The sequence below is a fragment of the Pseudomonas sp. KH_050 genome (genome assembly GCF_057838875.1).
Genome location: NZ_CM174478.1, coordinates 2,392,820 through 2,505,483 on the forward strand (window position 1 = coordinate 2,392,820; position 112,664 = coordinate 2,505,483).

The following is a 112,664-nucleotide window of genomic DNA, read 5'->3' on the forward strand; positions in this document are numbered from 1 at the left end:
ACCGTGTACGACTACTGCCATCTGGGCCACGGCCGCAGCATGGTCGCCTTTGACCTGGTGACCCGCTGGCTGCGATTCAGCGGTTATGACCTGACTTACGTGCGCAACATCACCGACATCGACGACAAGATCATCAATCGCGCCCGTGAAAACGGCGAGGCGTTCGAAGCGCTGACCGAGCGCATGATCGCCGCGATGCACGAGGACGAAGCGCGGCTGAACATCCTCAAGCCGGACATGGAACCGCGGGCCACCGAGCATATCGCCGGCATGCACGCGATGATCCAGACCCTGATCGACAAGGGCTACGCCTACGCGCCAGGGAATGGCGACGTGTACTACCGCGTCGGCAAGTTCATGGGCTACGGCAAGCTGTCGCGCAAGAAGATCGAAGACCTGCGCATTGGCGCGCGGATCGAAGTCGACGAGTCGAAACAGGACCCGCTGGACTTCGTGCTGTGGAAAGCCGCCAAGCCGGGCGAGCCGAGCTGGGAGTCACCGTGGGGCACCGGTCGTCCGGGCTGGCACATTGAATGCTCGGTGATGTCGACCTGCTGCCTGGGCGAGACCTTCGACATTCATGGCGGCGGCAGCGACCTCGAGTTCCCGCACCACGAAAACGAAATCGCCCAGAGTGAAGCGGCGACCGGCAAGCCGTACGCCAATGCGTGGATGCACTGCGGGATGATTCGCATCAATGGCGAGAAGATGTCCAAGTCCTTGAACAACTTCTTCACCATTCGCGACGTGCTCGACAAGTACCACCCGGAAGTCGTGCGCTACCTGCTGGTGTCGAGCCACTACCGCAGCGCGATCAACTACTCGGAAGACAACCTCAAGGACGCCAAGGGCGCTCTGGAGCGTTTCTACCATGCGTTGAAAGGCCTGCCGAGTGTTCCGGCCGCCGGTGGCGAAGCCTTCGTCGAGCGTTTCACCCAGGTGATGAACGACGACTTCGGCACTCCGGAAGCCTGCGCCGTGCTGTTCGAGATGGTCCGCGAGATCAACCGCCTGCGCGACAGCGATGTGCAAGCGGCGGCCGGTCTGGCGGCACGCTTGAAAGAACTGGCCAGTGTGCTGGGTGTGCTGCAACTGGAAGCCGATGACTTCCTGCAGGCCGGCGCTGAAGGCCGGGTCGATGCGGCTGAGGTCGATGCGCTGATCCAGGCGCGCCTGACCGCTCGTGCCAACAAGGACTGGGCCGAATCCGACCGCATCCGCGACCAGCTCACCGCCATGGGCGTGGTGCTGGAAGACGGCAAGGGCGGGACGACCTGGCGTTTGGCTGACTGATTGCTGCGTGTGCTACAAACAAAACCCGCCTTGTGCGGGTTTTTGTTTATCAAAAGATCAAAAGATCAAAAGATCGCAGCCTGCGGCAGCTCCTACACAGGCTGCGATCTTGGGTTGTCTCAGGTGTCGATTTGCCGCAATCGCTTGTACAAGGTGTTCCTGCTCACCCCCAATCTTCGGGCAAGGTGAGAAATATTGCCCCCCACCGCCTGCAACTGCCGATTCAAATCCTCTGCTTCATCTATGGAGACCGACGCGGCAACTGCGGTTGACTCCATCTCCAGATCCACAAAAAAATCATCCGGCAAATGCTCCACCCGGATCGGCTGCTCCTCGGCCATGGCCAGCGCCACCTGCATCACACTGCTGACCTGCCGCAGGTTCCCCGGCCACGGATGGCGGGTGAACAGTTCCATGACTTCACGGCTGAGCCCGGCCCATTGCGTCGGCTCCCGGTGCTGCTCCCACAAACGCTTGAACAGCGCCTGCTTGTCACTGCGTTCACGCAAGGGGGGCAGCTCCAGCGTCAGCCCTCCGATGCGGTAGTACAGATCTTCTCGAAAGCGTCCCGTTTGGACCTGTTCGCGCAAGGTATGGTTGGTGGCCGAGATGATGCGAATGTCGACAGGAAACAGTTCGCTGCTGCCCACCGGCTGCACGCAACGCTCCTGCAATACCCGCAGCAACCGGGCCTGTGTCGATAGCGGCATGTCGCCGATTTCGTCGAGAAACAGCGTGCCTTTGTCGGCCTTGCGGATCAGCCCGATGCTGCCTTTCTGGTTGGCGCCGGTAAACGCGCCTTTTTCATAACCGAACAGCTCCGACTCCACCAGTTCGGCGGGGATCGCCGCACAATTTACGGCAATGAACGGTTGTTTGCTCCTGGAGCTGGCCTGATGCAGGGCTTTGACGAACACTTCCTTACCCACCCCGGTTTCGCCATGGATCAGCAGCGGGATGTCTTTCTCCAGCAGTCGTTCGGCCTGGCGCACGGCTTTTTCAACGCGGCTGTCACCAAAGTGCAGGGTGCCGAGGCTGATCGCGGCCGGGGCGGGGCAGACCGGCTCGGCAAATACCCGGGCCTGAATCGGCGCCTGCGTGGGGCGCTTCAACAAACAGTGAAAACGGTTGCGCCCCGAAGCCTGCAGCGCGAAGGGTAAACCTTCCGGCTGGTTCAGCAGGTCCCGCAAAGAGACCTTGAACAGGCTTTCGACGCTGACCCGCGACAGGCTGATGCCCAGCAGATTGTCGGCACGCCGGTTGGCCGACAGCACCTGGCCGCTTTCATCGAAGATCAGCAGCCCGGCCCATTGGCTGTCGAGGTTGTTCAGGCCGGTGTTGAAGGTCAGCTGGAAATGCCGGCCCTGGAACAGGTTGAGGATCAGCCGGTTCTCCACCGTCTGACTCATCATTTTTACCATGCCCAAGGTATGCGACGGCGGCAGGTAGCTGTCGCTGGAGACGTCGAGCACCGCGATCACCTGCCGCTCGGCGTCGAATATCGGTGCCGCGGAGCCGGTCATGAAGCGGTTGGCCTTGAGGAAGTGTTCGTCGTGCTCGATATGCACGGCTTGCTCACACGCCAAGGCGGTGCCGATGGCGTTGGTCCCGGTGCAGCGTTCCACCCAGCTGGCGCCGGCCTTGAAACCCCGGGCCAGATTCGGCTCGATAAAACGCTGGGTACCCCAGGAGGTCAGCACCTGGCCCTGGTTGTCGGCAAGCATGATCAGGCAGTTGGAATTGCTGAGGATGTTTTCGTAATACGGCAAGACTTCCTGGTGGGTGGTTTGCACCAGTGAATGTTGGCTTTCAAGCAACTGGCTGATGCGATCTGCCGGCAATTGATCGAAGGCCGGGGCGCTCTGATGACTGAGCCCGAAGGCCCGACAGCGGCGCCAGGAGTCCTGGATGATGGCGTCATGGGACAACAGCGGGGCAGGTGCGGCCATGGCAGTCGATCTCTGAGCAAACTTTATTGTTTTTATGGGGTTTCAGCGCTGCCCACGACATGTAGGGAGCTGCCGAAGGCTGCGATCTTTTGATCTTCGGCGCATGTCCAGACGCTAAAAATCAAAAGATCGCAGCCTGCGGCAGCTCCTACAGAGGATTGCAGACACCTTCTACATTGCAGGTGCACACGGTCGGTGTAGGAGCTGCCGGTAGGCTGCGATCTTTTCTGCTGACACCACCATCACCAAGATCAAAAGATCGCAGCCTGCGGCAGCTCCTACAGAAACGTGGCCAGCCCATGAGGTGCCGCGGATTCAAAGCATCCGTTGAGTGTTGTTCACTATTGTTCATTGTCAAACCCGGGACTGTTCAGTTGTTCAGTCGCAGTTGTTCATTTCTGTTCAGCAACGAATGCCGATCTCCCTTCCTATTAAAGAAAACCAAACTGGATCAACCACTTGGAATTTCTGGCACGAATGTCGCTCTGTTGCTCAGGTCGCTTGACTCCAATAATAAAAAGGCCGAGCCATGTCATTAACGCTGGAGCACGTCAGTCGCACCGTCGAGGGCCAGATCTGGATCGACGACGCGAATCTTCGCTTCGAACCCGGATCTTTCAACGTATTGCTCGGCCGTACGCTGTCCGGCAAGACCAGCTTGATGCGGCTGATGGCCGGCCTCGACAAACCCGACAGCGGCCGCATCCTGATGAACGGCGTCGACGTCACCCAGCGCCCGGTGCGGTTGCGCAATGTGTCGATGGTCTATCAGCAATTCATCAATTACCCGACCATGACCGTCTTCGAAAACATCGCCTCGCCGCTGCGCCAGGCCGGTGTTTCGGCCGAGTTGATCCAGAGCAAGGTGCTGGAAACCGCGCAGATGCTGCGCATCGAAAAGTTTCTCCAGCGCTATCCCCTTGAACTCTCCGGTGGCCAACAGCAGCGCACCGCCATGGCCCGGGCGCTGGTCAAGGATGCCGAGCTGATCCTGTTCGATGAGCCGCTGGTCAACCTCGACTACAAGCTGCGCGAAGAGCTGCGCCAGGAAATGCGCGAGCTGTTCAAGGCCCACCGCACCATCGCCCTTTACGCCACCACCGAGCCCAACGAAGCGCTGGCCCTGGGCGGTACCACGACCATTCTGCACGAAGGCCGGGTGGTGCAGAGTGGCAAGACCGCCGAGGTCTATCACCAGCCGCAGACCGTGCTGGCCGCCGAGCTGTTCTCCGAGCCACCGATCAACCTGATGCCGGGGCGGATCGCTGGCAATGAAGTGAGCTTCGCCAATTTCGTGCATTTTCCGCTGAACGTGGATTTGCGCCCGGTCGGCGAGGGCGAGTTTCGCTTCGGCGTGCGGCCGAGCCATATCTCCCTGGTACCGAGCAACGACGACGACCTGGAGCTGGCGGTGACCGTCGAGGTGGCGGAGATCAGCGGTTCGGAAACTTTCCTGCATGTACGCAATGAGTATTTCCTGCTGGTACTGCACCTGCCCGGGGTGCATGAGTACGACGTCGACGCGCCGATCCGCATTTACATCCCGACTCACAAACTCTTTGTCTTCGATGCGCAGGGGCGTCTGGTCCAGGCGCCCGGTCGGCGTGTCGCGAGGATTGCCTGATGGCCGAAATCCGTTTGCAGAACCTCGCCCACAGCTACAACCGCACGCCTGCCGGGCCTGAGGACTATGCGATTCGCGAGATGAACCATATCTGGGAGCAGGGCGGTGCTTATGCCTTGCTCGGCCCGTCCGGGTGCGGCAAGTCGACCTTGCTCAACATCATTTCCGGGCTGCTCATCCCGTCCGAAGGCCAGGTGCTGTTCGACAGCCGAGTGGTCAATGAGCTGACGCCCGAGCGGCGCAACATCGCCCAGGTTTTCCAGTTCCCGGTGGTCTACGACACTATGACGGTGTTCGATAACCTGGCCTTCCCGCTGCGTAATCAGGGCATGGCCGAGGCGAAGATTCACAGCAAGGTGCTGGAAATCGCCGAGGTCCTCGATTTGCAGCCGCTGCTGTACAAGAAGGCCCGCAACCTGACGGCCGATGAAAAGCAAAAGGTCTCCATGGGCCGTGGCCTGGTGCGCGATGACGTTTCAGCGATTCTGTTCGATGAGCCGCTGACGGTGATCGACCCGCACCTGAAATGGAAACTGCGGCGCAAGCTCAAGCAGATCCATGAGCAGTTCAACATCACCATGGTCTACGTGACCCACGACCAACTCGAGGCCTCGACCTTCGCCGACAAGATCGCGGTGATGTACGGCGGGCAGATCGTGCAGTTCGGCACGCCGCGGGAGTTGTTCGAGCGGCCGAGCCACACCTTTGTCGGCTATTTCATCGGCAGCCCGGGGATGAATCTGATCGAGGTCAAACCCATGGCCGGTGGCGTCGGTTTTGCCGGAACCCATCTGGCGTTGTCCGAGGCGTTGCAGCAGCGGATCGCCGAACGCCAATGGAAGACCCTGAAAGTCGGTATTCGTCCGGAGTTCATCCACGTCCGGGACGAGCCCTACGACGACGCGCTGCAAGCCGCGGTAGTGCATGTCGAGGACCTCGGCACCTACAAGATCATGACCCTCGATCTGGATGGCGCACCGTTGAAAGTGCGCCTGGCCGAGGACAAACCAGTGCCCGAGGGCAAGGCCTGGATCAGCTTCCCGGCGCAGTGGTTGATGGTCTATGCCGATGACTACCTGCTAGAGGCGCAGCCATGAACAAGGTGCAGAACAACAAGGCCTGGTGGCTGGTGCTGCCGGTGTTCCTGCTGGTGGCCTTCAGCGCCGTGATCCCGATGATGACGGTGGTCAATTACTCGGTGCAGGACATTTTCGATCAGTCGAGCCGTTATTTCGTCGGGGCCGACTGGTATCGCCAGGTGCTGCTCGATCCACGCCTGCACGACTCGCTGCTGCGTCAGTTCATCTATTCCGCCTGCGTGCTGTTGATCGAGATCCCGCTGGGCATCGCCATCGCCCTGACCATGCCGACCAAGGGCCGTTGGTCATCGCTGGTGTTGATCTTGATGGCGATTCCGCTGCTGATTCCGTGGAACGTGGTCGGCACCATCTGGCAGATCTTCGGCCGCGCCGACATCGGTTTGCTCGGCTGGACCTTGAATGCCATGGGCATCAGCTACAACTATGCGGCCAACACCATGGATGCCTGGGTCACGGTGTTGGTAATGGACGTCTGGCACTGGACCTCGCTGGTGGCGCTGCTGTGTTTCTCCGGCCTGCGGGCTATCCCGGATGCGTACTACCAGGCAGCGCGGATCGATCGGGCCTCGAGCTGGGCGGTATTTCGCTACATCCAGTTGCCGAAGCTGAAAAGCGTACTGTTAATCGCGGTGATGCTGCGCTTCATGGACAGCTTCATGATCTACACCGAACCGTTCGTCCTGACCGGTGGCGGGCCGGGTAACGCCACTACCTTCCTCAGCCAGACCCTGACCCAAATGGCGGTCGGGCAATTCGACCTGGGCCCGGCGGCGGCATTCTCGCTGGTGTACTTCCTGATCATCCTGTTGGTGTCCTGGCTGTTCTACACCGCCATGACCCACTCCGACGCCAACCGGTGAGGCCCGCCATGACCAAGCGTAAGCTAATCCCGTTGCTGATCTACATCCTGTTCCTGCTGGTGCCGATCTACTGGCTGCTGAACATGTCGTTCAAGAGCAACACCGAAATCCTCGGCAGCCTGACGCTGTTTCCCCAGGACTTCACATTCGCCAACTACAAGGTGATCTTCACCGATCCGAGCTGGTACACCGGTTACCTCAACTCGCTGTACTACGTGAGTTTTAACACGCTGATCTCGCTGAGCGTGGCGCTGCCGGCGGCCTATGCGTTCTCGCGCTACCGGTTCCTCGGCGACAAACACCTGTTCTTCTGGCTGCTGACCAACCGCATGGCACCACCGGCAGTGTTCCTGTTGCCGTTCTTCCAGTTGTATTCGTCCATCGGCCTGTTCGACACCCACATCGCGGTGGCCCTGGCGCATTGCCTGTTCAACGTGCCGCTGGCGGTGTGGATTCTCGAAGGCTTCATGTCCGGCGTGCCCAAGGAAATCGACGAAACCGCCTACATTGATGGCTATAGTTTTCCCAGATTTTTCGTGAAGATTTTCATCCCGCTGATTGGTTCGGGCATCGGCGTGACGGCGTTCTTCTGCTTCATGTTCTCCTGGGTCGAACTGTTGCTGGCGCGCACCCTGACCTCGGTCAACGCCAAGCCGATCGCGGCGGTGATGACCCGCACCGTGTCGGCTTCGGGGATCGACTGGGGCGTGCTGGCGGCGGCAGGGGTACTGACCATCCTGCCGGGCATGCTGGTGATCTGGTTCGTTCGTAATCACGTAGCCAAGGGCTTTGCCCTCGGCCGGGTTTGAGGAACTGCCGATGGAATGGATGAACTGGACCCCGCCGACCGCGGCATTCTTCGGCGCCATCGCTCTGTTGCTGGCGGGCATGACCACTTGGGAGCTGCGTTCGCCGAGCATCCCTCGGCGCGGCTTTCTACCGATCAGCACCACCCGTGGCGATCGGCTGTTTATCGGTCTTCTCGCAAGCGCCTACCTGCATTTGCTGGTGATTGGTGTGACTGAATGGAGCATCTGGGTGGCGACCGCGCTGTCCCTGGTGTGGCTGTTGGCTGTGATGCGCTGGGGCTAGCCGAAATCCGGCAGTCATGCTCCGAAACCCAAACAGGAGGTCTCATGTTCGACAAAAACAATAAGCTGCGACATAGCGTTTCATTGGCAGCCATGCTGGCACTCAGCGGGTTGAGCGCTGCGGCCTGGGCCGACGCCTATGAAGATGCGGCCAAAAAATGGATTGGCAGTGAATTCAAACCGTCCACCCTCACCGAAGCCCAGCAGCTCGAAGAGCTGAAGTGGTTCATCAAGGCGTCCGAGCCGTTTCGCGGGATGAAGATCAACGTGGTCTCGGAAACCATTGCCACCCACGAATACGAGTCCAAGGTGCTGGCCAAGGCCTTTACTGAAATCACCGGAATCAAGTTGACCCACGATCTGTTGCAGGAAGGCGACGTGGTGGAAAAACTGCAGACCCAAATGCAGTCGGACAAGAATATCTATGACGGCTGGGTCAACGACTCGGACCTGATCGGTACGCACTTTCGCTACGGCAAGACCGAATCGATCACCGATCTGATGGCCAACGAAGGCAAGGCCTACACCTCGCCAACCCTGGACATCAAAGACTTTATCGGCATCTCCTTCACCACTGCGCCGGACGGCAAGATCTACCAGTTGCCTGACCAACAGTTCGCCAACCTCTACTGGTTCCGCGCCGACTGGTTCGAGCGTGCGGACCTCAAAGCAAAGTTCAAGGAAAAGTACGGCTACGAGCTGGGCGTGCCGGTGAACTGGTCGGCGTATGAAGACATCGCCAGATTCTTCAGCGAAGACGTCAAGGAAATCGACGGTAAACGGGTCTATGGGCACATGGACTATGGCAAGAAAGATCCATCCCTGGGTTGGCGCTTCACCGATGCCTGGTTCTCCATGGCCGGCGCCGGCGACAAAGGCATACCCAACGGCTTGCCGGTGGACGAGTGGGGCATCCGCGTCGAGGATTGCCATCCGGTCGGCTCCAGCGTGACCCGCGGCGGCGACACCAATGGCCCGGCGGCGGTGTATGCGACCACCAAGTACGTTGACTGGATGAAAAAATACGCGCCACCGGAAGCGGCGGGCATGACCTTCTCCGAATCCGGCCCGGTACCCTCCCAAGGCAACATCGCCCAGCAGATTTTCTGGTACACCGCGTTCACTGCCGACATGACCAAGCCTGGTTTGCCGGTAATGAACGCCGACGGCACGCCGAAATGGCGCATGGCACCGTCGCCGAAAGGTCCGTACTGGGAGGAGGGCATGAAACTCGGTTATCAGGACGCCGGTTCCTGGACCTTCCTCAAATCCACACCGGAGAAACAACGACTGGCGGCCTGGCTCTACGCGCAGTTCGTGACCTCGAAAACCGTATCGCTGAAGAAAACCATCGTCGGCCTGACGCCGATCCGTGAATCAGACATCAACTCGCAAGCCATGACTGACCTGGCGCCGAAACTCGGTGGCCTTGTGGAGTTCTATCGCAGCCCGGCCCGCGTGCAATGGACCCCGACCGGGACCAACGTGCCGGACTACCCACGCCTGGCGCAGCTGTGGTGGAGCCATATCGCGGAAGCTGCCAGCGGCGAGAAAACCCCGCAGCAAGCACTGGATGGCCTGGCCAAGGATCAGGACGCCATCCTGACCCGTCTTGAGCGCTCGAAAGCACAAGCCACTTGCGCCCCGAAAATGAACCCCGAGCGCGACGCGCAATACTGGCTCGACCAGCCAGGCGCCCCGAAACCGAAACTGGCCAACGAGAAGCCTAAGGGTGAGACCGTGAGCTACGCCGAACTGCTGAAGTCGTGGGAGGCAGCGCGTAAGTAAATCACTTCAGGCGTTCAGTAAACGGCGCCGTAAGGTGCCGTTTTTTTGCATGGGACACCTCTCTAAAGGCAAGAACTCCCGTAGCAGCTGTCGAGTAGAACGAGGCAGCGTCCGAGGACGGAGTCCTCGTAAAACCTGCGCTCACGGTTTATCTGAAACACCGAGGTACAGGGTTTTACGGCTGCTTCGCAGCCGAACGCTGCCTCGTTCTACTCGACAGCTGCTACGCCGGGAAATAAATCCGTCGCCCTTTTCCCACTTTTTCCCAAGGCAACTTGTAGCTTCGGCGGGTTGACCGGGTTGCTGTGTAGTAAACGGATTTTTTCTTTGCGTCATTTCCTGTTCGCTCTTGATGCCCTGCCATTGGGGCGGCGACGCTGCTAGCGTCCCACCGTCTTACTCATCATCGCCCCGATATTCTCCCGGCTCAGTGCTCTTGCCGAGGGGAAAGGGGAAAGCAGCCCGAAGCCTCCAAGAAAAATGATCCTGGAAATGAATGCATCCTTGCACCCCATGTATACCAATGAAGTCTCCCCTGAGTTTCTCCGTTGCCTGGACGACTCGCCCTTCACCGAGGAGCAACTTGCGGGATTTGACGACGAAGTCATGGCGATCATTCGTCAGCAGCGGGTTGACGCTGAAGAACATCCCCCCTCGCGCGATTTACCGAGTCGCAACCGAGGGCAGTCAAGCCCGTGACGGAGGGGCCCTCAATCGAGGGAGTAGAAACCAATGAGTAAGGGATATTTCATTGGCCTGGATGACAAGACCACTTGCGGCGGCAAAGTCCTGGATGGTGATACCCGAGTCATGATGTATGGCATCGCCCATGCTCGCGATGGTGATCGAGTCACCTGTGGCAAGGACGGCAAGACTTACAAGATCGTCGGTGGCATTTCGCACATGATCAGTCATGGCAAAGCCGTGGCTGGCACGCTGGATAGCCATAGTAATTGTCCCTGTAAAGCTCAACTGATCCCCTCGGTGTTTACGGCCAGCTATCAGAATGAAGCAAGCCCTGCACCGCAAGCCACCAGGAGAGCCGCTCAACCATAGAATCTCCCACAGGAGGCCGAGTCAGACACTCCTAATGTGCTCGGCGCAAATCCAATGTGGGCTTGCCCGCGAAGGCGTTGTTACAGGCGTTGAATATTCAGGAGGGAGCAGCCTTCGATCGTTCAGGTCAACTCTGCGAGCCGCGCTACTGTTTCCGGGAAGCGTGCAACCAGACGGATAAGTGTCACGGCTTGAGCGTTTGGTTTCGCACGCCCTTGCTCCCAGTTTTCCAGAGTGCGGGTGTTGGTGCGCAGGTACATGGCAAATACGGAACGCGAGAGATTCAGTTGCTGGCGTATACCCACCACTTCCTCTGCTGTGATTGGCTCAAGCTTGTTCAGTTGCACCTTGTGCGAGCGCAGTGTGACTTTACCCTGGCGCTCATCAGTCAAGGCTTCAAAGCCTTCCACCAACTCGGAAAAGATGTCACGTTTCATGGTTCGTTCTCGCTTTGGTTTCGCTGCTTAGCATCTGTTTAAGTATCTTTTTCTGTTGCTGGGTCAGATCGTCCTGCTCGTTCTTGCCATACAGAGTGAATAGCCAGAACTCAGATCCTCCGGACCACCAGTAATAAATCACCCTCAAACCGCCACGCTTGCCCTTGTTCCGTCGCTCATCGACAAAGCGTACTTTGCGCAATCCTCCGGTTCCCTCAATGACGTCCCCTGCTTCGGGGTTTTTCATCAGCTCGATCTGAAAGCTACGAAAAAGCTCATCATCCAGATAGTCCTTACGGTGCCTCTGAAACGGTGGTAGTTCGATAAAGAGAGCATTCATAGTCTGTACGTTATCTGCGTATAGTTTGGTGTGGAAAGAGGGTTAGGTCAAGGTGCTTGAAGGCGCGGCTACCGACCAGGGACACCTTAGGATCAGATTGTGAGAACAGGATGTAAGGCGTACGCAAACTTGGGTGGGGGCATTCCTTGATTTGTGCGAGGAGGAGGGGAGCGCGCACGGATTCCTATCCCTCAAACGCAAAAACGGCACCCGAAGGTGCCGTTTCTGTTTTCTACCGCCTGTAACTAAACGATCAACCCGCCAATCCCGACTGTTGAACCAGTGCCAGCAGCGGCTGTGGATACACACCAAGGAAGAACGCCAGGGCAGCGATGGCCAGCAGCATCACGCCGCCAGTACGTTGTTCCCAGTGCAGTTGAGCATCGTGACGACGCAGGTTCGGTTCGATCAGGTACAGGGTGACCATCACTCGCAGGTAGTAGAACACGCCAATGGCGCTACCCAATACCAGGGAGCCGACCAGCCACCATTCGTGGGATTCGACACCGGTGGCGATGATGTAGAACTTGCCGATGAAGCCTGCAGTCAGCGGGATACCGGCCAGCGACAGCATCATCACGGTCAGTACCGCGGTCAGGTACGGACGACGCCAGAACAGGCCGCGGTACTCGTACAGCGCATCGGCGTCACGGCCGTTGTACGGCGAGGACATCAGGGTGATCACGCCGAATGCGCCGAGGCTGGTGATCACGTAGGTGACCAGGTACACGCCGATGGCTTCCATTGCCAGACCCTTGCTCGCCACCAGGGCGATCAGCAGGTAACCGAAGTGGGCGATGGACGAGTAACCCAGCAGACGCTTGAGGTTGCTCTGGGTCAGCGCCAGCAGGTTACCGAACAGGATCGACGCGATGGCGATAATGGTCAGCACGTTGCTCAGTACACCGCTGTTGGCCACTGGCGAAATCTGGAACAGCCGCACCATTACCGCGAACACCGCGACTTTCGACGCCGTCGCCAGGAACGCCGCCACGGGTGCCGGAGCACCTTCGTAGACGTCCGGAGTCCAGAGGTGGAAGGGCACCAGCGACAGCTTGAACGCCAGGCCGATCAGCATCATTGCCAGGCCCAGTTGCGCGATCGGGCTTGGCAGACCGGTAGCGGCCAGTGCCTGGCCGATGCCGCTGAAGCTCATGCTGCCGGCTTCTGCGTAAAGCAGCGCCATGCCGAACAACAGGAACGCCGAGCCGGCTGCCGACAACACCATGTACTTGATGCCAGCTTCCAGGGAACGCTTGTTGAAGAATGCATAGGCCACCAGGCCGTAGACCGGTACCGAAAGCAGTTCCAGACCGACGAACAAGCCGGCCAGGTGCTGCGCGCTGACCAGTACCAGGCCACCGGCCGCAGCCATCAGGATCAGCAGGTACAGCTCTTCGCGGTTGCCCGGATAACCCGAACCGCCATCGCCGAGGTAGGCGTGGGCCAGGGTTACGCACGCCAGCGTGGCGACCAGGATCAGCGCCATGTAGAGGCAGGCGAAGCTATCGACCTGCATCAGTGGAGTCACGGCCAGAGGCGCGACTTTCAAGGCCGGGAGGATCGACAGCAGGGCCAGGTTGAGACCGGCTACCGACAGCAGGAAGGTCTGTGAGTGGTTGCGTCGCCATGCGATGGCCAGCATCACCACGATGATCGTGGCGCTGGTGATCAACAACGGCGCAAGCGCGATAAAGTGTTGAATCGTAAAGTCCATAGCGCTCTTACCGGGCCGAAGCGAGTTGAGTGAAGGCGGTACCGAACCATTGCTGCACACCACTCATCGTAGCGGCAGAGGTATCGAGGAACGGTTGCGGGAACACGCCGAGGTAAACCAGCAGCACCGCAAGTCCAACCACCATGATCAGTTCGCGAGCATCCATGCCGTGCAACACGGTGTCCGACTTGGACGGACCGAAGTAGGCACGGTGGATCATGATCAACGAATAGACCGAACCGAATACCAGACCCGAGGTAGCAATCGCAGTGATCCACGGGGCGCTGGCGAAGTTGCCCAGCAGGATCAGGAATTCGCCGACGAAGTTACCGGTACCCGGCAAGCCCAGCGAAGCGGCTGCAAAGAACAGGCTGATCGCCGGCAGGTAGGCGATGCGTGACCACAGGCCGCCCATCTCGCGCATGTCGCGAGTGTGCAGGCGCTCGTACAACTGGCCGCTGAGGATAAAGAGTGCGGCTGCCGAAACACCGTGCGCCAGCATCTGCATCACGGCGCCTTGCAGCGCCAGCTGGCTACCGGAGTAGATCCCGATCAGCACGAAGCCCATGTGCGAAACGCTGGAGAAGGCGATCAGGCGCTTGATGTCGGTTTGGGCGAACGCCAGGAACGCGCCGTAGAAGATCCCGACCAGACCCAGGGTCATGGCGATCGGCGCGAACTCGGCCGAGGCATTCGGGAACAGTGGCAGGGCGAAACGCAACAGACCGTAAGCCGCGGTCTTCAACAAGATACCGGCCAGGTCGACGGAACCTGCGGTCGGTGCCTGGGCGTGCGCATCCGGCAGCCAGGAGTGGAACGGCACCACCGGCAGCTTCACCGCGAAGGCGATGAAGAAGCCGAGCATCAGGATGTACTCGGTGGTCATCGACATCTTGGTTTTCAGCAACAGGGCGTAATCGAAGGTGATCACCCCGGTGTCGTTGAAGTTGACCAGTACCAGACCGAGGATCGCCACCAACATGATCAGGCCGCTGGCCTGGGTGAAGATGAAGAACTTGGTCGCCGCGTAGATCCGGGTCTTCTTTCCGTCCGATGAACTATGACCCCAGAGCGCGATGAGGAAGTACATCGGCACCAGCATCATTTCCCAGAAGAAGAAGAACATGAACAGGTCGAGGGCGAGGAACACGCCGACCACACCGCCGAGGATCCACATCAGGTTCAGGTGGAAGAAGCCAACATGACGCTGGATCTCTTTCCACGAGCAGAGTACCGAGAGGACACCCAGCAGGCCGGTCAGCAGGATCATCAACAGCGACAGGCCGTCGAGGGCCAGGTGCACGTTGATGCCGAAGCGCTCGATCCAGGCGTGTTTGAACTCAATCACCCAGGCCGGGTCGGCGCCAGGCGCCGGAGCAAATGAATAATCGCCATGGGCCCACAGCCAGAGGCCGAGAGCGAGTTCCAGGGACATGGTCAGCAACGCAATCCAGCGTGGCAGGGTGGCGCCGAAGCGCTCCCCCATCCAGCACAGCAGGCCGCCGATAAAGGGGATCAGGATTAGCCAAGGCAGAATCATGACGGGCTCAATTCCTTTCGCAATTTCGCAAGGTTCATATCAGACCGCTACCAACACGATGGCGCCCATTACCAGCACGGCACCAGCAGCCATGGAAGCCGCATACCAACGCAACTGACCGGTCTCGGTCCGGCTCAGGGAGTTGTGACCCCCTTTGGCCAGACGCGGAATCAGGCCAATGGTCTGGTCGAGCGGGTCTTTGCGCAGTACATGGATGATCATCAGGTACGGCTTGACGAACAGTTTGTCGTAGATCCAGTCGAAGCCCCAGGCAGCAAACCACCAGGCCGAGAGGAGACGTCCGATGCTGCTGTTGGCGACGGCGCTGGCGAAGCGACGCTTGCCGAGGAACAGCAGGGCCGCCAGCAGGATCCCGGCCAGGGCGATGGCGCCCGAAGCGATTTCCAGACTGTGCTTGGCTTCGCCGCCGGCATGACCGACGCTTTGCGGCAGTACGCCGTGCAGCGGTGGAGCGATCATCGCGCCGATGAAGGTCGAGAGCACGATCAGCACCGACAATGGCAGCCAGTGGGCAATGCCGTGACCCGCATGGGCTTCGGTCTTGGCTTCACCATGGAACGCGATGAAGATCAGGCGGAAGGTGTACAGCGAAGTCATGAAGGCACCGACCAGGCCGGCGTACAGCAGACCGTGGTTGCCGCTGGCGAAAGCTTCCCAGAGGATTTCGTCTTTCGAGTAGAAGCCCGCGGTCACCAGAGGCAGGGCCGCCAGCGCGGCGCCACCGACGATGAAGCTGGCGTAAGCCAATGGCAGTTTCTTCCACAGGCCGCCCATCTTGAAGATGTTCTGCTCGTGGTGGCAGGCAACGATCACCGAACCGGATGCAAGGAACAGCAGCGCCTTGAAGAAGGCGTGGGTCATCAGGTGGAAGATCGCACCTTCCCAGGCACCCACACCCAGCGCCAGGAACATGTAGCCGATCTGGCTCATGGTCGAGTAGGCGAGGACGCGTTTGATGTCGGTTTGCACCAGGGCGGCGAAACCGGCCAGGACCAGCGTTACGCCACCGACGATACCGACCAGTTGCAGGATATCCGGCGCCAGGGCGAACAGGCCGTGAGTACGGGCAATCAGGTAGACACCGGCGGTCACCATGGTTGCGGCGTGGATCAGTGCCGAAACCGGGGTAGGGCCGGCCATCGCATCCGCCAGCCAGGTTTGCAGCGGCAGTTGCGCGGATTTACCGACAGCGCCGCCCAACAGCATCAGGGTTGCCAATACGATCCAGAAGTCGCCGACCTTGAAGTGCTCGGGCGCCTTGACCAGCAGTTCCTGGATGTTCAGCGTGCCCAACTGTTGGAACAGGATGAACAGGCCGATGGCCATGAACACGTCGCCGACCCGGGTGACGATAAAGGCTTTGAGGGCGGCGTTACCGTTGTTGCGGTTGCTGTAGTAGAAACCGATCAACAGGTAGCTGCACAGACCCACGCCTTCCCAGCCGAAGTACAGGAACAACAGGTTATCGCCGAGCACCAGGAACAGCATGCTGGCGATAAACAGGTTGGTGTAGGCGAAGAAGCGCGAGTAACCAGCTTCACCGCGCATGTACCAGGAGGCGAACAGGTGGATCAGGAAGCCGACGCCAACCACCACACCGAGCATGGTCAGGGACAGACCATCCAGGTACAGGGCGAAGTTCGGCTTGAAGCCTTCCACCGACATCCATTGCCACAGTACCTGGGTGTAGTGACCACCCTCGGGTGGGGCAACGTTGAACTGCCAGATAATATAAGCCGCGACGATTGCCGAGAGGCCGACGGAGCCGACGCCGATCAGCGCCGAGAGGTTTTCCGAGAGGCGTCCCCGGGAGAACGCCAGCAGCACAAAACCGATCAGGGGGAACAGGAAAGTCAGATAGAGAAGGTTCATCCGCGCATCTCGCTGGCAGCGTCGATATCGAGAGTGTGGAAGCGGCGATACAGCTGCAACAGAATCGCCAGGCCAATACTGGCCTCGGCGGCTGCCAGGCTGATCACCAGGATGAACATGATCTGTCCATCCGGCTGACCCCAGCGGCTACCGGCGACGATGAACGCCAAAGCGGAGGCATTCATCATGATCTCCAGGCTCATCAGCACGAAGAGGATGTTGCGGCGGACCATCAGGCCGACCAGACCGAGGCAGAACAGCACGCCGGCGACAGCCAGGCCATGCTCGAAAGGGATAGCAGGCATAGTGTTACTCCTTCGCCTCGTTGCGGCCCAGGTGGAACGCCGTGACAGCTGCGGCAAGCAACAGCATCGAGGCGAGTTCGACCACCAGCAGATAAGGACCGAACAGGCTGATGCCCACGGCCTTGGCGTCTACGGTGGTGTGGCCGATACCGCCGGCGCTCGGGTTGGCGAACAACACATACAGCAGTTCCGCCAGCAGCAGCGCCGCGAGTACCACGGGACCGCCCCAGATGCCGGGCTTGAGCCAGACGCGCTCCTGCTGAACCGAGGCGGGGCCCAGGTTCAGCATCATCACCACGAACACGAACAGCACCATGATGGCGCCGGCGTAGGCGATCACTTCCAGTACGCCGGCGAATGGAGCGCCGAGGCTGAAAAAGGTCATCGCCACGGCGAGCAGCGAAATAATCAGGTAGAGCAGGGCGTGCACAGGGTTGGTGTTAGTGATCACGCGAAGCGTGGACACAACGGCAACTCCTGATGCGAAATAGAAAGCGAATTCCATCTTTCTTCCTTAAGGCAGCAAGCTCTTCACGTTGATCGGCTCGGCTTCATTTTGCGCGGAGCCTTTTGGCTTACCGGCAATGGCCATACCTGCAACACGATAGAAGTTGTAATCAGGGTTTTTACCGGGACCGGAGATCAGCAGATCTTCTTTCTCGTAAACCAGGTCCTGACGTTTGAACTCGGCCATTTCGAAATCCGGTGTCAGCTGGATCGCGGTGGTCGGGCAGGCTTCCTCGCAGAGGCCGCAGAAAATGCAGCGCGAGAAGTTGATGCGGAAGAAGTCCGGGTACCAGCGACCGTCTTCGGTTTCAGCTTTCTGCAGCGAGATGCAACCCACCGGGCACGCCACGGCGCACAGGTTGCAGGCTACACAACGCTCTTCGCCATCGGGGTCGCGGGTCAGCACGATACGACCACGGAAGCGTGGAGGCAGGTACACCTCCTCTTCCGGATACTGCAGCGTGTCACGCTTGCGGAATGCATGACCGAAAATCATCACCAGGCTGCGAAGCTGGGTGTAGGTGCCATGCAAGATGTCAAACAAGTACTTCATGGTTCTCTATCCTCACTGAGCCGCGCCGGCGGGCGTGTTCATCAACACGATCGCAGCGGTCACCAGCAGATTGATCAGGGTCAGCGGCAGGCAGAATTTCCAGCTGAAATCCATCACCTGGTCATACCGTGGGCGCGGAATCGATGCGCGCAGCAGGATGAACAGCATGATGAAAAACGCGGTCTTCATAGCGAACCAGATGAACGGGATCTGCGGCAGAATGCCGAAAGGTCCGTGCCAACCACCGAAAAACAGAGTCACCAGCAGCGCCGAGATCAACACGATGCCGATGTACTCACCGACGAAGAACATGCCCCATTTCATGCCGGCGTATTCAATGTGGTAACCGTCGGCCAGTTCCTGTTCCGCTTCCGGCTGGTCGAAGGGGTGACGGTGAGTCACGGCCACGCCAGCGATGAAGAAGGTACAGAAACCGAGGAACTGCGGAATGATGAACCACAGATTCTGCGCCTGATATTCGACGATGTCGCGCATGTTGAACGAGCCAACCTGCGCCACCACGCCCATCAGCGCCAGGCCCATGAACACTTCATAGGACACGGTCTGGGCCGAGGCACGCAAGCTGCCGAGTAGGGCGAACTTGTTGTTGCTCGACCAGCCGGCGAACAGCACCGCATAGACCGACAGACCGGCCATGGCGAAGAAGAACAGCAAGCCGATGTTCAGGTCCGCGACACCCCAGGTCGGGGTGATCGGGATGATCGCGAACGCAATCAGCAAGGCGCTCATGGCCACCACCGGTGCCAGGGTGAAGATCACCTTGTCGGCAAACGGCGGAGTCCAGTCTTCCTTGAAGAACATCTTGATCATGTCGGCGGCGATCTGGAAGGCGCCGAACGGGCCAACCCGGTTCGGACCGTAACGATCCTGCCAGAGGGCCAGCAAACGCCGTTCGACCCAGCTCAGCAGCGCGCCGCAAACCACCACGGCGAGCATAATCACGATGGCCTTGACCACCGCGATGATCACGTCGATCACTTCAGGGGTGAACCAGGTCATTGCGCTGCCTCCTGCAGACCGTCAACGGATTTGCCAAAGATCGCCGGAGGAATACCGGCAATACCAGCCGGCAATGCGACCAGACCAGCACCCAGCTCTTCATTGATGCGCAGCGGCAGACGCAGGGTCTGGCCAGCCACGTTCAAGCTCAGCATAGCGCCGTCGTTGACACCCAGGCGATCGGCTTCGGACTTGGCCAAAGCGACGTAAGCAGCCGGGATGCGTTCCTGAACAGGTGCGGCTTTGGAAGAGGTCTCTTCGCTGCCGAACAGGTGATAGAACGGTACGACCTGCCAGGTGCCTTGAGCCGGGTTGAACGCGCGCGGAACAGCGGCGAACCAGTTCAGGCGATCACCCTGGCTTTCGATCAGGCGGGTGCCTGGGTCGCCAGCACGGAGATGACCACCGACTTCGTCCTGGAACTTGTTCCAGGCTTGCGGCGAGTTCCAGCCCGGAGACCAGGCGAACGGCACTTGCTGACGCGGTTCGACGGAGCCCGAGTAGCCTTCCATGGAGAACGAGAACGCGGTGTCGTTGTCCTGGGAAGTACGCGGCTCGTGCACGCTGATGTCGGCACGCATGGCGGTCCGGCCACTGTAACGCAGCGGTTCGCGGGCCAGTTTCAGGCCTTTGATGCGGAACGCGGCGGACGGTGCGGCGCTGACGATGCCGGCCAGTTGCGAGTTGCTGGCGGCGCAGGCGGCGGTGACGTGGTCCAGTTGGGTCCAGTCCAGCGGCTGGTTCAGCAAGGTCGAGCGCAGGGCATGCAGCCAGCGCCAGCCTTCATGAACCAGGATGCTCGCGTCCAGGTAAGTCGGGTCGAAGACCTGGAAGAAGCGCTGGGCGCGGCCTTCCTGGCTGACCAGGGTGCCGTCGCCTTCAGCGAAGCTGGCGGCTGGCAGAACCAGGTGCGCGCGATCGCTGGTGGCAGTCTTCTGATGATCCGCGACGATCAGCACTTTCGCGGCGCTCAGGGCAGCATCGACCTTGGTCTTGTCGGTACGGGTGTACAGATCGTTTTCCAGGACCACAATGGCGTCGGCCTGGCCGTCGATCACCGCTTGCAGCGCAGCGTCGACCGATTCACCACCGAGCATGGCCAGGCCGAGGCTGTTGGCCTCTGGCACGATCAGGCTGATGGAACCGTTCTTCTCGCGCAGCTTCAGGGCCTTGGCGATGTTCGCCGCGGCTTCGATCAGCGCTTTGGAACCCAGGGAAGTACCGGCGATGATCAGCGGACGTTTGGCGGCGAGCAGGGCGTTGGCGATGCGCCGGGCCAGTTCGAGTGCTTCGCTGTCCAGGCCTTCAACGGCTGGAGCGCTGGCATCGAGGGCGTGGGCCACGGCGAAACCGATGCGAGCCAGGTCGTCGGGAGCGGCGTGAACGCACTCTTCGGCGATATCGTCGAGTTTGGTTTCAGCCAGGCTGGCAATGAACAACGGGTTCAGCGCGTCCTGGCCGATGTTCTTCACCGCGGCATCCAGCCAAGGCTGAACACGCATGGCGTCGGCCATCTCTTCGGCCTTGCCCTTGACCGACTGACGCAGGGCCAGGGCCATGCGGGCAGCGGTCTGGGTCAGGTCTTCACCGAGGACGAAGATCGCGTCGTGGTCTTCGATGTCGCGCATGTTCGGGATCGGCAGCGGGCTGCTTTTCAGCACTTGCACGACCAGGCGGATGCGTTCCAGCTCACCGGCTTCGATACCCGAGTAGAAGTGCTCGGCGCCGACCAGTTCGCGCAGGGCGTAGTTGCTTTCCAGGCTGGCACGCGGCGAACCGATACCAACGATGTTTCGACCACGCAGCAGGTCAGCGGCTTTATCCAGGGCTTCGTCGAGGCTCAGCTTGGCGCCGTTGGCCAGCAGCGGCTGACGTGGGCGATCCTTGCGGTTGACGTAGCCATAACCGAAACGGCCACGGTCGCAGAGGAAATACTGGTTCACCGAACCGTTGAAACGGTTTTCGATGCGGCGCAGTTCGCCGTAACGCTCACCCGGGCTGATGTTGCAACCGCTGGAGCAGCCATGGCAGATGCTCGGCGAGAACTGCATGTCCCACTTGCGGTTATAGCGCTCGGAGTGAGTCTTGTCGGTGAACACACCGGTCGGGCAGACCTCGGTGAGGTTACCGGAGAATTCGCTTTCCAGGGTCCCGTCTTCAACGCGACCGAAGTACACGTTGTCGTGGGCGCCGAATACACCGAGGTCAGTACCGCCGGCGTAGTCCTTGTAGAAGCGCACGCAGCGATAGCAGGCGATGCAGCGGTTCATTTCGTGAGAGATGAACGGGCCCAGTTGCTGGTTCTGGTGGGTACGCTTGGTGAAGCGGTAACGGCGCTCGTTGTGGCCGGTCATTACCGTCATGTCTTGCAGGTGGCAGTGACCGCCTTCCTCGCAGACCGGGCAGTCGTGCGGGTGGTTGGTCATCAGCCATTCGACGACGCTGGCGCGAAACACTTTGGCTTCTTCGTCGTCGATGGAAATCCAGCTGCCGTCGGTGGCAGGGGTCATGCAGGACATGACGATACGACCACGCTTGTCGTTCTCGTCGGTGTACTGCTTGACCGCGCACTGGCGACAGGCGCCAACGCTGCCGAGGGCGGGGTGCCAGCAGAAATAGGGAATGTCGAGGCCTAGCGACAGACATGCCTGTAACAGGTTGTCTGCCCCATCGACTTCGAGCGCTTTGCCGTCTACGTGGATAGTGGCCATGGTTCAAAGATCTTCGTTGGCCCGGTGTCAGCGGGCGTGGCTAATGGAATCCTGGTGCTCATCCGGCGCAAACAACGCGACTTCGGATGATAAGAGGGCGGCACGGACCACCCTCGTTCGATACGTTTACGCGCCGACCGGGATCGGGATCGGGCGAGCCAGAGGCGGGACGACAGCACTGGTGGGTGCAATGCCGGCTTCGAACTCTGGACGGAAATATTTGATTGCGCTGCCCAATGGCTCCACGGCGCCCGGTGCGTGAGCACAGAAGGTCTTGCCCGGGCCGAGGAAACCGACCAGACCCAGCAGGGTCTCGATATCGCCGGCTTGCCCTTCACCGTTCTCCAGTGCGCGCAGGAGCTTGACGCTCCACGGCAGACCGTCACGGCACGGGGTGCAGAAGCCGCAGGATTCGCGGGAGAAGAACTCTTCCATGTTGCGCAGCAGCGAGACCATGTTGACGCTGTCGTCCACGGCCATCGCCAGACCGGTACCCATACGGGTGCCGACCTTGGCGATGCCGCCGGCGTACATTTGCGCGTCCAGGTGCTCGGGCAGCAGGAAACCGGTACCGGCGCCGCCTGGCTGCCAGCACTTGAGCTTGAAGCCGTCGCGCATGCCGCCGGCGTAGTCTTCGAACAGCTCGCGTCCGGTCACGCCGAACGGCAGTTCCCAGAGGCCAGGGTTCTTCACTTTGCCGGAGAAGCCCATCAGCTTGGTGCCGTGGTCTTCACTGCCTTCGCGAGCGAGGGATTTGTACCAGTCAACGCCGTCGGCAATGATCGCCGGCACGTTGCACAGGGTCTCGACGTTGTTCACGCAGGTCGGCTTGCCCCACACGCCAACGGCGGCCGGGAAGGGCGGCTTGGAGCGCGGGTTGGCGCGGCGGCCTTCGAGGGAGTTGATCAATGCGGTTTCTTCACCGCAGATGTAACGCCCGGCGCCGGTGTGGACGAACAGCTCGAAGTCGAAACCGCTGCCCAGGATGTTCTTGCCCAGCAGGCCCGCGGCCTTGGCTTCTTCCACGGCACGGGTGAGGTGCTTGGCGGCGGTGGTGTATTCGCCACGCAGGAAGATATAGCCACGGTAGGTTTTCAACGCGCGAGCACTGATCAGCATGCCTTCGATCAGCAGATGGGGCAGTTGCTCCATCAGCATGCGGTCTTTCCAGGTGTTGGGCTCCATTTCATCCGCGTTGCACAGCAAGTAGCGGATGTTGATGGATTCGTCTTTTGGCATCAGGCCCCACTTGACACCCGTGGGGAAGCCCGCGCCGCCACGACCCTTGAGGCCGGAGTCCTTGACGGTCTGGACGATATCGTCCTGAGACATGTCAGCGAAAGCCTTGCGCGCAGCAGCGTAGCCATTCTTGGACTGGTACTCGTCGAGCCAGACGGCTTCGCCGTCGTCACGCAGGCGCCAGGTCAGCGGATGGGTTTCTGCATTGCGCGCGATGCGGTTGGCAGGGCCGAATGAAGTCAGGGTCATACGTAGCCCTCCAACAGTTTGGCAACGCCGGCAGGCTGTACGTCACCGAAAGTGTCGTCGTCGATCATCAACGCCGGCGCCTTGTCGCAGTTGCCGAGGCAGCAGACCGGCAGCAGCGTGAAACGGCCGTCGGCAGTGGTTTGACCCAGGCCGATGCCCAGTTTGCTCTGGAGCTCGCTGACCACCGACTCGTGGCCGCCGATGTAGCAGACCATGCTGTCGCAGACGCGAATGATGTGACGGCCGACCGGCTGACGGAAGATCTGGCTGTAGAACGTCGCCACGCCTTCAACGTCGCTGGCCGGAATGCCGAGGATCTCGCCGATGGCGTAGAGCGCGCCATCCGGCACCCAGCCACGTTCCTTCTGGACGATCTTCAGGGCTTCGATCGACGCCGCGCGCGGGTCTTCGTAGTGATGCAGCTCGTGCTCGATGGCCGAGCGCTCGGTTTCGCTCAAGGCGAAACGGTCTGTCTGGATAAGCGTGCTATTCATGCTTAGCGGTCCACGTCGGCCATAACGAAATCGATACTACCCAGGTACGCGATCAAGTCCGCGACCATGCTGCCTTTGATCACCGAAGGGATCTGCTGCAGGTGCGGGAAGCTTGGTGTACGAATCCGGGTGCGGTAGCTCATGGTGCCGCCATCGCTCGTCAGGTAATAACTGTTGATACCCTTGGTCGCTTCGATCATCTGGAAGGATTCGTTGGCCGGCATCACCGGGCCCCACGAAACCTGCAGGAAGTGCGTGATCAGGGTTTCGATGTGCTGCAGCGTGCGCTCTTTCGGTGGCGGCGTAGTCAGCGGGTGATCCGCCTTGTACGGGCCTTCCGGCATGTTGCGCAGGCACTGGTCGATGATCTTGACGCTCTGGCGCATTTCTTCGACGCGAACCATGCAGCGGTCGTAGGCATCGCCATTGGCCGCCAGCGGTATTTCGAACTCGAAGTTCTCGTAACCGGAGTAGGGGCGAGCTTTGCGCAGGTCGAAGTCGCAACCGGTGGAACGCAGGCCGGCACCGGTGATGCCCCATTCCAGGGCCTCTTTGGTGTTGTAGGCGGCGACGCCGACGGTACGACCCTTGAGGATACTGTTCTGCAGGGCCGCCTTGGTGTATTCGTCGAGGCGCTTGGGCAGCCATTCAACGAAGTCCTTGACCAGTTTGTCCCAGCCACGCGGCAGGTCGTGAGCGACCCCACCGATGCGGTACCAGGCCGGGTGCAGACGGAAGCCGGTGATGGCTTCGATCACCGTGTAGGCCTTCTGGCGATCGGTGAAGGTGAAGAACACCGGGGTCATGGCGCCGACGTCCTGGATATAGGTACCCAGGAACAGCAGGTGGCTGGTGATCCGGAAGAACTCGGCCATCATGATGCGGATGGTGTCGACCTTGTCCGGAACCTTGATGCCCGCCAGCTTCTCGACCGCAAGCACGTACGGCAGGTTGTTCATCACCCCGCCGAGGTAGTCGATCCGGTCGGTGTACGGGATGAAGCTGTGCCAGGACTGGCGCTCGGCCATTTTCTCGGCACCACGGTGGTGGTAGCCGACGTCTGGCACGCAGTCGACGATCTCTTCGCCGTCCAGTTGCAAAATGATGCGGAATGCGCCGTGAGCCGAAGGGTGGTTCGGACCGAGGTTGAGGAACATGTAGTCCTCGTTGGCACCGGAGCGTTTCATGCCCCAGTCTTCCGGCTTGAAGCGCGCGGCTTCTTCTTCCAGTTGATGCTTGGCCAGGGTCAGGCTGAAGGGGTCGAACTCGGTGGCGCGGGCCGGGTAGTCCTTGCGCAGCGGGTGACCTTCCCAGGTCGGCGGCATCATGATCCGGGTCAGGTGTGGGTGGCCGGCAAAGTTGATGCCGTACATGTCCCACACTTCACGCTCGTACCAGTTGGCGTTTGGCCAGATCGAGGTGACGGTCGGCACGCTGAGGTCGCTCTCGGACAAGGCGACCTTGATCATTACGTCACTATTACGTTCGATCGACATCAAGTGATAGAACACAGTGAAGTCGGCACCGCTCGGCAGCCCGTTGCGCTTGGCGCGCAGACGCTCATCCACGCCATGCAGGTCATAGAGCATGACGTACGGCTTGGGCAGATTGCGCAGGAAGGTCAGGACTTCGATCAGTTTGGCACGGGTAACCCAAAGCACCGGCATGCCGGTGCGGGTGGCCTGGGCGGTAAACGCCTCAGGGCCAAAACGGTTGTTCAGTTCGACGACCACATCTTGGTCGTCTGCCTTATAAGGCGGGATGTACAGAGCACTGCCTGTAGTCATGGTTTTTTATCGCTTTCGGTCAACGTAAAGAATGAAGCCAGGTTCTCGTTTCTTTGTAAGAACAGAGCTGGATCAGACTTCGTCGGGGCTGCGCAGGTTGGTTACCTGAATACGCTGTTCACGGCGCTGTTCCTTTTGCGACGGCATCTCGGCGCGGTAAACGCCCTGATCACCAACGACCCAGGAAAGTGGGCGACGCTCCTGGCCAATCGACTCCTGCAACAGCATCAAGCCTTGCAGGAATGCTTCAGGGCGGGGCGGGCAGCCAGGCACGTAGACGTCCACGGGCAGGAACTTGTCCACCCCTTGAACGACGGAGTAGATGTCGTACATGCCACCGGAGTTGGCGCACGAACCCATGGAGATAACCCATTTCGGTTCGAGCATTTGCTCGTAGAGACGCTGAATGATCGGCGCCATCTTGATGAAGCAGGTTCCGGCAATAACCATGAAATCCGCCTGGCGCGGTGATGCCCGGATAACCTCGGCGCCAAAGCGCGCGATGTCATGGGGCGCCGTGAAGGCGGTAGTCATTTCCACGTAGCAGCACGAAAGGCCGAAGTTGTACGGCCACAGGGAGTTCTTGCGACCCCAGTTGACCGTACTGTTCAGCACGTCTTCGAGCTTGCCCATGAAGATGTTTTTGTGGACTTGATCTTCTAACGGATCGGAAACGGTGTCCCGTTCGCCGATCGGATACTGCTCGTTAGGAGCATCGGGGTCGATCCTGGTGAGATTGTATTGCATCGCCAAAGCCTCATTGTTTCAGCTTCGCTTGCCGCTTACGACGACCTTCCGGAGCCCAATCAAGTGCCCCCACTCGCCAAAGGTAGACAAGACCTGCCAACAGAATTGCTATGAAAACGAGAGCTTCGACAAATCCGGTCCAGCCGCTTTCGCGGACGGACACAGACCAGGCAAAGAGAAAAAGGGCTTCGATATCGAAGATCACGAAAAGCATCGCGACCAGATAGAATTTGGCTGAGAGCCGTAAGCGGGCGCCACCGGTAGGTAGCATGCCGGACTCGAACGGTTCGTTTTTACTGCGGCCCCAGGCTTTGGAGCCGAGCAGGCTGGAGACGCCGAGCATGAAGGCACAAAGGCCGCCGACACCCAGAAGGAAAATGGCAAAGCCCCAGTTATGGGCCATGAGTCCTGTCGCTTCGGGCATGCTGGTAATCCTTAACAGAGAGCAAGGGTCTCTGAGCTTGAAAAAGTAATAAAGCAGTGACGATATGTCGCAGCGCAATCGATCCAGCTGATTTTATGGCTAAACACCGTGCAAGTAAATTTTCTATAGCGAAATTATTTAGCAGAATAAGGACATTACGTGCCTCCGGGCCCACGCAGCCCATGCGTTGCGGGCATTAGACGGGGTTTTGTTAATTATGTTTTGTGGGTGGTGTAATGAACGGTTTTCGCGCTAAATGATAATCAATATTATTTGTGGTGGATTTTAAACTGTTATTCATGGTTGCGGCCAGGAAGTTGCCCTTACATACCCATTATCGCAAGTTTTGAGCGTAGCCTTTTTAACCTTTTTTGCAGGGGCCGATACTGCTTTTGATCAATTTTTTGTGACACTGACTGAGGGCCTGGTGAGCGCGCGGGCGCTTGTGTGCAGGGTAAGCCTGATACAGGTCGCGGCTGAGGGGAAGTCGACTTTGGGTGCAGTGGTCTAATCCGAAAGGCGAGTTATCCGAAGCGTTCCCCGCAGGTAATGACGCTTACCCGACCTCGCCAGCTGCTACGGGACTGTGTGAATCGCAGACAAAAAAACGCCCCGAACCAGTCGGGGCGTCAGATATGCGGCATTGCAGTTAGCTTTCTACTCGGTCTGCAATGGCCGTCTGCTCAGGTCGCGAAGTCGATCAGTGGAACTGTTCTTCTTCGGTCGAGCCGGTCAGCGCGGTAACCGAAGACGAGCCACCTTGAATCACGGTGGTCATGTCGTCGAAGTAGCCGGTGCCAACTTCCTGCTGGTGAGCCACGAAGGTGTAACCCTTGGCAGCATCAGCGAACTCTTGCTCTTGCAGTTTCACGTAGGCAGTCATGTCGTTGCGGGCGTAGTCGTGCGCCAGGTTGAACATGCTGTGCCACATGTTGTGAATGCCGGCCAGGGTGATGAACTGGTGCTTGTAGCCCATGGCGGACAGTTCGCGCTGGAACTTGGCGATGGTCGCGTCGTCCAGGTTTTTCTTCCAGTTGAAGGAAGGCGAGCAGTTGTACGACAGCAGTTGGTCCGGGTATTCCTTTTTGATCGCTTCGGCGAAGCGACGGGCTTCGTCCAGATCCGGCTTGGCGGTTTCGCACCAGATCAGGTCGGCGTACGGAGCGTAGGCCAGGCCGCGAGCGATAGCCTGGTCGAGGCCGGCGCGCACTTTATAGAAGCCTTCCTGGGTACGTTCGCCAGTGACGAACGGCTGGTCGTACGGGTCGCAATCGGAAGTCAGCAAGTCAGCTGCGTTGGCGTCGGTACGGGCCAGGATGATGGTCGGGGTACCGGCAACGTCAGCCGCCAGACGGGCAGCGGTCAGCTTCTGTACAGCTTCCTGGGTAGGAACCAGTACCTTGCCGCCCATGTGGCCGCATTTTTTCACGGAAGCCAGTTGGTCTTCGAAGTGAACGCCGGCGGCGCCTGCTTCGATCATGCTTTTCATCAGCTCGTAAGCGTTCAGTACGCCGCCGAAACCGGCTTCGGCGTCAGCCACGATTGGCGCGAAGTAGTCGATGTAGCCTTCGTCGCCCGGGTTCTTGCCAGCTTTCCACTGGATCTGGTCAGCACGACGGAACGAGTTGTTGATGCGCTTGACCACGGTCGGTACGGAGTCGACCGGGTACAGCGACTGGTCCGGGTACATCGATTCTGCAGAGTTGTTGTCTGCAGCCACTTGCCAGCCCGACAGGTAGATTGCCTGGATACCGGCTTTGACTTGCTGTACAGCCTGGCCGCCAGTCAGGGCGCCCATGCAGTTGACGAAATCTTTCTCAGGACGGAAGGACGGTTTGGCGCCTTGGGTGACCAGGTTCCAGAGTTTCTCGGCGCCCATACGTGCCAAGGTGTGCTCAGGTTGAACCGAGCCACGCAGGCGGACGACGTCAGCAGCGGAGTAAGCGCGAGTCACGCCTTTCCAGCGTGGGTTTTCAGCCCAATCTTTTTCGAGGGCTGCAATTTGCTGTTCGCGTGTCAGTGCCATGGAGATAAACCTCGTCGCGTCTTGTATGAAAAAGTCGTTCTTGGTTGGAAAATTCTTGCTGCCAGATACGCAGGTTTGAAAGTTGCGTAAAGGGTGCTCGCTGACCAGAAGCTTAGGTCAAGTCAGGCTTGGCGGGGAACGCGACGGGTGAACGATGGGCTCGAGAATGGAAGTGAGCAGGTAAGGGCGAACTGCCGGGCACATTCAGGCATCGTGGGCCTTCATGTGATCAAACAGTGTGTAGCCGAACTACCTAATTACGCTTCCGTCCCTCGGGACAACTTCGTTCCAGTCGCAACCTCGTCAAACTGCCTTGTGGGCGGTACAGACACGAATCGGCTCAGGTGGGTAAGTCAGAGCGGCGATCCGAAGGCCCTTGCCAGGGCCCCTGATTAGCGGGAGCGGGGCCATCATGCCTTCGGTTTTCTAACCCGTCAAATGTTTTGTAGTGCTTTTTTTGAGCCACTACATCTTTGGTCTAATACGACTAATCAGTCAGTTTTTGGTGCTTTAGTCCAGCGTTTCCACTTTCACGCGCAAGATCATGTCATCCCGGCCTTGTGTCGCATAGCTGCGGGCCAGAGCCTGTTTGTCGGCCTGAGTCTGGCGATTGACCCCGGCCAGGGTGATCCACTCGCCAAGCCGGCCACTGATGGTGCTGTCGGTGCTTTGCACGTTCACTACATCGGGATGTTCCTGGCTCATTCGGTCACGATTGGTGCTGATATCGAGATGGACGATGTCGCCGGTGATGCTGGCGGTGACGTAGAACCCCTGGGTGACGTTGCGGTACTGGGTCTGGTTTTGCAGGCGGCCGTAGGGGTCGATCAGGGTGCTGGTCAGCGGCACGCTCTGGCCAACCTGGATCAGTGCCGGTGCGCCTTCGCTGGCCTGAATCTGCTGAATGCCACCGTCACGGCTGGCCGTGCTGCGGCTGATGATGCGGGGCTGGGAGTTGGCGCCGCCATTGACCGAGTAACCCTGTTGGTCCTGGGTGTTGTTTTCGTTGGTGTCGACGGTGATCAGCAGGCGCTTGGGGGCGGTGTCCAATTGATCGAGAAAGGCTCGCAGTTCGGTGATTTTCTCCGGTTCGGCGTTGACGATCAGTTGATTGCCGTAGGCGCTGACCTTGCCGTCCTTGCCGACGAAGTTCTGCGCTACAGGCAGGAGATCGGCGCTGGTGCGGTAGTTAAGCGGCACGATCTCGGTGGCGGCGACCACTGAGAAACTGCAACTCAGCAGCAGCGTGGTGAGCAGGGTGCGTAGGGACATGTCCGTTTATCTCCGCAATTAAACGTAGGAGCTGCCGCAGGCTGCGATCTTTTGATCTTGCTTGCAACCCATCCCCACCATAGCAAAACGCCCCGCCATTGGGGATGGCAGGGCGTTTTGTGGTGTCCTTTGTGGCGAGGGAGCAAGCCCCCTCGCCACAGGGTCTCAAGCGGTCCCGCGCACCATGTCCACATGGGGAATCCCGGCTTCGAGGAATTCGCCGCTGACGATGGTAAAGCCCATGCGCTCGTAGAAAGCCGTCGCCTGGACCTGCGCACTGAGGCTCAATTGCTTCAGTCCGCGTTTCTCGGTTTCGCCAATCACGGCCTGCATCAGTGCAACGCCGACCTTCAGTCCGCGCCAGTCCTTGAGGACCGACACGCGGCCGATATGACCGTCAGGCAGCAGGCGTGCGGTGCCAATCGGGAAGTCGCCCTCGAAGGCCAGGAAGTGCACGGCGTTCAGGTCGTCGGCATCCCATTCGAGCTCTGGCGGAACGGACTGCTCGGCAATGAACACCGACTCACGAATGCGCCGAATCTCGGCGTTATCCTTTTGCCAGTCTGCGACACGTACGTGAATCTTATTCATCGGCAAACCCCAGGCTTCCTTGCTTGACCAGTTCACAGAGCAGGTTGCGCCCATCTTCATCCGCAAGCCATGGACCGAGGTTGTCGCTGTGCAGTGCATCGGCGGCACAGATCATCTTCAGCAGATCGCGCAGCTTGCCCGGCAGCAGGCGACTCTGGCCGCTGGCGAACAGCAGCAGGTCGTCATCGACTTCCGACCAGGCCAGGCGGGCGCTCGGGTTGCGAATCAGCACAGCGCCTTGCTCAAGGCTGCTCAGCAAGTCTTCTTCTTCCAGTTCCGGGCCGACCACCAGTTCCGGGTAGCGTGGTTCGGTCATGAACTGGCCAAACCAGGTCAGCAGCAGGCGTTCGTCGCTCATGTGCTCGGCCAGCAGGCCTTTCAAGCGGTCGAGCGCGTCGTGCTGGATCTGGTGCGGATCGCTGACAGGCTGCGCGTCGGCATCGGTGTAGCGCTCTTCATCAGGCAGGAACTGGCTGAGGAAGTCGGTGAAGTGGGTCAGTACTTCGGCAGCGCTCGGGGCGCGGAAGCCTACCGAGTAGGTCATGCAGTCGTCGATCGCGACACCACAGTGGGCCAGGCGTGGCGGCAGGTAGAGCATATCGCCCGGTTCCAGCACCCATTCGGCGGTTTCTTCGAAGTCGGCAAGAATGCGCAAGTCGGCATGTTGCAGCAGCGGGCTCTCGGAGTCGCACATCTGGCCGATTTTCCAGTTGCGCTTGCCGTGGCCTTGCAGCAGGAACACGTCGTAGTTGTCGAAGTGCGGGCCGACGCTGCCACCCGGCGCGGCGAAGCTGATCATCACATCGTCGATGCGCCAGCTCGGCAGGAAGCGGAAGTGCTCCAGCAGTTCGCCGACTTCCGGCACGAACTGGTCGACAGCTTGCACCAGCAGGGTCCACTCGCGTTCCGGCAACTTGCTGAATTCGTCTTCGGCGAACGGGCCGCGACGCAATTCCCACGGGCGCTCGCCGTGCTCGATGACCAGGCGCGATTCGACTTCTTCTTCGAGTGCCAGGCCGGCCAGTTCGTCGGCGTCGATCGGGCTTTCGAAGTCAGGAATCGCCTGGCGGATCAGCAGGGGTTTTTTCTGCCAGTAGTCGCGCAGGAATTCCCGTGCAGTGATACCGCCCAGAAGTTGAAGAGGAATATCAGGATTCATGTGTAACCTATTGAAAAAAAGCACTTTTCAGACGGGAATAAAAACGCCCGGCGCGGCCGGGCGTTTAAATCTGTAGCGATCGGTCAGATGCGTTTGGCTTGCGCCACGGCGTTACCGATGTAATTGGCCGGGGTGAGCTTTTTCAGCTCGGCTTTTGCTTCGGCGGGCATTTCCAGACCGTCGATGAAAGTTTGCAACGCTTCAGGGCTGATGCCCTTGCCGCGGGTCAACTCTTTGAGTTTTTCGTACGGGTTTTCGATGTTATAGCGACGCATGACCGTCTGGATCGGTTCGGCCAGCACTTCCCAGCACGCATCCAGGTCCGCAGCAATTTTCTGAGCATTGAGCTCTAACTTGCTGATTCCCTTGAGACTTGCTTCGTAAGCGATAACGCTGTGAGCAAAGCCGACGCCGAGGTTGCGCAGAACGGTGGAGTCGGTCAGGTCACGCTGCCAGCGCGAGATCGGCAGCTTGCTCGCCAGGTGCTGGAACAAAGCGTTGGCGATACCCAGGTTGCCTTCGGAGTTTTCGAAGTCGATCGGGTTGACCTTGTGCGGCATGGTCGAGGAGCCGATTTCGCCAGCGATGGTGCGCTGTTTGAAATAGCCCAGGGAGATGTAGCCCCAGATATCGCGATCGAAGTCGATCAGGATGGTGTTGAAGCGCGCCATGGCATCGAACAGCTCGGCGATGTAGTCGTGAGGCTCGATTTGCGTGGTGTAGGGGTTGAAGCCCAGGCCCAGCTCGTCTTCGATGAAGGCGCGAGCGTTCTCTTCCCAATCGATTTCAGGATAGGCCGAGAGGTGTGCGTTGTAGTTGCCGACTGCGCCGTTGATCTTGCCCAGCAGCGGAACGGCAGCGACCTGGGCGATCTGGCGCTCGAGACGGTAGACCACGTTGGCCAGCTCTTTGCCCAGGGTGGTCGGCGAGGCCGGTTGACCGTGGGTGCGTGACAGCATTGGCACGTCGGCAAAACGCACAGCCAGTTCGCGAATGGCTTCAGCGGTCTGGCGCATCAGTGGCAGCATTACGTCATCACGGCCTTCGCGCAGCATCAGGGCGTGGGACAGGTTGTTGATGTCCTCGCTGGTGCAGGCAAAGTGGATGAATTCGCTGACCTTGGCCAGCTCAGGCAGCTTGGCCGCCTGCTCTTTGAGCAGGTACTCGATGGCTTTGACGTCGTGGTTGGTGGTGCGCTCGATCTCTTTGACGCGCTCGGCGTGCTCCAGAGAGAAGTTTTCCGCCAGGGTGTTCAATACCGCGTTGGCTTCGGCGGAGAACGCCGGAACTTCGCTGATGGCCGGGTGGGCGGCCAGGCGCTGGAGCCAGCGCACTTCAACCAGGACGCGGGCACGGATCAGACCGTATTCGCTGAAAATCGGGCGCAGGGCCTGGGTTCTGCCGGCGTAGCGGCCGTCAACAGGGGAAACCGCAGTGAGCGAAGAGAGCTGCATGGGGTGTTCTCGGACAGTCGGGCAACGAAATGGGGCGCGTATCATACATGAAAAAAACCGCGGGTCCGTTGCCAACTGACCAGCGTCTTACGCGTACAGGCTACAAATGCTGTTGCGGGCGCGATTCAGCTGCTACGCATCAGCGGGTAAAGCTCTTTGAGCAGTTTGCGGCGGCTGACCACCAGCTGCCAGCGATGGCCGCCCAGTTGGCGCCACAGCCGTGCCGAGCGGATGCCGGCCAGCAGCAGCGCACGGATCTTCGAAGCATTGTTCGGCTGTTGCAGGTTGCGCATGTCACCGTGTACCTGGATGCGCTGGCGCAGGGTGCTCAAGGTGTCCTGGTACAGCGCGCCACAGGCCGCCACTACGTTTTCGTGGGCCGGGCCGAAGTGTTCGACCTGGGACTGGATTTGCGGCAGGCGCTTGCCGATGGTTTCCAGCAGGTCGTCGCGCTTGGCCAGTTGCCGCTCCAGTCCGAGCATCGACAGCGCGTAACGCAGCGGTTCGCGTTGAAGGGTGTTCGGGTCGCGCTCCAGGGCGCCGACCAGTGCGCGATAACCTTCGCGCAGATTGAGATCGTCGCCACCGTAGACTTCCAGGGTGTCTTTCGGATCGCGAATCAGCAGGCTGCCAAGCATGCAGCCAAGGCCGGCTTCGGTGACCTGGCCGGTCTTGGCAATCTTGTCGACCAATACTGCGGCGAGAAACACACCGCCCAGGGCGATCAGTTGCTCCTGAGTCGGGTTCATGAGCGCTGGTCCTTGCTGCTCCAGGGCTCGGCTATTTCAATGACGCCGCCACCGAGACAGATTTCGCCGTCGTAGAACACCACCGACTGGCCTGGAGTGACTGCGCGCTGCGGATCGTCGAAGGTCGCACGATAACCGCTGGCGGTCTTTTCCAGGGTGCAGGGCTGGTCGCTCTGGCGATAGCGGACTTTCGCCGTGAGCCGGCGGGGTGCGCTCAGGTCGACCGGGTTGACCCAGTAGATGTCCGAGGCGAGCAGGGCGCGGGAGAACAGCCACGGGTGGTCATTGCCCTGGCCAACGATCAACTCGTTGTGTTCCAGGTCCTTGATCAACACGTACCACGGTTCTTCACCGGCGTCTTTCAGGCCGCCGATACCCAGACCCTGGCGCTGACCGATGGTGTGGTACATCAGGCCGTGGTGACGGCCGATCACTTCACCTTCGGTGGTCTTGATCTCGCCTGGCTGAGCCGGCAGGTATTGCTTGAGGAAGTCGCTGAAGCGGCGCTCGCCGATAAAGCAGATTCCGGTGGAATCCTTTTTCTTTGCGGTGGCCAGTTGGTGTTTTTCGGCGATCGCGCGAACGGCAGGTTTTTCCAGCTCGCCGACCGGGAACAGGGTCTTGGCGATCTGCTCACCGCCGACGGCGTGCAGGAAATAGCTCTGGTCCTTGTTCGGGTCCAGGCCCTTGAGCAGTTCGGTGCGGCCATCGATGTCGCGGCGGCGCACATAGTGGCCAGTGGCAATCAGGTCGGCGCCGAGCATCATGGCGTAGTCGAGGAACGCCTTGAACTTGATTTCACGGTTGCAGAGGATGTCCGGGTTCGGTGTGCGTCCGGCCTTGTATTCGGCCAGGAAGTGTTCGAACACGTTGTCCCAGTACTCGGCGGCGAAGTTGGCGGTGTGCAGCTTGATACCGATCTTGTCGCACACGGCCTGCGCGTCCGCCAGGTCGTCCATGGCGGTGCAGTACTCCGTTCCATCGTCTTCTTCCCAGTTCTTCATGAACAGGCCTTCCACCTCATAACCCTGTTCGATCAGCAGGAGAGCGGAAACGGAAGAGTCCACGCCGCCGGACATGCCGACAATGACGCGCTTCTTTTGTGTATCAGAAGGGGCTGGATCACGCATAGGGATTCGATGAGTGTCTTGAAAAAGGACGCGATTCTAGCAGGCCGGAGCCTGCAAGGCTAAAGAGAAGGGCGGATCAGTTCGAGACTGTGCATCTTGCCGCTCAGATAATCGTCAATGCACTGGATGATCAGTTCGCTGCGCCAGTTGCAACGTTGCTCCAACAGCTCGTCACGAGTCAACCAGCGCGGGCCAAGAATGCCGTCATCCAGCTGATAATCGGGGTGGTGGCGCAGGGGTTTGCCGGAAAAACAGACGCGCTGGTAGGTCACGCCGTTGCTCGGGGCGGTGTACAGGTAAATGCCAATCACGCCGGTCAACTCGATGTCCCAGCCGGTTTCCTCGAGGGTTTCGCGGATGGCGGCATCGATCAGGCTTTCGTCGGGATCCAGATGCCCGGCGGGCTGATTGAGTACCGCTCGTCCGCCGGCGAGTTCCTCGACCATCAGGAAACGGCCGTTATCTTCGACGATAGTCGCGACGGTGATGTGAGGTTGCCAGGTCATGGTGTGTTCCGCTCAAAGAGTAATGGCGAATTATCGGGTGGCGCGCCGAAAACAGAAACCCCGGCACGGGGCCGGGGTTTCTGGTGTTACTGCTGGATGCTATCAGGCAGCCAGGCTATCGGAAACCAGCGCAGCGATCGCTGCGTTGAAGGTTTCGCTTGGGCGCATGGCTTTGCTGAGCAGTGCCGGCGTGGCGTGGTAGTAACCACCGATTTCCACGGGCTTGCCCTGAACGGCATTGAGCTCGGCGACGATGGTCGCTTCGTTCTCGGTCAGGGTTTTCGCCAGCTGGCCGAATTGCGCCTGCAGGGTGGCATCTTCAGTCTGGGCGGCCAGGGCCTGGGCCCAGTACAGCGCCAGGTAGAAGTGGCTGCCACGGTTGTCGATGCTGCCGACCTTGCGCGCAGGCGACTTGTTGTTGTCCAGGAACTGGCCAGTGGCCTGATCGAGGGTCTTGGCCAGTACCTGGGCCTTGGAGTTGGCATAGGTGCTGCCAAGGTGCTCGAGGGACGCTGCCAGGGCGAGGAACTCACCCAGCGAGTCCCAGCGCAGGAAGTTCTCTTCGAGCAGTTGCTGGACGTGTTTCGGTGCCGAGCCGCCGGCGCCGGTTTCGAACAGCCCGCCGCCGTTCATCAGCGGAACGATCGACAGCATCTTGGCGCTGGTGCCCAGTTCCATGATCGGGAACAGGTCGGTCAGGTAGTCGCGCAATACGTTGCCGGTGACCGAAATGGTGTCCTTGCCTTCGCGGATGCGCGTCAGCGTGAAGGCCATGGCGTCGACCGGCGACATGATGCGGATGTCCAGGCCTGCGGTGTCGTGATCCTTCAGGTAGGCCTGAACTTTCTCGATCACTACGCCGTCATGGGCGCGCATCGGGTCCAGCCAGAAGATGGCCGGGGTGTCGCTGGCGCGAGCGCGGTTGACGGCCAGTTTGACCCAATCCTGGATCGGCGCGTCCTTGGTCTGGCACATGCGGAAGATGTCGCCGGCTTCCACGGTCTGGTCCAGCAGCAGGCGGCCAGCGGCATCGCTGATCCGCACGACGCCATCAGTCTTGATCTGGAAGGTTTTGTCGTGGGAGCCGTACTCTTCGGCTTTTTTCGCCATCAGGCCAACGTTTGGCACGCTGCCCATGGTGGTCGGATCGAAGGCGCCGTGTTTCTTGCAGTCTTCGATAACCGCCTGGTAGATGGTCGCGTAGCAGCGATCCGGGATCACCGCCTTGGTGTCATGCAACTGGCCGTCGGTGCCCCACATCTTGCCGGAGTCGCGGATCATTGCCGGCATCGAGGCGTCGACGATGACGTCGCTCGGCACGTGCAGGTTGGTGATGCCTTTGTCGGAGTTGACCATCGCCAGGGACGGACGAACGGCGTACACCGCCTGGATGTCGGCTTCGATCTGTGCTTGCTGTTCAGCCGGCAACGCCTTGATGCGGGCGTACAGGTCGCCGATGCCGTTGTTCAGGTTGAAGCCGATCTGGTTCAGCACGTCAGCGTGCTTGCTCAGGGCGTCCTGGTAGAACTCGGCAACGATCTGGCCGAACATGATCGGGTCGGAGACCTTCATCATGGTCGCTTTGAGGTGAACCGACAGCAGCACGCCTTGCTGGCGCGCGTCTTCGATTTGCGCTGCGATAAAGCTGCGCAGGGCGTTTTTGCTCATGACTGCGCAATCGATGATCTCGCCGGCTTGCACGGCGGTTTTTTCTTTCAGGACAGTGGTGCTGCCATCCCGAGCGATCAGTTCGATTTTAACGCTGTCTTTGGCATCGATCAGGGCGGCTTTTTCGCTGCCGTAGAAGTCGCCGCTGTTCATGTGTGCTACGTGGGACTTGGAGTCTGCGCTCCAGGCGCCCATTTTATGCGGATGCTTGCGGGCGTAGTTCTTGACCGACAGCGGGGCGCGGCGGTCAGAGTTGCCTTCGCGCAGAACCGGGTTCACGGCGCTGCCCTTGATTTTGTCGTAACGCGAGCGAATGTCTTTCTCGATCTCGCTGGTCGGCGCTTCCGGGTAGTCCGGCAGCTCGAAGCCCTTGGCCTGGAGCTCTTTGATCGCGTCCTTGAGCTGTGGCACCGATGCACTGATGTTGGGCAGCTTGATGATGTTGGCTTGCGGGGTGATGGCCAGGTCGCCGAGTTCGGCGAGGTGGTCCGGCGCGTCGCCAGCGCTCAGCAGCTCCGGGAAGCTGGCAAGAATACGGCCTGCAAGAGAGATGTCGCGGGTTTCCACGGCGATATCAGCGGGGGCCGTGAAGGCTTCGATGATGGGCAGCAGCGAGTAGGTGGCGAGGGCGGGGGCTTCGTCGGTGAAGGTATAGATGATCTTCGAACGGGTGGGCATATTCGGATTAACTCTCTTCTTTGCTAGGCGTGCTCGAAAACTCGGGGTGCGCGGGGTATGCGCTTTCGTTCAAAGTCATCCATGAGCCGAAAGTCGAGGTTTCTTCGCGGTGATGTTGGGTGCATCAGTCGAGCGTCAGATGACTGGGTCGCGGTAACAACTCAGCCTTTCCAGGCTTGAAAGTCTGATTTCAGACAGGTCGGCCGGGGTGACTCGCTGGTCACCGGGCCATTATACATAGGTCTTTAGTATTAGGACGATGGTTGAAATGCATAGAAGTTCGTCCTTTGGTCTAAAGGACCTCGATCGGGGCCCGCCGTAGACTTGTCGGCCTGGTGCTGGATTTTGTCGGTTTTCCCTTTGCTTTCAGGCTTGTAGGCCGCGGGGAGTGCAGGTTCGGCGCTAGATCTATGGAACATAAGGTTCCCGTCCAGATTCAACTGGGTTACGCTCCTGCGCAGCCAGATGTTCAATCCACACAACGGAGTTCAGCATGGGATACAAGAAGATTCAGGTTCCAGCAGTCGGCGACAAAATCACCGTCAACGCAGACCATTCTCTCAATGTTCCTAACAACCCGATCATCCCTTTCATCGAAGGTGATGGTATTGGCGTCGACATCAGCCCGGTCATGATCAAGGTTGTCGATGCTGCTGTGAAGAAAGCTTACGGCGGCGAGCGAAAAATCTCCTGGATGGAAGTCTACGCCGGCGAGAAGGCCACTCAGGTTTACGACCAGGACACCTGGCTGCCTCAGGAAACCCTGGACGCGGTCAAGGACTACGTCGTTTCCATCAAGGGCCCGCTGACCACTCCAGTCGGCGGCGGCATCCGTTCCCTGAACGTTGCCCTGCGTCAGCAGCTCGATCTCTACGTTTGCCTGCGCCCGGTGCGCTGGTTCGAAGGCGTGCCTAGTCCGGTCAAGAAGCCAGGCGATGTCGACATGACCATCTTCCGTGAAAACTCGGAAGACATTTATGCCGGTATCGAGTGGAAAGCCGGTTCGCCGGAAGCGACCAAGATCATCAAGTTCCTGAAAGACGAAATGGGCGTGACCAAGATCCGTTTCGACGAGAACTGCGGCATCGGCGTCAAGCCGGTTTCCCTGCAAGGCACCAAGCGTCTGGCGCGCAAGGCCCTGCAGTACGTGGTCGATAACGACCGCGACTCGCTGACCATCGTGCACAAAGGCAACATCATGAAGTTCACCGAAGGTGCCTTCAAGGAGTGGGCCTACGAAGTGGCTGCCGAAGAGTTCGGCGCTACCTTGCTCGACGGCGGCCCGTGGATGCAGTTCAAGAACCCTAAAACCGGCAAGAACGTCATCGTCAAGGATGCCATCGCCGACGCCATGCTCCAGCAGATCCTGCTGCGCCCGGCTGAATACGATGTGATCGCGACCCTGAACCTCAACGGCGACTACCTCTCCGACGCACTGGCGGCCGAAGTGGGTGGTATCGGTATCGCGCCAGGTGCCAACCTGTCCGACACCATCGCCATGTTCGAAGCCACTCACGGTACGGCTCCAAAGTACGCTGGCAAAGACCAGGTGAACCCGGGTTCGTTGATTCTGTCCGCTGAAATGATGCTGCGTCACATGGGCTGGACCGAAGCGGCCGACCTGATCATCAAGGGCACCAACGGCGCGATCTCGGCCAAGACCGTGACCTATGACTTCGAACGTCTGATGGACGGCGCTACATTGCTGTCTTCTTCCGCGTTCGGCGATGCTCTGATCGCTCACATGTGAGCTGATCCGCGCTAAGCAAAAACCGGCCGGCTCGAATATTCGAGTCGGCCGGTTTTTTTATGACTGGATGTTTGGTCTAGCTTGATACGGTCACTTGGGTAGCAGGCGTGGTGGTGTCGGCAGTCTGGACTTTGACCGAGTTGATTTTGATGGCATGCAGGCCCTTGGGGCCCTGGATGATCTCAAAGCTCACGGGTTGACCGGCTTTCAGGGTTTTGTAACCCTCCATCTCGATGGCCGAGTAATGGGCGAACAGGTCTTCGTCCTTGCCGTCTTCGTTGATGAATCCATACCCTTTGGCATTGTTGAACCACTTGACCTTGCCACTCGCCATGCTCATATCCCTCTGCAACAGACTCCATCACTGGAGTATCATCCAGTTCATCTACACGCGAACCAGGAAATCTGGTTGACTGTGCGGACCTTTATTACCCACTGTGGGCTCTATTGGTTGTAACACCGTTTTGCCGATAGTCAAGGTGACCGGGCAGTCGGAGTTGAAATCGACCATAGCCGCCCCCACCAATGTATTTGCACAACTGACGAACCTTTCTTTCCATGCATGCAATCAGCCAGATTCGACTAACATTCAATCAGGATCGCCCGGATTTACACGACGACGATTCCGCTGGCTTGGCTGTACAGGAGGCTAAGCCCGCGTTGCAGGCGCCACCAATGTACAAGGTGGTTTTGTTCAACGATGACTACACACCGATGGATTTCGTCGTCGAAGTGCTCGAGGTGTTTTTCAACCTGAATCGAGAGTTGGCGACCAAGGTAATGCTGGCCGTTCATACAGAAGGACGGGCAGTATGTGGAGTGTTTACCCGCGACATCGCCGAGACCAAGGCCATGCAGGTCAACCAGTACGCCAGGGAAAGCCAGCATCCGCTACTCTGTGAAATCGAGAAGGACGGTTAACGCCGACCACTTGGGTATGAGGTGAAGCTATGTTAAACCGCGAGCTCGAAGTCACCCTCAATCTCGCCTTCAAGGAGGCCCGCTCGAAACGTCATGAATTCATGACCGTCGAGCACCTCCTGTTGGCTCTTTTGGATAATGAGGCAGCCGCTACCGTTTTGCGTGCCTGCGGCGCAAACCTCGAAAAACTCAAGCATGACCTGCAGGAGTTTATCGACTCCACCACGCCATTGATTCCTCTGCATGACGAGGATCGTGAAACCCAGCCAACCCTGGGCTTCCAGCGTGTACTGCAACGTGCTGTCTTTCACGTACAGAGCTCGGGCAAACGCGAAGTGACTGGCGCCAACGTGCTGGTCGCAATCTTTAGTGAGCAAGAGAGTCAGGCAGTGTTTCTGCTTAAACAGCAGAGCGTTGCGCGCATCGATGTCGTCAACTACATCGCCCATGGCATCTCGAAAGTGCCAGGGCATGGCGATCACTCTGAAGGTGAGCAAGATATGCAGGACGACGAGGGCGGTGAGTCTTCTTCTTCAGGCAATCCTCTGGATGCTTATGCCAGCAACCTCAACGAACTCGCACGCCAGGGTCGTATAGATCCGCTGGTCGGGCGTGAGCTGGAAGTCGAACGGGTCGCGCAGATCCTGGCGCGCCGGCGCAAAAACAATCCACTGCTGGTGGGTGAGGCGGGCGTGGGTAAAACCGCGATCGCCGAAGGTCTGGCCAAGCGCATCGTCGACAATCAGGTACCTGATCTGTTGGCCAATAGCGTGGTCTACTCCCTCGATCTGGGGGCGTTGCTGGCCGGCACCAAATACCGCGGCGACTTCGAGAAACGCTTCAAGGCGTTGCTCAATGAGCTGAAAAAACGCCCGCAGGCCATTCTGTTCATCGATGAAATCCACACCATCATTGGTGCCGGTGCTGCTTCCGGTGGCGTGATGGATGCTTCGAACCTGCTCAAGCCGCTGCTGTCTTCGGGTGATATCCGTTGCATCGGTTCGACCACCTTCCAGGAATTCCGTGGAATCTTCGAGAAGGACCGGGCCCTGGCTCGACGCTTCCAGAAAGTCGATGTGTCCGAGCCTTCGGTAGAAGACACCATCGGCATCCTCAGGGGGCTCAAGGGGCGCTTCGAGCTGCATCACGGTATCGAATACAGTGACGAGGCGTTGCGTGCCGCTGCCGAGCTGGCATCGCGCTACATCAATGACCGGCACATGCCGGACAAGGCCATCGACGTCATCGACGAGGCAGGGGCCTACCAGCGCCTGCAGCCAATCGAAAAACGCGTGAAACGTATCGACGTGGCCCAGGTCGAGGACATCGTCGCGAAGATTGCGCGGATTCCGCCAAAACACGTCACCACCTCCGACAAAGAGCTGCTGCGTAACCTTGAGCGTGATCTGAAGCTGACCGTGTTTGGCCAGGATGCGGCGATCGACTCCTTGTCGACCGCGATCAAGCTCTCCCGTGCCGGCCTCAAGTCGCCTGACAAGCCTGTGGGTTCGTTCCTCTTCGCCGGCCCTACGGGTGTCGGCAAGACCGAAGCCGCGCGGCAGTTGGCCAAGGCGCTGGGGATCGAACTGGTTCGCTTCGACATGTCCGAGTACATGGAGCGGCACACCGTTTCCCGCTTGATTGGTGCACCTCCAGGCTACGTGGGCTTCGATCAGGGCGGTTTGCTGACCGAGGCGATCACCAAGCAGCCTCACTGCGTGCTGTTGCTCGATGAGATCGAGAAGGCGCATCCGGAAGTCTTCAACCTGCTGTTGCAGGTGATGGACCACGGTACGCTGACCGATAACAACGGGCGCAAGGCGGACTTCCGTAACGTGATCGTCATCATGACGACCAACGCCGGTGCCGAAACCGCAGCGCGGGCCTCGATCGGCTTCACGTATCAGGATCACTCGTCCGATGCCATGGAAGCGATCAAGAAGAGCTTCACGCCGGAATTCCGTAACCGTCTGGACACCATTATCCAGTTTGGTCGCCTCAGCCATGAGGTCATCAAGAGCGTGGTGGACAAGTTCCTTACCGAACTTCAGGCGCAGCTGGAAGACAAGCGTGTTCTGCTCGAAGTCACCGATTCCGCGCGCGGCTGGTTGGCGGAGGGTGGTTACGATGTGCTGATGGGCGCGCGACCAATGGCTCGCTTGATCCAGGACAAGATCAAGCGTCCGCTGGCCGAGGAGATTCTCTTTGGCGAACTGGCCGAACATGGCGGTGTGGTACACATCGACCTCAAGGACGGCGAGTTGACCTTCGAGTTCGAGACCACGGCTGAGATGGCTTGATGTAGTGTTGCTGTAAAGCGAAAGGCGCCTTCAGGCGCCTTTCTGCTGTCTGCCGTACGAGGTCACTCCCGGATTGCATGTCGACGCAATTTCACGGATGGACCATTATCAAATCGCGGCCAAACAAAAACGCCCGGCATAAGCCGGGCGTTTTGTATTGACTTGTTTATCGAGCGCGGTAAGTGATGCGCCCTTTGCTCAAGTCATAGGGCGTCAGCTCGACGCGCACTTTGTCACCGGTAAGAATACGAATGTAGTTCTTGCGCATCTTGCCGGAGATATGCGCGGTTACGACGTGCCCATTTTCCAACTCCACACGAAACATGGTGTTGGGCAGGGTGTCGACGACAGTGCCTTCCATTTCGAAGCTGTCTTCTTTCGACATGCAGTAAAGCCCTCGGTATCCAATGAATGGCCCGGTGCAACTGCGCCAGGCAAAAGCGGCGTGCATTGTGCCCGAAAAATAGGGTTTAAGCCAAGGGCTTCTAGCTCAAGGTGACCCATCGTTGGTTAATCAGTAGCTCAATGGGCCGATATTGGGTCTTGTAGCTCATCTTTTTGCAGTTTTTGATCCAGTAACCGAGGTAAACCGCGTCCAGATCCCGTCGCCGGGCCTCGCCAATTTGCCAGAGAATCGCGAACCGGCCCAGGCTGCGGCGCTCTTCTTCCGGTTCGTAGAAGGTGTAGACCGCCGACAGGCCATTGGGCAACAGATCGGTGACAGCGACCGCCAGCAGTTGTCCCTCGAGACGAAACTCATAGAATCTGGAAAACGGCAGGTCGCGGACCAGGAATGTCGAAAACTGATCGCGACTCGGTGGATACATGTCGCCATCAGCGTGGCGCTGCTCGATGTAGCGTTTGTATAGATCGAAATACTCTTCGCTGAAGCCGGGCCTTGCCGGGTGGACCTGCAGATCGGCATTGCGCTTGAGAATGCGTTTCTGCTGGCGATTGGGTGAAAACTGCGCCACAGGAATACGCGCCGGAACACAGGCATTGCAATTCTGGCAATGCGGCCGGTAAAGGTGGTCGCCGCTTCGGCGAAAGCCCATTTCCGACAGATCCGCGTAGACGTGCACATCCATGGGCTGACTAGGGTCGAGGAACAGCGTGGTGGCCTGCTCTTCGGGCAGATAGCTGCAAGAGTGGGGCTGAGTGGCATAGAACTTCAGGCGCGCCAACTCGGTCATGATCAACCCTCGGGGTATGCTTTGGATTAAGTGTAAGCCAGGCTGGAAAAAATCGCCTAGGAAACCCAGGTGGCAGTATTGGGTAGATCGAGATGCTGGCGCAGGTAGGCGGCAAAACTGCTGCGCGGTATGGCCCGGGCGCCGAGGCTGTGCAGATGGTCGGTAGGCATCTGGCAATCGATCAGCACGAAGCCCCATTGCTTGAGGTGTTTGACCAGGGTCGCGAAACCGAACTTCGAAGCGTTGTCGGCGCGACTGAACATCGACTCGCCGAAAAACAGTTGGCCCATCGCCAGGCCGTAGAGCCCGCCGACCAGCTCACCTTGATCCCAGACCTCGACCGAATGCGCATGCCCGCGCTTATGCAATTGCAGGTAGGCGTCCTGCATGGCCTCGGTGATCCAGGTACCGTCGGCATACTCGCGCGGAGCGGCGCAGGCGCCAATCACCGCGGCGAAATCGCGGTCGAAGGTCACCTCATAGCGTTGCTGGCGCAGCAGCTTGTTCAGGCTGCGCGAGACATGCAGTTCATCGGGAAACAACACGGTGCGCGGATCGGGCGACCACCAGAGAATCGGCTGGCCTTCCGAGAACCATGGAAAGCAGCCATGGCGATAGGCCTGGACCAGGCGATCGGCGGACAGATCGCCGCCAGCCGCGAGCAGGCCGTTGGGGTCGCGCATGGCTTTTTCCAGCGGCGGAAAAGTCAAGGTGTTGCGTTGTAACCAGGTCAGCATGGCATTCAGGCTTGCAGAAGGGGAGGGCGATGACGGGCTGGTGGGCCCGCCGTGAAGTGAGTTGTCAGGCGGTGGGAATGTCGTCGAGGTATTTCTCGGCGTCCAGCGCAGCCATGCAGCCAGCCCCGGCGGAAGTCACCGCCTGGCGGTAAACGTGATCGGCGACATCGCCGGCGGCAAACACGCCTTCGATTTCGGTGGCGGTAGCATCGCCTTCGCTGCCGCCTTTGACTAGCAGATAGCCATTACGCATCTCAAGCTGGCCTTCGAACAGGTCGGTGTTGGGCTTGTGGCCGATGGCGATGAATACGCCAGCCAGCGGCAACTCCCAGGTTTCGCCGGTGTGGCTATCCCGCAGGCGGGCGCCGGTCACGCCGCTGGCATCACCCAGCACTTCGTCCAGATTTTGATTCCAGTGCAGGCGGATATTGCCGTTGGCGGCTTTTTCAAACAATTTGTCCTGAAGAATCTTCTCGGAACGCAGTTTGTCGCGCCGGTGAATCAGGTGGACTTCCTTGGCGATGTTCGACAGGTACAGGGCTTCTTCAACTGCCGTGTTGCCGCCGCCGATCACCGCGACCACCTGATTGCGGTAGAAGAAACCGTCGCAAGTAGCGCAGGCGGAAACCCCTTTGCCGGCAAATGCATCTTCCGATGGCAGCCCAAGGTATTGCGCCGAGGCGCCGGTGGCAATAATCAAGGCGTCGCAGGTGTAGGTGCCGCTGTCGCCGGTGAGCTCGAACGGGCGCTGTTGCAACTTGGCGGTGTGGATGTGGTCGTAAACGATCTGTGTGTCGAAGCGTTCGGCGTGTTTTTGCATGCGCTCCATCAGTACGGGTCCGGTCAGGCCTTCGACGTCGCCGGGCCAGTTGTCGACTTCGACGGTGGTGGTCAGTTGGCCACCGGCCTGCAGGCCCGTTATGACAGTGGGTTTGAGGTTGGCGCGGGCGGCATAAACGGCGGCGCTGTAACCGGCAGGACCGGAACCGAGGATAATCAGGCGTGAATGCTTCGCTTCGCTCATAAAAACACCTCATAAGCCTTTGTCACAAAAGAGAATGCATGCTCAAATTGAACCGCGTATAGCTATGCTACACCGAAGCCGCTGGCGTGGCATCGGGCGGACAAACCCGTACAATGCCGGCATTTATCCATAGGTTGTCGGGTTTTGGAATGCAGGACCAGAGTGTTAAAAGTAGCTCCAGTTGTGCTAATTAACTTTATTACCTGCTCGGAGTGAGCAGTTTTGTGTAGTCAATCAACAGTTGGACGCGCTACAGGCGCAGGAAAAGACGCGTTTTGAAGAAATCCACCGCTACACCCAAGACAGTAGTTCCGCTCTGGCGTCAGCAACTGCACTACCGGTTGAAGGAAGGTGCACTGATTGCCATCGGAGCCTTATGCCTGTTCCTGATGATGGCATTGTTGACTTATGGCAAGGACGATCCGGGCTGGAGTCATAACAGCAAGATTGAAGACGTGCAGAACTTCGGCGGTCCTGCGGGCTCCTACAGCGCCGATATTCTGTTCATGGTGCTGGGCTATTTCGCTTATATTTTTCCGTTGCTGTTAGCGATCAAGACTTATCAGATTTTCCGTCATCGCCACGAACCCTGGGACTGGAGCGGCTGGTTGTTCTCCTGGCGCCTGATCGGTCTGGTGTTTCTGGTGCTGTCGGGCGCGGCCCTGGCGCATATCCACTTTCATGCAGCGACCGGCTTGCCGGCGGGCGCGGGTGGTGCGCTGGGTGAAAGCCTCGGCGATCTGGCGAAGAACGCGCTCAACATCCAGGGCAGTACCCTGATGTTCATCGCGCTGTTTCTGTTCGGCCTGACGGTGTTCACCGACCTCTCGTGGTTCAAGGTCATGGATGTCACCGGCAAGATCACCCTCGACCTGTTCGAACTGTTCCAGGGCGCGGCCAATCGCTGGTGGGCGGCGCGTAATGAGCGCAAGCAACTGGTTGCGCAATTGCGTGAAGTCGACAACCGGATCAACGAAGTCGTGGCCCCGACCGTGATCGACAAGCGTGAACAGGCCAAGGTCAAGGAGCGTTTGATCGAACGTGAGCAGGCCTTGAGCAAGCACATGTCCGATCGCGAGAAACAGGTTCCGCCGGTGATTGCTCCAGCACCGCCCAAAGCGCCGCCGCCCAGCAAACGCGTGGAAAAAGAGAAGCAGGCGCCGCTGTTCGTCGACAGTGCGGTCGAAGGCACCTTGCCGCCGATTTCGATTCTCGACCCGGCGGAAAAGAAACAACTCAACTATTCCCCTGAGTCGCTGGCTGCGGTCGGTCACTTGCTGGAAATCAAACTCAAGGAATTCGGCGTCGAAGTCTCGGTCGACTCGATCCATCCGGGCCCGGTGATTACCCGTTACGAGATTCAACCGGCCGCCGGGGTCAAGGTCAGCCGTATTTCCAACCTGGCCAAGGATCTGGCGCGTTCGCTGGCGGTGACCAGTGTGCGGGTGGTGGAGGTGATTCCCGGCAAGACCACTGTGGGTATCGAGATTCCCAACGAAGACCGGCAGATCGTGCGCTTCTCCGAAGTGCTGTCGACACCTGAGTACGATAATTTCAAGTCCCCGGTCACTCTGGCCCTGGGCCACGATATCGGCGGTAAACCGGTCATCACCGACCTGGCAAAAATGCCTCACTTGCTCGTTGCCGGTACCACCGGTTCCGGTAAGTCGGTGGGTGTGAACGCGATGATCCTGTCGATCCTGTTCAAGTCTGGCCCGGAAGACGCCAAGCTGATCATGATCGACCCGAAAATGCTTGAGCTGTCGATCTACGAAGGCATCCCGCATTTGCTCTGCCCGGTAGTGACGGACATGAAGGACGCGGCCAACGCCTTGCGCTGGAGCGTCGCCGAGATGGAACGGCGCTACAAACTGATGGCGAAGATGGGCGTGCGAAACCTGTCGGGCTTCAATGCCAAGGTCAAGGAAGCTCAGGACGCCGGCACGCCGTTGACCGATCCTTTGTACAAACGCGAAAGCATTCACGACGAAGCGCCGCTGCTGGTCAAGCTACCGACCATCGTCGTGGTGGTGGACGAATTCGCCGACATGATGATGATCGTCGGCAAGAAAGTTGAAGAGCTGATCGCCCGTATCGCCCAGAAGGCCCGTGCTGCTGGTATCCACTTGATCCTCGCGACCCAGCGTCCATCGGTTGACGTGATCACCGGTCTGATCAAGGCCAACATTCCAACGCGTATGGCGTTCCAGGTATCGAGCAAGATCGATTCGCGGACCATCATCGATCAGGGTGGCGCCGAACAACTGTTGGGTCACGGTGACATGCTCTACATGCCGCCGGGCACCAGCCTGCCAATCCGGGTCCACGGTGCGTTCGTTTCCGACGATGAGGTACACCGGGTGGTTGAAGCCTGGAAACTGCGTGGCGCGCCGGAATACAACGACGACATCCTCGCCGGTGTCGAAGAGGCCGGTAGCGGCTTTGACGGCGGCGGCAGTGGCGGCGACGAAGACAGCGAATCCGATGCGCTCTACGACGAAGCGGTACAGTTCGTTCTGGAAAGTCGTCGCGCTTCCATCTCCGCGGTTCAGCGCAAGCTGAAAATCGGCTACAACCGCGCCGCGCGCATGATCGAGGCCATGGAAATGGCCGGGGTCGTGACGTCCATGAATACCAACGGTTCGCGTGAAGTCCTGGCTCCAGGCCCGGTGCGCGACTGATTTGAATTGAAAGGCTGGCGCAGTAATGCGCCACCACTCTCCCACGAATGTTATGAGGACTCCCATGCGCTTTATCCGCATGCTGTTGTTGCCGGTACTGGCTTTAACCACTCTCTCGGCCCATGCCGATAGCAAAGATGTGGCGCGTCTGACCCAGTTGCTCGAAAAGTCGCAGACCCTGACGGCGCGTTTCTCGCAGCTGACCCTCGATGGCAGCGGCACTCAGTTGCAGGAAACCGCCGGTGACATGGCCTTGCAGCGTCCGGGCCTGTTCTACTGGCACACCGATGCGCCGCAGGAACAGTTGATGGTCTCCGATGGCAAGAAGGTTTCGCTGTGGGATCCGGACCTGGAGCAGGTCACCATCAAGAAACTCGATCAGCGCCTGACCCAGACTCCGGCCTTGCTGCTGTCCGGTGACGTCTCCAAGATCAGCGAAAGCTTTGACATCAGCGCCAAGGAAGCCGGCGGTGTGATCGACTTCACCCTCAAGCCGAAAACCAAGGACACCCTGTTCGACAGCCTGCGCCTGTCGTTCCGCAACGGTCTGGTCAATGACATGCAACTGATCGACAGCGTTGGTCAGCGCACCAATATCCTGTTTACCGGGGTCAAGGCCAACGAGCCGATCGCCGCGTCCAAGTTCAAGTTCGACATCCCCAAGGGTGCCGATGTGATCCAGGAATAAAGAGCAAGAATAAAGAGCAGGAAAAAGAGGTTTCAAACGCAACCCATGGATCTGTTTCGAAGTGCCCCGATTGCCCAGCCACTGGCCGCGCGCCTGCGCGCGGCCAACCTGGACGAGTATGTCGGTCAGGAACACCTGCTCGCTCGCGGCAAGCCCCTGCGTGAAGCCCTTGAGCAGGGTGCCCTGCACTCGATGATTTTCTGGGGGCCGCCGGGGGTGGGTAAAACCACCCTGGCGCGGCTGCTGGCAGAAGTCTCGGATGCGCATTTCGAAACGGTCTCGGCGGTATTGGCCGGGGTCAAGGAGATTCGCCAGGCGGTGGAAATCGCCAAGCAGCAGGCCGGGCAATACGGCCGCCGGACCATCCTGTTCGTCGACGAAGTGCATCGCTTCAACAAGTCGCAACAGGACGCCTTTCTGCCCTACGTCGAAGACGGCACGCTGATTTTTATCGGCGCGACCACGGAAAACCCCTCGTTCGAGCTCAACAACGCTCTGTTGTCCAGGGCTCGGGTTTACGTGCTCAAAAGCCTCGACGAAGCGGCGCTGCGCAAGCTGGTACAGCGCGCACTTACTGAAGAGCGCGGTTTGGGCAAACGCCAGCTGAGCCTCAGTGACGAAGGTTTCAAGATGCTGCTCACGGCCGCCGACGGCGACGGCAGGCGGTTGCTGAACCTGCTGGAGAACGCCTCCGATCTGGCCGAAGACGGGACTGAAATCGGCATCGAACTGCTGCAAAGCCTGTTGGGTGATACCCGCAGGCGCTTTGACAAGGGCGGCGAAGCCTTTTACGACCAGATCTCGGCGCTGCACAAATCGGTGCGCGGTTCCAACCCGGACGGCGCGCTGTACTGGTTCGCGCGCATGCTCGACGGCGGCTGCGATCCGCTGTATCTGGCGCGGCGCGTGGTGCGCATGGCCAGTGAAGACATCGGCAATGCCGATCCGCGCGCGTTGAGCCTGTGTCTCGCCGCCTGGGACGTCCAGGAACGCCTGGGCAGCCCCGAAGGCGAGTTGGCGGTGGCCCAGGCTATTACTTATCTGGCCTGCGCGCCGAAGAGCAATGCGGTGTACATGGGCTTCAAGGCCGCCATGCGCAGCGCCGCCGAGCACGGGTCACTGGAAGTGCCGCTGCATTTGCGCAATGCGCCGACCAAGCTGATGAAGCAGCTGGGTTATGGCGACGAATACCGTTACGCCCACGATGAGCCCGAGGCCTATGCCGCCGGTGAGGACTACTTCCCGGACGAGCTTGAGCCGCAGCATTTTTACCAGCCGGTGCCCCGTGGCCTTGAACTGAAGATCGGCGAGAAGCTCAATCACCTCGCCGCGCTGGACCGGCTCAGCCCCAGACAGCGGAGAAAGACTTGATTGCGTTGATTGTCGCGGTCTCCGTGGGAGGAGTCGCCGGGACCCTGTTGCGCTTCGCCACCGGCAACTGGATCAATGCTAATTGGCCGCGGCACTTCTATACCGCGACGCTGACCGTTAATATCGTGGGCTGCCTGTTGATTGGCATCTTATATGGTCTGTTTTTGCTCCGCCCGGAAGTGCCGCTTGAGGTGCGTGCCGGGTTGATAGTGGGCTTCCTCGGTGGCCTGACGACTTTTTCATCCTTTTCACTGGATACGCTGCGCTTGTTGGAAACCGGGCAAGCGCCGCTGGCCCTGGGCTATGCGGCAATCAGCGTATTCGGCGGGCTGCTCGCGACCTGGGCTGGCCTGTCCCTGACCAAACTTTGATAAACGAGAGACCGACATGCTCGATTCCAAACTGTTACGTAGCAACCTGCAGGACGTAGCGGACCGCCTGGCATCCCGTGGTTTTACCCTGGATGTCGCGCGCATCGAAGCGCTGGAAGAACAGCGCAAGATCGTCCAGACCCGCACCGAACAATTGCAGGCTGAACGTAACGCGCGCTCCAAATCCATCGGTCAGGCCAAGCAGCGCGGCGAAGACATTGCGCCGCTGATGGCGGATGTCGAGCGCATGGGCACTGAGCTCAATAGCGGTAAAGTCGAGCTGGACGCGATTCAGACCGAGCTGGACTCGATTCTGCTGATTATCCCCAACCTGCCTCACGAGTCCGTGCCGGTTGGCGCCGATGAAGAAGCCAACGTTGAAGTGCGTCGCTGGGGCACCCCGGCCGCCTTCGATTTCGAGGTCAAGGATCACGTCGCCCTGGGTGAGAAATTCGGCTGGCTGGACCTCGAGACCGCGGCCAAGCTCTCTGGCGCGCGATTCGCCCTGCTGCGCGGGCCGATCGCTCGTCTGCACCGCGCACTGGCGCAGTTCATGATCAACCTGCATATCAACGAACACGGTTACGAAGAGGCTTACACCCCGTACCTGGTTCAGGCGCCGGCCTTGCAGGGCACTGGCCAATTGCCGAAGTTCGAAGAAGACCTGTTCAAGATCAGCCGCGAAGGCGAGGCCGATCTGTACCTGATCCCGACCGCTGAAGTGTCGTTGACCAACATCGTGTCCGGCGAAATTCTCGATCCGAAGCTGCTGCCGATGAAGTTCGTCGCCCATACGCCGTGCTTCCGCAGTGAAGCCGGTGCGTCGGGTCGCGACACCCGCGGGATGATTCGCCAGCACCAGTTCGACAAGGTCGAGATGGTCCAGATCGTCGAGCCGAGCCAGTCCATGGAAGCGCTGGAAGGCCTGACCGGTAATGCCGAGAAAGTTCTGCAACTGCTCGAGCTGCCTTATCGCGTTCTGGCGCTGTGCACCGGCGACATGGGCTTCAGCGCGGTCAAGACCTACGACCTGGAAGTGTGGATTCCAAGCCAGGACAAATACCGCGAGATTTCCTCGTGCTCCAACTGCGGCGACTTCCAGGCCCGGCGCATGCAGGCGCGCTTCCGTAACCCGGAAACCGGCAAACCTGAACTGGTTCACACCCTGAACGGTTCCGGTCTGGCGGTTGGCCGGACCCTGGTGGCGGTGCTGGAGAACTATCAGCAGGCCGACGGTTCGATCCGTGTGCCGGCGGTGCTCAAACCCTACATGGGCGACATTGAGGTCATCGGTTAAATGGACTATCTGCCGCTGTTCCACAACCTGCGCGGCAGCCGTGTATTGGTCGTCGGTGGGGGTGAGATTGCCTTGCGCAAATCCCGCCTGCTGGCCGATGCCGGTGCGCTACTGCGGGTGGTTGCACCTGAAATAGAAGTCCAGCTGCGCGAGTTGGTGCAGAACAGTGGCGGTGAGTGTGTCTTGCGCGGTTATGCCGAGGCCGATCTCGAGGGCTGCGTGCTGATCATTGCCGCCACCGACGACGAATCGCTGAATGCGCAGGTCTCCAGGGATGCGCAGCAGCGCTGCGTACCGGTCAACGTGGTCGATGCTCCGGCATTGTGCAGCGTGATTTTCCCGGCGATCGTCGACCGCTCGCCCTTGGTGATCGCGGTTTCCAGCGGCGGCGATGCGCCGGTGCTGGCGCGGCTGATCCGGGCCAAACTGGAAACCTGGGTTCCGTCGACCTACGGCCAATTGGCCGGTCTGGCGGCGCGTTTTCGCACCCAGGTCAAAGGTCTGTTCCCGGATGTGCAACAGCGCCGGGCCTTCTGGGAAGATGTTTTCCAGGGGCCGATTGCCGATCGCCAACTGGCCGGGCAGGGCGCTGAAGCTGAACGCCTGCTGCTGGAAAAAATCAATGGCACTGCGCCTGTGGCAACCGGCGAGGTCTATCTGGTTGGCGCCGGACCGGGCGATCCGGACCTGCTGACGTTCCGCGCGCTGCGGTTGATGCAGCAAGCGGATGTGGTGTTGTACGACCGCCTGGTTGCACCGGCGATTCTTGAGCTGTGCCGGCGTGATGCCGACCGGGTCTACGTCGGCAAGCGTCGGGCTGATCACGCCGTGCCTCAGGATCAGATCAACCAGCAATTGGTGGATCTGGCCAGGCAGGGCAAGCGGGTGCTGCGCTTGAAAGGTGGCGATCCGTTCATTTTCGGCCGTGGCGGCGAAGAGATCGAGGAACTGGCGGCTCAGGGCATTGCGTTCCAGGTGGTGCCAGGTATCACCGCGGCCAGTGGTTGTGCGGCTTATGCCGGGATTCCACTGACTCATCGTGATTATGCGCAGTCGGTGCGGTTTATCACCGGACACCTGAAGGATGGCACCTCGGATTTGCCGTGGAGCGACCTGGTGGCCCCGGCGCAGACCCTGGTGTTCTACATGGGCTTGATCGGCTTGCCGATCATCTGCAACGAACTGATCAAACACGGTCGTTCGGCGGATACGCCAGCGGCCCTGATCCAGCAGGGCACTACCTCGAATCAGCGAGTCTTTACCGGCACGCTGGCCAATCTTCCACAGCTGGTCGCCGAGCATGAAGTCCATGCGCCGACACTGGTGATAGTCGGGGAAGTGGTACAGCTTCGCGAGAAGCTGAAGTGGTTCGAAGGGGCGCAGTCGCAGGTTTGATCTGCGTTGCCTGTCTTAAAAGATCGCAGCCTGCGGCAGCTCTTACGCAGGCTGCGATCTTTTTCGGGCTACACCTGAATCATCCTGCAATCATATGTTCTGCCAAACCCCTTTCCCGCTCAACCGCTCCCGATCATGACTGGCATTGAAATCCAGCGCCGGCCCCTTCGGCACGATGCCGGTAGGATTGATCGTCCGATGGCTCGCGTAGTAATGCCCCTTGATGTGGTTGAAGTCCACGGTTTCGGCAATGCCTGGCCACTGATACAGCTCCCGTAGCCAGTTCGACAGATTCGGGTAATCGGCAATCCGCCGCAGGTTGCACTTGAAGTGGCTGTAATACACCGCGTCGAAGCGAATCAGCGTGGTAAACAGGCGGATATCGGCTTCGGTGAGGTATTCGCCGGTTAGATAGCGCTTCTCGTCCAGGCGCTTTTCCAGCCAGTCGAGTTCGCTGAACAGCTCATCGAAGGCCTCTTCATAGGCCTTCTGCGAGGTGGCGAAGCCGGCTCGATAGACGCCGTTGTTGACCGCCGGATAGATCCGCGCGTTCAGTTCATCGATCGCTTCGCGCAGTGGTTGCGGGTAGAAGTCCAGGCGATTGCCGGTCAGCTCGTCGAAGGCACTGTTGAACATGCGGATGATTTCCGCCGATTCATTGTTGACGATGCGCTTTTGCTGGTTGTCCCAGAGCAGCGGTACCGTGACCCGACCGGTGTAGTCGGCGGTATCGGCGGTGTAACGCTGATGCAGCCAGGTCAGGTTATCCAGGCGGTCGCCGCTGGAGCCGAAGGCTTTATCGAAGGTCCAGCCGTTTTCCAGCATCAACCAACTGACCACGCAGACGTCGATCAGGCTTTCAAGGCCTTTGAGTTTGCGCAGGATCAGCGTGCGGTGGGCCCAGGGGCAAGCGAGCGACACATAGAGATGATAACGCCCGGCCTCGGCGGGAAAGCCGCCTTCGCCGGTCGGCCCCGGCCTGCCGTCGGCGGTCAGCCAATGGCGGCGCTGCGCTTGTTCGCGCTGGAACTCGCCGTCTTTGCCACTCTCGTACCACTGGTCACTCCAGCGCCCTTCAATCAGCAAACCCATCAGAAACTCCAAGGAGGGTGTCCCGTCTCACCAATAACTGTTGCATTTTGACGGCGTCTGTTGTCGTCAAGCTGCGTTGCCACTCCTCGCCATAGCGGGCTATGACTCGTCGCGGCGCCTTGCCTGACAACAACAGCCACTCGTCAAAAATGTAACGTATTGGTGAGGCGGGACACTAGGCATTGGAGTTCAGTCTAATCCGATGAGTTCGAACAAAAAGCGCAAAGGTTGGGCGTTAATGATCGGTTAAATCGATCTGTCCCGCGCATCCCAGTACTGCTGAGCCAGTTCGAATGCCTGGTCTCGCGCAGTGCCGAGGCCGCGCAGGGCCAGCGCCATGGTCGAGATCAGCGCCAGTTGCGGGTAGCTGTCCTGCACCTCGCCACGCCACAACGCGGTCAATTGTTCCGGGTCCAGGGTGGCGGGTTTGACATGCCGTTGAGCTGACAGCGCGGGCCATTCCTCATCCCAGCTCTCGCCACCGGTGGTGCCGTACAGATGGCTGATGCTATCCGGGTTGATTTCGATCTCGCCGCCATCGCCTTTGATGACAATGGTGTTGTCGCCCAGCAGGCCGCTGGCATCGCGGTGCACGCCTTGGTAACCAGGGTGGAAGATGCTTTGCAGGCCACAACGAGCGCCCAATGGATTGAGAATCCGCGCCAGCGAATGGATGGGCGAGCGCAAGCCGAGGGTGTTGCGCAGGTCGATCATCCGTTGCATCTGCGGCGCCCAGTCGCCGAGCGGGATAAACGCCAGATTGCCTTGCTCCAGCGCCGTACCGACCTGCTGCCAATTGCGGCACAGCGGGATCTTCAATAGCTCGAGCAGCTGTTCGCTGTACAGGCGGCCGGCGGTATGTGCGCCGCCGCCGTGCATTAGAATGCGCACGCCGTTCTGTGCCAGGCATTTGGCGGCCAGCAGGTACCACGGTAGATGACGTTTCTTGCCGGCATAGGTCGGCCAATCGATATCGACCTTCAAGGCCGGTGCCTTCAATCGCTCACGCAGCGCTTCGGTAAAGCCGGCCAGCTCTTGCGGGCTTTCTTCCTTGTGCCGCAAGAGCATCAGGAACGCGCCGAGCTGGGTGTCCTCGACTTTCTCGTCGAGCAGCATGCCCATGGCCTCCCGTGCTTCCTCGCGGGTCAGGCTGCGGGCACCACGCTTGCCTTTGCCAAGGATTCGCACAAATTGTGCAAAAGGGTGCTCGGCGGGTGTTTCGGTGATCAACGGCGCAAAATCGGTCATAAGCAATTAGTCGGCTTGGGCAGGCCCGCCAGCTTGGCGGCAAGTTTGGCGGGAGTGCCTTTGAACAGTCGGTTCAGGTGCAGGCTGTTGCCCTTGTCCGGGCCCAGCTTGAGTGCGGTGTATTTGATCAGCGGGCGGGTCGCCGGAGACAGCTGGAATTCTTGATAAAAGCCGCGCAGCAACTCGAGGATTTCCCAGTGCTCCGGGCTCAACTCGAGTTCTTCGGCAGCGGCCAGCGCACTGGCAACCTCGGTGGACCAATCGCTCAGGTTGACCAGATAACCGTCTTTATCGAGGTCGATGTTGTGTGCACCTACGATCAGCGAACTCATAGCCAGCTGTTGACCTTGTCATAGTCAATCGACAACTCGACAAACCCCGGGTAGTCGACGCTTTTGACCCAGTCAGGGACTTCCAGGCCACGGGCCTGACGGTCTTCCTCGAGGACGAACAAGCGCAGGGTGTCGACCCGTGCTTGCAGCGCGTTGAGCGGTGCGCTATCGGGTTGCAGGGCATACAGCGCGTCACCGCAGAGCAGGATGGCATCCTGCGCGCCAAGCAGGCGCAGGCAACTGGTCAGCCGGTTATCGGTAAACGGCGAGTGGGACAACACATGCAAAGTCGACATCAGAGGGTAATAACCTGGTCGTAACGATCAATAATCGAGGAGACTTGCTCCGGGTTCAGCAACTGCACAGTGTCCCTGTTCAGCGCCGAGGGTGCAAAACCACGTTCCGTCACACTGTTGCTGCAGGCGAACACATCGTCTACTCCAAACAGCGACAGGGCTTGCAGATTGGCGCTGAGATCCTTTTGCTGAACGGCTTTGGCGTTCTGTGTCGGCGCCAGCTGGAATACCCCGTCATCGAGAAACAACAGGCCGATCGGCAAATCAAAGGCGCCACCAGCCAGCACGATGTCCAGGGCTTCACGAGCACTGGGGCCGGACCAGGGTGCCTGCCGGCTGATAATCAGCAAGGATTTAGGCATTTCATGGCCCTCCGAAACAAATCAAGCGGTCGGCCGCTTGCACGGCATCATGCAGTTGCCCGAGCCCGGACAACTCCCAGGGCGCGCTCAGATTGACCGCGGAACGCTGATAGCGCCGGGCTTCCTCTTCATTCAGCACGCCACGGCGCAAGGCGGCAGCAATACATACCACGCCGTCGAGCTGATGCTCGGAGACGAAGGCGCGCCATTGCCGGGGCAGGTCCAGTTCATCCTGCGGGGTAACGGTAGTGTCTTGAGCGTTGTAAACGCCATCCTGATAGAAAAACAGCCGCACAATCTGGTGCCCACCGGCCAGCGCTGCCTGGGCAAACAGCAGGGCGCGGCGCGAGGAGGGCGCGTGGGCGGCGGAGAAAAGCGCAATGGCGAACTTCATGACGAACTCTGTCAGCAAACCTGGGGCAATGATAAAGCTTTATCGCCGGGTCGGCGAAGTCCGTTTGAGTCAGACAACTAAGACGTTACGCCAACCGTAGCAGCTGCCGAAGGCTGCGTCCGGCTGCGAAGCAGTCGCAAATCCTGCTTGCACGGTTTGTCTGGAATACCGCAGTGCCTGATTTTACGACTGCTGCGCAGAGCCGTCGCTGATCGCGACAGCCAGACGAGTGGTGTTGCCACTCATGAAGGACACAAAGTCGCCGGTGGCCATGAACCCTATGGCATCGGTCATCCCGGCTAACACCGAAAGGCTCGCCACCAGGGCGCCACTTTTGGGTGTGCCGCAGGCCGGGGTGGGAATGGTTTCCAGGTGAGGTGGGCAGCATCAGCGAAATATCATCGGCAAAAATCCTTTATAGACGCTATCAAGCTATAGGCGCCATAGGGCTTTGGTCACCTGTCGAGACCATTCAATTGGCAATATTGCTCCCAGTCCATGCCCGCCATTTCAGCGACTTCCTTGTGCACCTCCATCCTCCGGGTCTGGTAGTCCTGGGGGGATGCGGCGGTGAGCTGCAATGTTAGCTCCCAGGCAAACAGGCCCAGGCGCTCGGCTTCGGCTTCGAACGCTTCATGCAGGCGCTCCTCGCGGTACCGCTCCAGCGTCTCGCCCCTGGCCTGGGCAGCCAAAGGGTTCAAGTGATCGAGCTCATCCTTGAGCTGCGGGTGTTGCGCCAGGAATTTCTGCAGGGCCAGCTGGTGATGGTGTTCAATCGGCGGCATCGTCGGTCCTTGATGGATTGCTTGATTGTCGAGTGTAGCCACCCATGACTACGTACCACGATCTATAGTGATATTCCATGCCACCAAATAGAAGCGAGAATGCGATGAAACGATCCATTCTGTTTTTGGTTGGAGCATTGGTTGCGACGCCGCTCTTTGCTGCGGACGACCTGTGCGCTATCAATCTGCAAAAGATCAGAGAGCTTAAAGCGACTCCGGTGATGGGCCAGCCTCAACTGGATAAAATTCGAAGTACGCGAATGGAAGCAGAAAAAGCGCAAGCCGCTGGCGACACTCAAAAATGCATAAACCTGACCAATCGGGCTTTACAGGACATTAATAACGCTCAAAAAAACCAGTGACGAGGGAGGTCGGGCCGGCATCGCAGGCTCGGTCATTTATCGGCTTGCGTGACGCCTGGTCAATGACTGCATCCAGGCTGGGCGGGAGGTTGCCATGAGCTATCAATCGATTACCGAAGAGCAGTGGGCTACGGTCACTTCCGCCGCGGAAGAGGCGCAACAGCTGAAAAAATACGCGGTGCGGTTGTCCGCGAAGTTGAAGGAATATTTCGATGACGAACACTCGCGAGAGCGCCTCGGGGTAAAGTTCGAGGTCCTTGGGGATGACACGACCTGGCGGATTGAATCGCCGTTTGGTGTGGCCAGGGCGCACCTGCGGATTTTCACCAATGAAGCTGGTCTGTACGCAAAATACCTCATCGAAAGGCAGAATAAATGCCCTGCGGATCAACCGGTCTGGCAGTCGCTATGGGCCATTCATATCACCTTGCAAGGCGTGGCCCATCCAGGGCATGACAGCGCAGAACCGATCAATCTCAGGGCTTCATCAAACCATACCGACGATGCCATGGTCGGTTTGGGGCTTTCCTTGCTGTACGCGCTGGGGCAGGAGTAGCAGGCGTATATTAATAGTGTCGACCAGGCAGTAGCGGATAACCCGGGACGTTTGGAGGTGCCACATGAGCCAGTATCAGCGACTATTTCTGATAGCCGCTCCAACCATGCGCCACTCGCCGGCGATGGAGCGGGCGATCGCGATTGCCGATGCCACGGATGCAGCGCTGCATATCGCAGTATTCATCGAGGACTTTGACCTCATGCGGCTGATGAGCGACAGCAAGCAACAGCGTGAGACCTGTCGGCAAGAGAACGAGCAGTGGCTCATGGATGAAGCCGATCTGCTACGCCACAAAGGCCTCGAAGTGACCACCGAAGTGCTGGTGACCCGCGACCCGCTGCAAGAGATTCTCCAGCATGTGGCGCAGATGCAGCCAGACCTGGTGATCAAGGACCTACACCACGAATCAGCGCTCAAAGGCGCGGTCATGACCGCCGTGGATTGGCAACTGCTGCGCCATTGCCCGGTTGCGGTGCATCTGGTCAGCGAGATCCGCTGTCCGCTGCCAAGGGTGGTCGTGGCGGCTGTTGATCCGGCGCATCCGGCGGGGCAGATCCACGGGATCAACGACAGCATCATTCAGGCCGCACAGGACCTGGCCGAGCAATGCGACGCCGAACTGCATCTGCTGCATGCCTACGATCTGAGCCACACTCAGTTTGCCGATGCGGGTGCGGGCGCCGTCACCATGCCGGGCTTCGGCGCCGACGTGCGTCGCTCCCTTGAAAAAACCTTTGCTGTCCTGGCCAAGCAATACGAGGTGCCAGTCGAGCGCCAGCATTTCATCGCCGGGCCGCTGACCAAGGCCCTGGGTAACTTCGTCGCCCATAGCCGGGCCGATGTGATCGTCATGGGCAATGTGCATCACAAAGGGCTAGGCAAGCTGATTGGCAGCACCACCGAGCATGTTCTGCAGCACGTACCCTGCAACGTGTTGGCCATAGAGGGCGAGTCGATCAATAAGCAGGACGGCTGAAAGGGCTTAAGCTCGGGCCGTCGCAATCGATGCCCTTCAGGAAACACTCTCGCAGAGTGCTGCCTGGAGGGCATCTGGCCGACACTACTTAAGCAGCGCTGCCGCCCCAGACACCGCTGGCCGCCGTGCGCCGCACATAATCGGAAAAGTCCCGGGGCGGGCGGCCAAGCGCGCGTTGCACGCCGTCGGCTGTGGGTGTGTTGCGGCCATCCAGTACCGTGGTGAACAGGTAGAGCACCAGATCGATCAGCTCTGCGGGGAGCTGGCTCTGTTCCAATGCCTCGCGATAGGCCTGCGGCGCCACGCTGGCAAAGCGGATGTCGCGACCGGTGGCGCGGGCGATTTCGTCGACCGCCTCGGCGAAGGTCAGGGCGCGTGGACCGGTCAGTTCGTAGAGTTGACCGGCATGCCCGGAACTGGTCAGGGCCGCGACGGCTATCTCGGCGATGTCCTCGACGTCGACGAAAGGCTCGGCTACCGGGTTGACCGGCAACGCAAGCTCGCCCTCGAGGATTGGCTCGAGGAAATGCGCCTCACTGAAGTTCTGGCAGAACCAACTCGCGCGCAGCACCGTCCATTCGGCGCCGGACGCTTGCAACAGCTGTTCGGCCTGAGTCGCCTCGACCTCGCCGCGTCCCGACAGCAGCACCAACTTGCGAGCACCGCTGTCGAGCGCCTGATTAATGAAGGCCCGGACTGTCTCGAGGGCGTTTGGCACCGCCAGGTCCGGCTGGTAGGTGATATAGACGGCCTGAATCCCTTCAAGCACGGCACTCCAGGTGGAGCGGTCTTCCCAGTCGAAGGGCGGGTTCGCCGCGCGCGATCCGCGACGTACCGGGTGCCCCGCGGCTTGAAGTCGTTCGGCGACCCGCCGGCCAGTTTTACCGTTGACACCGAGCACCAGGATTAAATCGTTGGAGGTCTTCATCAGGTTTGGCTCCGATTAAATGTGAGCAATGCTCACGTTCAATAAAATGATAAACCCTCATATTTTACAGTCAAGCAAGCCAACCGGCGAACCGACGGAAGGCGCGGCCGGGTGCTCTTTGTCATTCCAGACATCCGATGCTAAGGTGAGGACTCGTCATATTTGATTCCGGGGATCGCGCGAGTGCGAAAAAAAGCGCCTGCTACAGCTTTACCACCCGCAGTGGAACCGGCACTGGCGCGTCGTATGCCGACGCAACAGCGCAGCCGGGAACGGCTGGAGCGGATCTTGTTGGTGGCCACCGGGTTGATCGCGGCCAAGGGCAGCGATCAGGTGAAGATGAGTGAGATCGCCGAGCTGGCGGAAATCTCGATTGGTTCGCTCTATCAGTATTTCCCCGACAAGAGCGCGGTGATCCGCACCCTGGCCGAGCGTTACAACGCCGAGAGCCGGCGCTGCATTGACGCGGCACTGGCCGACGTCCAGGACCTCGAAGGCCTGCGGGTTGCTTACTCGAGCCTGCTGGATCAGTACTACCAGATCGTCCTCGCAACCCCTGCGATGCGCGACATATGGTCCGCCATGCAGGCCGACAGGCAACTGCTGGCGCTCGAACTGGAGGAAAGCCGCGTGGCCGGAACGATGCTCGCCGAGGCAATGCGCCGCGTGCATCCGCAGGCCGATCCGCAACGCATTTGCGAGTCGGCGTTCCTGATCTGGCATCTGGGCGAGGCGACCGTGCGACTGGCTATTTCCTACGAGGTCGAGGAAGGGCGTGCGCTGGTGGATGCTTTCAAGCGAATGTCCCTGCGCGAGATCATGCAGCCCCCGGCGGCGGCTCATCGCCTTTAGAGCGTTTGATATGCCGGCCCTTCACCTCATTGGCGTAGGCGGTCAGCCGCTTCTCGTTGTCCTGGAATAAATCACACATCCTGCGCATCGCCTGGGCGTCGGCGTCATTCCCGGCAATTTTCAATTGTTCAGCGATACGCAGTAATTCGACAGCCGACCAGCGCAAGTCAGACGCGATGCCCTGAAGGTCGCGCCTCAGATCCTGTTCAAGTTCGTTGAGCCACATGATGACCTCCTTCAAATACCCACCGCCCCAGAGGACTGATCAGGCGCCTGCGGGGTTGAACCAGCACCGGTTGAAGTGCCATTGAATGGATTAAGCCACTTCCAATAGTAGCTGACCGGAGCCGGGTTAATGACCTTGGGTCCCTTGCGGCAATTGGCCGACAGATCGGCAAGGCGAAACCGCTGATTTACCCGGGCGCACCGCAAAGTCTGACCGATACTCACAAGGGCGCGCTCGACGCCGACCGCCGAGGAACTGGCGCCTTCGTTGCATTGGCCGCAACCGCCGTTGGCCGAAAACACCGATCCGGAGCGCGGAGCGGTCATGATCACTCTCGAGTACGACATACCGGTCGAGCAGGCAGTTTCAGAGCGAGGGCGTTGCTGTGCGGGTTCGTCACTACCTCAAGGGGTAAGTCGCAAGGGGGCTAAATGCTCCGCCAAGGCTTCCAGCGTCTCAGTAACCACAGGTAGACCAGCAGATTGATCAGCAGCACCAGTGCGCCCAGCCATAGTTGTATGCCGGCTGTCAGCCCTGCCGGATAAATCAGCGGCCAAATATAATGCTCGATGAAACTGCTGCCATAACCGGACTCGCCGGCGGCCAGGCGCATCTGGTTTTCCCATCCGGTCAACGGACAGGGCCAGTGGAACACCTCGACCGCCACCCCCCAGGCCACCGCAGGCAAGTGCCACCAGCACAGCGAGCGCCATTTGAGCACCAGCAGCCCGCCGCCCAGCACGAAGACAATAAACAACAGATGGAACAGCACCAGCCCGTCGGCGGCTATCCGGTAGAGCATGTGGCCTCCGTCGTTTCTGGCGGGTGAGGGGAACTCACCATAGCACCGGGGGGAAACCCGTGAGTTCAAAGGTAGGTCGAGCGTTGGTACGCATTTGAGCTGGTTGTGTTTGTCATCCGATGGCCTTTGACCAGACATTTGATATTCAATGGATTACCTGGTTCATGAAAAATTGCGATCCCGGAGTCTGCGACTGACCGTTGAAGTGTTCGTTCTGATGCCAATGGCTATCGCGTTATGGATAAGAAGCATTAACTGCGCAAAATGAAATGCGTACCCCTCTGTCGGTATAGCTGGGAAAAATTGGCCGAACCACTGCCACGTACTATATTCAGAACGTCAGCAGCAATGAATTATTGGCGTGGGCCAATGGCGCAAATTTGCCATTACTCTCTTCAGGAGCGGTTACATGGCTAAAAGAGCACAATCAACTATAAGGTGGTGGGCAGTAAATGTCCTTGTTCCGATAATTGGGGCGGGAGGAGTAACAACACTACTGGCATTGTATTTCAAGTCGCCTGACCCACCAGTAACGCCACCGCCTCCAGCAGGTACAACAACAAATGTATCAGGTAATTATGGGCCAACTTATACAGTCGCTGGTGGAAATGTCATCTTCCAGTCCCTGTCGGAAGTGAAGCCTGACCCCCCAAAAACTCATCTGCCCGAAGAGTCAGTTCCGGCCAACCCGTTCCAGGTCAAAGAGGTTTTTTATACGGCAAATGCTCCAATCGGACTTACGTCAAAAGGGACTAGAGAAACATTGTCAGCTGACGGGGCACCGATTTTTTTGTTAGCCGGTAAGCCATTCCTTTACCTTGACGAGGTGGATGACGGTAAAAAATATGTTATTGACTTCAGGATAAAACATACCACCGCCATACCTTTTATGCCTATGCCTGGATCACAGTCCCGAAGGGTTGATGCTTATGAAATCGCTCGACTAAAGATAAGGAGGTCGACAGATGCAGAGATAGATGAATACATTAATAAATGAGTGTGGTGAATAGTGTCCACACACACTCTCTCCGGCGTTTTTTGAAGCAGGGGGCGTTGCCGACGATTAACGCCAGCTCATCCCACACACGCATAAACCACCAGTTCCACCAGCATTTCCTCCCTGGCCAGGCCTGCTACCACCACTGCGGCGCGGTTGGGGAAGGGCGCCTGGAAGTACTCGGTGTAGAGCGCATTCACGGTGGCCAGGTAGCTGCGGTCGGTGACGTAGATCAGCACCTGGGTGACCGCGTCGAGGGTGCTACCGGCGGCTTCCAGGGTGTGGCGCAAGTTGTCCAGCGTCTGCCGGGTTTGGGCTTCGATGCCTCCGGCCACCACCTGACCCTGGCGGTCGATGGGGATCTGCGCGGTGTACAGCGTGCCGTTGCCGACCACGGCCCATTCCAGTGGCGCGCGAGAGGCAAAGAGGTCGGTCTTTATGGCGTGTTTCATCGGTCAATTCCTGGTTCAGGTATGAAAAAATCAATCCCGGGGCGCGGTCAGGTGACGGCGCCGGAAGGTTTAGCGGGGCGTGGACGAGGCGTTTCTATGTGGCGTCGCTGCTTTCCCCGGCACCACGGCGTCGTGACTCTTCAGTGCTTTCCACCAGAATGCGTTCGCCGAGTTTTTTCAGCATGATCCAGACACTCTCGTCCACCTCCAGGCCGCCAGAGAGCTGCTGGTTTTTGCTACTGGCAAGCGTCTGCTGATCCAGATTCAGACTGGGCGCCAGATCCTCCGGACTCAGGCGTGGCAGCAGCGTGAAGTGGCGGGAAATCAGCACGTTGATGCTTTGCTCGTCGCTCTGCGCCGGTTGTTGCAGGTCATACACCCGCAGCGACGGGCTGCTCTGGCCTGCGCTGAAGGTGGCCACCAGTTCCTGGCGCGCATCGCGCCAGTAGGCGCAAAAGTTCAACCCCTGTTCGGCGCATCGCGCCAGATAGCCGAGCAGCAGAATCCGGTTGTGGCAGTGGCGGATACGGATCAGTGCACTGCCGCCACGCAAGGCCTTGCTCACACCCAGTTCCACGGCTTGGGCGGCACAGCGCAAGACGCTCTGGCCGTGAGCATCGAGGGTCAATTGAGCGGCATCTTCGTAACAGGTGTCGAAGGGGCGATCGACTTCATCGTGGAGGAAGGCCAGGGCTTTTTTCAGTGCGCCGATCCCGTCGAGGCCCTGCAGTTGCAGGCAGGCAATCATTTCGGCGGCGTCGTCGCAATCACCCGCGGCGAAGCCGAGGCCTTCGAAGGCCTTGCGGCAGATAACCTGAACTTCATTGAGCGAAACGCGCATATCAGTGTTCTCCGGCGGCGGTTGCCAGTTGAGGCATGACGGCGAAGTTCCAGTCGTCATCGAAAGGCTGGCCAATCTCACCCACCAGGGGCGCGCCCTGAAACAAGGTGATGCGTACCCAGCGGCTGGATTTCGGATCGAACTTGCCGGCACCGAAGAACGCCAGCTTGCAGCGCAGCAGGTGGATCGGCAGCATGCTGCGATCCATCAGGTTGGCGCGAATTTCGCCATGGCTGCAGCGGGCCATGCCCTGCAAACGGCAGACAGTGCCTTTGAACTGCGGTTGGGCGAGCAGGAAATGCGCGGTCAGTTGCTGTGGGTGCTGCTCCAGATAGCCAATCAACGCGCTATGGCAGCGTTGAATATTGTGGGCAATGCCCAGCTGCATTTCCTTCTCGGCGCCGGGCTCCATGGCGCGCTCTCCCAGCCGCGGTTCCTCCTTTTCTGCCGAGCGATACCAGAAGAAATGGTTAGCCTCGGCATTGCTCAGGTCGTAATCGAGGGCCCATCGGTACTGGTTCTCGATCAACTCGCGCAGCGCCCCCAGAGGCATCTCGGCATCGAGGCGAAAACCCTCTTTGACCGCCATCTGTTCTGCCAGCGGATCGATCTGCTCGGGGTACAGCTCCAGCAACAGGCTGACCAGCAGTTCCTGGCAGCCCGTGCCGCAGTGTCGCTCGGCCCAGGCGTGCAGGACTGTCCACAGTTCGGCACTGAGCGGTTGACGGTCGAACCAGTCACTCAACTGCCCAAGGTCGGTCAGGGTGCGCTGGTCAATGGCGCTTTGGCGTTGATCTTCGGTCGCGGTTTCCTCGAGGTGCCGACGGGCCCGTTCGATCAAGGTCCGCAAGCGCTGCTGGTGAGGCAGCTCGGCCGATTGCGCCAGGGTCCGCGCCAGCGCGGTTTCCCTGGCCCACACCCATTGGTTGACCAATTGCGGGTGGTTGACCAGGAACGGCGCCATGCCCAGACCGGTGGAGTTCCCGACCCCCAGGTAACGTTGCAGGGTAATGTCCAGCCCGACCGCCCGTTGTGGGTTACGCGCCCGGGCCATGTGTTCTATCTGCTCGATACTGAAATGCCGGAGCAGGTAGACGGTAAACATCTGCGCGCTGAACGGCTGAGTGAAATCGGCATTGCCTTGCAGGCAGCTGAAGTCGGCAATGCCGAACTTGCCGTTGCCATAAACGGCGGTGGTGCGATACAGGTAGCCGACGTCGGCGAGCTGCCGAGGGTCTGGTTGACAACCTTCGGCAAGCGCCCCGAGGAAACGCTCGAAGTTGCGCAGGCTGCGGTTGGCACGCGAGAGCACCAGCACCCGGGCGTCAAAACGGCCGGCTTCCTGCAGCGGCACATTGCGCCGCAAATCGGCCAGTTGCTGGTCGTCGACATCGCCGGCGAGCAGGACGAAAGTGACGTCCCACTGATCGGCGATTACCCGGTCGCTGCGCTTTTCCGGCGGCAGGTACATCGAGAAGATGACGCAGTGATAATGCGCGTTGGCCGTATCGATACGATAAATGGTCGTGCCATATCCCTCGGCATCCAGGTCGAAGCAGGTGCGCTGGATGCGCCATTGCTCGTTCATCATTCGCCGCATGCTGCTGCGCACGAAACTCAGCCGGCTCTGAAAATGGCTGCCCAGGCGATCCAGGTCCATGACCTGCGCGGCGGGCCGCAGGGTCGGTTGTGGCGTTGCGCCGGAGTGGGGGTGCGACATAATTGCGATTCCTGAACTAATCATGATCAAACAGCCTGCTCGCGAGCCATGCGCCGGGCGATCCGCAGCGCATCCCAGAGCGAGGGCAGGATCAACAGCGAAACCGGAACGGCAGTGATCACAATAAAGGATTGCAGCGCCGTCACGCCGCCCGAGCCGATGGTGATCAGCACGACCGCGGCCAACCCCATACCGATGGCCCAGAACGCTCTCAGCCATTTTTTCGGTTTGTCGTTGCTCGACATGGCCATCGCTACGGTGAAGGCCATGGCATCACCATTGGTTGCGACCGAGATGAAGCTCAAGAACAGAAACAGCGCCGAGACCAGTCCACCCAGTGGCAGGTTCTGGGTCACGCCCAACAGCAGGGCTTCGGGTTGCGCGCCATTGGCCGTGACGATGCCGGGCGTTTGCAGTTCCAGGCCGATGCCGGTGCCACCGACCACGGTGAACCAGAACATGGTCACGATCGGAGCGATGATCGACAAGGTCATGATGACTTCCCGGATGGTCCGTCCACGGGAGATCTTCGCCACGTAGAGCGCCACCATCGGCGCATAGCCAATGAACCAGCCCCAGTAGAACACTGTCCACCAGTCCAGCCATTTTGGATCGGCACGAAACAATGTCATCGGCATGAACTGTTCCAGATGCAAGGCGAAGGCTGTCGGGAAACCGCCGAGAATAAAGGCCGTGGGTCCGAGCACCACCATGAACAGCGCCAGGCCAATCATCAGCCAGACGTTGATTTCGCTGACGAAGCGGATGCCCTTGAGCCCCACCAGGCAGGAGGTGGTGTACAGCACTGTGACCAGAACAATGGTGATGGCCTGGACCGTCAGATCATTCGGGATGCCCCAGACCGAATGCAGCGCACTGCTGATTTGCAGACCAAGAAAACCGATGGGTCCGATGGTGCCGGCGACCACTGCGATGATCGAGGTGGCATCCGCCAGCGTGCCGATCGGGCCTTTCAGCGCTCGCTCGCCGAACAGTGGATACAGCAGGGTGCGCGGCGCCAGCGGCAAGCCTTTGTCGTAGTGCAAATGCATCAACACGATTGCCAGCAGGCTGCCCAGGACTGCCCACGCGAGGAAGCCCCAGTGCACGAAGGATTGGGCGAGAGCCGCATGCGCCGCCGCTTCGCTGTGGGGTTGCATGCCGGCGAACAGTGGTGGCGGGCTGGCGAAGTGCATCATCGGCTCCGCCGCGGCCCAGAAGGCGCCGCCGCCGGCGAGCAAGGCGCACATAATCACGGCGATCCAGTTGAAGGTGCTGGTGTCGGGCCTTTGGTCGACGCCGCCCAGCCGCACCCGACCGCATTTGCTGAAGCAGATGAACAGGCTCACCGCAAAGGTCAGCAGCATCAATATCTGCCAGTACAGTCCAAAGAACTTCGTCGACCAGGCGAACAGCGTATTGACCAGAGTCGACACGCCTTCAATGTCGATCAGCGCCGCTATCAGGAATGCACCCAGGAAGCCGCCGCTGATGAGAAACAGCGGCCAGTCGATGTCTTTTTTGGGTGCTGCAAGGCTCAGCGACTGGCTGTCGGCTTGTAGCTCGGTGGATGTTTTCATGATGCCTCCAAAATACGCGCTTGAGGCTGTCCATCGCCGGTTGGGGAGATGAACGGGAAGCTATTGTTTTTGTTTTTCATGCTGTCCTCACGGTTTAGATCAGGCGTCAGGCTTGTGGGGTGGTGGCGCTTTCCAGCAGGCGCAACCAGTTGAGTCCCATGATGTTGCGTACCTCGTCCTCGGCGAAGCCGCGGGCTTGCAGGCCACGGGCGATGACGGGGAAGTCCCGGCTGTCGCGGAACCATTGCAGGGGTGATGGCCAGTGGGCGTTGTCGGCCGAGCCTTCGCCGTAGTCCTTGTCCTTGCTCCAGCGACCATTGCGCATCCACTCGAGCACTTGCAGCGGCTGTTGCTGGCACAGGTCAGTCCCGATGCCGATGTGCTCGACGCCCATTAAATCGGCGGTATTGGCGACCATGTCGCAGAACGTCTCGAGGCTGCAGCCCGACGCGCCCTTGAGGTGGAAGGGGTACGTGCTGAAGCCGAGCAGGCCACCGGATTCGGCGATGCTGCGCAGCACCGCATCGGATTTGTTGCGCTTGGCGGCATGGAAGCTCGAAGGGTTGGCATGGGAGATGATCACCGGGCGGCTCGACAGTTCGATCGCCTCCAGGGTGCTGCGCTCGGCGCTGTGGGACATGTCGATCAGCATGCCCACGCGGTTCATCTCACGGATCACCTGGCGGCCGAAACGGCTGATGCCGTTGTCTTCGCTCTCGTAGCAGCCGCTGGCCAGTAGGCTCTGGTTGTTATAGGTGAGTTGCATGACCAGGACCCCAAGCTGGCGGAAGATCTCCACCAGGCTGATGTCGTCTTCGATCGGCGAGCAATTCTGGAAGCCGAAGAAGATCGCGACGCGTCCCTCCTGATGGGCCAGGCGAATATCTGCCGCCTCGCGCACCGGACGAATCAGCTCGGGCCAGGTCTCGAAACGGCGATTCCATTCGCCGATTCGCGACAGGGTTTCCCGGGCATTTTCGTGGTACGCAATGGTGGCGTGAACGGCACTCAGGCCGCCGGCCTGCATCTGGCGAAACAGCTCCTCGCTCCAGTTGGAGTATTGCAGGCCATCGATCATCAATAAGTCGTGCATGGTGATCTCCGATTCAGGGACGCATGTAGGTGGTCTTGACCACTGTGTAGAACTCGCGGGCGTATTGCCCTTGTTCGCGGGGGCCAAAACTTGAGGCTTTGCGCCCGCCGAATGGCACGTGGTAGTCGGTGCCGGCGGTGGGCAGGTTGACCATCACGCAGCCGGTGCGAGCGCGGCGTTTGAAATCGCTGGCATGGCGCAGCGACTGGGTGATGATTCCGGCAGTGAGCCCGTATTCGGTATCGTTCAACACGGCGAGGGCGTGTTCGTAGTCATTCACCCGGATCACACAAGCGATCGGACCGAAGACTTCTTCGCGGTTGATGCGCATGTCGTTGTGGCTGTCGATGAACAGCGCCGGACGCATGTAGTGCCCTTCAGGTTCCAGTGCCAGGCGTTCGCCGCCTTCGACCAGCGTCGCGCCTTCGTCCTGGGCCAGTTGCAGGTAGTGAAGGTTCTGCTCCAGTTGGCGGGCCTCGGCCACCGGGCCGATCTGCACCCCTTGCTCAAGTGCATGGCCGACCTTCAACTGGCGCATGCGCGCAATCAATGCAGCGACAAAGCGGTCATGGATGCCGTCGCAGACGATCAGGCGCGATGAGGCGGTGCATTTTTGCCCGGTACCGAAGAACGCACCGTTCAACGCGCATTCGACAGCGATGTCGAGGTCGGCATCATCCAGCACGACCAGCGCATTCTTGCTGCCCATTTCGAGCTGGCAGCGCACCAGATTGGTCGCTGTGGCAATGGCCACTCGACGTCCGGTCGGCAGCGACCCGGTGAAGGTCAGCGCATCGATATCGGGCGACTGGATCAGGCTCTCGCCGACGATGCTGCCACTGCCCATGACCAGGTTGAAGGTGCCCGCCGGCAGGGCCTGGCGACTGATGATTTCGCTGAGCGCCCAGGCGCTGGCCGGCACCAGGTTGGCCGGTTTGAACACCACCGCATTGCCGAAGGCCAGGGCCGGGGCAATCTTCCAGGCGGCCGTCGCCATGGGGAAATTCCACGGAGTGATGATGCCGACCACACCGACCGGTTCACGATGAATTTCAATGTCGATGCCGGGGCGTACTGACGCGGCTGTCTCGCCCATCTGGCGCAGGATTTCGGCGGCGTAATAGTGGAAAAACTGCGCGGAGCGATAAACCTCGCCGATACCCTCGTTGAGGGGTTTGCCTTCCTCACGGGAGAGCAGGCGGCCCAACTCATCCTTGCGGGCAATCAGTTCGTCGCCGATGGCCATCAACAACTGTTGGCGTTGCTCCAGCCCGGTCGCTGCCCAGAGTGGCTGCGCGGCACGTGCTGCAGCAATCGCAGCCTGAGTCTGGTCGGCACTGGCCTGATGATAGTGACCGATGATGTCCAGCACATCCGAAGGGCTGTGGTTGGCGATAACGCCTTGGCCTTCGCACCAGTTTCCAGCGATGTAGTTTTTGTAGGGTTGCACTGTCATGGGAACCTCCGATTGCGTGGTCCCCATCTTGAGAGTATTAATCTACAAATAAAAATTAATAAAAAAAATGAAAAGATAAGGAAAACTTACCATGTTGCCCGAGCTGAAAATCACTCAAATGCGTTATTTCGTCCTGGTGGCGCAGCTGAAAAGTTTTCACGCAGCGGCGCGACAGGCCTATCGTACCCAACCGGCTATTTCCCTGGCGGTCCGCGAGCTTGAGCAGAAGCTCGGCCAGGCGCTGTTCGAAAAAGGGGGAAAGACCGAGCTGACACCTTTTGGTGAGCACTGCCTGCCACTGTTCCAGGATCTTCTCGCCCATCACGACCGGATTGCCCGCGAGGTGACCCTGCTGGCCCGGCATGAAATCGGTCAGGTGAGCATCGCCACCGTACCGTCAGTGGCCAGTCGGCTGTTGCCGCACCTGCTCGCGCGTTTTGTCAGCGAGCATCCCAAGGTGCAGATCAGTATTCAGGACGGTAACGCCGACAGCGTGCAGCAGCTATTGGCCCAGGGGCAGGTGGATTTCTGCATCAGCAGTATCTGGATGCCGGATGAGAACATCGATTTCCTGCCGATCCTCAGTGATCAGATTGGCGTGGTTTGTCGGCGTGATCATCCGTTGGTGGCGTCCGGTGGAGCCTTGCATTGGTCCAGCCTGCAAGCCTACCCGCTGGTGCGCAATGGCACTTCGCGCTTGCTCGAAGGTACCGAAGCGGCGGGGCTGCTGGAGAGCAGTCTGTTGTTCGTCTCCAACATGATTTCCTTGATCGCCATGCTCGAAGAGGGCATCGGCATTACGACACTGCCCTATCTGGCATTTCCTGCAGGCAATGAACAACTGGCATTCCTGCCCCTTTCAGAGCCGAAGGTCGAGCGTAAGATCGGCATCTTGTCCAGGAAAGGCCGCAGCCTGTCGCCAGCGGCGGCTGAATTGATGGGCTTCCTGCATGAGAATATGCAAATGAGGGACGACAGTGACGCTTCAGTAAAAGTCAGCGGGACTTCATTGGCCTGACTCACTCGGTGCGCCTTTACGTCAGCACGGTTTGGCCTTGTCAGAGCCTTCATCGCGAGCAAGTCGGATCGCCGCACCGCCGCTCCCAAAAAATCAAGATCAAAAGATCGCAGCCTGCGGCAGCTCCTACGGGGGGACGCGTACTCCCAGGCCGGCCGGTAGGCTGCCTCGCTTTATCGTCAAGCTGATTTCAGTTCAGATGGCTTTTGATCCCTGAGCATCGCGTTCAGAATTGTCAGGCCGACTTCCGAGCGTGGCTCGAGTGGAACTAGCCAACTCGCAAAAAGGTCTAGTCAGCAGTGCTTCCGTTTCTGGAAGCGATGCCGGAGAGACGCCATTGAATATCTTCGAAGCACTGCGTGAGAGCCATGAGCGGCAACGCACCTACGCTGACGCACTGATCCAGACCAGCGGCGACAACCCGCAGCGCGTCGAGGCGTACAAACAGCTCAAGACCGAGCTCCAGGCACACGAAACGGCGGAGGAACGGTTTTTCTACATGCCGTTGATGGAGTACGACGAGGGTGTGGATTTGAGTCGTCACGCCATTTCAGAACACCACGAAATGGATGAAATGATGGAGGAACTGGACGAGACAGAGATGTCCAGCCCCGGCTGGCTGGTCACCGCTAAAAAGCTCTCTGAAAAAGTCCATCATCACTTGAAAGAGGAAGAGCAGAAGTTCTTCCAGATGGCGGGCAAGATTCTCGACGATAAGCAGAAGGAATCGTTGGCCAGCGGATACGTCAAGGAATACAAAGCACAGCTTTCCACCCGCTGAAGCTGGAATGCATTGATCAAGCGCCAGAGCCTCTGTGGAAATTTCAGGAGTGACCTGGCCGGATGTAGGAGTCGCGCAGCATCAGCAGAGCGCGCTCCAGCGGTTCTCCTGAAAGGTTGCTTTTGAGTATCGCGATAGCCCCCAGCGCAGCCTCGAAGGAATCGGCGCTCCGGGCTTGCGGGCAATCCGGCGCGGATGCGCGCGCAGCATCGATCACATCTTGCTCAAGCTTGTTCATGGGCGTAGGCACTCTTGCTGCGTGGTACTTTGGTGATAGCAGCAAAAGGCCATTAGTTCAAATGGGTTTGAGTTGATTCGGATGAGTTACCTGAGCACGCGCAGGTGGCGGGAGCGTCCAGGCACCAGGTATGAATGGGTCTGGGCTGCTCTCGCTAGAATGGGTAAATTTCAAGGTTCTGCGGGGCAATGATGCGAAGAGAAATTGGGTATTGGGATCGAGAGGGTAGGGAGCTGTTCTACTACCTGGAGTTCAAGGCAGAAACGGCGGAGTTCTTCATCACCTGCGAGCACAAGCCGCGCGATGGCAAAGCCAGCGTCAGGTCCGTACCGCTCAGTGAGGCCCGCGGTGAACGCTATTACGATGACGCATTGCTGATCATCAAGGAGGAGCTGTTCAAGGATTACAGAATCTGAGTGCGGTCCTGCCTGCTCAGGGAACTGCGCGTTACACAGTACCCATGAAAAAGCCCGCAATCAGCGGGCTTCTTGAACAGGTTTGACTCAAACCTCAAAGCACTAGCCTCGGCGATAGTAGTCGTCTCCCCGGCGATCATCGTCGCGTCGGTCATATGAATCCCGTCGGTCATACGAGTCCCGGTCCTTTTTATGGCGGTGGTCGTGATCATGTCGACCACCTCGATCGCGATCCCAGTCCCTGTCGTGATCGTGGTAGACGCATCCCGAGGACGCCAGGACCGTTAAAACCAAGGCAAGCATTGAAAATCTAGTCAGCACTGTTGTCTCCTTTCGCGCGGGCGCGGGGGTATTTGCCCGACCCTGTGTAGGACAGTGCTTCTGCTGGTTCGTTAGATCCCACGCTAAAAAATGACCGCTAGTGGTTGATCCGATGGGAGATTTCAGAAAAACAACAGCGCAGATCGCGAAGAGCGTTTCAGGTAAACCGCTATCATGATTCTGCAATCTCCAGCGGGATCTCCAGGGTGAAAACAGCACCCAGGCCTGGTCCATCGCTATGGACGCCAAGGTGCCCGTTCATTTCCACCGCAGCCAGTGCACAACTGTGCAGGCCAAAGCCATGACCTTCTTTACGAGTGGTGAAACCATGGGTAAAGATGCGGGTCTTGTTCTCGGCGGCGATCCCTTCGCCTTGGTCTTTTACGCTGAAGCGCAGCGTTGCGTTGTCGATGATCCTGACCCCCAGAGTCATCCTTCGCTGACGGTCGGAGACCTTGGACATCGCATATTTGGCATTGCTGATCAGGTTGATCAGGATCAATAGCAATCGGTGCTTGTCGCCGATGATGGTTGGCGTGTCCTGGTAATCCTTGGTCACGGTGACATGGTGCCGACTCAGGGCTCCGGAATTCATGCGCAACGCATCTTCAAACAGGTCGACGACCTTTAACGGCTCGACCAGCCTGGCGGCGCCGGCATAGGCCTGTTGGGTGGAAACGATATCCTTGATGTGATCGACGCTTTTGCTCAGTTGCGCCAGTTCCTCGATGATGTCCGATTGCTCGGTAGCGATGGCATCGACCAGTTGATTGAAGTAACGGGGAAGCAGCTTGCCTTTTTCGTCGAGGGTCATGAATTCCCCCAGGTCTTCGGCATGCTCGTTTATCAGTTTCACCGCTTTACCAAGCCCGAGGGCTTTGCTGGCAGACAATCTGCGAGTGACCAGGTCAGCAGAGATGTTCACGCTGTTCAGCACATTGCCAACGTTGTGCAGCACATTGCTGGCGATCTCCGCCATGCCGGCCATCCGCGCGGCATCCACGAGCTCATGCTCGGCTTCTATCAGTTCACGGGTGCGCTCCTCCACTCGCTGTTCCAGCCTCTCATTTGCCGATTGCAAGTCGTTGTTCATCTTGTTGATTAATGCATAACTTCGAATCAGTCGGGCGGCCAGATACAAAAGCAGCAGGGCCATAATACTGGCACATATGGCCAGGTAAATATGATATTGGCGATCTGCCGCACCCGTTCGCCGTTGTGTCTCGTTCAATAACTCATTAATGCTGTCCAACTGTTGTGCGACAGGAATGACACTAATGCGATCAACAAGGTCATTAACGATTGGCTGTTCCCGGACTATCGAGTTTATATGCTCGATGAATGTATTGAGCGGTGGATGAAGTCGGGCGGGTAGTTGGCTCATGTGTTCGGTCAGCTTTTTCAGCTGACGTTCAATTTCTTCGGCTTTGTCATCGGATACCGAGAGGGCATATTTGAGGGTGATCAATGTAAGGTCGAAGACAGTTGAGGAGACGCTCAAATAGTCTGGCTGCGGCTCATCCCTGGCATCCTCCAGTAATGCCTGAATATCGTCCTCCGCTACCGGCAGGGCATCCAGAGCAGTGCGTAATGCCCTGTTATGGTGTTGAAATTGCTCAGCCAGTCGGGTTTTGTTTTGCACGGCATCCAGATAACCCTGTCGTCGAGCTTGCCAAAGAACCGAGAGGGCTCCTGAATTATTGAGTTTCTCCAACTGCTCCCATCGACTGTTCGATTCGGCGGGTGCTCCCAGCAGCAGATTATTGTTCATGCCGCTTTTGGCTCTAAGAATCTTGATGTTCCAGTTGGCATCAAACTGCTTGAGTTGACGAACGAAATCCCGCGATTCAAAGTAAGTCGACGTTTCATACGAGTATGACTTGATGAGCAAAAACACCAGGGCCGTGAAAAGAACAAGCGTTGTCGCGGCTATTGCAGACCATTTGTAAATGCTGGACGCTTTCATCTTGGCCTTGTCCCTGAAAGGTAGCATCAGGAAAGGTATTTCCCGACGATATCGCAAGCTGATCCCTGCATGAGCCTGAGAGTAGCGTTCTTTTAGGGGAGTCGGGAAGATGACGTCAAATTCCTCCTCCAGGATTTACCTATGGCTGAGGTCGAGCCGCGGCACTATGCGCCTTGAACGCCACGGAGCCGCCAACGACGGTGGACAGGCCAGCGGGAAGTTGTGCGCGGCAGCGATTCACCAGCGGTTATACAGGGTTGTTATTGTCACAATCGATCTGCCGAAGGAAAAATTCCGATCCTCTACGCAAACCCATTGCATTACCTGGCTCTGGCGCCGACTATAGGGGCGTCTGGCGCAGGCTCGATACTGGCAGCTTTCGATACCTCTATAACTTTTAGTTAACTCAGATGATACCTTCACTCAACTCGATCATTTCCCGCCTGCATGTGAAGCAGCTTCGTCTGCTGATTGCCCTGGATGAGCACGGCTCATTGCTCGGCGCCGCAAAACAGGTCGCGCTGACTCAGCCTGGCGCCAGCAAGGCACTGCAAGAGATTGAGACGACATTCGGCAGCCAGTTGTTCGTGCGCACCAATCGCGGGCTCGAACCGAACGACGCCGGTCGCTCGGTGATTCGCTACGCACGGTTGATACAGACCGACCTGGCGCATCTGCGTGAAGAAATCATTGGAATCATGAGCGGGCAGGGTGGACGCGTGTCGGTGGGCACCATCATGGGCGCCGTACCCTTGCTGACGACCGCGATCAGCAAGGTGATTGCCGATAACCCGCAGATGTCGGTCGAAATCGTCGAAGAAACCAGCGCCGCCCTGCTGAGCCAGCTGGATGCCGGCAGGCTCGACCTGGCGATCTGTCGCACAACAATCAGCAACACCCCTTATCTGTATGAGACTGCAGCGTTCGCCGAAGAAACCCTGGCGGTGATCGCCAGCACCCAACATCCTTTCGCTTTCGCCAGGCGCCTGACCCTGGAAGACCTGGTTGATTATCGCTGGGTCGTGTATCGCGCCAACATGCCAATGCGCCTGCTGCTGGAGCGGGAGTTCCATGAAGCCGGGTTGCGATTCCCCGGGCATTTGCTGGAGACCACATCGGCCTTCGCGACCTTGTCGTTGCTGCAGAAAAATCCGACCTTCGTGGCGCTGGTATCGACCGACGTGGCGGATTTTTGCTCAGGCCAGGGTTTCACCGTCACCTTGCCACTGCTGATCACCTCGCGCAGCGAACCCTATGAACTCGTCTCACGCAAGGGCGCCCCCGACTCACCGGCAGCCAGGTTGTTGCGCGAGGCGCTACTGAACCCGGATTGACCGTGAGCGGGGCGTGCCGGGTGCCGGGTGCCGGGTGCCGCCGATCAGTTGGCGAGCTACGCTGAGGTAAGCAAACCAAAATTAAAAAGGGGGCCATGCCGAGTGCGTCATGGGCACCCTCGATATTTTGGTGAGTGACGGGAGTCAGCGTGAACGAAGTTCAGCGCTACAACATCAACTCCGCTGGCCGTGATTTCGCGGTAGGCGACATCCACGGCTATTTCACCAGGCTGCAGGCGGCGCTTGATGCCGTCGGCTTCGATCCGGTCGTCGATCGCTTGTTCAGCGTTGGCGATCTGGTTGATCGCGGCCCCGAGTCACTTGATGCCGATGCCTGGCTTCTGCGCAAGCCCTGGTTCCATGCGGTTCGCGGGAACCATGAGCAGATGACGATCGACTCGTACAAGGCGGGGCGAGTCAGTGATCAATGCGCAATGCATTTCATCAATGGCGGTACATGGTTCTATGGGCTTTCGCGTGTCGAACAGGCCTGTTACGCAAACCTTTTCGCAGAGCTGCCACTGGTGATCGAGGTGGAGACCGCGGGCGGTCCGGTAGGGATTGTCCACGCCGATGTGCCCCGCGGGAGCTGGAGCGATCTGATTGAGGCGCTTGCGGATGAGGACACCGAGGCCGAGCACGTGGCTGCCATGTGCCTGTGGTCGCGCAGACGCATCACCAATGAAGATCGCGAGGGTGTCAGCGGCATCCGGGCAGTCATTGTCGGACATACAGTGGTGCCCCGGCCTGTCGTACTGGGGAACGTCTACTACATCGATACCGGTGTTTGCATGGGCGGCCACTTCACGTTGCTGGAGCTGTCCACCCTTGAGTGCCACCCCTCGATCAATCCGAAACGGCGGGGGAAAGCATGAGGGGAGCAGGCCTATTCTTCATGGTCCCGTAGATGTTGATACCAGCCGTACAGGGCCACGCCAAGGATAATAATGACGACGATTATGCCAATGATAACTAGATAGCGCATTCAGACTCGCTGCGTCAGGGGGCTATTTTTACTGCGCGCTATCCAAAACATAGTCGGGTTCTTTGAAGCGCGCTGGCCGCAGTCGGGCCGGGTCCCCCGCGCGGGTAGAGCGGGGCGTGATATTCTGTGCGCCAAGCGGGTCGGACCTGGGCATTTCCAGCACCCGGCCACATACCAATAGAATTCATGTCACTCAAGTAGCTGAAGCCAACAATGATAAGAAGTCAGCGCAGGAAGGACATAAAAGTGAGGTCGATAGTGTCATGTCGGCCTTGTGTGCTCACCCTCCAGTCCTTATGAATGCGGGAACCACGGCAGGCTGCCTGCGTGCCGTGAATCAGCAGGCCTCATGAATGAGGTTGGGGGGCGGATGGCGTTTTATCATAGGTGCTACAAATGTTTAGAAAAGTGAACACGGCCTTGCTAGGGCTGGCTTTGTCGATGGGGCTCAGCGGTGCGTACGCGGCTGAGGCCAAGAAAGTCGATGTGCTGCTCATTGGTGGCGGCATCATGAGTTCGACCCTGGGTGTCTGGCTCAATGAGCTGGAACCCGATTGGTCGATGGAAATGGTCGAACGCCTTGATGGCGTCGCCCAGGAAAGCTCGAACGGCTGGAACAATGCCGGCACCGGGCACTCTGCATTGGCGGAGCTGAACTACACCCCGGAAGACAAGAACGGCAAGGTCGAGATCCCGAAAGCCATCGAGATCAACGAAGCCTTTCAGATTTCCCGTCAATTCTGGGCCTGGCAGGTTGAGAACGGTGTTCTGAAGAACCCGCGTTCGTTCATCAACTCCACACCGCACATGAGCTTTGTGTGGGGCGATGACAACATCAAGTTCCTGAAAAAGCGTTACGAAGCCCTGCAGGCGAGCCCGCTGTTCGCCGGCATGCAGTACTCGGAAGACCCGGCGCAGATCAAGAAATGGGTGCCGCTGATGATGGAAGGGCGTGACCCGGCTCAAAAGGTCGCGGCTACCTGGACTCCGCTTGGTACCGACGTGAACTTTGGTGAGATCACTCGCCAGTTCGTTGGGCACCTGCAAACCAAACCGAACTTCTCCTTGAAGCTGTCGAGCGAAGTGCAAGACATCACGCGCAATAAAGATGGCTCGTGGCGCGTCACTTACAAGAACTTGAAAGACGGTACAGAAACCGAGACCGACGCCAAGTTCCTGTTCATCGGCGCAGGCGGCGGTGCACTGCATCTGCTGCAAAAGTCGGGTATTCCTGAAGCCAAGGAATACGCCGGTTTCCCTGTTGGCGGCTCGTTCCTGGTGACCGAGAACCCGACGATCGCCGAGCAGCATCTGGCCAAGGCCTACGGCAAGGCGTCGGTTGGCGCACCGCCGATGTCGGTTCCTCACCTGGACACCCGCGTGCTGGATGGCAAGCGGGTAATCCTGTTTGGCCCATTCGCGACCTTCTCCACCAAGTTCCTGAAAGAAGGCTCGTACTTCGACCTGCTGACCAGCACCACGCTGCACAACGCCTGGCCAATGACCAAAGTGGGCATCGAGCAGTACCCACTGGTTGAATACCTGGCCGGCCAGTTGATGCTGTCGGACGAAGACCGCCTGAATGCTCTTAAGGAGTACTTCCCGAACGCCAAGGCTGAAGACTGGCGCCTGTGGCAAGCCGGCCAGCGCGTGCAGATCATCAAGCGCGACGAAGAGAAGGGCGGCGTCCTGAAGTTGGGCACCGAAGTCGTCAGCTCTCAGGACGGCACCATTGCTGGCCTGCTGGGTGCATCGCCAGGCGCGTCGACCGCTGCGCCGATCATGCTGACCGTGCTTGAAAAGGTCTTCAAGGACAAGGTTGCGAGCCCTGCCTGGCAGGCGAAGCTGCATCAGATCGTGCCTAGCTACGGTACTCAGCTGAACGGCAGTCCTGAGCGTGTTGCTCAGGAGTGGGCGTATACCGCCAAGGTTCTGCAGCTGGATACACCGCCGGTGATTGGTCAGATGGCTGCTCCTGCTCTTGCTGCTCCTGCGACTGAGAAGGCCAAGGCGCAGAAAGAGAGCGCTGTGAGTGATATGGCTCTGTAAAAAGAAGCCCTGTCAGATTTTTGGTGGGGCGTGCGGGTTATCTGATCCGCAGTAAAAAGCCCGCTGAACCGTTAATGGCTCAGCGGGCTTTTTTGTGGCTGGGACTCCATATTGGCTATGCAACTCTTCGGGCTGGCATGCCTTTGTGGCGAGGGAGCTTGCTCCCGTTGGGGTGCGAAGCAGCCTTGTCTGTAGCGCTGATCCGTATTTTCCTTTGGAATCTGCGTCTGTAACGAAACCAGCATTCGTCCCACAATGACTTACCGGCCCCGGCCGACCACGCGGCGCCTGAGGTGAACACATTTCACTGCACCGCAAACTTAAAATGTAGGAGTCCAAATGGCTAAGATGGCAATTTTCCTGGGTGGATTTCTGGTGTTAACCATCTTGATTGGTGCCCTTGCCACGATCTCTCCGGTGTAATCCCCGGTAGGAGCTGCCGCAGGCTGCGATCTTTTGATCCGGCCTTCGCGGCGCCCCCGAAAAGATCGCAGCCTGGCGGCAGCTCCTACGCGCCGACCGGGTACCCCCGCAATGGGCCGGGTGCACACAATCCCCCCGGTAGGAGCTGCCGCAGGCTGCGATCTTTTGATCCGGCATTTGCGGCGCCCCCGAAAAGATCGCAGCCTGGCGGCAGCTCCTACGCGCCGACCGGGTACCCCCGCAATGGGGCTGGGTGCACACAATCCCCCGTAGGAGCTGCCGCAGGCTGCGATCTTTTGATCCGGCATTTGCGGCGCCCCCGAAAAGATCGCAGCCTGGCGGCAGCTCCTACGCGCCGACCGGGTACCCCCGCAATGGGCCGGGTGCACACAATCCCCCGTAGGAGCTGCCGCAGGCTGCGATCTTTTGATCCTGCCTTCGCGGCGCCCCCGAAAAGATCGCAGCCTGGCGGCAGCTCCTACGCGCCGACCGGGTACACCCGCAATGGGGCTGGGTGCACACAATCCTCGCGCTGTTGCTCCTCGGTGAACGAGACGTTGAAGTCGAAGGTGAAGTCGCTGTCGGGCGCGGACAATGCCCGATACGACGGGCTGTTTGCAGGTCGTGAGATAGACTAAACAGCGGGCACCGGACGCTGGGAGTGACACGTGTGGCGGGATTCAGATGGACTCGCTGATCACGGCCGCGGCGCGCGCGCTCGCGGCGGGTGATCCTCTTGGCGCACTGAACCGGGTCGCCTTGCGTGACGATGCACCTGCGCTCGCCATTCGAGGCATCGCCATGGCGCAGCTCGGCGATCTGGTTCGAGCCAAGGCTCTGGTGCAAAGCGCGGCGCGTGCCTTTGGTTCAAAGGAGCCCGTGGCGCGCGCGCGGTGTGTCGTCGCCGAGGCCGAGATCGCGCTCGCCTCGCGTGACCTGGGCTGGCCGGCGCAGGCGCTCGACGCAGCGCGGGCGACGCTCGAGGCGCACGGCGACCGGGTCAATGCTGCCTATGCAAGGTATCTTGAGATCCGCCGCTTGTTGCTGATCGGACACGTTGACGAGGCCGAGCACCGGCTCGCCGGGCTCGACCCCAGGTCTTTGCCGCCTGCGTCGAGGGCAGCCTACGAACTGGTCGTCGCGGGGATCGCGATGCGCCGCCTGCGGACCAGGACGGCGCGGGCTGCACTCGCTCGGGCCGCGCACGCCGCGCACCAGGCCGGTATCCCGGCGCTGACAGCCGAGGTTGAAAGCGCATTCCTTGTGCTGAACACCCCCGCGGCGCGCCTGATTGCCCGTGGCGAGGAGCGGCTGCTCCTGCTCGACGAAGTTGAAGCGTTACTGGCGTCAAACGCGCTCGTGGTCGACGCGTGCCGTCATGTCGTGCGGGATACGGACACCCTGGTCTCGCTGGCAAGGCGTCCAGTGCTCTTCGCGCTCGCCCGCGCGCTGGGCGAAGCGTGGCCCGCGGACGTGCCGAGGGAGACGCTCATTGCGCGAGCCTTTCGTTTGAAGCTTGCCGATGAGTCCCATCGCGCGCGGTTGCGAGTCGAAGTCGGACGGCTGCGAGTGGCGCTTCGCACGCTGGCCGGCGTGACCGCGACCCAGCGAGGGTTTGCCCTGGTGCCGCGCTGCGCACGGGAGGCCGTTGTGCTGGCGCCGCCCATCGAAGAGCAGCATGCGGCGCTGCTGGCTTTCCTCGTCGATGGTGAGTCGTGGTCGAGCTCGGCCCTGGCGCTGGCGCTTGGCGCCAGTCAGCGCACCGTGCAGCGGGCACTTGACTCGCTGGCGGCCGCGGGCAAGGTGCAGTCGTATGGTCGCGGGCGAGCGCGTCGCTGGATGACCCCGCCGGTACCGGGATTCGCGACGACTTTGTTACTCACGGCGCTACTACCGAGTGACTAGGATCACTTCACCACCCAGTGATGAGGACAAAATCATGAAGCAATCACCTGCTGAAATCATCCGTGAGTACGGACCCTTTCCGGGGGTCGACGCCGTGCATGGCGTCACCTATGACGGTCAACACGTCTGGTTTGCCTGCGCAGACAAACTCAACGCCCTCGATCCGGCGACCGGCAGGACGCTACGTTCGATCGATGTCGCTGCCCATGCAGGAACGGCCTTCGACGGCCAGCACCTGTTCCAGATCGCCGAGGACCGCATCCAGAAGATCGATCCGCAAACCGGTCGTGTGCTCGCGACGATCCCCGCACCCGGTGGCGGCAGTGACTCGGGGCTCACGTGGGCCGAAGGGACGCTCTGGGTGGGCCAGTACCGGGACCGGAAGATTCATCAGATCGATCCCCGGACCGGGGCGATTCTTCGCACCATCGAGTCCAACCGCTTCGTGACCGGTGTCACCTGGGTCGACGGAGAACTCTGGCACGGCACCTGGGAAGGCGACCAGAGTGATTTGCGGCGAGTCGACGTGCGAACCGGAGAGGTGCTGGAGAGCCTCGAGATGCCGCCTGGGGTGAGTGTGTCGGGGCTCGAGTCCGATGGTGGCGATCAGTTCTTCTGCGGCGGTGGAAACAGCGGGAAGGTGAGGGCTGTTCGCCGACCTCGATGAGGCATCGCAACCGCCAGCGGCGCCTGGATCTATGTCGACTCCACGGTCACGCAATTGACGCGGCCCGATAGGGGTCGACATAGGCTAATAGCCTCCACCGCCCATGCCGCCCATGCCCCCGCTGTTGCTGGATGGCTCTCTGGATTTTTGCTGCGCCCGGCTCCATTGCGCACAGCTGATAAAGCTCGTGTGATCCACTTTGCCAAATCCATCGAAGCTGACATTGAAAGGCTGCTTATGGCCGTCTTGAGTAAACACATAGTCAAAGCAGGTGCCGGGCACCACTGTGCGCTCGGTTATGGATAAAGGCTTTCCGCCGATGGCCAGAACCTGATCCTTGCTCATGCCGGTCTCGACCTTGGCCACCAGCGGCTGATTACGATAGACGTGTGAGTCAGTGGTGCAACCTACCAACGCGGATAACACGGCGACCAGCGCGAACAGAGATTTGTTCATGGCAAGGCTCCCGGTAGCGAGTGAGGTAAAGCGGCTCCTGGGTGCATCAATGAAATTAAAGTCGAGTTCTGCAGGGCGCGCCAAATATCCTCCGAGCCGAGGCTGCAGGAGTTAGCGCATTTGGGAATGAGGCAGGCAACAAAAAGCCCGCGCGAGTCGGGCTGTCTGTCTGGGGCGCTGGTTCCTTCAGCTGGTGCGAGTGTGCTCCGCGGCTGGAGCAGAATCAATGGACGGGTGACGGAACGCTTGAGAAAGGGTGAAAAAAAGTTGGGTGATGGAGTGCATGGCCTGCAGCGTCCAAAACCTAAACCCCGGAAACGAAAAAGCCCTGTGGTTGAAAGGGCAGGGAGAGCGGTGTTACTTGAGGGGAGAACCAGAGATTTTGGAGTAAGTGTCGATATCAGTTGTGGCAAGCAGGCAGCGGCCATCCTTGAATTTTGCGTAGAAGGTTATTTCCTTTTCTCTATCACAGAGCAACCAACCCGCAACCAGTCCAATCGGCCCCAAAAGCAATGCTCCCGCCAGGCTCCATCGAATAACGCTGCCTTTCTTGTTTACGACTTCTTCGGTTGCTGTTTCCAGGGTCTGCAGTTTTGAAAGGGGTATCGTTAATTCGCGAGAAGGTGTCAGCACGGTCTTTAGAGTGAACATTCCCGATTTAAACTCGGCATCACCTGCCAGAAAGTCACCGGATATTACCGTTATTCTCGACATGGCTTGTTCTTCCGTTGATCTGCGTTAGCCCGCTGGTTACTGGGCTCCAAAGGCCCCCCGTCAGTCAATCGGCTTGCGACAAAAGGTGAGGCCGGCGGTCATCCGGATGTCGTCCGATCCTCGTCGGTTGGCATGACTCGTCGAAATGAAGGGTTGAACTACGCTTAACGTTCCACAGAGAGGTATGCGTCATGAGCGAAGATCGAGTGGTTGCGCTTGAGATAGCGTTGAAAACGGTGATGGCTATCGCCAGAAATCACGGGCTTGATGTTGATGAACTGTGCAGACAATCCATTGGCGCAATAATCGGAGACCCGGACATGAAGTGGGTGAAGGAAGACCACGCTCAGAATGCCATCGCCGAGATTGAAATGGCCCAAGCTGACATTGCGCGCCTGCCTCTAAGTTCAGCGCAATAGGTGAGTGGTGAAAGTAAGGGCGCTGCTGGCCGAGCGCCGGCAGCGAATCGGTGATCAGCTTGAGTTGGCGGCAGTTATTGATGTCTGTCGTTTTTAGCCGGATCAGTGTTGCGCCGATCTTCGCCACAAGGGTTGCCGGTATCCAGCAGCCGTCTCTCCGCCAGGACATTTCGAAGTGCCTGGCGATCCGAGGGGTCCAGCTGATGCTCTCTCTCTTTAAGCGCAAGCAAGATTGGGCTAGACCAAGCGCGATAGGTTTGCTCACGAATGGATGTCATCTATCTCCCCCTGATAAGGCACCCGCCAACAAAGCAGGCGCAGTTCGATGCGGTAGAGACCCTAGTCGAGGAAACTGTTTGTCGCCAACAACGGGCACTGCGATGGTGCGCCTCCTCCGTGAGCTGGGGATTTAGCAATCCTGACGAATAAGTCCTGCTCGCTTGAGCATTCATATGAATTGAATTCCTGCGCCGATCACCAAGCGAAAGGGAGTGCTTACGGCTTTCGCAACCTAGGCGTCCGGCAACGTCATCCAGCTGACATTCGTTATGAGTCAATTGTGCTCGCGTGAACATTTTTATCTGCTTGTGCAGCAGAAACTGGCGGGGAGTCTAAGATTGAAATGCCATATGTCGGTTCGTCACAAATTCAGGTGATGGTGCGAGGGGACCGTTGGCATGGTTGCGGCTTTGGAGCCAACACCGGACCGGTGTCGGCAAAAATGGATTTAAACCTGGAGGGAACCATGACCAATTTCATCGCCACCGGCGAGCCACCTGAAGCTGTCCGTTTCATGATCAAGGTGTATGCCTGCTTGCTGCTCGCAGGATTTGCGCTTGTGCCGGCCTATCTGATTGGCTACTTGTACTTCTTTCAGGACCCCACCCTAATATTCGAGCACCACGCGTTCCATATCATTGCGATCACGGCAGCCACCTTGGCAGGCTTGTTTATTACTTACGTAACGTGGCGCTGCTATCAGTCATCGGGAGACCCGCTGCTGCGCTGGATGACCCTTGGCTTTCTCGGTTTTGTGCTGATCTACGCATTGCATGGAGTGTTCACCGGGCAAGCACACCATAATATCTGGCTCTTCCTGCTTTATGGACCGGCCTCTCGACTGGTCATGTCGATTCTGCTGTTAGTCGGAATGCTGTCGTACCACCGCCCACCTGATGCCGCGGACCAACGAATGAAGGTCCGCCCGTGGTTGACCTGGATAGGACTGTTCCTGCTGGTTGACCTGGCAGTGGCGTACGTCGCGAATTCGCCGATCGCCGGTCATCTCGCGGTGCGCCTCTCGATGGAAGGGGGCGCCCTCGTGCTTTCCACATTGACCGTGGCAATGCTCCTGCTGCGCCGTATCCGATCGCCGCTGATGATGATTTTTGTCATCTCGGTCACCGCGTTCGCGTTGTCATCTCTGGCCTTCATTCTTGCGCGTCCGTGGAACCACATGTGGTGGCTCGCTCATGCGATTTTCGCCGCTGGATTCTTCCTGTTGAGCTATGGGGTAGTGCAAGCGTTTCTCACCACGCGGTCGTTCTCGAAGATTTACAGCCAAGAGGAGCTGATGGTACGTCTTGCCGAAGCGATGGCGTACACCGAGGGCGCCCTGCAGGAACTCCAGCGCACCAATCAAGAACTCGGGCACCTTGCGGCGACTGATCCACTGACCGGCGCTGATAATCGGCGTCGGTTCATGGAGCGGCTCGAAGTCGAAATTGGCCGGACCGCGCGCGGCGGTGCGCCGTTCTCCGTGCTGGCACTCGATCTGGATAATTTCAAGGCCATCAACGATCGCTTCGGCCATCAGGTTGGCGATGACATCCTGAAGAGCTTCGTGCAGAAATGCCTCGATTCGATCCGGCCGTATGACGGCGTAGCCCGAGTGGGCGGGGAAGAATTCATGATACTGCTACCTCAGACTTCACTCGAAGGCGCGCACCTGATCGCCGAGCGTCTGCGAAGCACTGTTGCAGATACTTCGTTTAACGGCCTGCAGCGGTTAACCGTGGTCACAGTGAGCATCGGCATATCGCAATCCGGCCGCGACGGCGACACCATAGAGGCCATTCTGCGCGTAGCCGATCAACGCCTGTATCACGCTAAACACCAAGGCCGTAACCGTGTGGTCACTGCCATCAAAACCAGCCTCCAACCTCTGCCGTGACCATCATTTCGAAGTCGCTGAAAGCGTGCGTTGCATGCGTTGCCGGGCAATGGTTTTGTTTTCTGTGGGCATCTGGATACCTCGCCGGGATCGACTACAGTTGAGCGATCAGCCAAAAGGAGAAGGTCATGACGTGCTTGATTTGCGACGAACCTGCTTCACATGTCGATGTCGGTGATGATTACCAGGAAAGAGAGTGTCCGAAGTGCGGACGCTATCGAGTCACCCATACAGCGCTTGTGTGGATGCAAACCCACGGCTGGCGCTTCGACGTGAAACTGACTCGGACCTGGCTTGCACACCAACAGGGCTCAGGATTGATCCCGATTATTGATTCGCAGCAGGCGAGCGTTCTGATCCTGGTTTAAGCTGCCGCCATCACTGCCTCTATGATCTTCTGTCCGGCCCGCGGCGGCACATGTTGCCAGTCATGTGCAGGGTCAGTCGGTGGTTGTCAGGGCGCAGCGTGCCATCCAGGCTGGATGGCCGGTCAGTTTGCGCTACTGAAAACAGGGAGGTTCCAAATGATAGCGAAGCTACTCGTGACTATCGGGATTGCTTTCTACGCCGTCGTTGTACCAGTGCTAGAGATCAATGGGACCCATGTTTTCAACCAGGCTTGGGAACCCCATGCACGGCTCCATGAGGTCTGGCAGCTTTTCACCAATACAGCGATGGGTGTATTTAGTCTTTGGCTAGTGTGGTTCAAGGGCAATCTACGTCTCTCCAGTCTTTTGACCTTGTTCGTTACTGGCGGCTTCTTGATGGCTTATTGGCTTCGGAACTCTTATGGCGGTTCGATGACCCTCACTGATGGCTCAGAGAAAATGATTCTGGGGGTGAACCTAGGCCTTTTTGCATACACCCTTGCGATTTTACTGGCTGGTATTGCAGCTGCACTCGAGCAGCGAAAACGAAGGGGGCGTCTATCGCCAAGGTGAGACGTCACCTTGTCGCTATATTTCAACGAGGGGCGGGTTTTCTCCCTTACCTGGAGGTGACCACGCAGAATGCAAAGCGCCTGTTCATTGAGCGGGATTGAAGTATTTTTTGGCTGTGCTATACCAAAAGATAATCAGCATGCTGCTTAATTGCATGTGGAAGTCTAAGTTGTTTTTTATTATGAAAGGGATGGTTCGTGACCGGGTTGAAATTATTTATAATCAGGCATGGATTGTTGTTGAAGTTTTTTGCCGTCGCTGGTAGCGCTGTCGTCGCTGCGATTTGGGCGGTGCTTACCTTTGTATATCCAGACTTTATTTTGCCAAGATTTGATAAAGGGAATCTGGAGGTTCAAATTAGCGCTAGTCCAAAGGGGGAGACCGACGAGGCAAATATTTGGAGCGTGTTGTTTAAGCAGGCAAATACTGGAAAGAGAAGGCTGTATATACCCGCTTCTTATTTCTATGTGCGAGCGTTCAGGTTTACCGATCTTAGCGAAAAAGATAACTTGATAACTGTTGAAGAGGCGGCGGAGTCAAAAAGGATAAGGGCCGTTTTAGTGGAGGATGTGCTCGCAAGAAAAACGCTCAGTGAAAAAAACCGAATAGGAGATGAGGCCGTTAACTATATTTTTTACAAAAATTGGGAGGAGATTGTAAGGAAGGGAAACCTTCAAGATCTTGTTGATGTAAGATCAGGCTATGGTCCGCGTGCAGGTGTATTGCGTGGCATTCATTTCGGCCAGGTTAATTATTCCACTAATGTTTTAGAGCCTGGCGAGTGGTTAGAGACTGAAATTTTGGTTGCGGTTCCAAAAAAATATCAAGCGATACAAGTTGATCATGCTGTTGCGGCGAGTAAAGATAGTTTGGATGAGGTTATAATCGGGTTTCCTGGCAAGCATGGTGTTTTGCTCGTTCCGTTTGCGAATGGGCCAGATTTAGAGGAGAGACTTTCAAAAGTTGGCGATGATCGTAATAAAGATCTCTCTGGCTTGGATGAGCGCTTCTACAAAGATCGTAAAGAGTCCTTGTTTTATGTTAAGGCCAGGAAACAATTCTTTGTCGGAAAGTTAACGGGTGAGTCAGTGGTTGGGGAGTCGAAAGCGGGAGGAGGGGCGGTTTCGTCACAAAGTAAAACGAATAGAAATTGAAGGAGTTGTTCAGCGGAACTGATGCGAATTCAATGGTGACCCAGTCGGAGCTATGAGCGTTACGTTAAAGATTATCGCTGATGCTCTCTCCAGTTGTTACCGTGGGCCGGACTCAAATCTCATGGCGGGAACGTGAGTTTGCCGTGCGGGCACGGATTGCGGCGTAATATCCTTTTTAACTCTCAATAGGGCTTCCGAGCATGGATAAGTTAGAAACGAGCAAAGATAACTGGATAGGTTTTGTTGAGGACAAAGCGGACACGAGTTTTGTTCTGCTATCTGTCTGGGTCGAAAACTGGGGGAATAAAACCATACGGGTAGATAAGCGTGCGCTCCCGGACTTGGTTCAGCTCGTACAAACTGCGGCCTCAAAGTATCGAAGATGACCGATAAGCCAAAGTTGCACCTCATTCAAGACCACCCTCGCACCGGATACTCCGGCAGAGCAGGGCGGACGCTATCGAGTCCGCGGCGGCACGCATTGCCAGTCATGTATCCCGGTCCTTGGGCTTGCAGGCAAAGGACTGGAGTATTCCGTTGCGTAAAGGCAGTAGGCCGCTATCGTGAGTCAGGCGCGTTACTGTGTAATCAGCCTGAAAGCCTGATGCCCGGTCGACGGCACGATCACTCATCTTCATCTAATCGGAACCTGCTCAAGACAGGGGATCCCGGTAGCTTTCTGGTCTCAACCTCAACATGCCTCCCGCCACAGTGCTCGCAATTGAAGACCTGGCCGTCGATGTCCTCGTCAAAGCAAAGCTCTACGGACGTATCTTGTTTGCATTTCTGACAGATGAGTTTTTTCGTCATGGCTGTAACCCCTGAAAATTTCACCGCCTGAGCTTAGCCAACTTTTCCTGTGACCACCGAGACAAATCCTCATGCCCACAGAAAACCAAATCACTCAGCCCTGAGCATTGAGCGTTACTTTCAGTGGCACTACCGCAAGTCGGAAGCTGAAATCCGAAGCAGGTGGGCTGCTAACCTTTCGGTTTTAACCTTGTAGCGCATCTTTTTCCATTGAAATGCAAGTGACGAGCACAAAAACACAGTCGTTGGAGAACCCGCTTTCCAAGCGAGGTATGCGATGGATCGGTCAAGAGTTTCACGCACGATGGCTTTACTCGGGATTATTTCTTTCGGTGCAAGCAGCAATTCAGTCGCGGTTCAGCTTCAACCCAGCGATCAGGACATCGCCGATGCGTATATTTATCTGCTCGGTCGTTTACACGTAACCCGCCAGCAACAGCTCGATTTCCAGGACGGCTTCAAATGGAACGAACTCATCCATCGCATGCCCGGCGCGGTTGATTGGCCTAACCCCAACCTTGATGTTGCGTATTCGGAGGCCTGGGTCGCGGTCGATGAGTCAAGTTGCACGATTGTCTCTGTACCAAAAGTCGAGGACCGTTACTTTACCGTGCAGTTTCTGAACGGTTGGGGCGAGACGCTTGCCAACATTAACGAACGAGTCTTCCCCCGCAAGCCTTACGGCGACTTTGCCGTGTGTCTCAGAGGCGCCAAGGTCAAGCTGCCGGACGGCTTGACCAGCCGCATCGACTTGCCGGTCAAGCATTCTCGTATCCTTGCGCGTGTTGCATTGGGCAGCGATCCGGATCGCGCCGTTGCACTGCAGCAGCAGTTCAAGCTCACCGCCAGCGGCGCCCCCAAATTGCCGGAGATCCCCAAAACGCCGATTTTCGAAATGGAGAAGTTGCCTGGTGTCGAAGCCTTTGACGCCGCTGAAGCAGCGCTCGACAGCGATCCGGACCTGAATCCTGGCCTTGAACACCTACAGCAGACGACGCGCGTTGTGGTAAAGGCGATAAGCGACCCTGCTGAACGAACTCGTGTCGAGCAGGTGATCCGAAAAGTAGCTTTCCCGCAGTTCGCCAAGGCAGGCAGCATCATTGGTCACGGAACGGTTGAGAATGGCTGGGCGCGTCCCGGCGTCGTAGGAGAGTACGGGCTCGATTACCTCGCGCGAACCCTGGTCAACCATGGCGGTATTTGGGCCAATATCAAGCCCGAGGTCCTCTATTATCGAGGCGGCAATGATTCGACGGGGGCCGAACTCAATGGCGACAATGTTTACACAATGACTTTCCCTGCTGACGCATTGCCGACCCGGTTTGCCAGGTACTTTTGGTCCATCATCGCTGTCGATAACGTCCACTTTCGAGTGCTTGCGAACCCGGCGAAACGCTATTTACTCAATGAGCAGACCAAACCCCAGCGAGGCGCGGATGGATCGCTCACCCTCTACTTCGCCGCCGAGAAGCCACCCGACGCGCCAGAGGGTAACTGGCTGCCGACACCGAAGGGTATGGTTTACCGTCTGACCCTGCGTTTCTACGGCCCGCTGGACGGCGTGGCGAACGGTACTTACTACCCGCCGCCACTTGTCAAAGTCGAGTAGTCGCGTCCGGCTCGCCAAACACGTGCCCATCTGCCCACCCCGGCTGCCGCCCGAATTCCTCGAACAGCTCGAAAATGGTCGACTTGACCTTCTGCACGGCATTGCTCTCTACAACCGTGTCATGCCAGCACAGCGAAAGATCCCGCTTGAACAGTCGATGATCGATCCTGGCCAGCTTGAGCCTGTGTTGCACAAGCTCAACATGGGCCGCGGCCCACGGCAGGATCGTGACACCGAGCTGCGCCTTGACGGCCGAGAACAACAGGTCGGTGGAATTGGCTTCGAACTCAACCTCGCATTTCAGGCCGGCCTCCTGCAGTGCAAATTCGACCCGACTGCGAATCGTGTTCGGGGCACAGGGCAGCACCAGCGGCATCTTCGCCAATGCCTCAATCGACACGGGTTCATCCGATAATGCAAATTCCGGCCACGCCACCAAGTACAGCGTTTCGGTTAACAGTCGCCGCAAAGCCATGCCCCGGGTTTCGACCGCATCGACATTCACCGCCAGTGCCACCCGCCCAACAGTGATCAGGCGCCCCAGGTCGGCGCTTGGGGCATCGATCAATTCCAGCTTGATACCCGGATATCGACTGCGAATCGTACGCGCGAGCGGAATCGCCAACATCCGGGCCGTACTCGACGGCATGCCGACCGACACCTTGCCTTGCGGGAATTCGGCGTCCTGGCGCAGTAGTTCCTGGGTGCCGTCGGCCTGGCGCAGCAGTTCGATGGCATGCCGGTAAAGCGTCTGCCCGGCCGCAGTGGGGACCACGCCATGCACGCTGCGCTCAAGCAGTTGCATACCCATATCCAGTTCCAGATTGCGCATCTGCTGGCTGATCGCGGGCTGCGCAATATGCAGCGCTTCACTGGCGCGGGTGATGTTGCCGCACTCGACCACCTTGATGAAATACCGCAACTGGCGCAGGTCCATGCGTACCTCCTAAGCCATATGATTTTCCGATGGATGCAGAGGAATATCATATTTGAAGATTATGAGATACGACGCCTAGACTCGTCTCACAACAAACGAAGCGCTAACGGCCGTCAAAGGCAAGCAGCGCCTCCCGTGATCAGACCTTGGCGCAATAGCCCGTACTCAACCCTTCACTGGAGAACCCTATGCAAGCTTTGCAAGGCGTGAAAATCGTCGACCTGAGTCGCGCACTGTCGGGGCCATTCTGCACCATGGTGCTGGCAGACCTCGGTGCCGATGTGATCAAGATCGAGCCTGGCCCGACTGGCGACATGAGCCGCACCTGGGGCCCCTTCGACCGGGGCGTGAGCACCTACTATTTATCATGTAACCGCAACAAGCGCGGCATCTGCATTGACTTGCGCAATCCCGAAGGGCTGGCCACCATCCAGCAGCTGATCGATGACGCCGACGTCGTCATCGAGAACTTCAAACCCGGCACGCTGGAAAGCATGGGCCTCGGTTATGAGGTGCTCAGCGCCCGCAATCCGCGACTGGTGATGGGCAGCATCAACGCCTTTGGCGCCGACGGGCCGATGAGCAGTTGGCCGGGCTTCGACCAGATCGCCCAAGGCTATTCGGGGCTGATGAGCCTGACCGGTTTCGTCGATGGCGACCCGACGCGCACCGGCACCGCCATCGGCGATTTGACCTCGGGCATGTGGTTGGTGACAGCGGTGCTGGCCGCGCTGCTGGAGCGTGAGCGCACCGGACGCGGTCAGCATGTCGGCACGTCGCTGCTGGCCAGTCTGGTCGGGTTGCTGAGTGTGCACGGCCAACGCTACCTCAGCCTGGGGGATGTGCCGCGTCGCACCGGCAACGCCCATTCGGTGATTGCGCCTTACGGCGTGTTCCAGACAAAGGATGGCCCGCTCAATCTGGCGCCCATCACCTCGGCCATGTGGGGGCGTTTGTGCGTACTGCTCGATTTGCCCGAGCTGCCGGACGATCTGCGCTTCGCCACCAATGAAGCGAGGGTCGAACGTCGTGACGAATTGAGAGAAATTCTGGAAAGCCGTTTGAAAACCCGCAGCAAACGCGAGTGGACCACGCTGTTCGTCGACGCAGGATTACCCGCTGGCCCGATCAACACACTCGACGAGGTCTTCGACGACCCGCAGGTGCTGCACAGCCAACTGACCGAGACACTCACGCACCCGACACTCGGCGCACTGCGTCAGGTAGTGACCCCGGTGTTCGGCGCCACTGACGGCGTTGCCAGCCGCCCACCGCCACTGCTTGGCCAACACACCGTCGAAATACTGCGCGAAGCCGGTTTCGACGCTGTATCGATCAACGCACTGCTCGCCGCTAAAATCGTGTTCCAGGACTCCGACGACATGACCTGCGCGCAATCAACAGGAACCGCACAATGAATCCAACCTCTTACGCTACCGTGACCGTCAACCGGGTCGATGAACGCATCGCGCGGCTGGTCTTCAGCAACCCCTCCCACCGCAATGCACTCAGCGCACAACTGCTGACGGCGCTCGACGAAAGCCTCGTCGCCCTGGCGTCACAACGCATCCCGGTGGTGATCCTCGGCAGCGAAATCGGCCAATCCGTGTGGAGTGCCGGCCACGATATCCGCGAACTGCAACACGACCGCGACCCGATTGCCTACGGCAAACCGCTCGAACAGGTATTGCGCCGCATCCGCGCCTATCCCGGCGTGGTGATTGCCCTGGTGTCCGGCTCGGTGTGGGGCGGCGCGGTGGATCTGGTAATGAGCTGCGACATGGTCGTCGCGGACCGCAGCGCAAGCTTTGCCATGACGCCAGTGAACATTGGATTGCCGTACACCACCAGCGGATTGCTGCGCTTCTTCAACAATTTGCCGATTCATGTGTTGAAGGAGATGTTTTTCACTGCGCAGAAGCTTGATGCGCAGCGGGCGGAACGGTTTGGTCTGGTCAACAGACTGGTCGACAGTGATGTGCTGGAAGCGACCGCGCTGGAACTGGCGCACGGCGTCGCCAGCAAAGCGCCGCTGGCCGTTGCGGCGGTCAAGGAACAGCTGCGTATCCTTGAAGACCTGCAACCGATGCCGGTGCAGGCGATGGAACAGATTGCCGAACTGCGCCGACAAGCGTGCGAAAGTGCTGACTTTGGCGAAGGGCTGGCAGCCTTTGCCGAGCGCCGGCCGGCGGTGTTTAGTGGCAATTAGCACGACAGACTTGAAAGCTTCTGTGTTTGTGCGGCCGACTTCGCGGGCAAGCCACGCTCCCCATGGGTTATGGGGTGATCACCCATTATGTGCAATGTCGATGAACTGCCACGCAACACAATGGGCAAGGTACAAAAGAACTTGCTGCGCGACACCGATCGCAATCGTTTCGGCACGCCCGGCCTGACGTGAGTCGGTTGCTCCACATCCCGGAAAAATAACAACAAGGATGGTACCTGCGGGACCGTCCGAATGCGGGGAGTCAGATTGAAATGAATAATGAGATTCTGTCGATTTTAGTACTAGTGGTCATTTTCGGCATCGCCAGCGTGTTGCCCATCAACATGGGCGCGCTGGCGTTCGCGGCGGCCTTTATCGTCGGTTCGGTAATAATGGACATGACACCGGCGACCATCTTCGCCGGTTTTCCCAGTGACCTGTTCCTGACGTTGGTCGGTGTCACCTATTTGTTCGGCATCGCCCAGAACAACGGCACCATCGACTGGCTGATCGAAAGGGCAGTGTTGATGGTGCGTGGCCATGTCGCCTGGATACCTTGGGTGATGTTCGTGGTGGCGGCGCTGCTCACCGGTTTCGGTGCGCTGAGCCCTGCGGTGGCGGCGATCCTTGCGCCTATTGCTCTCAACTTCGCCGTGCAGTACCGCATCAACCCGGTGCTCATGGGACTGATGGTGATTCACGGCGCCCAGGGCGGCAGCTTCTCGCCTGTGAGTATTTTCGGTGGCATCACCAATCAGATCGTTGAGTCCTCCGGACTGCCTTATGCACCGACCACTCTGTTCATCACCAGCCTGCTGTTCAACCTGGGGATTGCCATGGTGGTGTTCGTAGTCTTCGGTGGCTTGCGCAGCGCTCGCTTGTCACTGGTGGCGGTTTCGCCCGGTCCCGGGTTGCATGCCGCGGGTGCATCGCTGGCCATTCTTGGCCACGGCGGTACGCCGGCTTCCCCGGCTTATCACCGCACCGACCTGACGGGCGCCGGTGCGCCGCTGCAAGCCGTCCACGGCCTGGACTGGGCCAAGCGGTCGACGCTGGTCGGGCTGTTGGCCCTGGCGGTCTCGGCACTTGTGTTCAAGTTCAATGTCGGCCTGGTGGCCATGACGGTCGCGGTGGTCCTGGCCATGTTCGCGCCCAAGGCGCAGAAGGCGGCCATCGACAAGGTCAGTTGGTCGACTGTGCTGCTGATCACCGGGATCATCACTTACATCGGAGTGATGCAGCGCATCGGCACCATCGACTATGTCGCCCATGGCATCTCCAGTCTGGGTGAGCCGCTGCTGGTGGCTTTGCTGCTGTGCTTCACCGCCGCGATCATCTCGTCCTTCGCCTCGTCCACGGCCTTGCTCGGGGTGATCATTCCCCTGGCCGTGCCGTTCTTGAGCCAGGGCCAGATCAGTGCGGTCGGTGTGGTCGCGGCCATCGCCATTTCCACCACCATCGTCGACACCAGCCCGTTCTCCACCAATGGCGCGCTGGTGGTGGCCAATACACCCCAGCAGGAGCGGGAAAAAGTGTTGCGCAGCCTGCTGATCTACAGCGCGGTGATTGCCCTGGTGGGACCCTGTGTTGCCTGGTTGACCCTGGTGGTGCCCGGGGTGCTTTGAACCATCGGGTCAGGCGTGATCAGGCCAGTATCACTGGAATACACACCCGCCGTCAGGCGCGGGTTAGCGGGTAGCCAGGCAAGATGCACCGGCCGCTGTCGCCCGGCGCAACTGCGACATGACGTTCCCGCCGTAACCACCGCTGTAGGTGATTCGATGGAGGATAAAGGCGAAATTTGAATCCATCGGCCCCTTGATTACGCGTTCTCACCGGTAGCGATCCGCGAGAATGCTTACTTTGGCATTGTCCAGGATTGCAGCGTGTAGCCCTCCAGGCTCAACTCGGCGCGCGCCTCTTCCAGCAGGGTTTCCAGCTGTGCCGGATCGGAATAGGCACTGCTTGGAATCTGTTTGTGGCCAATACGAGTGTTGGTCCGGTCGATGACGGTCAGGCTCAGTTCGCCATTACCGTCTTGCGGAGCCCAGGCGACGCATTGAAAAGGTTCAAATGCGTCGCGGGCAATCAAAAGTGCTTCGTTGATGCGCAGTGGGGTGCTCATGGGTTTTCTATCCTTGTAACCGGAATCACCGGTGCTTGCGCGAAAATCAACATGAAAAATCCTGCTCGACATGACGAAGCCTCACCAATTTAGAGCTTCGAGCGTAGCCGCAGAATGCCGGCTAGCGCGGTGGCATGTGTAACAACGTGTGCCATCATGATGGCATCATCGGTGTCGGGCTGTACGTGGGCATCCATGGCTGGATCGGCCTGAACGCTCAACGCCAGGGATGTCGTAGGGCGCTGCGTCTTTCTCTACCGCAAGGCGTAGCACATCACCGCTGGGCACATATAAAAACTCGGGCTTTGGATCGATAAGGCGAGTGATCAGCCAAGGACAAGCGATGCGGTCGATCTCGGGTAATCCACCTCATGGAGCACCTCCTGCCTGGCTCAGTAGGCTGGGTGATCTGGCGAGCCCGGTGCCCGCCCGAGAGTGTTAATCAACTCGTGCTCTCTAGCGCAGCAGATGCACTGCCAAGCCGACAAGCGCGCAGCCAATCAGCACTTGAATGACGCCCCGCTTGAAGCGGAACAAGGCAATCGCCGCTGCAATGGCGATCAGCGCAGAGGGCCAATCGAGAGTGCCGCTGAAGCTGTTCGGCCACAGCACGTGATAGCCAAAGAAACACGCGAGATTGAGGATCACCCCCACCACCGCAGCGGTAATCCCGGTCAGTGGCGCGGTGAACTTGAGTTCGTTGTGGGTCGACTCCACCAGTGGGCCACCCGCCAGGATGAACAGGAACGATGGCAGGAAGGTGAACCAGGTCACTAGGGACGCGGCGACGGCACCGGCAAGAAACACTTGATCGGGACCGAACACTTGCGAGACATAGGCCCCGACAAAGCCAACAAAAGCCACCACCATGATCAGCGGCCCCGGCGTGGTTTCCCCCAGGGCCAACCCGTCGATCATTTGTGTAGGAGTCAGCCAGCCATAGTGACCGACCGCGCCTTGGTAGACATAGGGGAGCACGGCGTAGGCACCGCCAAAGGTCAGCAACGCGGCCTTGGTAAAGAACCAGCCCATTTGAGTCAAAGTGCCTTGCCAGCCATAAAATATGGTCAAAAAGCCCATCGGCAACGCCCACAGCGCGGCGCCAATCAAGGCCAGGAGTACCAGTTTCAGCCAGCTGAACCGGGCATGCCCGGGGGATGGCGTGTCGTCATCGATCAAGGCCTGGCCGTAGGATTTCTTCGCAGCGCCATGTCCTCCGATTCTGAACTTCTCGGGCGCCAGACGGCCTCCGACATAGCCGATCAACGCGGCAGCCAGCACGATCAGCGGGAAAGGAACGTTGAACGCGAATATTGCAGTGAACGAAGCAGCTGCAATCGCCCACAGCCAGTTGTTCTTCAGCGCCCGTGAGCCGATTCGATGAGCCGCCTGCACTACGATGGCCGTCACCGCAGGCTTGATCCCATAGAAGAGCCCGGCGACCACCGGCACCTCGCCGAAGGCGATATACAGCCAGGACAGCGCGATCAGAATGAACAGCGACGGCAGCACAAACAGCACTCCGGCGATCACGCCGCCCCAGGTTCGATGCATCAGCCAGCCGATGTAGGTCGCCAACTGCTGAGCCTCGGGCCCTGGCAGCAACATGCAGTAGTTGAGGGCATGCAGAAACCGCCGCTCGGAAATCCAGCGCCGACGTTCTACCAACTCCTGGTGCATGATTGAGATCTGTCCCGCGGGTCCACCGAAGCTGATGAATCCCAACTTCAGCCAAAACCAGAACGCCTCACGCAAGCTGATCGCCTCAGGCCTCGGCAGATCCGCTTCAATGCCTGATGAAGAAGCCTTACTCATTGGGTTGTTCCTCTTTCACAAACTCGGCGAGCAGGCCGTCGAAGATGGCGCTTGCAGCAGTCTGCAGACGGTCGTCATCGATAATGGTTTCACGTAGGCCCGCCAGCACCCGTTCGATACCCGCAGCCTCCACCGGCTGAATACCCCCGATATCGAGGTAATGCACCAAGGCAGCAATGCGTCCCAGACCAGGCTCTTGAATATCAAAGCTGGCTTGCAGGGTTTCGAAGGTCACACGGTTGCCGACATGACTGAAGGTCGCGTCATCGAAATCAAAACCGAGGGCATCGGCTGGACAGTCCTGTGGACTGTTCAGCCAGAGGATCCGAGCCTGCGGATCAATGAAGCGGCGAATAAGCCAGGCACTGGCCAGTCGATCGACCCAGGGGCGCTTACGTGTTGCCCAGACACGGCCCAGATAGTCGACGAGGCTCAGCGGCGTTATTGGCTGATCGCGACTATGGGGTTCATCCGCGGACAGCGCTCTGCTGACAGCTGTCTCCAGCTCCTGCAAAGCCAGGTCGATTTGCTGCTTCGGCTGACCAGGAAAGTAATCGATGTATGCCAGCTGATCGTAGGCTTTGCGTAGCTTGCGAATTTGTTTGGTGGTGGCCAGTGCATTTTCGGCATTGAGCTGTGCTCGGCATGTTTCGATCTCAGCGCTTAGCCTGGTGTAGTCCTCGCTACGATCGAACAGCTCGACAAAGCGTTCGCCGTCAGGATCAACTACAGGTAGGACGTAGGCGGTGCCATTGATGGCCAAGATGTTGCGCTCGACAGAAGCGAGTGCTTCTCGACAGGCAGCGGTATTCGGCAAAAGGTAAGCGCCATCACGTAAGACCGCCGCTCCAGAGGCTTTTAGAGCGCGCCAAGCCCGCATGCGCTCGGTGGCATTCGCTGTCGGCAAGCCCAGGATTAAGGTGAGCCAGTTTTTCATGTAGAGAAAGCATCATTAAAAGTAAGTCACTCTACATTATGCTTGTTCGCGAGTCTTGGAAAGGGGCGTCCAGGGACTGAGGATGTGCATTTTAAGAGCAAAACGGGGAGAACCGAAGGAACAACAAATGAAGTTTGCGACCTCAAAAATCTTGAGCGAATAAATGAGCTGCTTAATGATTCAGAGATTGTCGTCGCTCTGGGTGAAATGGCACAGTTGGCCGTGGATAGTTCCAGTTTTTCTGGTGTGATCCACAAGGGTCCACATCCCTCGATGCAATCACTCAACAAAACCTACGATTCACAGAAAGACAACCCTTCTGATCGCAGCAGAGATCGGATTGGCAGGTGGGCAAAGGATATTTTGGCTAAAAAAACTGATAGCAAGAAATAAATCGGCCGTGATTTCACAGGCACATCTGAATGACTGCATCTGCAGCTGAAGCGTCAAAAATACAGCCCCAACCCGACTCAGAAGATCGGCCGCGCCTGTAGTAAGGGCGGCCAGGGTCTTCAACTGTGCGGTGCTTACGGTCAGCGTGGCGAATGACGTCTTTAGATAGCTGTCACTGCGGCGCCGCGCTATCCGCGCCGAAATTGGCGCTGTCCCAGTCCTTGGGCTTGCAGGCAAAGGACTGGGAAATCCTGGCTATATGCCGATATCGTCTGTAAAAAGCGCGCCCTTCACGCCCCATGGAACGAAGCATTTCTTGTCTTGTGTGCGAGCTTGATAGTAATCGGAAAGTTCGTTTGCCAAAGTGGCGGATCTTTCTGTGTCGTACATGATTACAGGCGCAATTACGTCAAGGATTTCCGTGGTATCGATGAGCCTAAATGCCAAATGTTCGGCGGGGCTCAACGCATTAATCTGCGATTCCGAGAGATTCTCATAATCCTCATGCCGTTTGAGATCCTCAATTTCCAGCATGATTGCGTAGCGAAGCCTGTAGATCCAATGATCATTATCGCCAGGGGAGGCTATCGCTTTCCTGATTTTGTCACCTACTGCCATGCGTGTTTTTCTCCGACCAACCTTGAAGGCCATAGCTAAATGTGGCTGAACGTTACTACGTGTCAGTTGTGGGCGTTACCGGGGATTCGTACACGCGGCAGGGTAGCGGTTGATGGCGATAAGCTACCATTTTGGCGGAGCTCATGGAGCTGGGCTACTAAAATGAATACGTTCGGTAGTCGATTGAAGGAGGAGCGGGCGGCACTGGGAGGCGTCTTGGCAAACGATCAAAGTAAGTACGAGAAGGGATCTCGATCTCCTAAGGCAGACTACTTGACGGCTGTCGCATTCAGGGGGCGACGTCCTCGATCTACTGACGGGGAAGAAGTCCCGGTTTAAAGAAGAGCTGCCCGAAGAAACCCAAATCCTTGAGAGTTACCGCCGCCTTAATCAGGGCGATCGGAGCGCCTTCGCACGGCTTGCATCATCACTTGCTGGGTTTACATCACCAAATAACAGTGGCTCCCGATGCGGTGGTGCTACAGTCGCCCCCTTTCAGGATGAGGAAGAATCATGCGGATTTTGATAGGGGCGGTGGCTCGGCCCATCAGCCAATGGCTGATTGCAACTGGTATTAGTCTTGTCGCAATAATGACCAATGTGCAGGCTCAAACCACGCCTCAAGCCGCCCAGGAGATAAAGGGGTTGCTGGACTTTGTCGAACACAGCGAGTGTCAGCTTGTGCGCAACGGGAGCGAGTACTCAGGTCCGCAGGCTCGTACGCATCTGGAGAAGAAGCTAAATTATCTCGAAAGCAAGAACATGGTGAGTAGCGCAGAAGACTTCATTGACCTTGCTGCCACTAAAAGCAGTATGAGTGGAAATGCCTATGAAGTGCGCTGCCCGGCAGGCGTACAACCAACAAGCACCTGGTTGAGGACAGAACTTCAGAGGCAACGCCGGTCGCATTGAGCTTGGCAGCAGAAAAGCCAAACCTAGGAAACGAAAAAGCCCTGAAAAATCAGGGCTTTTTCGTATAAAGATGGCGGAGGCGATGGGATTCGAACTCATGGACCTGTTACAGTCGACGGTTTTCAAGTCCGACGAATAAGCGTTATATTTCAATTGCATAGCCATTATCAGTTTCCGCAAGCGAGCATTCTCCGATGCTCTGGAGGCCGCTAAAATCAATGGGTGGCACTTTACTGCCGGAAACGAATTTGGCCTGTTTTCCGGCCTCATCGGGTGGGCATTACGATCTCCCCGACACGCCGATAAACCGTCTCAGTGATGCGCTTGTCGGTGTGACCGAACAGGCGGCTAGCATGCCCCAGATCGTCGATTTCGTTGGCCGCTTTTGGCCGGATATCCCTGAACTGGAACTGCCGTATGCTTGCCGCGAGCGTTGGGTCTTCGTCTTCCAGCGCTTTAACGATTGCCACGTTGCGTGCGTCGTCGAAGCGCAGACGGAGCATCGGCGCGGTAACCCGGCGACCGTCCTCGGTGACGATTAGGTAAGGATTCCGGACTGCGCGCGCTTTCCTCTGCTCAAGCAGCCTTTCAATCAGTTCGCCCAGGCCATTGATGATATCGCCGGCATCGAGGCGGATGCGTAACTTCTTCGACGTCTTGCCTTGGGCGACTTGCAGGAAGCTGTCGATGACATCCGTGGCTCGCATAGACAGAACGTCAGCAGGGCGTTGAGCAGTGAAGTAGGCTAGGTCCATGGCATCCTTCAGTTCGGGAGACGCTGCCCCGTAAACAGCGTTCCAGATGGTGGCGTCGGCGTAGAAGTCGCGGGGCGTTTCTTTATTCTTGCGCACGCCAGAAGCTGGGTTCTCCTTGTCGGTGATGCCCCATTCCCTGGCGATGTTGTAGATGTGCGAGAGCAGCGAGATTTCGCGATTCGCCCGAACCTTGCCGGTTCGCTTGTCGCGGTATTGCGCAATTGCCTGTGGTGTCACTGCATTGATCGGAGCATCGCTGAATGCCTTCCTGAGCTGCGTCAGCGAGAGCAGGTTGTCTTTCTGGGTTCTAGGCTTCTTACCCGGGATGATCTCGGCTTCGTAGCGGTCAAACACTTTGCCCAGAAGCGTGTTCAGTCCGTTCCGCGCGGCTCTGTTGTTTCCTAGTTTGATAGCCGCCCCCAGAACCGTGACACAGTCGACAGGTGACTTCTTCCGATCCACCGCAGGTCAGACAGTCGTCCTCAGACAACCAGCCTGTTCCAGTCGGGGATTTCTGAGTGATTTGCGACATCCGGATTTTGGTAGTGCAGTTGGGCAACCGCCGTGAGGTATTCCGATAACTGAAAGGAATCTTTACCGGCCTTGACAGGCTATGCCGCCATCACGGCACCATCACAAGGAGAGGCCATGCAGTTGCTCGGTAACCGTCCGGCCAACACACACCTTTTTGATCCCAACGCTCAGGGCGATGGTGACTCGATTCCGGGCCAGCCGCGGGAGCGCGCTGGCCAACTGCGTAATTGCAGCGCACATGACCACCCTTTTGCATGGTCACTGATCAGCCAATTGCATTCGACTTGACCAGCCGATGCGGCAATGCTGACCGGCAGAGAACGGCCGATTTTGTTGAAAGAGTCGACTTGGCCTAGTTTCCCATGCATTGAGCAGTGATCGCAGTTCTGCACGCTATCAGGCGCGTACATTTCTGCCGTGGAAACCGAAGCCGACTATTTCAACACAACGGCCAAAAGGAGGCACTCTAAAGAGTCTTGGGAAGCCGAGCCGATTCATTGCGTTGATCCAACGTCCTAGGTGGATTTTCGGAACAGCTCTTGGCGAATTTTACCGATGGCTCCCATGGGATTGAGCCCCTTTGGGCAGACCCAAGAGCAGTTGCCGATGCTGCGGCAACGGAACAAGCTGAACGGGTCCTCCAGCCGCTCTAGCCGTTCCACCGTGGCCTGATCGCGGCTGTCGGTGATGAAACGCCAAGCCTGCAACAGCCCGGCTGGACCTACGTACTTTTCCGGGTTCCACCACCAGGATGGACATTGCGAGGAACAGCAACCACAGAGAATGCATTCATACAGCCCATCGAGCTTAGCGCGCTCCTCGGGGGACTGGAGACGCTCGATGGCCGGTGCTGGCTCGTGGTTGATCAGCCATGGCTTGATGCTCTTGTACTGCTGAAAGAAGAGACTCTGGTCGACTACCAGATCGCGGATGACCGGCATGCCGGGCAAAGGTCTGATGATCAGTATGCTGGCCGTGCCCAGCGCCTCCGAAACTGGCGTGATGCAAGCCAGTCTGTTCTTGCCGTTGATATTCATGCCATCCGAGCCGCAAACACCCTCCCGACAGGAGCGCCGGTAGACCAGTGTCTGATCTGCCTCGTGCAGGAACTCCAACGCATCCAGCACCATTCGCACTCGGAACTCCTCGGGCAACGACAACGACTGCATCCAAGGCGACCGTTCTTGTTCCGGGTGGTATCGATATACCTGTACTTCAATCATGGCTCGTTTCTTCTCCACCGATTACGACGAGAGTGGGCAGCACCTTGATCCGGTAAGCGCACGGCGCCCACATCCGGTCGATCAGGAAAATTCCTCACGTGGAGCATAGACGTTGATGACGTCAGGGCGAATTTGCATCCGGCGCGAGCTTACGGGACGGACGGTGAAGCGTCGCTGACAGACAACCCGCTTCCTGAGACTGTGCGACGCATCGGCGCGGGGACGTTGTCCCTTCCTTTGCTGCTGCGGCTCGTAACCAGATTGGTCCGGTTTCATCTGACGCGCACGCAAGCGGTGCGGCCGGATGCTTCGCACCCTGGTTTCGCCCTGAACGGGCTGCACCAGAGCGGAACGGAAAAATTCAGTCTGGGGGCCATTTTTTCCTCACCCCCTCGCGGGCTCGGGTGGTGTCTATCCGGCTGTTTCCGCCGTCTTCGCCGTCGGTTTATCAGAGCGGCTTTTGGCCGCTCTGGGTGCGCAACCATGCGGTTTTCGCCTGGGAGCAGTCCCTATGCAGCGTTTAGCCAAACCTTCGTACTATGTCGCCAGGACCTCTTCGGTCAAACGACCTATCTGATTCCCTGGGAGCCCAGGCTTTGCCCGGGTAATCCTGCGAAGATCGTGAGGTCGGAGCATCGTTCTATAACGAATTTGCTCATGTTGCTCGAAGCGTTTGAACTGAAAGAAGCGCATAACGAGGCCCATGCCAATCGCGCGATTCAAGACGAAGGTTGGCAGTTATGCCGTCACTCCGGGCGTCCATGGCGTGACCAGTGTGTTGGATAAAAAGAAACCCGCAGCGGAGCCGAACCGTACCCCACTCACCCCGAAAGGGAGCAGGCTGGAGTAGCACTCTGGCAGTGAGCGTAATCGACTCCACTGGTCGCGCTATGGACGCCTTGCAGACCACTATAGACCGAGACCCAGAAGTGCACCTTCCAGAGGATCGCTTCGCGTCACATACCTGAGGCCGGAGCCGTATGCGGGAGTTCCGCACGTACGGATCTGTGCGGGTTTGCCAGGTCACTGCCATTCCTACGGCGACCGTTTGATCAAATAAATATTGAACTATTGGAGAGTGCCGACGCTGAAATTATTTTGATCCGCGGATGGATAAGTTTGCTATGGTCCGTGAGGAAGGAGGAGTTTTTATCAAAAATCTAATCCAGAGGCGTTGGAGCCTAATCGTTACTCGGCGAGTCATTCACCCGAGGTCGATCGCTCAGCGAACCCATGTGTGCTTCCAGACTCTCACTGGCCTGAGTCCATTTAAATATGGGCTGATGATATTGTTGTGCCTGGTGTTCGATGGATTTTCCGGATTACAAGCAAAAGAATACGGAGAAATCGAGCAGCAGCGTATAGAAAAAATCTTTCCAGGCGGCGCTAGCTTGTCCGCGCCGACAGGCGAGTTCAAGGTTCGCACCATCAGCTCTGGAGAAAAGCCGCTCGGTTATGTGTTCCAGAGTCAGGACGTGGTGGATATTCCGGCCTATTCAGGCAAACCGATCAACATGCAGGTAATCCTCGATGCCGGCGGTGTGATCCAGGATGCCTACGTGCTGGAGCACCATGAACCGATCCTGCTGATTGGGATTCCCGTCGAAAAGCTCCACGCCTTCGATGCCAAGTACAAGGGTATCAAGGCTGACCGGAGAGTGGTCGTCGGCCATTCCAGCGACCCGAAAGCGGTCACCGTGGATGCGATCGCGGGCGCGACCGTCACGGCGATGGTGGTCAATGAGGTGATCATGCGCGCTGCGCACAAGGTGTCCGTATCGCTCAAGCTGGTCGAGGACTCGGGCGGCGTGGCGCGCAAACCCGCCACCGTGCGCGAAGACTTTTTCGAGCCCGCCACCTGGGAGCAACTGACCGGCAACGGCGCCATTCGCCGCTTGAACCTGACCCGTGGCCAGGTTGACGCAGCCTTCAAGGGGACCGAGGCCGAGGGCGTCGACAACGCCAGTGCCGAGCAAGTCGATGAAACCTTTATCGAACTCTATGTCGCCGACCTGAATCCTCCGGCCATCGGCCGCAACCTGCTGGGCGACAATCAGTACCGCTTCCTCATGCAGGATCTCAAACCCGGCGAACAGGCCATCGCCGTGCTGGGACGCGGGCTGTTCTCTTACAAGGGCTCTGGCTATGTGCGCGGCGGGATCTTCGACCGGGTGCAGTTGCGTCAATTCGGCAACATCATCAGCTTCCGCGACATGGACCATCAGCGGCTCTCAGATGTGTTTGCCAAGGGCATGCCCGAGTTCGATGAAATGTCGATTTTCATTGTGCGCGAACCGGCCAGGTTCGATCCGGGATCACCCTGGTCCCTGGAGCTGCTGGTGCGGCGTCAGACCGGTGCGGTTGCCGGTATGTTCAGCAGCTTCGAACTGTCTTACCAACTGCCCGAGCAATACCTCCTGCGGCCACCGCCCACTGCCGAAGAACTGGCCGCCATCGAGGTTGCCAACCGGCCGACGTGGGTCAATATCTGGTACCAGAAAGCGTTTCAGATCGGGGTACTGTGCACGGCCCTTGTAGTGCTGATGGTGATTTTGTTCCTGCAGGACACTTTTACCAAATACCCGCGCTTCCTCCACTGGCTGCGTCGCGTCTATCTGGTCTTCACCGTGGTGTTCATCGGCTGGTATGCCCTGGGGCAGATTTCGGTGGTCAACGTGCTGACGTTCGTCCATGCCCTGTTCGAGAACTTCCGCTGGGAACTGTTTCTCACGGACCCGATCGTTTTCATCCTCTGGACCTTTACCGCCGCCAGCATCCTGCTCTGGGGCCGTGGCGTGTTCTGCGGCTGGCTGTGCCCGTTCGGCGCCTTGCAGGAGTTGATCAACGAAGCCGCGCGCAAACTGAAGATTCCGCAATATGAGTTGCCATTCGCGGTCCATGAGCGGCTTTGGGCGATCAAGTACATCATCCTGCTGCTGCTGTTCGGCATCTCCCTGGAGTCGATGACCACTGCCGAGCAATTTGCCGAGGTGGAGCCGTTCAAGACCGCCATCACCCTGAAATTCGACCGCCAATGGTGGTTCGTGGCCTACGCGGTGGCGCTGTTGGTGATCAATATCTTTACCCGCAAGGTCTACTGCCGCTACGTCTGCCCATTGGGCGCGGCGCTGGCGATTCCGACCAAGCTGCGGCTGTTCGACTGGCTCAAACGGCGCAAGGAGTGCGGTACTCCCTGCCAGCTCTGCGCCAAGGAATGCGAGATCCAGGCAATCCACCCGGATGGTCATATCAACGCCAACGAGTGCCACTACTGCCTCGATTGCCAGATGACGTATCACAACGAAAACAAATGCCCGCCACTGGTCATCAAGAACAAGCGCAAGACGCGGAGCAAGCCTGCGCCAGTGCTGGATCGCGCTGAGTTGATTCCGGTTGTGCAAGTGTTCGAGCCCTGAGCCCCTTGCTGCAAACACACCAAGAATCGATTGATCGAGCTGTTTCATATCTGCCCCCAATGGAGCAATACCCATGAGCGATAACAAGTCGAAAAACGATCATGAAACCGTGAAACCAGTGCAGGAGCTGGAATCGACCGGCCTCAGCCGTCGCGGTTTTCTCGGCACCACGGCCGCGGCCAGCGTCGCGCTGGCCGGTGCCTCGGCCCTTGGCAGCGTGGCATTCACCCGTGAATCCTGGGCGGCAGCGGCCAAGGACGCGCAATCGAAGATCCACGTGGGGCCGGGCGAGCTGGACGATTACTATGGTTTCTGGAGTGGCGGTCACCAGGGTGAAGTGCGGGTCATGGGCATCCCGTCGATGCGCGAGCTGTTGCGCATTCCGGTGTTCAACGTCGATTCCGCCACCGGCTGGGGTCTAACCAACGAAAGCAAACGGATCATGGGTGACAGCGCACGCTTCCAGAACGGTGATTGCCACCACCCGCACTTGTCCATGACCGACGGCAAGTACGACGGCAAGTACCTGTTCATCAACGACAAGGCCAACAGCCGGATTGCGCGCATCCGCCTGGATATCATGAAGTGCGACAAGATGCTCACCGTACCGAACGTGCAGGCCGTGCACGGTCTGCGTCTGCAAAAAATGCCGCACACTAAGTACGTGTTTGCCAATGCCGAGTTTGTCATTCCGCACCCCAACGACGGCAGCACCTTCGACCTGCTGGATAAGAACAGCTACACCATGTTCAACGCCATCGACGCCGAGAAAATGGAGGTGGCGTTCCAGGTCATGGTCGACGGTAACCTGGACAACACCGACGCTGACTACACCGGCAAATACGCGGCTTCGACCTGCTACAACTCGGAGAAGGCCTACGACCTGGGCGGCATGATGCGCAACGAGCGCGACTGGGTGGTGGTGTTCAACATCCCGCGCATCGAGGCGGCGATCAAGGCCGGCAAGTTCATCACCCTGGGCGATTCGAAGTCACCCGTGGTCGACGGTCGTAAAACCGAGGGCAAGGACAGCGAATTCACCCGTTACATCCCGGTGCCGAAGAACCCCCATGGCCTCAATACCTCGCCTGATGGCAAGTACTTCATTGCCAACGGTAAGCTTTCGCCCACCTGCACCCTCATCGCCACTGCCAAGCTCGATGATCTGTTCAACGACAAATTCAAGGATCCACGCGAGGTGGTGGTCGGCGAGCCGGAACTGGGTCTCGGTCCGCTGCACACCACCTTTGACGGTCGCGGTTGTGCCTACACCACGTTGTTTATCGACAGCCAGGTGGTCAAGTGGAACATGGAAGAAGCCGTTCGCGCCTACACCGGCGAGAAGGTCAATTACATCAAGCAGAAACTCGATGTGCAGTACCAGCCGGGCCACAACCATGCCTCGCTGACCGAAACCAGCGAGGCCGACGGCAAATGGCTGATGGTCCTGAGCAAATTCTCCAAGGACCGCTTCCTGCCAACCGGCCCGCTGCACCCGGAAAACGATCAGTTGATCGATATTTCCGGCGATGAAATGAAACTGGTGCACGACGGCCCGGCCTTCGCCGAACCCCACGATTGCATCATGGCCCGGCGCGACCAGATCAGGACCAAAAAGATCTGGGACCGCAACGACCCGTTTTTCGCCGAAACCGTGGCGATCGCCGCCAAGGACGGGGTCAAGCTGGAGACCGACAACAAGGTCATCCGCGACGGCAAGAAAGTCCGGGTCTACATGACCTCGATGGCCCCGGCCTACGGCATGCCGGAATTCACCGTCAAACAGGGCGATGAGGTCACCGTGACCATCACCAACATCGACCAGATTGAAGACGTGAGCCACGGTTTTGTCATGACCAACCACGGTGTGAGCATGGAGATCAGCCCACAGCAGACGTCCTCGATCACCTTCGTCGCCGACCAGCCCGGCCTGCACTGGTACTACTGCAGCTGGTTCTGCCATGCGCTGCACATGGAAATGGTCGGCCGCATGAAGGTCGAGCGGGTTTCAGCGGCGTAGCGCCTCACGGCCGCAAAAAGGTAATCGCAGTGTTCAGAACCCTGACAACCGATCCACGGCACGGCATGGCACTTTTAGTGTTGGTATTTCTATCGGTTGTCGCCCAGGCCTCGCCACGACCCATCACCGAACTGCCCTTGCAAGCCGCTGGCGATAACCACTGGACGCTGCCTGCCGGAGAATACCAAGGGCAGTTCACCGTTGATCAGCCGATGCAGATCGATTGCGAGAAAGGTGCGGTAATCAACGCTCAGGGGCAGGGTAATGCACTGTTCATCAGCGCGCCTGACGTGGGAATCGAGGGCTGCACCTTGCTCGATTGGGGGCGCGACATGACGGCCATGAACTCGGCGATTTTCATCGGGCCACAAGCCCGTGGCGCAGTGATCCGCAATAACCGCATGAAAGGGCCAGGCTTTGGCATCTGGGTGGATAGAACCCACGAGGCCAGCTTGATTGACAACGATATCGAAGGCGACCCGAGCATTCGTTCCCAGGACCGCGGCAACGGCATTCATCTGTTTGCCGTGCGTGGAGCCCGGGTGATCGGCAATCACGTGCGGCTGACCCGCGACGGGATCTACATCGACACCTCAAACGGCAACCTGCTGCAGGGCAATACCCTGGAAGACCTGCGCTACGGCGTGCACTACATGTACGCCAACGACAACCAATTGCTCGGCAACACCACCCGCCGCACCCGTACCGGCTACGCCTTGATGCAAAGCCGCAAACTGACGGTGATCGGCAACCGTTCCGAACAGGACGAGGGCTATGGCATTTTGATGAATTACATCACCTATTCCGAATTACGCGATAACTTCGTCAGTGACGTGCGCAGCGGTTCCGCTGATGGCGGCATGGTCAGCGGTGGCGAGGGCAAAGCGCTGTTCATCTACAACTCGTTGTTCAATGTCATTGAGCACAATCATTTCGAACGCAGCGCCCTGGGTATTCATCTCACCGCCGGCTCCGAAGACAACCGCATCGCCGATAACGCTTTTGTTGACAATCAGCAGCAGGTCAAATACGTCGCCAGCCGCACTCAGGAGTGGTCGGTCGACGGCCACGGTAATTACTGGAGCGACTACCTGGGCTGGGATCGCAATAACGACGCGGTGGGCGACGTGATCTATGAACCCAACGATAACGTTGACCGTCTGTTATGGCTGTACCCACAGGTGCGGCTGTTGATGAACAGCCCGAGCATCCAGTTACTGCGTTGGGTACAGCACAGCTTCCCGGTGACAAAGTCGCCGGGAGTCAAGGACAGTTACCCGCTGATGAACCTGCCGACCATGCCCCAAATACAGCAGCCTGTCTTATGAACGCAGTCGAGATTGAAGGTGTAATCCAGCATTACGGCAGCATGACCGTGTTGCACGAGCTGACGCTGAGTCTGGGTGAGGGTGAGGTGCTGGGCTTGTTTGGCCATAATGGCGCGGGCAAGACCACGGTCATGAAATTGATCCTCGGTCTGCTTACGGCCAGCGCCGGTCAGGTGCGCGTGCTCGGCTGCCGGCCTGCACACGCCGAGGTGCGTCGCCAGCTCGGTTACCTGCCGGAAAACGTGACCTTCTACCCACAACTCAGCGGCCGCGAAACCTTGCGCTATTTCGCCCGCCTCAAGGGCACCGCGCTGTCGCAGGTAGGTGAGTTGCTGGAACAGGTCGGCCTTGCCGACGCCGCGGACCGTCGGGTGAAAACCTACTCCAAGGGCATGCGTCAGCGCCTGGGCCTGGCTCAGGCAGTGCTCGGCGAGCCACGGTTGCTGTTGCTGGACGAACCCACGGTCGGCCTCGATCCCATCGCTACTCAGGAGCTTTACCTGTTGATCGACCGCCTGCGCCAGCAGGGCACCAGCATCATTCTTTGTTCCCATGTGCTGGCGGGGGTCGAAGCGCATATCAACCGCGCGGCGATTCTGGCCAATGGCTGCTTGCAGGCGATTGGCAGTCTGGCCAGCCTGCGCGAAGAAGCCGACTTGCCGGCGCGTATCCGCGCCAGTGGTCTGTCCGGGCGCGAGCAGTGGTTGCAGCGCTGGAATGCCGCAGGTCATAGCGCCAAGGCCATGGGCGGCAGCGGAGTCGAGGTGATGGCGGTCAACGGCCACAAAGTTGATCTGCTCAGCCAGTTGTTCCGCGAGGATCAACCGCAGGATATCGAGATACTGCAACCCTCCCTCGAGGACCTTTACGGCTACTACATGAGTCGTGCCACCGTCGACACAGAAGGCGCTCATCCATGAAGCAGATCTGGAGCATCGCCAGCAAGGAATTCAGCGACGGGATGCGCAATCGCTGGCTACTGGCGATCAGTCTACTGTTCGCCATTCTGGCGGTGGGTATCGCTTGGCTCGGCGCAGCCGCGTCCGGGCAAGTGGGCTTCACCTCGATTCCAGCAACCATCGCCAGCCTGGCCAGCCTGGCGACCTTCCTGATGCCGCTGATCGCGCTGCTGTTGGCTTACGATGCCATCGTCGGCGAGGACGAGGGTGGCACGCTGATGCTGCTCCTGACCTATCCCTTGGGGCGCGGGCAGATCCTCCTGGGCAAGTTTGTCGGTCACGGGCTGATCCTGGCCCTGGCCACGCTGATCGGCTTCGGCTGTGCCGCCGTGGCCATTGCCTTGCTGGTCGATGATGTTGAGCTGAGTCTACTGCTCTGGGCGTTCGGCCGCTTTATGGTTTCTTCCACGCTGCTGGGCTGGGTGTTCCTGGCCCTGGCTTATGTGCTGAGCAGCAAGGCCAGTGAAAAATCCAGCGCAGCCGGGATGGCGCTGGGTGTGTGGTTCCTCTTCGTACTGGTGTTCGACCTGGCGCTGCTGGCGTTGCTGGTACTCAGCAAAGGCCGGTTCAACCCGGACCTGTTGCCCTGGTTGCTGCTGCTCAACCCGACTGACGTCTATCGCTTGATCAACCTTTCCGGTTTCGAGGGCAGCGGCAATGCCGTCGGCCTTATGGCATTGAGCAGCGATCTGCCGGTACCAGGCTCAATGTTGTGGGGCTGTCTGCTGTCGTGGGTCGCAGTTCTGCTGCTGTTGGCTTACTGGATGTTTCGCCGTCGGCTGACCTGATTTTCCAAGCTCGGGAGATTCCAATGAACACTTTGTACCTGACCGGGGCACGAGCCCTGATGGTCATCATGACCTGCCTCGGATTGGCAGCCTGCAACGAGCCAGCAGATGTTAAACAGGCGCTGGAACCAGTGGCTTTCCATCAGGCTGACGAGTGCCATGTCTGCGGCATGGTCATCGCCGATTTTCCAGGCCCCAAAGGTCAGCTAGTGGAAAAAGGCGGGGTCAAGAAGTTCTGCTCCACCGCAGAAATGCTCGGCTGGTGGCTGCAACCGGAG

At 58.7% G+C, this 112,664-nt stretch carries 106 protein-coding genes and 3 pseudogenes (2 of these 109 running past the window's edge); 49 read left to right on the plus strand and 60 right to left on the minus strand.

What is annotated here, in order from left to right; all coding sequences use genetic code 11:
• Positions 1-1,293: the 3' portion of a cysteine--tRNA ligase gene (cysS, locus tag AC3IUA_RS10915; RefSeq protein ID WP_489360790.1), read on the plus strand. 90 nt of this gene lie to the left of the window's left edge; the window shows 1,293 of its 1,383 coding nt (coding positions 91-1,383); its start codon lies beyond the left edge, outside the window; its stop codon occupies positions 1,291-1,293.
• A gap of 119 nt (positions 1,294-1,412) precedes the next feature.
• Here cysS and AC3IUA_RS10920 read toward each other — a convergent pair whose 3' ends face one another.
• Complete coding sequence (locus AC3IUA_RS10920; RefSeq protein ID WP_489360791.1) at positions 1,413-3,242, minus strand: sigma-54-dependent Fis family transcriptional regulator; 1,830 nt, start codon at positions 3,240-3,242, stop codon at positions 1,413-1,415.
• 529 nt (positions 3,243-3,771) lie between these two features.
• On the opposite strand from AC3IUA_RS10920, the gene AC3IUA_RS10925 reads away from it, so the two are divergent.
• The 8 genes from AC3IUA_RS10925 to AC3IUA_RS10960 all read left to right on the plus strand — a co-directional run bounded on the left by AC3IUA_RS10925 (position 3,772) and on the right by AC3IUA_RS10960 (position 10,761).
• Positions 3,772-4,866 (plus strand): ABC transporter ATP-binding protein, encoded by a 1,095-nt coding sequence (locus AC3IUA_RS10925; protein WP_489360793.1) that lies wholly within the window; start codon positions 3,772-3,774, stop codon positions 4,864-4,866.
• Entirely contained in the window at positions 4,866-5,963 is a 1,098-nt protein-coding gene (locus AC3IUA_RS10930) for an ABC transporter ATP-binding protein (RefSeq protein WP_489360795.1), read from the plus strand. The genes AC3IUA_RS10925 and AC3IUA_RS10930 overlap by 1 nt, the downstream gene beginning before the upstream one ends.
• Complete coding sequence (locus AC3IUA_RS10935) at positions 5,960-6,826, plus strand: carbohydrate ABC transporter permease (protein ID WP_489360796.1); 867 nt, start codon at positions 5,960-5,962, stop codon at positions 6,824-6,826. Before AC3IUA_RS10930 ends, AC3IUA_RS10935 begins: the two co-directional genes overlap by 4 nt.
• Before the next feature lie 8 nt (positions 6,827-6,834).
• The gene (locus AC3IUA_RS10940; protein WP_489360798.1) at positions 6,835-7,635 is read left to right on the plus strand and encodes a carbohydrate ABC transporter permease; all 801 of its coding nucleotides are present in this window, start codon (positions 6,835-6,837) and stop codon (positions 7,633-7,635) included.
• A 10-nt stretch (positions 7,636-7,645) separates the two neighbouring features.
• The gene (locus tag AC3IUA_RS10945) at positions 7,646-7,918 is read left to right on the plus strand and encodes a DUF2160 domain-containing protein (protein WP_150807633.1); all 273 of its coding nucleotides are present in this window, start codon (positions 7,646-7,648) and stop codon (positions 7,916-7,918) included.
• A gap of 44 nt (positions 7,919-7,962) precedes the next feature.
• On the plus strand, positions 7,963-9,705 hold the full coding sequence (locus AC3IUA_RS10950; protein WP_489360800.1) for an ABC transporter substrate-binding protein: 1,743 nt from the start codon (positions 7,963-7,965) through the stop codon (positions 9,703-9,705).
• Between the two features lie 492 nt (positions 9,706-10,197).
• A complete protein-coding gene (locus tag AC3IUA_RS10955) occupies positions 10,198-10,404 on the plus strand; it encodes a hypothetical protein (protein ID WP_489360801.1) in 207 nt (68 codons plus the stop codon).
• A gap of 33 nt (positions 10,405-10,437) precedes the next feature.
• The gene (locus tag AC3IUA_RS10960; RefSeq protein WP_489360802.1) at positions 10,438-10,761 is read left to right on the plus strand and encodes a PAAR domain-containing protein; all 324 of its coding nucleotides are present in this window, start codon (positions 10,438-10,440) and stop codon (positions 10,759-10,761) included.
• A 122-nt stretch (positions 10,762-10,883) separates the two neighbouring features.
• On the opposite strand, the gene AC3IUA_RS10965 is transcribed toward AC3IUA_RS10960, so the two are convergent.
• From AC3IUA_RS10965 to AC3IUA_RS11080, 24 genes are all read right to left on the minus strand, one after another.
• Positions 10,884-11,198 carry a helix-turn-helix domain-containing protein gene (locus tag AC3IUA_RS10965; protein ID WP_489360804.1) on the minus strand — a complete coding sequence of 105 codons (315 nt, stop codon included), beginning with the start codon at positions 11,196-11,198 and terminating at the stop codon, positions 10,884-10,886.
• On the minus strand, positions 11,188-11,538 hold the full coding sequence (locus AC3IUA_RS10970) for a toxin (protein ID WP_489360806.1): 351 nt from the start codon (positions 11,536-11,538) through the stop codon (positions 11,188-11,190). The genes AC3IUA_RS10965 and AC3IUA_RS10970 overlap by 11 nt, the downstream gene beginning before the upstream one ends.
• Positions 11,539-11,791: 253 nt before the next feature.
• The gene (gene nuoN, locus AC3IUA_RS10975; RefSeq protein ID WP_489360808.1) at positions 11,792-13,255 is read right to left on the minus strand and encodes an NADH-quinone oxidoreductase subunit NuoN; all 1,464 of its coding nucleotides are present in this window, start codon (positions 13,253-13,255) and stop codon (positions 11,792-11,794) included.
• A 7-nt stretch (positions 13,256-13,262) separates the two neighbouring features.
• Positions 13,263-14,795 (minus strand): NADH-quinone oxidoreductase subunit M, encoded by a 1,533-nt coding sequence (gene nuoM, locus AC3IUA_RS10980; RefSeq protein WP_489360810.1) that lies wholly within the window; start codon positions 14,793-14,795, stop codon positions 13,263-13,265.
• Between the two features lie 39 nt (positions 14,796-14,834).
• Positions 14,835-16,688 (minus strand): NADH-quinone oxidoreductase subunit L, encoded by a 1,854-nt coding sequence (nuoL, locus tag AC3IUA_RS10985; protein WP_489360811.1) that lies wholly within the window; start codon positions 16,686-16,688, stop codon positions 14,835-14,837.
• On the minus strand, positions 16,685-16,993 hold the full coding sequence (nuoK, locus tag AC3IUA_RS10990; RefSeq protein ID WP_489360812.1) for an NADH-quinone oxidoreductase subunit NuoK: 309 nt from the start codon (positions 16,991-16,993) through the stop codon (positions 16,685-16,687). Before nuoK ends, nuoL begins: the two co-directional genes overlap by 4 nt.
• A 4-nt stretch (positions 16,994-16,997) precedes the next feature.
• Positions 16,998-17,498: an NADH-quinone oxidoreductase subunit J gene (gene nuoJ / locus AC3IUA_RS10995; protein ID WP_489360814.1), complete on the minus strand. Its 501-nt coding sequence runs from the start codon at positions 17,496-17,498 to the stop codon at positions 16,998-17,000.
• A gap of 9 nt (positions 17,499-17,507) precedes the next feature.
• Positions 17,508-18,053, minus strand: coding sequence for an NADH-quinone oxidoreductase subunit NuoI (gene nuoI / locus AC3IUA_RS11000; RefSeq protein WP_489360816.1), 546 nt, complete (start codon positions 18,051-18,053; stop codon positions 17,508-17,510).
• A gap of 12 nt (positions 18,054-18,065) precedes the next feature.
• On the minus strand, positions 18,066-19,073 hold the full coding sequence (gene nuoH, locus AC3IUA_RS11005) for an NADH-quinone oxidoreductase subunit NuoH (RefSeq protein WP_489360817.1): 1,008 nt from the start codon (positions 19,071-19,073) through the stop codon (positions 18,066-18,068).
• Positions 19,070-21,784, minus strand: a complete 2,715-nt coding sequence (nuoG, locus tag AC3IUA_RS11010) for an NADH-quinone oxidoreductase subunit NuoG (protein WP_489360819.1) — start codon at positions 21,782-21,784, stop codon at positions 19,070-19,072. Before nuoG ends, nuoH begins: the two co-directional genes overlap by 4 nt.
• A gap of 126 nt (positions 21,785-21,910) precedes the next feature.
• A complete protein-coding gene (gene nuoF, locus AC3IUA_RS11015) occupies positions 21,911-23,272 on the minus strand; it encodes an NADH-quinone oxidoreductase subunit NuoF (RefSeq protein ID WP_489360821.1) in 1,362 nt (453 codons plus the stop codon).
• Positions 23,269-23,766, minus strand: coding sequence for an NADH-quinone oxidoreductase subunit NuoE (nuoE, locus tag AC3IUA_RS11020; RefSeq protein ID WP_128871311.1), 498 nt, complete (start codon positions 23,764-23,766; stop codon positions 23,269-23,271). Before nuoE ends, nuoF begins: the two co-directional genes overlap by 4 nt.
• Positions 23,767-23,768: 2 nt before the next feature.
• Entirely contained in the window at positions 23,769-25,553 is a 1,785-nt protein-coding gene (gene nuoC, locus AC3IUA_RS11025; RefSeq protein WP_489360823.1) for an NADH-quinone oxidoreductase subunit C/D, read from the minus strand.
• Positions 25,554-25,625: 72 nt separating this feature from the next.
• Positions 25,626-26,300 carry a NuoB/complex I 20 kDa subunit family protein gene (locus AC3IUA_RS11030; RefSeq protein WP_489360825.1) on the minus strand — a complete coding sequence of 225 codons (675 nt, stop codon included), beginning with the start codon at positions 26,298-26,300 and terminating at the stop codon, positions 25,626-25,628.
• Positions 26,301-26,310: 10 nt separating this feature from the next.
• Positions 26,311-26,724, minus strand: coding sequence for an NADH-quinone oxidoreductase subunit A (locus AC3IUA_RS11035; protein WP_007929187.1), 414 nt, complete (start codon positions 26,722-26,724; stop codon positions 26,311-26,313).
• Between the two features lie 700 nt (positions 26,725-27,424).
• Positions 27,425-28,750 carry an isocitrate lyase gene (aceA, locus tag AC3IUA_RS11040; protein ID WP_090185648.1) on the minus strand — a complete coding sequence of 442 codons (1,326 nt, stop codon included), beginning with the start codon at positions 28,748-28,750 and terminating at the stop codon, positions 27,425-27,427.
• 510 nt (positions 28,751-29,260) lie between these two features.
• A complete protein-coding gene (locus tag AC3IUA_RS11045; protein ID WP_489360828.1) occupies positions 29,261-30,022 on the minus strand; it encodes a secretin N-terminal domain-containing protein in 762 nt (253 codons plus the stop codon).
• 165 nt (positions 30,023-30,187) lie between these two features.
• Positions 30,188-30,613 carry a GNAT family N-acetyltransferase gene (locus AC3IUA_RS11050; protein ID WP_489360830.1) on the minus strand — a complete coding sequence of 142 codons (426 nt, stop codon included), beginning with the start codon at positions 30,611-30,613 and terminating at the stop codon, positions 30,188-30,190.
• The gene (locus AC3IUA_RS11055; protein ID WP_489360832.1) at positions 30,606-31,772 is read right to left on the minus strand and encodes a ribosomal protein uL16 3-hydroxylase; all 1,167 of its coding nucleotides are present in this window, start codon (positions 31,770-31,772) and stop codon (positions 30,606-30,608) included. The genes AC3IUA_RS11050 and AC3IUA_RS11055 overlap by 8 nt, the downstream gene beginning before the upstream one ends.
• An 83-nt stretch (positions 31,773-31,855) precedes the next feature.
• Positions 31,856-33,226 carry an adenylosuccinate lyase gene (purB, locus tag AC3IUA_RS11060; protein WP_489360834.1) on the minus strand — a complete coding sequence of 457 codons (1,371 nt, stop codon included), beginning with the start codon at positions 33,224-33,226 and terminating at the stop codon, positions 31,856-31,858.
• A 125-nt stretch (positions 33,227-33,351) separates the two neighbouring features.
• On the minus strand, positions 33,352-33,975 hold the full coding sequence (gene hflD / locus AC3IUA_RS11065; protein ID WP_150643428.1) for a high frequency lysogenization protein HflD: 624 nt from the start codon (positions 33,973-33,975) through the stop codon (positions 33,352-33,354).
• Positions 33,972-35,105, minus strand: coding sequence for a tRNA 2-thiouridine(34) synthase MnmA (gene mnmA, locus AC3IUA_RS11070; RefSeq protein WP_489360835.1), 1,134 nt, complete (start codon positions 35,103-35,105; stop codon positions 33,972-33,974). The genes hflD and mnmA overlap by 4 nt, the downstream gene beginning before the upstream one ends.
• A gap of 59 nt (positions 35,106-35,164) precedes the next feature.
• Positions 35,165-35,611: an NUDIX hydrolase gene (locus AC3IUA_RS11075; RefSeq protein ID WP_489360837.1), complete on the minus strand. Its 447-nt coding sequence runs from the start codon at positions 35,609-35,611 to the stop codon at positions 35,165-35,167.
• A 102-nt stretch (positions 35,612-35,713) separates the two neighbouring features.
• Positions 35,714-37,957 (minus strand): NADP-dependent isocitrate dehydrogenase, encoded by a 2,244-nt coding sequence (locus AC3IUA_RS11080; RefSeq protein ID WP_489360839.1) that lies wholly within the window; start codon positions 37,955-37,957, stop codon positions 35,714-35,716.
• 493 nt (positions 37,958-38,450) lie between these two features.
• On the opposite strand from AC3IUA_RS11080, the gene icd reads away from it, so the two are divergent.
• Complete coding sequence (gene icd / locus AC3IUA_RS11085) at positions 38,451-39,707, plus strand: NADP-dependent isocitrate dehydrogenase (RefSeq protein WP_489360841.1); 1,257 nt, start codon at positions 38,451-38,453, stop codon at positions 39,705-39,707.
• A gap of 76 nt (positions 39,708-39,783) precedes the next feature.
• Here the strand turns inward: icd and cspD are convergent, their stop codons facing one another.
• The gene (cspD, locus tag AC3IUA_RS11090; RefSeq protein ID WP_489360843.1) at positions 39,784-40,041 is read right to left on the minus strand and encodes a cold shock domain-containing protein CspD; all 258 of its coding nucleotides are present in this window, start codon (positions 40,039-40,041) and stop codon (positions 39,784-39,786) included.
• A gap of 224 nt (positions 40,042-40,265) precedes the next feature.
• Here cspD and clpS point away from each other — a divergent pair, with 224 nt between their 5' ends.
• Positions 40,266-40,628 (plus strand): ATP-dependent Clp protease adapter ClpS, encoded by a 363-nt coding sequence (gene clpS / locus AC3IUA_RS11095; protein WP_150806949.1) that lies wholly within the window; start codon positions 40,266-40,268, stop codon positions 40,626-40,628.
• Positions 40,629-40,657: 29 nt separating this feature from the next.
• Positions 40,658-42,928 (plus strand): ATP-dependent Clp protease ATP-binding subunit ClpA, encoded by a 2,271-nt coding sequence (gene clpA / locus AC3IUA_RS11100; protein WP_489360845.1) that lies wholly within the window; start codon positions 40,658-40,660, stop codon positions 42,926-42,928.
• A 166-nt stretch (positions 42,929-43,094) separates the two neighbouring features.
• On the opposite strand, the gene infA is transcribed toward clpA, so the two are convergent.
• From infA to trxB, 4 genes are all read right to left on the minus strand, one after another.
• The gene (gene infA, locus AC3IUA_RS11105) at positions 43,095-43,313 is read right to left on the minus strand and encodes a translation initiation factor IF-1 (RefSeq protein WP_002553999.1); all 219 of its coding nucleotides are present in this window, start codon (positions 43,311-43,313) and stop codon (positions 43,095-43,097) included.
• Positions 43,314-43,413: 100 nt separating this feature from the next.
• Positions 43,414-44,121 (minus strand): arginyltransferase, encoded by a 708-nt coding sequence (locus AC3IUA_RS11110; RefSeq protein WP_489360847.1) that lies wholly within the window; start codon positions 44,119-44,121, stop codon positions 43,414-43,416.
• A 56-nt stretch (positions 44,122-44,177) separates the two neighbouring features.
• The gene (gene aat / locus AC3IUA_RS11115) at positions 44,178-44,858 is read right to left on the minus strand and encodes a leucyl/phenylalanyl-tRNA--protein transferase (protein ID WP_489360849.1); all 681 of its coding nucleotides are present in this window, start codon (positions 44,856-44,858) and stop codon (positions 44,178-44,180) included.
• Positions 44,859-44,922: 64 nt separating this feature from the next.
• Complete coding sequence (trxB, locus tag AC3IUA_RS11120) at positions 44,923-45,882, minus strand: thioredoxin-disulfide reductase (RefSeq protein WP_489360850.1); 960 nt, start codon at positions 45,880-45,882, stop codon at positions 44,923-44,925.
• Positions 45,883-46,157: 275 nt separating this feature from the next.
• Here trxB and ftsK point away from each other — a divergent pair, with 275 nt between their 5' ends.
• The 6 genes from ftsK to cysG all read left to right on the plus strand — a co-directional run bounded on the left by ftsK (position 46,158) and on the right by cysG (position 53,685).
• Positions 46,158-48,563, plus strand: coding sequence for a DNA translocase FtsK (gene ftsK, locus AC3IUA_RS11125; RefSeq protein WP_489360852.1), 2,406 nt, complete (start codon positions 46,158-46,160; stop codon positions 48,561-48,563).
• 64 nt (positions 48,564-48,627) lie between these two features.
• Positions 48,628-49,251, plus strand: coding sequence for an outer membrane lipoprotein periplasmic chaperone LolA (gene lolA, locus AC3IUA_RS11130; RefSeq protein WP_489360854.1), 624 nt, complete (start codon positions 48,628-48,630; stop codon positions 49,249-49,251).
• Between the two features lie 45 nt (positions 49,252-49,296).
• On the plus strand, positions 49,297-50,622 hold the full coding sequence (locus tag AC3IUA_RS11135; RefSeq protein WP_489360856.1) for a replication-associated recombination protein A: 1,326 nt from the start codon (positions 49,297-49,299) through the stop codon (positions 50,620-50,622).
• On the plus strand, positions 50,619-50,993 hold the full coding sequence (gene crcB, locus AC3IUA_RS11140; RefSeq protein ID WP_150806940.1) for a fluoride efflux transporter CrcB: 375 nt from the start codon (positions 50,619-50,621) through the stop codon (positions 50,991-50,993). The genes AC3IUA_RS11135 and crcB overlap by 4 nt, the downstream gene beginning before the upstream one ends.
• 16 nt (positions 50,994-51,009) lie before the next feature.
• Positions 51,010-52,290 (plus strand): serine--tRNA ligase, encoded by a 1,281-nt coding sequence (gene serS / locus AC3IUA_RS11145; RefSeq protein WP_489360858.1) that lies wholly within the window; start codon positions 51,010-51,012, stop codon positions 52,288-52,290.
• Positions 52,291-53,685 (plus strand): siroheme synthase CysG, encoded by a 1,395-nt coding sequence (gene cysG, locus AC3IUA_RS11150; protein WP_489360860.1) that lies wholly within the window; start codon positions 52,291-52,293, stop codon positions 53,683-53,685.
• A gap of 90 nt (positions 53,686-53,775) precedes the next feature.
• Here cysG and AC3IUA_RS11155 read toward each other — a convergent pair whose 3' ends face one another.
• From AC3IUA_RS11155 to AC3IUA_RS11190, 8 genes and pseudogenes are all read right to left on the minus strand, one after another.
• Entirely contained in the window at positions 53,776-54,777 is a 1,002-nt protein-coding gene (locus AC3IUA_RS11155) for a glutathione S-transferase family protein (RefSeq protein ID WP_489360862.1), read from the minus strand.
• 246 nt (positions 54,778-55,023) lie between these two features.
• Positions 55,024-56,025, minus strand: a complete 1,002-nt coding sequence (locus AC3IUA_RS11160; protein WP_489360864.1) for a glycosyl transferase family protein — start codon at positions 56,023-56,025, stop codon at positions 55,024-55,026.
• Positions 56,022-56,357, minus strand: coding sequence for a TusE/DsrC/DsvC family sulfur relay protein (locus AC3IUA_RS11165; protein ID WP_489360866.1), 336 nt, complete (start codon positions 56,355-56,357; stop codon positions 56,022-56,024). Before AC3IUA_RS11165 ends, AC3IUA_RS11160 begins: the two co-directional genes overlap by 4 nt.
• Positions 56,354-56,653 (minus strand): sulfurtransferase complex subunit TusB, encoded by a 300-nt coding sequence (gene tusB, locus AC3IUA_RS11170; RefSeq protein WP_489360868.1) that lies wholly within the window; start codon positions 56,651-56,653, stop codon positions 56,354-56,356. The genes AC3IUA_RS11165 and tusB overlap by 4 nt, the downstream gene beginning before the upstream one ends.
• Positions 56,653-57,015 carry a sulfurtransferase complex subunit TusC gene (gene tusC / locus AC3IUA_RS11175; RefSeq protein ID WP_489360870.1) on the minus strand — a complete coding sequence of 121 codons (363 nt, stop codon included), beginning with the start codon at positions 57,013-57,015 and terminating at the stop codon, positions 56,653-56,655. Before tusC ends, tusB begins: the two co-directional genes overlap by 1 nt.
• Position 57,016: 1 nt before the next feature.
• A complete protein-coding gene (gene tusD, locus AC3IUA_RS11180) occupies positions 57,017-57,409 on the minus strand; it encodes a sulfurtransferase complex subunit TusD (protein ID WP_489360872.1) in 393 nt (130 codons plus the stop codon).
• Positions 57,410-57,610: 201 nt separating this feature from the next.
• Positions 57,611-57,797: pseudogene (locus tag AC3IUA_RS11185) on the minus strand (DUF1275 family protein); the annotation flags it as partial.
• A 67-nt stretch (positions 57,798-57,864) separates the two neighbouring features.
• The gene (locus AC3IUA_RS11190; RefSeq protein ID WP_489360873.1) at positions 57,865-58,194 is read right to left on the minus strand and encodes a DUF6388 family protein; all 330 of its coding nucleotides are present in this window, start codon (positions 58,192-58,194) and stop codon (positions 57,865-57,867) included.
• Positions 58,195-58,298: 104 nt separating this feature from the next.
• Here AC3IUA_RS11190 and AC3IUA_RS11195 point away from each other — a divergent pair, with 104 nt between their 5' ends.
• From AC3IUA_RS11195 to AC3IUA_RS11205, 3 genes are all read left to right on the plus strand, one after another.
• Positions 58,299-58,556, plus strand: coding sequence for a hypothetical protein (locus AC3IUA_RS11195; protein ID WP_489360875.1), 258 nt, complete (start codon positions 58,299-58,301; stop codon positions 58,554-58,556).
• A 94-nt stretch (positions 58,557-58,650) separates the two neighbouring features.
• Positions 58,651-59,112, plus strand: coding sequence for a hypothetical protein (locus AC3IUA_RS11200; protein ID WP_489360877.1), 462 nt, complete (start codon positions 58,651-58,653; stop codon positions 59,110-59,112).
• Between the two features lie 64 nt (positions 59,113-59,176).
• Positions 59,177-60,091, plus strand: coding sequence for a universal stress protein (locus tag AC3IUA_RS11205; protein WP_489360878.1), 915 nt, complete (start codon positions 59,177-59,179; stop codon positions 60,089-60,091).
• A gap of 88 nt (positions 60,092-60,179) precedes the next feature.
• Here the strand turns inward: AC3IUA_RS11205 and AC3IUA_RS11210 are convergent, their stop codons facing one another.
• Complete coding sequence (locus AC3IUA_RS11210; protein WP_489360880.1) at positions 60,180-61,019, minus strand: NAD(P)H-binding protein; 840 nt, start codon at positions 61,017-61,019, stop codon at positions 60,180-60,182.
• A gap of 183 nt (positions 61,020-61,202) precedes the next feature.
• Between AC3IUA_RS11210 and AC3IUA_RS11215 the strand changes: the two genes are divergently transcribed.
• Positions 61,203-61,871, plus strand: coding sequence for a TetR/AcrR family transcriptional regulator (locus tag AC3IUA_RS11215; RefSeq protein ID WP_489360882.1), 669 nt, complete (start codon positions 61,203-61,205; stop codon positions 61,869-61,871).
• Here the strand turns inward: AC3IUA_RS11215 and AC3IUA_RS11220 are convergent.
• Entirely contained in the window at positions 61,837-62,097 is a 261-nt protein-coding gene (locus AC3IUA_RS11220) for a hypothetical protein (protein WP_489360884.1), read from the minus strand. The genes AC3IUA_RS11215 and AC3IUA_RS11220 overlap by 35 nt on opposite strands.
• Positions 62,098-62,343: 246 nt before the next feature.
• Here AC3IUA_RS11220 and AC3IUA_RS11225 point away from each other — a divergent pair.
• A pseudogene (locus AC3IUA_RS11225) lies at positions 62,344-62,466 on the plus strand (MFS transporter); the annotation flags it as partial.
• A 58-nt stretch (positions 62,467-62,524) separates the two neighbouring features.
• Here the strand turns inward: AC3IUA_RS11225 and AC3IUA_RS11230 are convergent.
• Entirely contained in the window at positions 62,525-62,899 is a 375-nt protein-coding gene (locus tag AC3IUA_RS11230; protein ID WP_489360886.1) for a DUF2784 domain-containing protein, read from the minus strand.
• A gap of 409 nt (positions 62,900-63,308) precedes the next feature.
• Here AC3IUA_RS11230 and AC3IUA_RS11235 point away from each other — a divergent pair, with 409 nt between their 5' ends.
• Complete coding sequence (locus AC3IUA_RS11235) at positions 63,309-63,896, plus strand: hypothetical protein (protein WP_489360888.1); 588 nt, start codon at positions 63,309-63,311, stop codon at positions 63,894-63,896.
• A 77-nt stretch (positions 63,897-63,973) separates the two neighbouring features.
• On the opposite strand, the gene AC3IUA_RS11240 is transcribed toward AC3IUA_RS11235, so the two are convergent.
• From AC3IUA_RS11240 to AC3IUA_RS11265, 6 genes are all read right to left on the minus strand, one after another.
• On the minus strand, positions 63,974-64,348 hold the full coding sequence (locus AC3IUA_RS11240) for a RidA family protein (protein ID WP_489360890.1): 375 nt from the start codon (positions 64,346-64,348) through the stop codon (positions 63,974-63,976).
• 94 nt (positions 64,349-64,442) lie between these two features.
• On the minus strand, positions 64,443-65,189 hold the full coding sequence (locus AC3IUA_RS11245) for a DUF3726 domain-containing protein (RefSeq protein WP_489360892.1): 747 nt from the start codon (positions 65,187-65,189) through the stop codon (positions 64,443-64,445).
• Position 65,190: 1 nt separating this feature from the next.
• The gene (locus tag AC3IUA_RS11250; RefSeq protein ID WP_489360894.1) at positions 65,191-66,909 is read right to left on the minus strand and encodes a hypothetical protein; all 1,719 of its coding nucleotides are present in this window, start codon (positions 66,907-66,909) and stop codon (positions 65,191-65,193) included.
• A gap of 26 nt (positions 66,910-66,935) precedes the next feature.
• On the minus strand, positions 66,936-68,489 hold the full coding sequence (locus tag AC3IUA_RS11255; protein WP_489360896.1) for a BCCT family transporter: 1,554 nt from the start codon (positions 68,487-68,489) through the stop codon (positions 66,936-66,938).
• Between the two features lie 106 nt (positions 68,490-68,595).
• Positions 68,596-69,582: a dipeptidase gene (locus AC3IUA_RS11260; RefSeq protein ID WP_489360898.1), complete on the minus strand. Its 987-nt coding sequence runs from the start codon at positions 69,580-69,582 to the stop codon at positions 68,596-68,598.
• 13 nt (positions 69,583-69,595) lie between these two features.
• Complete coding sequence (locus AC3IUA_RS11265; protein ID WP_489360900.1) at positions 69,596-71,038, minus strand: aldehyde dehydrogenase family protein; 1,443 nt, start codon at positions 71,036-71,038, stop codon at positions 69,596-69,598.
• Positions 71,039-71,129: 91 nt separating this feature from the next.
• On the opposite strand from AC3IUA_RS11265, the gene AC3IUA_RS11270 reads away from it, so the two are divergent.
• The gene (locus AC3IUA_RS11270; RefSeq protein WP_489360902.1) at positions 71,130-72,056 is read left to right on the plus strand and encodes a LysR family transcriptional regulator; all 927 of its coding nucleotides are present in this window, start codon (positions 71,130-71,132) and stop codon (positions 72,054-72,056) included.
• Positions 72,057-72,393: 337 nt separating this feature from the next.
• Positions 72,394-72,837 carry a hemerythrin domain-containing protein gene (locus AC3IUA_RS11275; protein ID WP_489362308.1) on the plus strand — a complete coding sequence of 148 codons (444 nt, stop codon included), beginning with the start codon at positions 72,394-72,396 and terminating at the stop codon, positions 72,835-72,837.
• A 43-nt stretch (positions 72,838-72,880) separates the two neighbouring features.
• Here the strand turns inward: AC3IUA_RS11275 and AC3IUA_RS11280 are convergent, their stop codons facing one another.
• Positions 72,881-73,075: a hypothetical protein gene (locus AC3IUA_RS11280; protein WP_489360903.1), complete on the minus strand. Its 195-nt coding sequence runs from the start codon at positions 73,073-73,075 to the stop codon at positions 72,881-72,883.
• A 188-nt stretch (positions 73,076-73,263) separates the two neighbouring features.
• On the opposite strand from AC3IUA_RS11280, the gene AC3IUA_RS11285 reads away from it, so the two are divergent.
• Complete coding sequence (locus AC3IUA_RS11285) at positions 73,264-73,491, plus strand: hypothetical protein (RefSeq protein WP_489360905.1); 228 nt, start codon at positions 73,264-73,266, stop codon at positions 73,489-73,491.
• Positions 73,492-73,984: 493 nt separating this feature from the next.
• Here the strand turns inward: AC3IUA_RS11285 and AC3IUA_RS11290 are convergent, their stop codons facing one another.
• Entirely contained in the window at positions 73,985-75,778 is a 1,794-nt protein-coding gene (locus AC3IUA_RS11290) for a DAHL domain-containing protein (protein WP_489360906.1), read from the minus strand.
• A 410-nt stretch (positions 75,779-76,188) separates the two neighbouring features.
• Between AC3IUA_RS11290 and AC3IUA_RS11295 the strand changes: the two genes are divergently transcribed.
• The 5 genes from AC3IUA_RS11295 (at position 76,189) to AC3IUA_RS11315 (ending at position 83,141) form a co-directional block, all read left to right on the plus strand.
• On the plus strand, positions 76,189-77,112 hold the full coding sequence (locus tag AC3IUA_RS11295; protein ID WP_489360908.1) for a LysR family transcriptional regulator: 924 nt from the start codon (positions 76,189-76,191) through the stop codon (positions 77,110-77,112).
• Positions 77,113-77,261: 149 nt separating this feature from the next.
• Positions 77,262-77,987 carry a metallophosphoesterase gene (locus AC3IUA_RS11300; protein ID WP_489360910.1) on the plus strand — a complete coding sequence of 242 codons (726 nt, stop codon included), beginning with the start codon at positions 77,262-77,264 and terminating at the stop codon, positions 77,985-77,987.
• A gap of 506 nt (positions 77,988-78,493) precedes the next feature.
• Entirely contained in the window at positions 78,494-80,146 is a 1,653-nt protein-coding gene (gene mqo / locus AC3IUA_RS11305) for a malate dehydrogenase (quinone) (RefSeq protein WP_489360912.1), read from the plus strand.
• A gap of 1,107 nt (positions 80,147-81,253) precedes the next feature.
• Positions 81,254-82,474: a helix-turn-helix domain-containing protein gene (locus AC3IUA_RS11310; RefSeq protein ID WP_489360913.1), complete on the plus strand. Its 1,221-nt coding sequence runs from the start codon at positions 81,254-81,256 to the stop codon at positions 82,472-82,474.
• Positions 82,475-82,508: 34 nt separating this feature from the next.
• A complete protein-coding gene (locus AC3IUA_RS11315; protein WP_489360914.1) occupies positions 82,509-83,141 on the plus strand; it encodes a Vgb family protein in 633 nt (210 codons plus the stop codon).
• Positions 83,142-83,225: 84 nt separating this feature from the next.
• Here the strand turns inward: AC3IUA_RS11315 and osmE are convergent, their stop codons facing one another.
• Together osmE and AC3IUA_RS11325 are read right to left on the minus strand one after the other, a co-directional pair.
• Positions 83,226-83,597 carry an osmotically-inducible lipoprotein OsmE gene (gene osmE, locus AC3IUA_RS11320; protein ID WP_489360915.1) on the minus strand — a complete coding sequence of 124 codons (372 nt, stop codon included), beginning with the start codon at positions 83,595-83,597 and terminating at the stop codon, positions 83,226-83,228.
• Positions 83,598-83,954: 357 nt separating this feature from the next.
• Complete coding sequence (locus tag AC3IUA_RS11325; protein ID WP_489360916.1) at positions 83,955-84,311, minus strand: hypothetical protein; 357 nt, start codon at positions 84,309-84,311, stop codon at positions 83,955-83,957.
• Positions 84,312-84,502: 191 nt separating this feature from the next.
• Between AC3IUA_RS11325 and AC3IUA_RS11330 the strand changes: the two genes are divergently transcribed.
• Positions 84,503-84,730, plus strand: a complete 228-nt coding sequence (locus tag AC3IUA_RS11330) for a hypothetical protein (RefSeq protein WP_489360918.1) — start codon at positions 84,503-84,505, stop codon at positions 84,728-84,730.
• Between the two features lie 74 nt (positions 84,731-84,804).
• Here the strand turns inward: AC3IUA_RS11330 and AC3IUA_RS11335 are convergent, their stop codons facing one another.
• Positions 84,805-85,008, minus strand: coding sequence for a hypothetical protein (locus AC3IUA_RS11335; RefSeq protein WP_489360919.1), 204 nt, complete (start codon positions 85,006-85,008; stop codon positions 84,805-84,807).
• Positions 85,009-85,475: 467 nt separating this feature from the next.
• On the opposite strand from AC3IUA_RS11335, the gene AC3IUA_RS11340 reads away from it, so the two are divergent.
• The 5 genes from AC3IUA_RS11340 (at position 85,476) to AC3IUA_RS11360 (ending at position 91,417) form a co-directional block, all read left to right on the plus strand.
• Positions 85,476-86,903: a sensor domain-containing diguanylate cyclase gene (locus AC3IUA_RS11340; protein ID WP_489360920.1), complete on the plus strand. Its 1,428-nt coding sequence runs from the start codon at positions 85,476-85,478 to the stop codon at positions 86,901-86,903.
• Positions 86,904-87,031: 128 nt separating this feature from the next.
• A complete protein-coding gene (locus AC3IUA_RS11345; protein ID WP_489360921.1) occupies positions 87,032-87,271 on the plus strand; it encodes a hypothetical protein in 240 nt (79 codons plus the stop codon).
• Positions 87,272-87,427: 156 nt separating this feature from the next.
• Positions 87,428-87,844, plus strand: coding sequence for a hypothetical protein (locus AC3IUA_RS11350; protein WP_489360922.1), 417 nt, complete (start codon positions 87,428-87,430; stop codon positions 87,842-87,844).
• A 197-nt stretch (positions 87,845-88,041) separates the two neighbouring features.
• A complete protein-coding gene (locus tag AC3IUA_RS11355; RefSeq protein WP_489360923.1) occupies positions 88,042-88,998 on the plus strand; it encodes a hypothetical protein in 957 nt (318 codons plus the stop codon).
• 1,114 nt (positions 88,999-90,112) lie between these two features.
• On the plus strand, positions 90,113-91,417 hold the full coding sequence (locus AC3IUA_RS11360; protein ID WP_489360924.1) for a DUF1214 domain-containing protein: 1,305 nt from the start codon (positions 90,113-90,115) through the stop codon (positions 91,415-91,417).
• On the opposite strand, the gene AC3IUA_RS11365 is transcribed toward AC3IUA_RS11360, so the two are convergent.
• A complete protein-coding gene (locus AC3IUA_RS11365; protein WP_489360926.1) occupies positions 91,404-92,354 on the minus strand; it encodes a LysR substrate-binding domain-containing protein in 951 nt (316 codons plus the stop codon). The genes AC3IUA_RS11360 and AC3IUA_RS11365 overlap by 14 nt on opposite strands.
• A 188-nt stretch (positions 92,355-92,542) precedes the next feature.
• Between AC3IUA_RS11365 and AC3IUA_RS11370 the strand changes: the two genes are divergently transcribed.
• The 3 genes from AC3IUA_RS11370 to AC3IUA_RS11380 all read left to right on the plus strand — a co-directional run bounded on the left by AC3IUA_RS11370 (position 92,543) and on the right by AC3IUA_RS11380 (position 96,188).
• On the plus strand, positions 92,543-93,772 hold the full coding sequence (locus tag AC3IUA_RS11370) for a CaiB/BaiF CoA transferase family protein (RefSeq protein ID WP_489360927.1): 1,230 nt from the start codon (positions 92,543-92,545) through the stop codon (positions 93,770-93,772).
• A complete protein-coding gene (gene scpB / locus AC3IUA_RS11375) occupies positions 93,769-94,563 on the plus strand; it encodes a methylmalonyl-CoA decarboxylase (RefSeq protein WP_489360928.1) in 795 nt (264 codons plus the stop codon). Before AC3IUA_RS11370 ends, scpB begins: the two co-directional genes overlap by 4 nt.
• A gap of 272 nt (positions 94,564-94,835) precedes the next feature.
• Entirely contained in the window at positions 94,836-96,188 is a 1,353-nt protein-coding gene (locus AC3IUA_RS11380; RefSeq protein ID WP_489360929.1) for an SLC13 family permease, read from the plus strand.
• A 233-nt stretch (positions 96,189-96,421) separates the two neighbouring features.
• Here the strand turns inward: AC3IUA_RS11380 and AC3IUA_RS11385 are convergent, their stop codons facing one another.
• From AC3IUA_RS11385 to AC3IUA_RS11400, 4 genes are all read right to left on the minus strand, one after another.
• The gene (locus AC3IUA_RS11385) at positions 96,422-96,688 is read right to left on the minus strand and encodes a hypothetical protein (RefSeq protein WP_489360931.1); all 267 of its coding nucleotides are present in this window, start codon (positions 96,686-96,688) and stop codon (positions 96,422-96,424) included.
• A 165-nt stretch (positions 96,689-96,853) separates the two neighbouring features.
• A complete protein-coding gene (locus tag AC3IUA_RS11390; RefSeq protein WP_489362310.1) occupies positions 96,854-97,042 on the minus strand; it encodes a chromate resistance protein ChrB domain-containing protein in 189 nt (62 codons plus the stop codon).
• Positions 97,043-97,144: 102 nt separating this feature from the next.
• Positions 97,145-98,503 carry a chromate efflux transporter gene (chrA, locus tag AC3IUA_RS11395; RefSeq protein ID WP_489360932.1) on the minus strand — a complete coding sequence of 453 codons (1,359 nt, stop codon included), beginning with the start codon at positions 98,501-98,503 and terminating at the stop codon, positions 97,145-97,147.
• The gene (locus AC3IUA_RS11400; RefSeq protein ID WP_489360934.1) at positions 98,496-99,440 is read right to left on the minus strand and encodes a chromate resistance protein ChrB domain-containing protein; all 945 of its coding nucleotides are present in this window, start codon (positions 99,438-99,440) and stop codon (positions 98,496-98,498) included. The genes chrA and AC3IUA_RS11400 overlap by 8 nt, the downstream gene beginning before the upstream one ends.
• 84 nt (positions 99,441-99,524) lie before the next feature.
• On the opposite strand from AC3IUA_RS11400, the gene AC3IUA_RS11405 reads away from it, so the two are divergent.
• The gene (locus AC3IUA_RS11405) at positions 99,525-99,833 is read left to right on the plus strand and encodes a hypothetical protein (RefSeq protein WP_489360936.1); all 309 of its coding nucleotides are present in this window, start codon (positions 99,525-99,527) and stop codon (positions 99,831-99,833) included.
• 255 nt (positions 99,834-100,088) lie between these two features.
• On the opposite strand, the gene AC3IUA_RS11410 is transcribed toward AC3IUA_RS11405, so the two are convergent.
• A complete protein-coding gene (locus tag AC3IUA_RS11410; RefSeq protein ID WP_489360938.1) occupies positions 100,089-100,451 on the minus strand; it encodes a hypothetical protein in 363 nt (120 codons plus the stop codon).
• A 513-nt stretch (positions 100,452-100,964) separates the two neighbouring features.
• Here AC3IUA_RS11410 and AC3IUA_RS11415 point away from each other — a divergent pair.
• Complete coding sequence (locus AC3IUA_RS11415; RefSeq protein ID WP_489360940.1) at positions 100,965-101,363, plus strand: YfeK family protein; 399 nt, start codon at positions 100,965-100,967, stop codon at positions 101,361-101,363.
• 266 nt (positions 101,364-101,629) lie between these two features.
• Here the strand turns inward: AC3IUA_RS11415 and AC3IUA_RS11420 are convergent.
• A pseudogene (locus AC3IUA_RS11420) lies at positions 101,630-102,490 on the minus strand (tyrosine-type recombinase/integrase); the annotation flags it as partial.
• A gap of 677 nt (positions 102,491-103,167) precedes the next feature.
• Complete coding sequence (locus AC3IUA_RS11425) at positions 103,168-103,875, minus strand: succinate dehydrogenase iron-sulfur subunit (protein ID WP_489360941.1); 708 nt, start codon at positions 103,873-103,875, stop codon at positions 103,168-103,170.
• Between the two features lie 1,283 nt (positions 103,876-105,158).
• Between AC3IUA_RS11425 and nosR the strand changes: the two genes are divergently transcribed.
• From nosR to AC3IUA_RS11455, 6 genes are all read left to right on the plus strand, one after another.
• Positions 105,159-107,291 carry a transcriptional regulator NosR gene (nosR, locus tag AC3IUA_RS11430; RefSeq protein ID WP_489360943.1) on the plus strand — a complete coding sequence of 711 codons (2,133 nt, stop codon included), beginning with the start codon at positions 105,159-105,161 and terminating at the stop codon, positions 107,289-107,291.
• 73 nt (positions 107,292-107,364) lie between these two features.
• The gene (nosZ, locus tag AC3IUA_RS11435; protein WP_489360944.1) at positions 107,365-109,311 is read left to right on the plus strand and encodes a TAT-dependent nitrous-oxide reductase; all 1,947 of its coding nucleotides are present in this window, start codon (positions 107,365-107,367) and stop codon (positions 109,309-109,311) included.
• Positions 109,312-109,376: 65 nt separating this feature from the next.
• Entirely contained in the window at positions 109,377-110,639 is a 1,263-nt protein-coding gene (locus tag AC3IUA_RS11440) for a nitrous oxide reductase family maturation protein NosD (RefSeq protein ID WP_489362312.1), read from the plus strand.
• Positions 110,636-111,559, plus strand: a complete 924-nt coding sequence (locus AC3IUA_RS11445) for an ABC transporter ATP-binding protein (RefSeq protein ID WP_489360946.1) — start codon at positions 110,636-110,638, stop codon at positions 111,557-111,559. The genes AC3IUA_RS11440 and AC3IUA_RS11445 overlap by 4 nt, the downstream gene beginning before the upstream one ends.
• Complete coding sequence (locus tag AC3IUA_RS11450; protein ID WP_489360948.1) at positions 111,556-112,386, plus strand: ABC transporter permease; 831 nt, start codon at positions 111,556-111,558, stop codon at positions 112,384-112,386. The genes AC3IUA_RS11445 and AC3IUA_RS11450 overlap by 4 nt, the downstream gene beginning before the upstream one ends.
• 23 nt (positions 112,387-112,409) lie before the next feature.
• Positions 112,410-112,664 carry the start of a nitrous oxide reductase accessory protein NosL gene (locus AC3IUA_RS11455; protein ID WP_489360950.1) on the plus strand. Its footprint extends 258 nt past the window's final position, so 255 of the gene's 513 nt are visible here — the first part of the coding sequence; the start codon lies at positions 112,410-112,412; its stop codon lies off the right edge, out of view.

Bases quoted from the DNA above. Each gene is read 5' to 3' on its own strand.
- AC3IUA_RS10920 (WP_489360791.1), bottom strand. From the start codon at position 3,242: ATGGCCGCACCTGCCCCGCTGTTGTCCCATGACGCCATCATCCAGGAC.
- AC3IUA_RS10925 (WP_489360793.1), top strand. From the start codon at position 3,772: ATGTCATTAACGCTGGAGCACGTCAGTCGCACCGTCGAGGGCCAGATC.
- AC3IUA_RS10930 (WP_489360795.1), top strand. From the start codon at position 4,866: ATGGCCGAAATCCGTTTGCAGAACCTCGCCCACAGCTACAACCGCACG.
- AC3IUA_RS10935 (WP_489360796.1), top strand. From the start codon at position 5,960: ATGAACAAGGTGCAGAACAACAAGGCCTGGTGGCTGGTGCTGCCGGTG.
- AC3IUA_RS10940 (WP_489360798.1), top strand. From the start codon at position 6,835: ATGACCAAGCGTAAGCTAATCCCGTTGCTGATCTACATCCTGTTCCTG.
- AC3IUA_RS10945 (WP_150807633.1), top strand. From the start codon at position 7,646: ATGGAATGGATGAACTGGACCCCGCCGACCGCGGCATTCTTCGGCGCC.
- AC3IUA_RS10950 (WP_489360800.1), top strand. From the start codon at position 7,963: ATGTTCGACAAAAACAATAAGCTGCGACATAGCGTTTCATTGGCAGCC.
- AC3IUA_RS10955 (WP_489360801.1), top strand. From the start codon at position 10,198: ATGAATGCATCCTTGCACCCCATGTATACCAATGAAGTCTCCCCTGAG.
- AC3IUA_RS10960 (WP_489360802.1), top strand. From the start codon at position 10,438: ATGAGTAAGGGATATTTCATTGGCCTGGATGACAAGACCACTTGCGGC.
- AC3IUA_RS10965 (WP_489360804.1), bottom strand. From the start codon at position 11,198: ATGAAACGTGACATCTTTTCCGAGTTGGTGGAAGGCTTTGAAGCCTTG.
- AC3IUA_RS10970 (WP_489360806.1), bottom strand. From the start codon at position 11,538: ATGAATGCTCTCTTTATCGAACTACCACCGTTTCAGAGGCACCGTAAG.
- nuoN (WP_489360808.1), bottom strand. From the start codon at position 13,255: ATGGACTTTACGATTCAACACTTTATCGCGCTTGCGCCGTTGTTGATC.
- nuoM (WP_489360810.1), bottom strand. From the start codon at position 14,795: ATGATTCTGCCTTGGCTAATCCTGATCCCCTTTATCGGCGGCCTGCTG.
- nuoL (WP_489360811.1), bottom strand. From the start codon at position 16,688: ATGAACCTTCTCTATCTGACTTTCCTGTTCCCCCTGATCGGTTTTGTG.
- nuoK (WP_489360812.1), bottom strand. From the start codon at position 16,993: ATGCCTGCTATCCCTTTCGAGCATGGCCTGGCTGTCGCCGGCGTGCTG.
- nuoJ (WP_489360814.1), bottom strand. From the start codon at position 17,498: ATGGAATTCGCTTTCTATTTCGCATCAGGAGTTGCCGTTGTGTCCACG.
- nuoI (WP_489360816.1), bottom strand. From the start codon at position 18,053: ATGAAGTACTTGTTTGACATCTTGCATGGCACCTACACCCAGCTTCGC.
- nuoH (WP_489360817.1), bottom strand. From the start codon at position 19,073: ATGACCTGGTTCACCCCTGAAGTGATCGACGTGATCATCGCGGTGGTC.
- nuoG (WP_489360819.1), bottom strand. From the start codon at position 21,784: ATGGCCACTATCCACGTAGACGGCAAAGCGCTCGAAGTCGATGGGGCA.
- nuoF (WP_489360821.1), bottom strand. From the start codon at position 23,272: ATGACCCTGACTTCATTCGGCCCTGCCAACCGCATCGCGCGCAATGCA.
- nuoE (WP_128871311.1), bottom strand. From the start codon at position 23,766: ATGAATAGCACGCTTATCCAGACAGACCGTTTCGCCTTGAGCGAAACC.
- nuoC (WP_489360823.1), bottom strand. From the start codon at position 25,553: ATGACTACAGGCAGTGCTCTGTACATCCCGCCTTATAAGGCAGACGAC.
- AC3IUA_RS11030 (WP_489360825.1), bottom strand. From the start codon at position 26,300: ATGCAATACAATCTCACCAGGATCGACCCCGATGCTCCTAACGAGCAG.
- AC3IUA_RS11035 (WP_007929187.1), bottom strand. From the start codon at position 26,724: ATGCCCGAAGCGACAGGACTCATGGCCCATAACTGGGGCTTTGCCATT.
- aceA (WP_090185648.1), bottom strand. From the start codon at position 28,750: ATGGCACTGACACGCGAACAGCAAATTGCAGCCCTCGAAAAAGATTGG.
- AC3IUA_RS11045 (WP_489360828.1), bottom strand. From the start codon at position 30,022: ATGTCCCTACGCACCCTGCTCACCACGCTGCTGCTGAGTTGCAGTTTC.
- AC3IUA_RS11050 (WP_489360830.1), bottom strand. From the start codon at position 30,613: ATGAATAAGATTCACGTACGTGTCGCAGACTGGCAAAAGGATAACGCC.
- AC3IUA_RS11055 (WP_489360832.1), bottom strand. From the start codon at position 31,772: ATGAATCCTGATATTCCTCTTCAACTTCTGGGCGGTATCACTGCACGG.
- purB (WP_489360834.1), bottom strand. From the start codon at position 33,226: ATGCAGCTCTCTTCGCTCACTGCGGTTTCCCCTGTTGACGGCCGCTAC.
- hflD (WP_150643428.1), bottom strand. From the start codon at position 33,975: ATGAACCCGACTCAGGAGCAACTGATCGCCCTGGGCGGTGTGTTTCTC.
- mnmA (WP_489360835.1), bottom strand. From the start codon at position 35,105: ATGCGTGATCCAGCCCCTTCTGATACACAAAAGAAGCGCGTCATTGTC.
- AC3IUA_RS11075 (WP_489360837.1), bottom strand. From the start codon at position 35,611: ATGACCTGGCAACCTCACATCACCGTCGCGACTATCGTCGAAGATAAC.
- AC3IUA_RS11080 (WP_489360839.1), bottom strand. From the start codon at position 37,957: ATGCCCACCCGTTCGAAGATCATCTATACCTTCACCGACGAAGCCCCC.
- icd (WP_489360841.1), top strand. From the start codon at position 38,451: ATGGGATACAAGAAGATTCAGGTTCCAGCAGTCGGCGACAAAATCACC.
- cspD (WP_489360843.1), bottom strand. From the start codon at position 40,041: ATGGCGAGTGGCAAGGTCAAGTGGTTCAACAATGCCAAAGGGTATGGA.
- clpS (WP_150806949.1), top strand. From the start codon at position 40,266: ATGCATGCAATCAGCCAGATTCGACTAACATTCAATCAGGATCGCCCG.
- clpA (WP_489360845.1), top strand. From the start codon at position 40,658: ATGTTAAACCGCGAGCTCGAAGTCACCCTCAATCTCGCCTTCAAGGAG.
- infA (WP_002553999.1), bottom strand. From the start codon at position 43,313: ATGTCGAAAGAAGACAGCTTCGAAATGGAAGGCACTGTCGTCGACACC.
- AC3IUA_RS11110 (WP_489360847.1), bottom strand. From the start codon at position 44,121: ATGACCGAGTTGGCGCGCCTGAAGTTCTATGCCACTCAGCCCCACTCT.
- aat (WP_489360849.1), bottom strand. From the start codon at position 44,858: ATGCTGACCTGGTTACAACGCAACACCTTGACTTTTCCGCCGCTGGAA.
- trxB (WP_489360850.1), bottom strand. From the start codon at position 45,882: ATGAGCGAAGCGAAGCATTCACGCCTGATTATCCTCGGTTCCGGTCCT.
- lolA (WP_489360854.1), top strand. From the start codon at position 48,628: ATGCGCTTTATCCGCATGCTGTTGTTGCCGGTACTGGCTTTAACCACT.
- AC3IUA_RS11135 (WP_489360856.1), top strand. From the start codon at position 49,297: ATGGATCTGTTTCGAAGTGCCCCGATTGCCCAGCCACTGGCCGCGCGC.
- serS (WP_489360858.1), top strand. From the start codon at position 51,010: ATGCTCGATTCCAAACTGTTACGTAGCAACCTGCAGGACGTAGCGGAC.
- cysG (WP_489360860.1), top strand. From the start codon at position 52,291: ATGGACTATCTGCCGCTGTTCCACAACCTGCGCGGCAGCCGTGTATTG.
- AC3IUA_RS11155 (WP_489360862.1), bottom strand. From the start codon at position 54,777: ATGGGTTTGCTGATTGAAGGGCGCTGGAGTGACCAGTGGTACGAGAGT.
- AC3IUA_RS11160 (WP_489360864.1), bottom strand. From the start codon at position 56,025: ATGACCGATTTTGCGCCGTTGATCACCGAAACACCCGCCGAGCACCCT.
- AC3IUA_RS11165 (WP_489360866.1), bottom strand. From the start codon at position 56,357: ATGAGTTCGCTGATCGTAGGTGCACACAACATCGACCTCGATAAAGAC.
- tusB (WP_489360868.1), bottom strand. From the start codon at position 56,653: ATGTCGACTTTGCATGTGTTGTCCCACTCGCCGTTTACCGATAACCGG.
- tusC (WP_489360870.1), bottom strand. From the start codon at position 57,015: ATGCCTAAATCCTTGCTGATTATCAGCCGGCAGGCACCCTGGTCCGGC.
- tusD (WP_489360872.1), bottom strand. From the start codon at position 57,409: ATGAAGTTCGCCATTGCGCTTTTCTCCGCCGCCCACGCGCCCTCCTCG.
- AC3IUA_RS11190 (WP_489360873.1), bottom strand. From the start codon at position 58,194: ATGCCGCCGATTGAACACCATCACCAGCTGGCCCTGCAGAAATTCCTG.
- AC3IUA_RS11195 (WP_489360875.1), top strand. From the start codon at position 58,299: ATGAAACGATCCATTCTGTTTTTGGTTGGAGCATTGGTTGCGACGCCG.
- AC3IUA_RS11200 (WP_489360877.1), top strand. From the start codon at position 58,651: ATGAGCTATCAATCGATTACCGAAGAGCAGTGGGCTACGGTCACTTCC.
- AC3IUA_RS11205 (WP_489360878.1), top strand. From the start codon at position 59,177: ATGAGCCAGTATCAGCGACTATTTCTGATAGCCGCTCCAACCATGCGC.
- AC3IUA_RS11210 (WP_489360880.1), bottom strand. From the start codon at position 61,019: ATGAAGACCTCCAACGATTTAATCCTGGTGCTCGGTGTCAACGGTAAA.
- AC3IUA_RS11220 (WP_489360884.1), bottom strand. From the start codon at position 62,097: ATGTGGCTCAACGAACTTGAACAGGATCTGAGGCGCGACCTTCAGGGC.
- AC3IUA_RS11230 (WP_489360886.1), bottom strand. From the start codon at position 62,899: ATGCTCTACCGGATAGCCGCCGACGGGCTGGTGCTGTTCCATCTGTTG.
- AC3IUA_RS11235 (WP_489360888.1), top strand. From the start codon at position 63,309: ATGGCTAAAAGAGCACAATCAACTATAAGGTGGTGGGCAGTAAATGTC.
- AC3IUA_RS11240 (WP_489360890.1), bottom strand. From the start codon at position 64,348: ATGAAACACGCCATAAAGACCGACCTCTTTGCCTCTCGCGCGCCACTG.
- AC3IUA_RS11245 (WP_489360892.1), bottom strand. From the start codon at position 65,189: ATGCGCGTTTCGCTCAATGAAGTTCAGGTTATCTGCCGCAAGGCCTTC.
- AC3IUA_RS11250 (WP_489360894.1), bottom strand. From the start codon at position 66,909: ATGTCGCACCCCCACTCCGGCGCAACGCCACAACCGACCCTGCGGCCC.
- AC3IUA_RS11255 (WP_489360896.1), bottom strand. From the start codon at position 68,489: ATGAAAACATCCACCGAGCTACAAGCCGACAGCCAGTCGCTGAGCCTT.
- AC3IUA_RS11260 (WP_489360898.1), bottom strand. From the start codon at position 69,582: ATGCACGACTTATTGATGATCGATGGCCTGCAATACTCCAACTGGAGC.
- AC3IUA_RS11265 (WP_489360900.1), bottom strand. From the start codon at position 71,038: ATGACAGTGCAACCCTACAAAAACTACATCGCTGGAAACTGGTGCGAA.
- AC3IUA_RS11270 (WP_489360902.1), top strand. From the start codon at position 71,130: ATGTTGCCCGAGCTGAAAATCACTCAAATGCGTTATTTCGTCCTGGTG.
- AC3IUA_RS11280 (WP_489360903.1), bottom strand. From the start codon at position 73,075: ATGAACAAGCTTGAGCAAGATGTGATCGATGCTGCGCGCGCATCCGCG.
- AC3IUA_RS11285 (WP_489360905.1), top strand. From the start codon at position 73,264: ATGATGCGAAGAGAAATTGGGTATTGGGATCGAGAGGGTAGGGAGCTG.
- AC3IUA_RS11290 (WP_489360906.1), bottom strand. From the start codon at position 75,778: ATGAAAGCGTCCAGCATTTACAAATGGTCTGCAATAGCCGCGACAACG.
- AC3IUA_RS11295 (WP_489360908.1), top strand. From the start codon at position 76,189: ATGATACCTTCACTCAACTCGATCATTTCCCGCCTGCATGTGAAGCAG.
- mqo (WP_489360912.1), top strand. From the start codon at position 78,494: ATGTTTAGAAAAGTGAACACGGCCTTGCTAGGGCTGGCTTTGTCGATG.
- AC3IUA_RS11310 (WP_489360913.1), top strand. From the start codon at position 81,254: ATGGACTCGCTGATCACGGCCGCGGCGCGCGCGCTCGCGGCGGGTGAT.
- AC3IUA_RS11315 (WP_489360914.1), top strand. From the start codon at position 82,509: ATGAAGCAATCACCTGCTGAAATCATCCGTGAGTACGGACCCTTTCCG.
- osmE (WP_489360915.1), bottom strand. From the start codon at position 83,597: ATGAACAAATCTCTGTTCGCGCTGGTCGCCGTGTTATCCGCGTTGGTA.
- AC3IUA_RS11325 (WP_489360916.1), bottom strand. From the start codon at position 84,311: ATGTCGAGAATAACGGTAATATCCGGTGACTTTCTGGCAGGTGATGCC.
- AC3IUA_RS11330 (WP_489360918.1), top strand. From the start codon at position 84,503: ATGAGCGAAGATCGAGTGGTTGCGCTTGAGATAGCGTTGAAAACGGTG.
- AC3IUA_RS11335 (WP_489360919.1), bottom strand. From the start codon at position 85,008: ATGACATCCATTCGTGAGCAAACCTATCGCGCTTGGTCTAGCCCAATC.
- AC3IUA_RS11340 (WP_489360920.1), top strand. From the start codon at position 85,476: ATGACCAATTTCATCGCCACCGGCGAGCCACCTGAAGCTGTCCGTTTC.
- AC3IUA_RS11345 (WP_489360921.1), top strand. From the start codon at position 87,032: ATGACGTGCTTGATTTGCGACGAACCTGCTTCACATGTCGATGTCGGT.
- AC3IUA_RS11350 (WP_489360922.1), top strand. From the start codon at position 87,428: ATGATAGCGAAGCTACTCGTGACTATCGGGATTGCTTTCTACGCCGTC.
- AC3IUA_RS11360 (WP_489360924.1), top strand. From the start codon at position 90,113: ATGGCTTTACTCGGGATTATTTCTTTCGGTGCAAGCAGCAATTCAGTC.
- AC3IUA_RS11365 (WP_489360926.1), bottom strand. From the start codon at position 92,354: ATGGACCTGCGCCAGTTGCGGTATTTCATCAAGGTGGTCGAGTGCGGC.
- AC3IUA_RS11370 (WP_489360927.1), top strand. From the start codon at position 92,543: ATGCAAGCTTTGCAAGGCGTGAAAATCGTCGACCTGAGTCGCGCACTG.
- scpB (WP_489360928.1), top strand. From the start codon at position 93,769: ATGAATCCAACCTCTTACGCTACCGTGACCGTCAACCGGGTCGATGAA.
- AC3IUA_RS11380 (WP_489360929.1), top strand. From the start codon at position 94,836: ATGAATAATGAGATTCTGTCGATTTTAGTACTAGTGGTCATTTTCGGC.
- AC3IUA_RS11385 (WP_489360931.1), bottom strand. From the start codon at position 96,688: ATGAGCACCCCACTGCGCATCAACGAAGCACTTTTGATTGCCCGCGAC.
- chrA (WP_489360932.1), bottom strand. From the start codon at position 98,503: ATGAGTAAGGCTTCTTCATCAGGCATTGAAGCGGATCTGCCGAGGCCT.
- AC3IUA_RS11400 (WP_489360934.1), bottom strand. From the start codon at position 99,440: ATGAAAAACTGGCTCACCTTAATCCTGGGCTTGCCGACAGCGAATGCC.
- AC3IUA_RS11410 (WP_489360938.1), bottom strand. From the start codon at position 100,451: ATGGCAGTAGGTGACAAAATCAGGAAAGCGATAGCCTCCCCTGGCGAT.
- AC3IUA_RS11415 (WP_489360940.1), top strand. From the start codon at position 100,965: ATGCGGATTTTGATAGGGGCGGTGGCTCGGCCCATCAGCCAATGGCTG.
- AC3IUA_RS11425 (WP_489360941.1), bottom strand. From the start codon at position 103,875: ATGATTGAAGTACAGGTATATCGATACCACCCGGAACAAGAACGGTCG.
- nosR (WP_489360943.1), top strand. From the start codon at position 105,159: ATGATATTGTTGTGCCTGGTGTTCGATGGATTTTCCGGATTACAAGCA.
- nosZ (WP_489360944.1), top strand. From the start codon at position 107,365: ATGAGCGATAACAAGTCGAAAAACGATCATGAAACCGTGAAACCAGTG.
- AC3IUA_RS11440 (WP_489362312.1), top strand. From the start codon at position 109,377: ATGGCACTTTTAGTGTTGGTATTTCTATCGGTTGTCGCCCAGGCCTCG.
- AC3IUA_RS11445 (WP_489360946.1), top strand. From the start codon at position 110,636: ATGAACGCAGTCGAGATTGAAGGTGTAATCCAGCATTACGGCAGCATG.
- AC3IUA_RS11450 (WP_489360948.1), top strand. From the start codon at position 111,556: ATGAAGCAGATCTGGAGCATCGCCAGCAAGGAATTCAGCGACGGGATG.